The 115,343-nt window shown below is 70.6% G+C and carries 68 protein-coding genes, 1 tRNA gene, 2 other RNA genes and 9 pseudogenes (1 of these 80 running past the window's edge); 43 read left to right on the forward strand and 37 right to left on the reverse strand.

What is annotated here, in order from left to right; genetic code table 11:
* Window positions 1–2,145 precede the first annotated feature (2,145 nt).
* The 9 genes from ABEA81_RS24540 to ABEA81_RS24580 all read left to right on the forward strand — a co-directional run bounded on the left by ABEA81_RS24540 (window position 2,146) and on the right by ABEA81_RS24580 (window position 10,185).
* Window positions 2,146–3,957, forward strand: a complete 1,812-nt coding sequence (locus ABEA81_RS24540) for a hypothetical protein (protein ID WP_345607673.1) — start codon at window positions 2,146–2,148, stop codon at window positions 3,955–3,957.
* Between the two features lie 102 nt (window positions 3,958–4,059).
* Window positions 4,060–4,368: a DUF4386 family protein gene (locus ABEA81_RS24545; protein WP_345607674.1), complete on the forward strand. Its 309-nt coding sequence runs from the start codon at window positions 4,060–4,062 to the stop codon at window positions 4,366–4,368.
* Window positions 4,369–4,864: 496 nt separating this feature from the next.
* Window positions 4,865–5,002 (forward strand): hypothetical protein, encoded by a 138-nt coding sequence (locus ABEA81_RS24550; RefSeq protein WP_345607675.1) that lies wholly within the window; start codon window positions 4,865–4,867, stop codon window positions 5,000–5,002.
* Window positions 5,003–5,054: 52 nt separating this feature from the next.
* On the forward strand, window positions 5,055–6,353 hold the full coding sequence (gene istA, locus ABEA81_RS24555; RefSeq protein WP_345607676.1) for an IS21 family transposase: 1,299 nt from the start codon (window positions 5,055–5,057) through the stop codon (window positions 6,351–6,353).
* On the forward strand, window positions 6,350–6,607 hold the full coding sequence (locus tag ABEA81_RS24560) for a hypothetical protein (RefSeq protein WP_345607677.1): 258 nt from the start codon (window positions 6,350–6,352) through the stop codon (window positions 6,605–6,607). Before istA ends, ABEA81_RS24560 begins: the two co-directional genes overlap by 4 nt.
* Before the next feature lie 15 nt (window positions 6,608–6,622).
* Complete coding sequence (locus tag ABEA81_RS24565; RefSeq protein WP_345607777.1) at window positions 6,623–7,117, forward strand: zinc-binding dehydrogenase; 495 nt, start codon at window positions 6,623–6,625, stop codon at window positions 7,115–7,117.
* Entirely contained in the window at window positions 7,107–7,919 is an 813-nt protein-coding gene (locus ABEA81_RS24570) for an alpha/beta fold hydrolase (protein ID WP_345607678.1), read from the forward strand. Before ABEA81_RS24565 ends, ABEA81_RS24570 begins: the two co-directional genes overlap by 11 nt.
* 149 nt (window positions 7,920–8,068) lie before the next feature.
* Window positions 8,069–9,172, forward strand: coding sequence for a helix-turn-helix transcriptional regulator (locus ABEA81_RS24575; RefSeq protein WP_345607679.1), 1,104 nt, complete (start codon window positions 8,069–8,071; stop codon window positions 9,170–9,172).
* A gap of 584 nt (window positions 9,173–9,756) precedes the next feature.
* Complete coding sequence (locus tag ABEA81_RS24580) at window positions 9,757–10,185, forward strand: transposase family protein (protein WP_345607680.1); 429 nt, start codon at window positions 9,757–9,759, stop codon at window positions 10,183–10,185.
* A 389-nt stretch (window positions 10,186–10,574) separates the two neighbouring features.
* Here ABEA81_RS24580 and ABEA81_RS24585 read toward each other — a convergent pair whose 3' ends face one another.
* Window positions 10,575–10,958 carry a YybH family protein gene (locus tag ABEA81_RS24585; RefSeq protein ID WP_345607681.1) on the reverse strand — a complete coding sequence of 128 codons (384 nt, stop codon included), beginning with the start codon at window positions 10,956–10,958 and terminating at the stop codon, window positions 10,575–10,577.
* A gap of 103 nt (window positions 10,959–11,061) precedes the next feature.
* Here ABEA81_RS24585 and ABEA81_RS24590 point away from each other — a divergent pair, with 103 nt between their 5' ends.
* Window positions 11,062–11,784: a hypothetical protein gene (locus ABEA81_RS24590; RefSeq protein WP_345607682.1), complete on the forward strand. Its 723-nt coding sequence runs from the start codon at window positions 11,062–11,064 to the stop codon at window positions 11,782–11,784.
* Between the two features lie 251 nt (window positions 11,785–12,035).
* On the opposite strand, the gene ABEA81_RS24595 is transcribed toward ABEA81_RS24590, so the two are convergent.
* Window positions 12,036–13,022 (reverse strand): pyridoxal phosphate-dependent aminotransferase, encoded by a 987-nt coding sequence (locus ABEA81_RS24595; RefSeq protein WP_345607684.1) that lies wholly within the window; start codon window positions 13,020–13,022, stop codon window positions 12,036–12,038.
* A 395-nt stretch (window positions 13,023–13,417) separates the two neighbouring features.
* Between ABEA81_RS24595 and ABEA81_RS24600 the strand changes: the two genes are divergently transcribed.
* Entirely contained in the window at window positions 13,418–14,311 is an 894-nt protein-coding gene (locus ABEA81_RS24600) for a DMT family transporter (protein WP_459077158.1), read from the forward strand.
* Here the strand turns inward: ABEA81_RS24600 and pdxR are convergent.
* Window positions 14,281–15,714 carry a MocR-like pyridoxine biosynthesis transcription factor PdxR gene (gene pdxR, locus ABEA81_RS24605; RefSeq protein ID WP_345607685.1) on the reverse strand — a complete coding sequence of 478 codons (1,434 nt, stop codon included), beginning with the start codon at window positions 15,712–15,714 and terminating at the stop codon, window positions 14,281–14,283. The two genes, ABEA81_RS24600 and pdxR, sit on opposite strands and share 31 nt — an antisense overlap.
* 227 nt (window positions 15,715–15,941) lie before the next feature.
* Window positions 15,942–16,082 carry a hypothetical protein gene (locus ABEA81_RS24610; protein WP_345607686.1) on the reverse strand — a complete coding sequence of 47 codons (141 nt, stop codon included), beginning with the start codon at window positions 16,080–16,082 and terminating at the stop codon, window positions 15,942–15,944.
* 385 nt (window positions 16,083–16,467) lie between these two features.
* Here ABEA81_RS24610 and ABEA81_RS24615 point away from each other — a divergent pair, with 385 nt between their 5' ends.
* From ABEA81_RS24615 to ABEA81_RS24655, 9 genes are all read left to right on the forward strand, one after another.
* Window positions 16,468–17,559 carry a GlxA family transcriptional regulator gene (locus ABEA81_RS24615; protein ID WP_345607687.1) on the forward strand — a complete coding sequence of 364 codons (1,092 nt, stop codon included), beginning with the start codon at window positions 16,468–16,470 and terminating at the stop codon, window positions 17,557–17,559.
* 246 nt (window positions 17,560–17,805) lie between these two features.
* Window positions 17,806–18,429: a hypothetical protein gene (locus ABEA81_RS24620; RefSeq protein WP_345607688.1), complete on the forward strand. Its 624-nt coding sequence runs from the start codon at window positions 17,806–17,808 to the stop codon at window positions 18,427–18,429.
* A gap of 21 nt (window positions 18,430–18,450) precedes the next feature.
* Window positions 18,451–19,812: an erythromycin esterase family protein gene (locus ABEA81_RS24625; protein WP_345607689.1), complete on the forward strand. Its 1,362-nt coding sequence runs from the start codon at window positions 18,451–18,453 to the stop codon at window positions 19,810–19,812.
* A gap of 86 nt (window positions 19,813–19,898) precedes the next feature.
* Window positions 19,899–21,215, forward strand: a complete 1,317-nt coding sequence (locus ABEA81_RS24630) for an erythromycin esterase family protein (RefSeq protein ID WP_345607690.1) — start codon at window positions 19,899–19,901, stop codon at window positions 21,213–21,215.
* A 397-nt stretch (window positions 21,216–21,612) separates the two neighbouring features.
* Complete coding sequence (locus ABEA81_RS24635; protein ID WP_345607692.1) at window positions 21,613–22,296, forward strand: hypothetical protein; 684 nt, start codon at window positions 21,613–21,615, stop codon at window positions 22,294–22,296.
* A 35-nt stretch (window positions 22,297–22,331) separates the two neighbouring features.
* Complete coding sequence (locus ABEA81_RS24640; RefSeq protein ID WP_345607694.1) at window positions 22,332–22,874, forward strand: hypothetical protein; 543 nt, start codon at window positions 22,332–22,334, stop codon at window positions 22,872–22,874.
* On the forward strand, window positions 22,871–23,464 hold the full coding sequence (locus ABEA81_RS24645) for a hypothetical protein (protein ID WP_345607695.1): 594 nt from the start codon (window positions 22,871–22,873) through the stop codon (window positions 23,462–23,464). Before ABEA81_RS24640 ends, ABEA81_RS24645 begins: the two co-directional genes overlap by 4 nt.
* 945 nt (window positions 23,465–24,409) lie before the next feature.
* Window positions 24,410–24,715, forward strand: a complete 306-nt coding sequence (locus tag ABEA81_RS24650) for a transposase (protein WP_345607696.1) — start codon at window positions 24,410–24,412, stop codon at window positions 24,713–24,715.
* Between the two features lie 28 nt (window positions 24,716–24,743).
* A complete protein-coding gene (locus tag ABEA81_RS24655) occupies window positions 24,744–25,211 on the forward strand; it encodes a hypothetical protein (protein WP_425570650.1) in 468 nt (155 codons plus the stop codon).
* Between the two features lie 289 nt (window positions 25,212–25,500).
* Here the strand turns inward: ABEA81_RS24655 and ABEA81_RS24660 are convergent.
* Window positions 25,501–25,803, reverse strand: a pseudogene (locus tag ABEA81_RS24660) (IS1634 family transposase); the annotation flags it as partial.
* A 72-nt stretch (window positions 25,804–25,875) separates the two neighbouring features.
* On the opposite strand from ABEA81_RS24660, the gene ABEA81_RS24665 reads away from it, so the two are divergent.
* The 5 genes and pseudogenes from ABEA81_RS24665 (at window position 25,876) to ABEA81_RS24685 (ending at window position 31,543) form a co-directional block, all read left to right on the forward strand.
* The gene (locus tag ABEA81_RS24665) at window positions 25,876–26,292 is read left to right on the forward strand and encodes a MerR family transcriptional regulator (RefSeq protein WP_345607698.1); all 417 of its coding nucleotides are present in this window, start codon (window positions 25,876–25,878) and stop codon (window positions 26,290–26,292) included.
* An 11-nt stretch (window positions 26,293–26,303) separates the two neighbouring features.
* Window positions 26,304–27,505: pseudogene (locus ABEA81_RS24670) on the forward strand (MFS transporter).
* Between the two features lie 97 nt (window positions 27,506–27,602).
* Window positions 27,603–28,391 carry an SDR family NAD(P)-dependent oxidoreductase gene (locus ABEA81_RS24675; RefSeq protein WP_345607699.1) on the forward strand — a complete coding sequence of 263 codons (789 nt, stop codon included), beginning with the start codon at window positions 27,603–27,605 and terminating at the stop codon, window positions 28,389–28,391.
* 336 nt (window positions 28,392–28,727) lie between these two features.
* A pseudogene (locus ABEA81_RS24680) lies at window positions 28,728–30,130 on the forward strand (IS1380 family transposase).
* A gap of 618 nt (window positions 30,131–30,748) precedes the next feature.
* Complete coding sequence (locus ABEA81_RS24685) at window positions 30,749–31,543, forward strand: alpha/beta hydrolase (protein WP_345607700.1); 795 nt, start codon at window positions 30,749–30,751, stop codon at window positions 31,541–31,543.
* On the opposite strand, the pseudogene ABEA81_RS24690 reads toward ABEA81_RS24685, so the two are convergent.
* A pseudogene (locus ABEA81_RS24690) lies at window positions 31,515–31,759 on the reverse strand (CoA-binding protein); the annotation flags it as partial. The gene ABEA81_RS24685 and the pseudogene ABEA81_RS24690 overlap by 29 nt on opposite strands.
* Window positions 31,760–31,843: 84 nt before the next feature.
* Window positions 31,844–31,978, reverse strand: a pseudogene (locus ABEA81_RS42750) (transposase); the annotation flags it as partial.
* Window positions 31,979–32,057: 79 nt separating this feature from the next.
* Between ABEA81_RS42750 and ABEA81_RS24700 the strand changes: the two are divergent.
* Window positions 32,058–32,306: a hypothetical protein gene (locus tag ABEA81_RS24700; protein ID WP_345607701.1), complete on the forward strand. Its 249-nt coding sequence runs from the start codon at window positions 32,058–32,060 to the stop codon at window positions 32,304–32,306.
* Window positions 32,307–32,533: 227 nt separating this feature from the next.
* Here ABEA81_RS24700 and ABEA81_RS24705 read toward each other — a convergent pair whose 3' ends face one another.
* Window positions 32,534–33,547: a hypothetical protein gene (locus ABEA81_RS24705; RefSeq protein ID WP_345607702.1), complete on the reverse strand. Its 1,014-nt coding sequence runs from the start codon at window positions 33,545–33,547 to the stop codon at window positions 32,534–32,536.
* Window positions 33,548–34,846: 1,299 nt separating this feature from the next.
* On the opposite strand from ABEA81_RS24705, the gene ABEA81_RS24710 reads away from it, so the two are divergent.
* Together ABEA81_RS24710 and ABEA81_RS24715 are read left to right on the forward strand one after the other, a co-directional pair.
* Complete coding sequence (locus tag ABEA81_RS24710; RefSeq protein ID WP_345607703.1) at window positions 34,847–35,155, forward strand: hypothetical protein; 309 nt, start codon at window positions 34,847–34,849, stop codon at window positions 35,153–35,155.
* Window positions 35,156–35,231: 76 nt separating this feature from the next.
* Window positions 35,232–35,744, forward strand: a complete 513-nt coding sequence (locus ABEA81_RS24715) for a class I SAM-dependent methyltransferase (protein WP_345607704.1) — start codon at window positions 35,232–35,234, stop codon at window positions 35,742–35,744.
* 246 nt (window positions 35,745–35,990) lie between these two features.
* Here ABEA81_RS24715 and ABEA81_RS24720 read toward each other — a convergent pair whose 3' ends face one another.
* Entirely contained in the window at window positions 35,991–36,671 is a 681-nt protein-coding gene (locus ABEA81_RS24720) for a hypothetical protein (protein WP_345607705.1), read from the reverse strand.
* Between the two features lie 619 nt (window positions 36,672–37,290).
* On the opposite strand from ABEA81_RS24720, the gene ABEA81_RS24725 reads away from it, so the two are divergent.
* Together ABEA81_RS24725 and ABEA81_RS24730 are read left to right on the forward strand one after the other, a co-directional pair.
* Window positions 37,291–37,557 (forward strand): hypothetical protein, encoded by a 267-nt coding sequence (locus ABEA81_RS24725; RefSeq protein WP_345607706.1) that lies wholly within the window; start codon window positions 37,291–37,293, stop codon window positions 37,555–37,557.
* A gap of 126 nt (window positions 37,558–37,683) precedes the next feature.
* Window positions 37,684–39,420, forward strand: a complete 1,737-nt coding sequence (locus ABEA81_RS24730) for an ATP-binding protein (RefSeq protein ID WP_345607707.1) — start codon at window positions 37,684–37,686, stop codon at window positions 39,418–39,420.
* A 755-nt stretch (window positions 39,421–40,175) separates the two neighbouring features.
* On the opposite strand, the gene ABEA81_RS24735 is transcribed toward ABEA81_RS24730, so the two are convergent.
* The 5 genes from ABEA81_RS24735 to ssrA (ABEA81_RS24755) all read right to left on the reverse strand — a co-directional run bounded on the left by ABEA81_RS24735 (window position 40,176) and on the right by ssrA (ABEA81_RS24755) (window position 42,381).
* Window positions 40,176–40,787, reverse strand: coding sequence for a methyltransferase (locus tag ABEA81_RS24735; RefSeq protein ID WP_345607708.1), 612 nt, complete (start codon window positions 40,785–40,787; stop codon window positions 40,176–40,178).
* Window positions 40,775–40,909, reverse strand: a complete 135-nt coding sequence (locus ABEA81_RS24740; protein ID WP_345607709.1) for a hypothetical protein — start codon at window positions 40,907–40,909, stop codon at window positions 40,775–40,777. The genes ABEA81_RS24735 and ABEA81_RS24740 overlap by 13 nt, the downstream gene beginning before the upstream one ends.
* A 31-nt stretch (window positions 40,910–40,940) precedes the next feature.
* The gene (locus ABEA81_RS24745; protein ID WP_345607710.1) at window positions 40,941–41,081 is read right to left on the reverse strand and encodes a hypothetical protein; all 141 of its coding nucleotides are present in this window, start codon (window positions 41,079–41,081) and stop codon (window positions 40,941–40,943) included.
* A 272-nt stretch (window positions 41,082–41,353) separates the two neighbouring features.
* Window positions 41,354–41,878, reverse strand: a complete 525-nt coding sequence (locus ABEA81_RS24750; protein ID WP_345607711.1) for a nuclear transport factor 2 family protein — start codon at window positions 41,876–41,878, stop codon at window positions 41,354–41,356.
* Window positions 41,879–41,992: 114 nt separating this feature from the next.
* Window positions 41,993–42,381: a transfer-messenger RNA gene (gene ssrA / locus ABEA81_RS24755) on the reverse strand.
* Window positions 42,382–42,703: 322 nt separating this feature from the next.
* On the opposite strand from ssrA (ABEA81_RS24755), the gene ABEA81_RS24760 reads away from it, so the two are divergent.
* Window positions 42,704–43,087 (forward strand): hypothetical protein, encoded by a 384-nt coding sequence (locus ABEA81_RS24760; protein ID WP_345607712.1) that lies wholly within the window; start codon window positions 42,704–42,706, stop codon window positions 43,085–43,087.
* A gap of 15 nt (window positions 43,088–43,102) precedes the next feature.
* Here ABEA81_RS24760 and ABEA81_RS24765 read toward each other — a convergent pair whose 3' ends face one another.
* Window positions 43,103–43,351: a hypothetical protein gene (locus tag ABEA81_RS24765; RefSeq protein WP_345607713.1), complete on the reverse strand. Its 249-nt coding sequence runs from the start codon at window positions 43,349–43,351 to the stop codon at window positions 43,103–43,105.
* Between the two features lie 642 nt (window positions 43,352–43,993).
* Window positions 43,994–44,464: an SRPBCC family protein gene (locus ABEA81_RS24770; RefSeq protein ID WP_345607714.1), complete on the reverse strand. Its 471-nt coding sequence runs from the start codon at window positions 44,462–44,464 to the stop codon at window positions 43,994–43,996.
* 329 nt (window positions 44,465–44,793) lie between these two features.
* Here ABEA81_RS24770 and ABEA81_RS24775 point away from each other — a divergent pair, with 329 nt between their 5' ends.
* On the forward strand, window positions 44,794–45,396 hold the full coding sequence (locus ABEA81_RS24775) for a dihydrofolate reductase family protein (RefSeq protein ID WP_345607715.1): 603 nt from the start codon (window positions 44,794–44,796) through the stop codon (window positions 45,394–45,396).
* Window positions 45,397–45,671: 275 nt separating this feature from the next.
* On the opposite strand, the pseudogene ABEA81_RS24780 reads toward ABEA81_RS24775, so the two are convergent.
* Window positions 45,672–46,460, reverse strand: a pseudogene (locus tag ABEA81_RS24780) (IS256 family transposase); the annotation flags it as partial.
* A gap of 172 nt (window positions 46,461–46,632) precedes the next feature.
* On the opposite strand from ABEA81_RS24780, the gene ABEA81_RS24785 reads away from it, so the two are divergent.
* Window positions 46,633–46,830 (forward strand): hypothetical protein, encoded by a 198-nt coding sequence (locus ABEA81_RS24785; protein WP_345607716.1) that lies wholly within the window; start codon window positions 46,633–46,635, stop codon window positions 46,828–46,830.
* A 63-nt stretch (window positions 46,831–46,893) separates the two neighbouring features.
* Here ABEA81_RS24785 and ABEA81_RS24790 read toward each other — a convergent pair whose 3' ends face one another.
* From ABEA81_RS24790 to ABEA81_RS24820, 7 genes are all read right to left on the reverse strand, one after another.
* Complete coding sequence (locus tag ABEA81_RS24790; protein ID WP_345607717.1) at window positions 46,894–47,688, reverse strand: hypothetical protein; 795 nt, start codon at window positions 47,686–47,688, stop codon at window positions 46,894–46,896.
* Between the two features lie 894 nt (window positions 47,689–48,582).
* Window positions 48,583–48,921: a YybH family protein gene (locus ABEA81_RS24795; RefSeq protein ID WP_345607718.1), complete on the reverse strand. Its 339-nt coding sequence runs from the start codon at window positions 48,919–48,921 to the stop codon at window positions 48,583–48,585.
* Complete coding sequence (locus tag ABEA81_RS24800; protein ID WP_345607719.1) at window positions 48,918–49,232, reverse strand: hypothetical protein; 315 nt, start codon at window positions 49,230–49,232, stop codon at window positions 48,918–48,920. The genes ABEA81_RS24795 and ABEA81_RS24800 overlap by 4 nt, the downstream gene beginning before the upstream one ends.
* Window positions 49,233–49,497: 265 nt before the next feature.
* Window positions 49,498–49,848 carry a hypothetical protein gene (locus tag ABEA81_RS24805; protein WP_345607720.1) on the reverse strand — a complete coding sequence of 117 codons (351 nt, stop codon included), beginning with the start codon at window positions 49,846–49,848 and terminating at the stop codon, window positions 49,498–49,500.
* 255 nt (window positions 49,849–50,103) lie between these two features.
* Window positions 50,104–50,841, reverse strand: a complete 738-nt coding sequence (locus ABEA81_RS24810) for a hypothetical protein (RefSeq protein WP_345607721.1) — start codon at window positions 50,839–50,841, stop codon at window positions 50,104–50,106.
* Complete coding sequence (locus ABEA81_RS24815) at window positions 50,801–95,356, reverse strand: MFS transporter (RefSeq protein ID WP_345607722.1); 44,556 nt, start codon at window positions 95,354–95,356, stop codon at window positions 50,801–50,803. Before ABEA81_RS24815 ends, ABEA81_RS24810 begins: the two co-directional genes overlap by 41 nt.
* Window positions 95,357–95,691: 335 nt before the next feature.
* Complete coding sequence (locus ABEA81_RS24820) at window positions 95,692–95,994, reverse strand: hypothetical protein (RefSeq protein ID WP_345607723.1); 303 nt, start codon at window positions 95,992–95,994, stop codon at window positions 95,692–95,694.
* 623 nt (window positions 95,995–96,617) lie between these two features.
* Here ABEA81_RS24820 and ABEA81_RS24825 point away from each other — a divergent pair.
* A complete protein-coding gene (locus ABEA81_RS24825; RefSeq protein ID WP_345607724.1) occupies window positions 96,618–97,547 on the forward strand; it encodes a ParA family protein in 930 nt (309 codons plus the stop codon).
* The gene (locus ABEA81_RS24830; RefSeq protein ID WP_345607782.1) at window positions 97,544–98,083 is read left to right on the forward strand and encodes a hypothetical protein; all 540 of its coding nucleotides are present in this window, start codon (window positions 97,544–97,546) and stop codon (window positions 98,081–98,083) included. The genes ABEA81_RS24825 and ABEA81_RS24830 overlap by 4 nt, the downstream gene beginning before the upstream one ends.
* Window positions 98,084–98,136: 53 nt before the next feature.
* Here the strand turns inward: ABEA81_RS24830 and eutB (ABEA81_RS24835) are convergent.
* From eutB (ABEA81_RS24835) to ABEA81_RS24845, 3 genes and pseudogenes are all read right to left on the reverse strand, one after another.
* A pseudogene (eutB, locus tag ABEA81_RS24835) lies at window positions 98,137–98,214 on the reverse strand (ethanolamine ammonia-lyase subunit EutB); the annotation flags it as partial.
* 43 nt (window positions 98,215–98,257) lie between these two features.
* A complete protein-coding gene (gene eutB / locus ABEA81_RS24840) occupies window positions 98,258–98,452 on the reverse strand; it encodes an ethanolamine ammonia-lyase subunit EutB (RefSeq protein WP_345607725.1) in 195 nt (64 codons plus the stop codon).
* Window positions 98,453–98,474: 22 nt separating this feature from the next.
* Window positions 98,475–99,110 carry an NAD(P)/FAD-dependent oxidoreductase gene (locus ABEA81_RS24845; protein ID WP_345607726.1) on the reverse strand — a complete coding sequence of 212 codons (636 nt, stop codon included), beginning with the start codon at window positions 99,108–99,110 and terminating at the stop codon, window positions 98,475–98,477.
* An 84-nt stretch (window positions 99,111–99,194) separates the two neighbouring features.
* On the opposite strand from ABEA81_RS24845, the gene ABEA81_RS24850 reads away from it, so the two are divergent.
* Entirely contained in the window at window positions 99,195–99,485 is a 291-nt protein-coding gene (locus ABEA81_RS24850) for a hypothetical protein (protein WP_345607783.1), read from the forward strand.
* Here ABEA81_RS24850 and ABEA81_RS24855 read toward each other — a convergent pair.
* A pseudogene (locus tag ABEA81_RS24855) lies at window positions 99,380–99,649 on the reverse strand (aromatic amino acid lyase); the annotation flags it as partial. The gene ABEA81_RS24850 and the pseudogene ABEA81_RS24855 sit on opposite strands and share 106 nt — an antisense overlap.
* A 307-nt stretch (window positions 99,650–99,956) precedes the next feature.
* Here ABEA81_RS24855 and ABEA81_RS24860 point away from each other — a divergent pair.
* Both ABEA81_RS24860 and ABEA81_RS24865 read left to right on the forward strand, forming a co-directional pair.
* Window positions 99,957–100,499 (forward strand): MFS transporter, encoded by a 543-nt coding sequence (locus ABEA81_RS24860; protein ID WP_345607727.1) that lies wholly within the window; start codon window positions 99,957–99,959, stop codon window positions 100,497–100,499.
* A gap of 622 nt (window positions 100,500–101,121) precedes the next feature.
* Window positions 101,122–101,888, forward strand: a pseudogene (locus ABEA81_RS24865) (transposase); the annotation flags it as partial.
* A gap of 1,868 nt (window positions 101,889–103,756) precedes the next feature.
* On the opposite strand, the gene ABEA81_RS24870 reads toward ABEA81_RS24865, so the two are convergent.
* Window positions 103,757–103,829 (reverse strand) — tRNA-Ala (locus ABEA81_RS24870).
* A gap of 84 nt (window positions 103,830–103,913) precedes the next feature.
* Between ABEA81_RS24870 and ABEA81_RS24875 the strand changes: the two genes are divergently transcribed.
* Window positions 103,914–104,726: a TolB family protein gene (locus ABEA81_RS24875; protein WP_345607728.1), complete on the forward strand. Its 813-nt coding sequence runs from the start codon at window positions 103,914–103,916 to the stop codon at window positions 104,724–104,726.
* Window positions 104,701–105,894: a S9 family peptidase gene (locus ABEA81_RS24880; protein WP_345607729.1), complete on the forward strand. Its 1,194-nt coding sequence runs from the start codon at window positions 104,701–104,703 to the stop codon at window positions 105,892–105,894. The genes ABEA81_RS24875 and ABEA81_RS24880 overlap by 26 nt, the downstream gene beginning before the upstream one ends.
* Before the next feature lie 2 nt (window positions 105,895–105,896).
* Here ABEA81_RS24880 and ABEA81_RS24885 read toward each other — a convergent pair whose 3' ends face one another.
* Window positions 105,897–106,637: a DsbA family protein gene (locus tag ABEA81_RS24885; protein ID WP_345607730.1), complete on the reverse strand. Its 741-nt coding sequence runs from the start codon at window positions 106,635–106,637 to the stop codon at window positions 105,897–105,899.
* Between the two features lies 1 nt (window position 106,638).
* The gene (locus tag ABEA81_RS24890) at window positions 106,639–107,115 is read right to left on the reverse strand and encodes a MauE/DoxX family redox-associated membrane protein (RefSeq protein ID WP_345607731.1); all 477 of its coding nucleotides are present in this window, start codon (window positions 107,113–107,115) and stop codon (window positions 106,639–106,641) included.
* Window positions 107,116–107,200: 85 nt separating this feature from the next.
* Between ABEA81_RS24890 and ABEA81_RS24895 the strand changes: the two genes are divergently transcribed.
* On the forward strand, window positions 107,201–107,926 hold the full coding sequence (locus tag ABEA81_RS24895; protein WP_345607732.1) for a VIT1/CCC1 transporter family protein: 726 nt from the start codon (window positions 107,201–107,203) through the stop codon (window positions 107,924–107,926).
* On the opposite strand, the gene ABEA81_RS24900 is transcribed toward ABEA81_RS24895, so the two are convergent.
* A complete protein-coding gene (locus ABEA81_RS24900) occupies window positions 107,916–109,169 on the reverse strand; it encodes an MFS transporter (protein ID WP_345607733.1) in 1,254 nt (417 codons plus the stop codon). The two genes, ABEA81_RS24895 and ABEA81_RS24900, sit on opposite strands and share 11 nt — an antisense overlap.
* Before the next feature lie 50 nt (window positions 109,170–109,219).
* On the opposite strand from ABEA81_RS24900, the gene ABEA81_RS24905 reads away from it, so the two are divergent.
* Complete coding sequence (locus ABEA81_RS24905) at window positions 109,220–109,624, forward strand: SRPBCC family protein (RefSeq protein ID WP_345607734.1); 405 nt, start codon at window positions 109,220–109,222, stop codon at window positions 109,622–109,624.
* 73 nt (window positions 109,625–109,697) lie between these two features.
* Here ABEA81_RS24905 and ABEA81_RS24910 read toward each other — a convergent pair whose 3' ends face one another.
* A complete protein-coding gene (locus ABEA81_RS24910; RefSeq protein ID WP_345607735.1) occupies window positions 109,698–110,357 on the reverse strand; it encodes a GbsR/MarR family transcriptional regulator in 660 nt (219 codons plus the stop codon).
* A 161-nt stretch (window positions 110,358–110,518) separates the two neighbouring features.
* Here ABEA81_RS24910 and ABEA81_RS24915 point away from each other — a divergent pair, with 161 nt between their 5' ends.
* A complete protein-coding gene (locus ABEA81_RS24915) occupies window positions 110,519–111,736 on the forward strand; it encodes a cytochrome P450 (RefSeq protein ID WP_345607736.1) in 1,218 nt (405 codons plus the stop codon).
* Window positions 111,737–112,392: 656 nt separating this feature from the next.
* Here ABEA81_RS24915 and ssrA (ABEA81_RS24920) read toward each other — a convergent pair.
* From ssrA (ABEA81_RS24920) to smpB, 4 genes are all read right to left on the reverse strand, one after another.
* Window positions 112,393–112,778: a transfer-messenger RNA gene (gene ssrA / locus ABEA81_RS24920) on the reverse strand.
* An 88-nt stretch (window positions 112,779–112,866) separates the two neighbouring features.
* A complete protein-coding gene (locus ABEA81_RS24925; RefSeq protein WP_345607737.1) occupies window positions 112,867–114,012 on the reverse strand; it encodes a hypothetical protein in 1,146 nt (381 codons plus the stop codon).
* A 47-nt stretch (window positions 114,013–114,059) separates the two neighbouring features.
* On the reverse strand, window positions 114,060–114,965 hold the full coding sequence (locus ABEA81_RS24930) for an amidohydrolase family protein (protein WP_345607738.1): 906 nt from the start codon (window positions 114,963–114,965) through the stop codon (window positions 114,060–114,062).
* A protein-coding gene (gene smpB / locus ABEA81_RS24935; protein WP_345607739.1) for an SsrA-binding protein SmpB crosses the window boundary here: on the reverse strand, window positions 114,962–115,343 show its 3' portion. Its footprint extends 104 nt past the window's final position; the window shows 382 of its 486 coding nt (coding positions 105–486); the start codon falls outside the window, past its right edge; it ends in the stop codon at window positions 114,962–114,964. Before smpB ends, ABEA81_RS24930 begins: the two co-directional genes overlap by 4 nt.

Below are 115,343 nucleotides of genomic sequence, written 5' to 3' on the forward strand. Positions count from 1 at the left end.
CCCTCCGGGCCGATCCCTGACCCCAACGCCTCACCCCGGCGCGCCCAAGAACAGGCGGAGGAACCGCAAGAAGAAAGATCACCAACAAGAACAGGGGTTGACCGGCCCCGCTCCTTCAGGGATGACTGCCAGTACGGTCAACATGTCGCCCTGACCAGGGGAGACAGAGAATGCGCTGCTTGGCCTGGTGCAGTACGACGCCCCTTGGGTACCTCCAGGTCAGATTGGCGCGATGCTGTGCTCCACATCTGCTCCACTCGCGTCAGTCAATGGTCAAGTCCGGGGGCGTGGTGTTTGACGGCTGGCGCGTGATCTTCTTGTGGGTTGGGCGCTGAGCGCCGTGCCCTGCACAGGCGGACTGCGCCATGAGAACCGCCACCCTCAGCCAAGAAGTCCTGATCGAGGAGGACGGTTGTATCGGTCTCCAGCGCCTCAGCCGCAAGGGCTGGGCCTGCCGAGTTGCGCAGCGTCCCACCCCCGAGGCTGAGTCGTCCGACGCTGGCCGCGACCAGGCGAAGCGGGTCGGCCACCCGCACGAACCGGCCTTCGTCGGTGCACCAGCCTCAGATCTGGCCGTGGCCACGGGACGGGTTCCGGGTCGACGGTGACCTGAACCTCGACAGAACCGCACCGACGTATCCGCAATACTGGAAAGTGGGCCTGCCGCGCGGTCACACCGCGCTCGAGCAGGCAGTCGTCAAGCCACAGCGCCACCGGTGAGCTGGAATGGTGTCGTCGCGGCCACTCCTCGAGGTTCGTGGTGGCATCGGGAACGAGTGTGAGCGGGCTCTGGCCGTGACGTCGAGGCCGAGGTAACGGCGGCCTTCGGCCCATTCGTCGTGTTGCCCGCCTACCCGCTCGACGTAGTCAAGGTCGAGCCGGCCTCGGATCCGGGCACCACGCAGCCGCAACCCGCGCGGGTCCACACTATCTGCGCTAAGACTCCGCCTGACCAGCAGATCACGAAGCAGGCCCGCGTCCACGTCGTGGCTCGGCCCCAAGCTTGCATCGCGTCCTCACCCAGGACGCCAGCGCCAAACGTATCCGGGACGAGGTCGAGCATCGTGCCAGTCAGCAGAGCTTCAGCCAGCCGGTCAGCAATCGGAGCCCCAGGGTCGATCATCGTCACACCCAGCAGTCGCGACGCCACGCGGAGACGTTTCGGCGCGGACAGACGATCTCAAGGCCAGAAGCTGGGAGGTTCGCCGCCAGGCTCGAGGCTGGCGGTGGACTCGGTGCGGTCGCAGATTTGGGATGTCGACTGTCTCCCTCTGCGGCCGGAGGAGCAAGCTCGCCACAACGACCCGAAGCGGTCCGCGGAGCCCTGCGGTTCACCGCGGTGGCGTGCACCGGTTCGCGTTCGGGTGCGGGAGGTACTGCCCTACTAGGACGCATCGTCCTACCCGCGTCTGTGCAAATCACACGACGCTGCGTGCAGGTACGGCATCCCGCCGCTCGTAGCGCTGATCATTTCACAGCTGCTGACGGCACTGCATGATCGGCTCTGTCCATGCTCGGCCCTAACCGAGAGTGCAGCCAGGTAGAGCCGCTTGCATCGCGGCGGTGACGGCGGTCGATCGGCCCAACCCAGCGGGCGCTCGAACAACGATCCGCACTGACTGAGACCCGAGGCAAGCACCGCGGCGGGCAACGTGCGCATAGAGTGCGGCCGGTGTGAGCGTCCGCGACACGGACTCGTGCGCGGGACTCGACTTTCATGTATCAGAGCGCGGCCGAGATCCTCTTCAGCGCGGTGACCCTCCCTGACCGAGGTGGCCGATGCGCGGTGAATGCTGAGACACAAGCGAGCAACAGCCGCGGGTTCACCGCTCCGGCCGGTCTAAAGGTACCCGCGGGCTCGACTCGCCCTCGGCGTCGATCAAGAGGTTCGGGTGCACGGCAAGCACCAGCCCGGAGAGAGCGCGGCGTGCACGCATGGCTGATTCAGGTCGTCGTCGGCTGCCAGCAGGACGGTTGCAAAGCCGGGATCCACCAGGTGTCGGCTGCCTGCAGGCTCATCGACACGGACTACATCTTCTGTGCAGCGTCAGCAGCCGCTGATGGTTGCGACGTGGAGCCGCGTCGGCACCGTTGATCGTCTGACGACGTGCCCGGTTGCGCCGCGAGAATTTGAGAGGAGACGATATGAACGTGCTAACCCGCTCATACAATGCTTCCCGGACCGGGTCCACGCTCGAGGAAACGGTCCTCACCCCGAAGAATGTGGGCTCGAACCTCCTGGTCAAGACACAGAGCTTGTTGCCGGTGAACGACGATCCGCGACTGGAGGCCCAACCGCTCTACGTTTCGCAGCTCAAGATGAATGACGGCAACGTGCATGATGTGATCTACGTGTGCACGATGTCGAACAACGTATGGGCTTTCGATGCGAAAACTAGGAAGCCAATCTGGCAACAGCCGACGAATCTAGGTCGCCCGATCAAACCCAAGCTTACGGGTAATCCGAAACCGACGAGCAGCGAGATTGACCTGTGGGGAATCAACATTCTCTGGGGAATCCTGAGCACGCCAGTGATCGACCTGGATGCAAAAAAGCTGTACGTAGTCGCGTGGACGAGCCCCGATGGGGCAGTAGCAAATGCAGTACACGAACTGCATGAGGTGGACATCACAAGTGGCAACAAGACCGGCCAACTTAAGATCACGGCCAGCGCGCCAGACCAGGTGCCGTCGGGGCGGAACGTTCCCACATTTATCTCGCCGAAGCAGAAGCAGCGGGCAGCGCTGCTGCTCACCACAGTCAACACCGGCGACCACTCGACGAAAGTGCTGCTTGTGGGCTGCGGCATGACGCACGAGGAGGGCGATCCGACACACGGGTGGCTGATGGCGATGGAACTAGAGCCGCTGCGCGCGACGGCGGCTTGGTGTACCTCATCAAACGGGTCGGGCACCGGCATTTGGCAGGCGGGTCAGGGTCCGGCGACGGACGGGCAGGGCGGCATCTACGTAATGACAGGCAACTACGGTGTTGAGGCGGCCGGCGGCGGCACCGCGCCGCCGAAGGCGGGCGATCTCCCGGAGAGCATCGTCAAGCTTCAATACACGCCAGCGTCCGGCGGACGCAAGGCAAAGCTGGAGCCGGTGGGGTGGTTCACGCCGTTCCAGGACAGCGTACGGAACCGGCGCGGAGACGACGATTTCCAAGATTACGACCTAGGGTCGGCGGGTCCGGTCGCCCTACCGGGAATGAACCTGGTAGTGGGCGCAGGCAAGGATGGCGTGCTATACGTGCTGGATACGAATACGGCGAAGTTCGGGAAGGGCTCGGACTTCTCCAAGCTGAAGCAGGAGCCGCCGATCTTCTTCACGTATTTTCCCGGGTTCGGAATTGACGCTTCGAACGTGGCGAACCTAGACCGCCTGTTCGACGGGAAGACGCACCACCTGCACGCCTCGCCCGTGTTCTGGTCCAGTCCGGCGCGCGGGCCAATGCTGTTCTGCTGGGGCGAGAACGAGACGCTGCGTGCGTGGACAATCGACGGGGCCGGGACTACGAAGTTCGTGGCAAAGAGCGCGGAAGTAGCCTCAGCGAGACTGGGAGGAAAGGGCGGAATGCCTGGCGGCTTCCCGATCGTGACATCGAACGGGGACAACCCCAATACAGGCATAATCTGGGCGACTGCGCCAGTTTCGCATGACGCCAACCGCGACGTGGTCGACGGAATCCTGCGGGCATACGACGCGACGGCGCTCGATCCAGTGAACAACACGGACGGTACACCGCGATTGAAATTGCTGTGGGATAGCACGCACATTCCGGACAATACGTTTAAGTTCAGCAAGTTCTGTCCACCCGTGGTGGCGGACGGGAAGGTGCTGGTGGCGACGTACGAAGGGCGCGTGGACATCTACGAGCTCCCGCGAATAGCGCCGGCGGGGCCACTGCCCTCGAATGCGAATCTCGGGCCAGGACATCGGCACGCTCACCGGTAAGCAACGGGTCGAGGACGGCGCTCACGGTCCGTGACCACTTCGACAAGGCCCGCGGCCTGGCGAAGAACCTGCCGACTGTCAGCCGGGACGACGAGGCATGGGATGCGGCGCCGCTCATCGCGCGCACCGGCTGCCGGAGATCGCGGTCGTCGACGCGGACCGGCGGCGGGTGGCGGTACTGGCGGTTTCCTGCGCTGGGTGTTCGTCGTCCCACCCCTCGCTGACTCCTACATCACCGGCGACGCCACCACCCTGGCCGCTGTGGACGCGGCCTGGACGGCCCAACACCAGTTCGGCGGCGCGTTGCTCGGCGAACACCTGGGTCAGTTGCTCGTCATCGACTGGTCGGTCACGATCAGCGTGATCATCCTGCGCGCCCGGATGCTGCCCCACTGGCTCGGTGTCAGCTGACTCGCCGTCAGCTGGCGGGGCTGCTCGGCAGCACCGGTTGGGGCCTGTGGAGGCTGCCCTTCGTCGTCGCCGTCCTCTGGTCCGATCGCAGCCCATTCCCGACAGCTCCGACACCCTTGATATCCCGTTGGCCCGTACGCCCACGCCAGCCGTCGACCACCGCCGGTCCGAGGAGCTGACGCGTTTGCGCATACCCCGGCCCGACACCCGCCGGGTAACAACGCCAGCCCTCGAGGTGAAGGGGACCCGATGGCAACAACGCTCCCCTCGCAGCCAACTGCAGGCGACCCGCGGGTGAGGCACCGAAGCGACGCCCGACGGGTCGCTGAGGAAGACCGCTCACCAGCGACTGGCGGCAACCGCCCAAAGCGCAGCCGGAAAGCGAGCTGACCGGCAACTACTACAGCTGCTTCCCCGGCCACGCCGCGCTCGTCGTGGCAAACCCGGACAGCTGGCTGCTGCACGACTCGTCGCCCTGGGCGAGACGTTCCCCGACGTGGTCGGGATCGAGTACGCCAAGGTCGACCTGTCGGTGCCAATACCACGGCCCCTGCAGGTGCTGTTCCATTCGCCCGTCGTCTGCGGCAGCACCCAGCGCGCCGAGTTCTCCGATGCGGTTGTCGCCGGATCCTGAAATCTGACCCCCTGGCGTTCTGGGAATTCTGACCCCTCCCGACGCTGGGGAGGTGTTGAAGGTGGAGGACTGGGCGGAGATCCGTCGGCTGCACCGGGCTGAGGGTGTGCCGATCAAGGAGATCGGCCGTCGGCTCGGGGTCGCGCGGAACACGGTGCGGGCTGCGTTGCGCTCGGACGGGCCGCCGAAGTACGAGCGGGCGGCGCGGGGCTCGGTCGCCGACGCTTACGAGCCGCAGGTGCGAGCCCTGTTGGTGGAGTGGCCGCGGATGCCCGGGCCGGTGGTCGCGCAGCGGATCGGCTGGCCCTACTCGGAGGGCCCGTTGAAGAAGCTGCTGGCCCGGATCCGACCCGAGTATGTGGGCATCGACCCGGCCGACCGGGTCGTCTACGAGCCCGGCGAGGTCGCGCAGTGCGACCTGTGGTTCCCCGAGACCCCGGTGCCGGTCGACGCTCGGCAGGCCCGGATCCTGCCGGTGCTGGTGGTGACCCTGGCGTTCTCCCGATTCCTGTCCGCGACGATGATCCCGTCGCGCCAGGCCGGGGACATCCTGTCCGGGATGTGGCTGCTGATCTCCCAGCTGGGGCGGGTGCCGAAGACGCTGGTCTGGGATCGGGAGTCCGCGATCGGCGGCACCGGGCGGGTCAGCGTCCCGGCCGCGGCGTTCGCCGGGACTCTGGCCACGAGGATCCGACTGGCCCCGCCGCGGGACCCGGAGTTCAAGGGCATGGTCGAGCGCAACAACGGGTTCTTCGAGACCTCGTTCCTGCCCGGCCGCGCGTTCGCCGGCCCGCAGGACTTCAACGATCAGCTCGGCGCCTGGCTGCCCCGAGCCAACTCCCGCACCATCCGAGCGTTGCAGGCACGGCCGGTGGATCTACTCGAGACCGACCGCCAGGCGATGACCCCGCTGCCACCAGTGCCTCCGGCGGTCGGTCTGACGCACCGGATCCGCCTCGCCCGCGACTACTACGTCCGCGTCGACACCTGCGACTACTCCGTCGATCCGCGGATGATCGGGCGGTTCGTCGAGGTCACCGCCTCGCCGACACGAGTCCTGGTGTTCTGCGACGGACAGCCGGTCGCCGAGCATGAGCGCAGCTGGGCCAAACACGTCGTGATCACCGACCCGGCCCACGTCGCGACCGCACACCAGATGCGCCTGGCGCTGGCCGAGCAACGCCGAGCCCAACAACAGGCCCAACAGAGCGGGGCGCGCCGCCACAGGGACGGCCATCCGGTCGCGCTCCGGGCGCTGCCCGACTACGACGCCCTGTTCGGGGTCGACTTCAACCCAACCGGCCCGACCACTCCGACGGCCGCTGCGGCGGCGAAAGCGAGCAATCCATGACCGCCACGATCACCATGACGGCGACACCCCCGAGGACGGCACCGGCGGAGGGCCTGCCGTCGATGCTGGCCTACCTGACCCGGGTGCTGAAGACCCCGACGATCGGGCGCTGCTGGGAAGAGCTCGCCGAGCAGGCCCGCAACGAGAACTGGTCGCACGAGGAGTATCTGGCCGCCGTGTTGGCCAGCGGAAGAACTCGGCCGCGTAGGCGACCACGCGCTGACCGAGCTGGTCCGCGTCGTGGACGAGCCTGATCCAGGTCTGCGGCGATCGAGCTCGCCAAGTGGGCGGGTGCCCGAGTGATCGCGACAGTGAGCAGTCCGGCGAAATCCCGCATCGCCCAGGCCGCGGGGGCCGACGCGGTTGTGGACCGCCGGGAGCCCGACGTGGCCCAGCGCATACGCAGCCACGCTCCGGAGGGGGTGGATCGGATCGTCGAGGTGGCGATCGCGGCTAACATCGGGCTCGACCTCGCCGTCGCCGCCCCGCACGCTGTCGTCGCCAGTTACGCCTCCGACGGCGGGGCGGATGCCGTGGTGCCGATCCGTCGTTGCATGGTGCCGAACATCGGCATCCGGTTCGTGCTGGTCTACACCATGCCGCCGGATGCGGTGCGGGCCGCGATCACGGACGTGACCGAGGCATTGCGCGTCGGAGCCCTCACCACCCTGCCGCTGCACCGGTTCCCGCTCGACCGCACGGCGGACGCGCACGACGCTGTGGAGAAGGGCGTGACCGGCAAGGTCCTCATCGATGTCCCGTGACGAAGAGCGGAAGATCATGAGCAGTACGCCGGTGGCCCTGGACGTGCTCCGTTCCGGCAGCTGTACCGGAACACCGGTGGTGCTGCTGCACCCGGTCGGTCTACGGGCAGAAGCGTGGACGAGGCTGGCCGCGCTCATGCAGCCGCGCCCCGTGCTCGTCCCCAGCCTGCGCGGACACGGATCGTCACCGGCGGCGCCGGAACCGTGGACCGTGCGAGACCTCGCCGCAGATGTGCACGCCGTCCTGTCCCACGCGGGCCGGGGACCAGCGAACGTCGTCGGGCTCTCCCTCGGCGGGATGGTGGCGCAACAACTCGCCATCGATCATCCCGGCGATGTGCGGTCGCTCGTGCTCATCGGGACGACAGGAGGCGTGTCACCTCCTGTCGATGACGTCCTACGGGAGCGCGGCCGGCGCGCACTCGAGGGCGGCATGGACGCGGTCGTGGACGAGCCGATCGCCCGGTGGTTCCCGGCGTCGGCGCGGACGGGCCCGGTTGCGACGAGGATCGCACAGTGGCTTCGGAGCAACGACCCGAGCTGCTGGGCTGCGACCTGGGAGGCGATGGCCGGTTTCAACGTCTGGACCCAACTTGCCGGCGTGGACGTACCCACGTTGGTGCTCGCGGGCGACGCGGACAGCAGCATGCCGCCCGAGGTCGGGCGCGCCCTCGCCGCCGCGCTGCCGGACTCGCACCTGCAGATCGTCGCCGGTGCTGGTCACGTCGCTGCGCTGGAGGACCCGGAGCGGTTCGCGAAGCTGATCGGCGATTTCCTCGGGCAGCACGGCGAGGCCAGGTAGCGGAGAGGACCCAGGCGGCGCTCATCGGTTGCGTTGTCCTGATCGCACTCTGATGGCGATGTCGAGGAACGCGCGAGCACCTCAGGCTCCTTGCGAGAGAGCGGAACATGCGCCACACACACAGCTCATGGCCTGCCACACTGGTAGGCATGGCGCCATCTCGGTCCGAGCGTCTACTGAACGATGTCGTCGGCCTCGTGCACCGCCGGGCGGGTGCGCGCGAGCTCTCGGCTCATGCTGCCCGGATCCTGGGCGGCGCAGTGCCGTTCGAAGGCATCTGCATCGTGAGTATGGATCCTGCCACGTTGCTTCCGACGGGCGAGTTCGTGGAGAACGGCCTGCCGGACTGGGCGGCCCGCCGTATCGCTGAGATCGAGATCGAGGGCTCGGACTTCAACACGTTCCAAACGCTGGCTCGTTTCACGCCCTCTGTCGGAATCCTCAGCGAAACGACGCAGGGCGACCTCGACCGGAGCGTGCGGCACCGGGAGCTGAAGCGCCCGAACGGCCACGGCGACGAGCTGCGTGCCGCGCTCGTCACCGGCTCGACGATGTGGGGTGGGATCAGTCTCTTCCGCGGCCACCGTCAGCCGAACTTCACCGCCGCCGAAGCGGCCACCATCGCGGCCGTGTCCCCCTACCTCGCGGAGGGACTGCGACGCGCGCAGCTGTTCACGACGGCGTCCGAGAGCACCCAGGACGAGGAGGCGGCGGTCGGTGTGGCCCTCGTCGCGCCTGACAACACGATCACGGAGGCGGACGCGGCCGCACGCCGGTGGCTTGCCGAGCTGTGCGACGGAGCCGGGCAAGAAGCGCTTCCGGTCGCGGTCCATACCGTGGTCAGCCGTGCCCGCCGCATCGCGACCGGGGAGGTCTCGCAGGGGATGCTCGCGCGGTCCAGGGTCCGTACGGGATCCGGACAGTGGCTACTTCTGCGCGGCTCCACTCTCGGTCATGGTCCGTATGGACAGACGGCCCTGATCGTCGAACCGGCTCGACCCCACGAACTCGCTCCTCTCATCGCCGAGTCCTACGGCCTGACCCACCGCGAGCGATGCGTCGTCCAGCTCATCGCGCAGGGGCTGTCGACCAACGTGATCGGTGACCGGCTGCACCTGTCCCCCTGGACGGTGCAGGACCATCTAAAGTCGATCTTCGAGAAGGTGGGGGTCGGGACCCGGGGCGAGCTGGTCGCCCGCCTGTTCTTCGAGCACTACGTCCCGTCATTCACCCGCGAGACCATCCGCAGCTGAGCCGCCGTGGAGCGCGACGGGACGCTGAGCAGGGACATGCGCTTCAACCCTCCGAGACATGCCACCGGGCCGAACCGGCTTCGCCGATCGGATCCCCCTCGATGACCAGGCCAGCGGGGACGCTACCGCCCCCTGATCGGGCGTCGATGACACGAATCTCCGGATCGCCGAATGCTAGACGGCGGCCTCCCGAGCGACGTCGATCCGGACGGGCAGCACGCTCGCGAATCCGGAGGGATCCTCGACGGGACTCGACCGCACGCCGGCGACATCCGCGCGGCAGTTGGTTCAACGAACTTCCACGAGAGTCGGGGCGCACCGTGATGACGAGGTTCGTGTCAGCGGTGACAAGGTCGTCGTTGGAGAACATCGCCGGAATCGGTGAATCGGAGCTGCGGACCTCCGCCAGGACCTCCCCTCCATCCTGCCCAGCTCGGCAGTGAGCCCTTTCCAACCTGGCTGATGACAGGCTCGCGCTGATACGCCGTGGTGTCACCGAGATGGGTGAAGCCCCCTGGTAGACGGGCGATTGATTAGATCAACTCGCACTGCCAGGAGCTTCGGTGCCTTCCTACCCCTCGGGGATGACCGTGCCCAACCGCGCCCTGATCACCGTGACCGACGTGCTACGGCGCACCCGCAACCAGCGCCGTACCCGCTGGCGCCGGCTCCCCGGTGCCCGTCACGACATGGGCGCAGCGCGCGAGCACGGCATCACCGACGCGCTGGTCGCGGCAGGAGTGCAGGTGGTAGCCGACAGCGGCTACCGCGGCGTCGGCCCGACGTTCGATCTCCCGCAACGACGCCGGCCCGCCGACCCCGCAACCGGTGCACGCCAACGCCTGTCCCGCAACCAGCGGGAGGTCAATGCCGCTCACGCCGCGCAGCACGGCCCGGGCGAGCGACCCGACGCGGTGTTCAAGAGCTGGCGGGTCCTGCGCAAGATCCGTTGCTGCCCGCTCCGGACCACCGCCCTGGTCAACGCGATCCAGGTCCTCATCGTCACTGGCTGACACCAAGTGGAAAGGGCTCAGTGAGGGCCTGCGCAACGCCCAGATCAGCGCGCCGAGCTGGACGGCAACGAGTGCCACGACAGCAAGGGCCGGCGGAAGCAGACGGACCACAGCTGTCACGACCGCGAGCGCGGCGATCACCAGCGCCGTCCCGTGGATGAACCAGGCCGCCGCGAGGAGCCCCGGGCGCGGAACAGCCGCGCGCGGACGCGCCGCAGGTCGCCTTAGATCATCAGCAGGACCGATCGGCGTCCGTTGCACCTCTCGCCCTGGACCGTCCGGGACGACCTGAAGCCGATCTTTACGAGGGCGGACGTGGGCACACACGGCGACTCATCGCCCACATCACTCCTGCGGTGAGCTGCAGCGCGACGGTTCACCGCCGGGGCTTACCTCGGTGTCATCGGGTCGTCCAGAACGATCCGCCACGTGCCGTCGGATCGGCGACGGGATACGATCGTTCCCCTCCCCTTGAGGTGCTCGCGGCGGCCGTCGGGGTGGGTGAGCACAAGCTGCCAACGTCCGTGGGTGAGCGCGAACCCGTCGCCCTCGAGCTTGCCGACGACCTCCATGCGCGCCGTCGGGTGGAGGGCGAAGGTCGGTTCGAGCGCGGCCCGCAGCGCTGCCTTGCCGACCGTACGCGCTCCGGTCGGCGGGACGACGTGAACGGCGTCGTCCTCGAAAGCCTCCACGAACGCGTCGATGTCCCCTTGGTTCATCGCCGCGGCAAGTAGTGCATGCAAGTCCTCGGGTGTGCGGGACGGCATGTGCATCTCAACTCCTCCGTCGCTGTGCTCGGTTCGGAGCCTGCTCCCCCGGCAACGGCGTATCCATCCCAGGACTCTGGGAGGTCTGCCGCAAGGTGGCTCGACCGCGGTGCGGCGCGCCGTCAGGGGGCGGCGGGAGCCGCTGCACGAGGCGCGGAGCGTCGTTATTGCCAAATTACGACAAATTTTAGCCGTATTGATGAAGACCGTGAACCACGGTCCTGCACGGATCGTGTCGAAAAGCAAATGCCACTACTACGCACACTTGGAAGTAGCAGCGATGAACGAGTACACGGCACCTGACGACCAGACGGTCCCGTCGGCGCACCACGACACCGAGGGCGGCGGCACCCGCACCCGCCGCCTCCTGACGATCCTGGCGTTGACCGTTGTCGGGTTGACGGGCGCCGTGAGCACAGCGCCGGCGTCGATGGCCCAAGCGGCGAGCGTCGGGTCCGCGGTTGCACCTGCCAGGCCCATCGAGGGAGACCCGGGCCCCGAGTCGGATGATGAGCCGTGCGGGGGAAATCGCACTGTTTCCGGGTTCGAAGGCGTGCAGATCTGCCCGGACTGGTCACCTGACGGCCGCATCCCCGTGTACGAGAAGCCGCGAGCGGACTCGAAGAGGATCGGCTTCATCAACGCGGCGGGCGACGACTTCTACATCTGCCAGCTGAAGGGCGGAACCCATGAGCTGCGCGGGTTCGAGAACAACTGGTGGGCCTTCACCAAGGCCGACGGCGACGCGGGGTTCGGCTACGTGCCGCAGACGTACTTCAAGGGCGGCGGGCCGAACGTGAAGGACGCCACGCTGGACAGCTGCAGGAGCTGATGCACGGCGCTAACGCGGGCCAGGCGCTGTCCTCCGCGGCGCCTGGCCCGGCCGCGAGAACCATTCGCCGAGGGCCTTGAGAGCCAAGGACCGCTCAAATCGTTCTTCGGGAAGGTGTGCATCGGCACGCACGGCGAGCTGATCGCATGCGGCTCGTTCGAGCACCACCCCGCCGCGCACAGCCGGTGACGCTCCCGGTGACCTGTGATGCCGGGGACGCGTGACTCCCGGCCTCCGTTGGCGGAACGAGGTCAGGAAGCGCGCTGCAGCTTCGTCGACCGAGTCGGCCACACCGACAGGAGCCGCGCCGTGTCCGCCCCGGTACCGACTGAGATCCGGATTCCGTGACCGGAGTAGGCCTTGACGAGCACGGCACTCGCGGCAAGCTCGCCCGCGATCGCGTCGCTGTCGCCGGGGTGCGCAAGCCACACGAAGTTGCCGTGTCCGTCGGCAACTTCGAGGCCGAGCGCCCGCAGGGCGGTGGTGAGGCGAAGGCGCTCGGCGTTGATCGAGCGCACGCGGGCCTCCATGACCGCCCGGCTGCGCAGGGCCCGCATAGCCGCCGCCTCCGCCGCCGCCGACAGCGTGAAAGGTATGCCGGCCGCCCTGATCGGCCCGGCGAGTGCGGGCTGTGCGATCCCGTACCCGACCCGGAATCCGGCGAGCCCGTAGGCCTTCGAGAAGGTGCGAGTCATGAGGACGTTCGGATGAGCCCGAACGAGGTCGAGGGATCGCGCGACATCGGGCGCGGTGACGAACTCGACGTAGGCCTCGTCGACCAGCACGAGCACGTCGCGCGGGACACCGGCCACGAACTCAGCCAGTTCGTCATGGCGGACGATGCCGCCGGTCGGCGTGTTCGGCGTGCAGACGACCACCATGCGGGTCGCAGGCGTGATCTGCGCGGTCATCTCGGCGATGTCGCAGCTGCCGTCCGGGCGGAGGCCCGTGCGCCGTAGGTCCATCCGCAGGGCCGAGGCGAGCATCGGGATGCCCTCGAAGGTCGGCCACGGCAGAAGCAGCTCGCCCGGCCCGGCCGCGATCATCGCCTGTTGGATGACGCTGATGCTCCCGCTGCCGACGGCCACCCAGTCCGGGCTCACGGCGAACGACTCCGCGAGCAGCGACCTCAGCCCGGCCGCGTCCCAGCTCGGATACCGGTTCGAGGTCAGCAGCGCCGCGCTTGCGGCCCGCACGACCTCGCCCTCCGGCGGGAACGGCATCTCGTTCCGATCCATTCGACGCACGACGTTGTGCACCACACTTCCCCTTCCGGCCGATCGCTGGCTGCGAGGCGGCCTATTGGACCCCGCGTGTCGCCGCGGACGAAGGGACAGAACAGCCCAAGGCGGAAGTGACAGTAACGGTCGGGAAACGATCGGCCCGACGCTCGCTCCACTATCGACAGGATGCATTCATCCGGTGACCGCGGGTATAGCTGCCGCACAGATGACGCGGTGCCGTTATCTGTTCGTGACCGACATGAGCAGGGCCCGCCTTTCCGTCCCTTGAGCGCTCGAAAGCCCGCCGGCCACGATCGTCCCGTGCACGATGCAACGATGCTCGTGAAGCTCCCCGCACCACGAGAACGATGAACCGGCTCCCGAAGCTCGGCGCGGCCGCGCCGTTCGCCATGGTCGGCATCATGTCGTCGGGCTTCCTGGTGTCCCAGCTCGCCACGCCGCACGTGGAGCCGCTGACGTTCCTGCTCCTTCGCTACGCGGCGGTCCTCGTCCTGATGCTCGCATTGGCGCTTGCCGCCAGGGCCGCGTGGCCGCGGGGTAGGCAGTTGCTGCACGTCGCGGTGTCCGGAACGGGGATTCACGCGGGCTACCTCGGGGGGATGTGGCTCGCCGTCGCCGGCGGTATGCCATCGAGCGTGGTCGCGCTCGTCACGAACCTCCAGCCCGTGCTGACCGGCATCGCGCTCGCCGCGGTCGGGGCCCGGGTGAGCGCGCGCGCGGCGACCGGGCTCGTCATCGGGTTCGGGGGTGTCGCGCTCGTCGTCGCAGCACGCCTGAGCACCGACGGAGTGACTGCATCGGGCATCGGGCTCGCCGTGCTTGCCCTGCTCTCGGTGACCGCCGGGACGCTTTACCAGAAGGCGCTCTGCCCGGCGTTCGACCTGCGCACCGGGCAGGTCGTCCAATCGGCGGCATGCATCGCGGTCACGGCGCCATTCGCGATCACGTCCGAGTCGTTCCACGTGGAGTGGACTGTAACGGTGGCGAGTGCGCTGATGTGGGCGGTTGGCGTGAACACGGTTGCCGGCATGAGCATCCTCTACGGGATGCTGCGCCGCGGAAGCGCCGAGCGCGTGACGAGCTACTTCTATCTCACGCCTGCCGTGACGACAGTGCTGGCCGCCGTCCTCTTCGGAGAGCCGATCGCGCCCGTCACCGCGCTCGGCATCGTCGTCACGATGGCCGGCGTGGTGCTCGTGACGGCGCGACCGGCGGGTGAACGGCCTGGCGGAGCACCGTCAGGACAGGACGCTCAGACCGCTGCGGTGCCCGTCGAAGCGTAGTAGTCGGCTGTGGGGATGGCCTCGGATGCCGTGGGCAGCGCATCGAGGACGTACCGCAGCCGACGCACCCCCGCCGCGATCCGGTCCGACGGGATCGCACCGCACCCGAGCAGCAGGCCGTGGCGCGCGGGCGCGGTGACCGCGTGACCGGACAGCGGCCGCACGGTGACGCCGGCAGCGACGGCGCGCGCGACGACCAACCGGTCGTCGGTGTGTCGGTGCAGGAGCACCGCGAGACGCAGGCCGGCAGCCGACGGGACGAGCCGCAGGTGTTCGGACAGCTCGTCGCCAAGAGCGGCCCGCAGCAGGTGACGCCGCGCGGCGTAGATGTTCCGCATGCGCCGGATGTGCCGCGTCAGCCTTCCTTCCTCGATGAACCTCGCGGCCGCGGCCTGCAGAGGCGTGTTGGCCGAACCGCCCGCCACGTACTTCGCCCTGTGCACCGCGTCTCGAAGGCTCGGCGGCACGATCACGTACCCGAGCCGCAGCGTGGGTAACAAGACTGTCGAGAACGAGCTGATGTAGAGGACCCGGTCGGAGTGGTCCGTGTTGCGAAGCGGCGCCGGTGGCCGAGGTCCGGCGTGGAACTCACTGCCGCGGTCGTCCTCGACGACCGCGGCACCAGACCGCTCCGCCCACTCCAACAGGTCGCGGCGCCGATCGGGCGACATCGTCATCCCGAGCGGGTTCTGGTGCGACGGCGTCACGAAGACGAGGCGCGCGGCCTCCGGAAGGGCGTCGACCACGAGCCCCTCGCCATCGACCCGGACGCCAACCATTCGAGCGCCGTGTGCCCGGAACGCCTCCCGTGCCGACGGACAGCCGGGGTCCTCTACCGCGACGACGTCGCCCGGCTCGACCACAACCCTGGCGACGAGGTCGATGGCTTGTTGGGCCCCGTTCGTGACGCACACGTCGTCAGCGTCGACGTGCATCGAGCGTGACAGACCGACATGCCGTGCGATCGCCGCACGGAGCCCCGCATGACCAGCAGGGTGACCGAGCGCGGCGTCGCTCACCGCGCCGCATCGCAGCTCGGTCGCTAGCAGGCTCCGCCATGTCGCGAACGGGAACTCCCCGGCATCGGGGAGATCGTTGCGGAAGTCGAACGCGGCCTCCGAGTGCACCGTGTCGCTCGAGTCGTCCATCTGCTCCCACAGCGGCCGTGGGCGGAGCACCGACCGGACGGAGTATGCCGCCGGTGCTGTCTGGGCCGCGCGGCGGACGAACATCCCGACACCCATCCGGGAGGCGATGAACCCGTCGGCGACGAGCCGGTCGTACGCAATCGCGACCGTGTTGCGCGACACCGCCAACATCTGTGCCAGATCGCGGATCGACGGCAGCGCGTCCGGTGGGCGCACCCGGCCTTCGACGATCGCGGACCGTATCTCCCGGTACACCTGTCCAGCAAGATCGTGACGTCCGTGCAACTGGACGAGCAGGTCGACACGGTCGATGCCACGCCGAGATCCATTCATCCGAAACCGCCGTTCCCGGTCCCCAGCACACGGGATCAATCCTCAGGTCCCCGACGTCGTCGGGCAGCACGGCTCTTGCCACGATCACCGTGCCTGGGCCGGGCACGCCGGATGCACTCCTACCTGCAGCCGCCGGCCCGGCCCCACGCCTAGTTGTGCGTCATGCATTCGGCCTTCTCGCAGACCGAGTTATGGGTCATGCCCGGCTGGTCGGCGAAAGCGACGGCGGTGCCCCCGGCGGCGAGCATTCCGAACATCAGAAGTACCATTGCGACGATCCTGCGCTTCATCAGATCCTCCTCGTGAGTACCGATTCGCGGAACCGTTGCGATGCAGCGAGCGACATCCCGAAGATGACGCTCTCTGATCGCTGCAGTCGGCTACGGGCCGGTGTGCGGCCAACCGCCTCTACAACAAAAGCACACGGTTCGCGCTGGGTGAACCCTAAGCGTCCAGTACGCACCGCAGAAGTAGCTACCAAGACAATTGTCGATCGATTCCAGCCAGCAGTGCCGTCCAGGCGCCAGACGCAGGAGCAGCGCGCCGGAAGCGTTCGCCGAGACCGTGAGAATGCCCTCAAAATGCCCGGGCGACGCTCCGTTCCTTGCCTGGACCCGTCCAGCCTCACAACGGATATTCGGGCCATGAAGTCCGCCATCGGCCACACAGCGTCGCGTGCTGGAGCGGGTGATGTCGGTGCCACCGTCTAGGTCGGTGACATCGGAATGCACGACCGTCCCGGACGGCGACGAGCGCGGCGAGCGCTGGCTCCACGCGATCCCCGGCGGCCACTCTGCCAGCAGACCCCATGTGGTGACGATGCTGGTGCCGCACCGCGCCCCGGCGATCGACCTGGGGATCACGACCGCGCTCTTCGGCTCGTCGCATCCTCTCGGCGGGAACGCAAAGGGATGGTACGAGCCGCGACTGTGCGCGCCGGTGCTCGACCACGCCGGTCAGGTTTCGAACCCGGTGGTCGAGACGGCCAACGACCTGAACATGCTGACCGACGTACACACGATCATCGTCGCCGCCGGACCGGAGGTTCCGCCCGATCCGGCACCCGCGGTGTTGCAGGCGTTGCAAGCCGCACGCATACGCGGCGTGCGGATCAGCGCGCTCGGCACCGGCACGTTCGTACTCGCAGCCGCCGGCCTCCTCACCGGGCTGCGCGCTACCGCTCACTGGTCGGTGTGCGAGGAGCTACGCCGTCGCTACCCGAAGATCGTCGTCGACGACCAGGCGCTCTACGTCGAGGACGCCGGCATCTTCACGTGCGCCGGAGCCGCCGCCACCCTCGATCTCTGCCTGGAGCTGATACGCCGGGATCACGGCGCGGCCGTGGCCAACGCCCTCGCCCGTTGGATGATCGCCCCGCCGCAACGCTTGGGGGATCATCGTCAATTCGTGAGCGCCCCGGTCGGCGAATCGGGGGAAAGCCTCGTTCGCGTGCTGGAATGGGCCTCGAGCCGGCTCGCCGAGCAGATCACCCTCGCGGACATGGCGGAGGTCGCAGGGCTCAGCCCGCGGACGCTGTCCCGGCGGTTCCACGCCGCGCTGGGCACGTCACCGCTCCAGTGGCTGCTGGCGCAACGGATCCGGCTCGCTCAGGAACTCCTGGAATCGAGTCAGGAAACGGCCGAGCAGATCGCGAGACTCGCCGGTTTCGGCAGCGTCGGGAACCTCCGCCAGCACTTCACGAGAGTCCTCGGCGTATCACCCCAGCGCTATCGCCGGGTGCGCCGTTCTCGGGACACGAACGGGTGAGGTACCCGGCGCGTCGCCCGACGAGCGCACGTCAGTTGCCACCCGCCCCTTGCAGGCCCGCACGACCAGGGTGCTGCGGCACCGCGCTGCCATCTGCAGGCCGTCGCGCAGTACTCCCTGGCGGGCCGGTCGCGCGCACCGGCACGTGATCGTGCACCAGCCGCGCCGCCGGCCAGCCCATCTCCCGGGTCGGCAGGCGCGCCGACACCACCGACAGGGGACACGGCGTCGGGGATGGGCTGATCCATGTACGCCAGCTCCATCGAGCCCGGGACGTCGACATCCATGGCCAGCAGGTCCGACACGATCACCGCGAGCGTGGGGGCGTCGCCGAACAGGAGCGCGGCGAGCGGCTCGCCCGACCCGGAACACCCGGCGTGGAACGCGGAAAAACTGAACGCCGAGGCCAGGAACAAGGTACTCATCACCCAGCGTCGTGCGATGGGCACCGGCTACGTCGTCGCGGACGAGTGGGTGGTCACCGCCCGTCAGGTCGTCGAGGACCTCGTCGACGGCGAGCCCGTGCTGGCGAAGGGGCTCGCGGCGCAGTGGCACCGAGTCCGTGCGGCGCGGGTGGTCGGCTGGGATGAGCTGGGGATCTGGCCGTCGAAGAAGTTGGAGGCGTTCCGGTACCGGGGGCAGCTCGGGGAGGCGCCGCCCGATGTCGCCGTGCTGCACGTACCCGGGCTGAGGCGGCCCGGGGACCGCGGTGAATCCGGGTCGCCCGCGTGTTCGAGGGTTTCGAGGCCGCCTACGTCGTTAGTCGCAACCAGAGCGGGTTTGGTCCACCGGACTGCTGCTCCGGGAGTAGCCCAGGTGTCGCCCGCAGTTGGACGCAGTCGCCGCGCCCGCCCGGGACTCTGTTCCTAACCAGATTGACAAGGAGGCGAGATGAGGCGGCGCACAAAAACGGGGCGCACAAAGACGGCTGAGGCAGGTGCGCTGGTCCTGGTGGCCGTACTGGCACTGACGGGCTGCACCGCCCAATTGTCGGCGCAGACGGCGGCCAGCGGCGGCGCTGGGGTCGACCCGATCGTTGAGTGGATCGACCAGGCGGCGGTGCCACTCGAAACCGCCGACGCGACCGCGCCGCTGGACGACCTGGCCGTCCTGCCAAGCGTCGTAGGAGACGCGACGGTGGTCGGGCTTGGCGAGTCCGCGCATGGGCTCGGCGACCAGTTCGCGCTGCGCCACCGGATCGTCCGCTACCTCGTCGAGGAGATGGGATTCCGCTTGCTGGCCTGGGAGGCCGACTACGGCAGCGGTGTCGCGGTAGACCGTTACGTCGTCGACGGTGTCGGCGATCCGCGCCAGATCGTGGGATCCATGGTTTCGGCCTGGCAGAGCGAGCAGATGCTCGCGCTGGTCGAGTGGATGCGTGCGTACAACCGCACGCACTCAGACAAGGTCCGATTTGTCGGCACCGACCTGACCCAGTTGCGGCAGCTGAGCCTGGACGAGATCAGCAGTTACGTCCGCGCGGTCGCCCCAGGTCGACTCGACGAGCTAGCCGCCCACCTTTCCGCGATACACCTGCATGGCGATCCGGGCGAGCACGTCGCGTGGTACTACCAGCAGACCGACAAGGAGTCGTTGATCGGGCACGCCCGCGCCGTCCGCGACCTGATCGCGGGGCTCCCGGCAACGACGGAGCGCGATGACGTCCTGCGTCATGCGGAGGCGGTGCTGGGTTTCTACCTCCACTACGCGCAGGAGGGTGAGGATCTCCGCGACCGGTTTATGGCCGACTCGATCATCGCCTGGCAGCGCCGAACCGGCCACAAGACCGCTTTCTGGGGAGCGAATGTCCATGTCGCGGCGGCGGAGCAGGTCGAATATGCGTTCCCGCCAACGGTGTCTGCTGCCCGGCTTGTGCCCGTGGGGCACTGGTTGCGACAGCAGTATGGGACGGGTTACGCCGCGGTCGCGGGGATCTTCGGATCCGGAGAGGTGCTGCAGGGTTTCGAAACTGGGCGACCCGCCATTTATCAGGTTCCAGTGCCCAGGCCTGGCACCACCGACCACACGCTAGCTCAGGCCGGGCCGGACATGCTGCTGCTCGACCTGAACGTGCCCGCGAAGGCGCCTGCGGTGCGCGCGTGGCGAGACGGGCCGGCCACATTGCGGCTGATCGGTGCTGCCTATGACATCGCAATGGAGGAGCAATACGCCATGACTGTCAGATGCCTGAGCCAGGCGTTCGACGTCCTCGTCTACATCGATCGGACGAGGCCGTCTCGCCTCCTCCGCTGACCCGCCTCACGGCCGGAGTACGTCCTGAGTGTCAAGCGCCGACGCCCGCCGGGCGACCAACTACCACCAAGTGAAGGAGATAGCGAATGCATCGGGACACACAGAACGTGAGACGTCGTCGACGGGTCGCAAGCGTCGTCGCCGCCACCTTGGCGCTCAGCGGTCCCGTGGCGGCGTGCGCCGGAACCCAGGAGCCAACCGGGACCTCAGACTGGATCGCTGCAAATGCCTCTGCAGTGACGGTTACCAGCCCCGAGGGGCCGCTCGATGATCTGGCTCCGCTGCGGAACGCGATCGGGAACGCCGAGATCGTCGGGCTCGGCGAGTCCGTGCACGGGGCGGCGGAGGAGCTCACCCTCAAACACCGCGCGTTGCAGGTCCTCGTCGAGCAGTTGGGCTTCCGCTCGGTCGCGTGGGAGGAGGACTGGACAACTGGCCGCCGGATCAACGACTACCTCCTCACCGGCGCCGGAGATCCTGACGAGTTGGTCCGCCGCATGAGCTCGCAATGGCAATCGCGCGAGGTGGTGGAGGTGCTGCGATGGCTGCACGACTTCAATCGCGATCGGACTGACAAGGTGCAGTTCATGGGAGTCGAGTATTACCTGACGGGCCTCGAATCCTATGACGATGTGGAGGCGCAGGTCGCCGCGGCCGCACCAGAGCAGCTGCCCGAGGCGCGCCAGCACCTTCAGGCGATCCGACCGGCGTCGGCGGACATCATTGCGCACATTCAGGCGTACTCAGCAAGTCCGGACAAGGAACCGTTCCTGCGCCATGCCCGCGCATTGTATAACCTCGTTCGCGATTTGCCGAACAAGGAGAACGACCGCGACCACGCTATGGCGGTGCACACCGCACGCCAGATCCTGTCGTTCTACGAGCACTTCGCCCTACCCGAGGCAGACAGCCACGCGTACCGAGACGCGCACGCTGCAGAGAACCTGATGTGGTGGCGCCAACTGACCGGAGACAAGATCGCGTATTGGGCTGCGAGCCCGCACACCGCGAACGCCCCGCAGCTCCGCATCTCCGCATCCGAGGACGGGGAGATCCAGTTCCCCAGCGCAGGATCGCATCTGCGCCAAGAATACGGCGAGCGCTACCTGTCGATCGGCTTCATGTTCGACCACGGCCGTGTCGGCTTTGGAGGTGGAGAGCCCGTCGACGCGCCGAAACCTGCCGAAGGTTGGTTCGAACAGCCCCTCGGCCAGGTACCCCTCGAGCAGTTCGTACTTGATCTCCGTGCCCCCGCTCCTTCGAGCGTGCGCGAGTGGCTGGACGCCCCGATCGTGACCAGAGGGCCTATGGGGCCAAACTCGACCTGCCAGGGCGGCAGCGCATCCCAGTGGTTCGACGTCGTCGTCCACGGCCAGGAGGTGACACCGGCCAGCGCAGCCTGACGACCTCGCAAACAGTGTCAAGGCGGCGAAACATCGCGCTTTGACAAAACGGACCTACGTCATGCTCTGCTGGCCCGCGACCGGCACCTGTCCGCCCTGGCGGATTACCCAGAATCCTGGGGTTTCCCGCCGGGGGCCAGTAGGCCAGGATGGCTCGGGCAGCTCGTTCCGTCTGCTGATGCAGCAGTTGATGGATGAGACGAAACATCTGGAGTTGACGTGAACGAGTACTGCTGATCTTCCGGTGTTGCGTCACTCCGAGCATACTAAACCAAATCAGAAGCGCAGCTAACCAAAATCGTGCCCAACGGGTGGCCCAGACCTAGACGACTCACGGTGGTCGATCCGTCCATCCGGAATAGGTTGAGCCACAAGTCAGTGCAGCTGGGAGGCAATCATGATAGAAAAGCCGAAGATCGGCGGCGAGACGTCGCGATCGCGCACCGGAAAGCTCAAGCATCGGGTCCTCAGCGGCGCGGTGGTTTTCGTCGTCTTTTATCTACTTCTCGACGTCGTGCATGGTGCCCTCACGACCCTGCCCAGGCCGCTTCCGAACGCGGCGGATGCGGAGGTCTACCGCTACCTGACCCAGGAGACCGCGGCGGTGGCGGCAAACGCTGCCGTTCTGTTGTGCTCGGCGGGCGGCCTGCTGGTTTTCGTGTTGGCGATCCGGCGCGTGCTGTCTATCCGGGCGGTGACGCCGGTGCGGCGAGGCCATGTGTTTGGTCTACTCGCCGTCGTTGCGTTGGTGTTGTCGGCCCTATTGAGTCTCGTGTTGGCGGCGGGCGCGTCGACTATGTCGAGCGGCACGGCGGCATCGGTGCAGTACGCCGCGTTCCTCACAGGGGGAGTTCTGCACGTGTTCTGCCTCGGGTTGTTCGTCGGTCTGACTGCTCGGGCTTTCGAGTCTCGAGGTGTCCGCATCCTGTCATTGGTAGCCGTGATACCGGCTGTGTTATCCGTGATCTCTCTGGTGTGGTTCTACGGAGCGGCTTTGATCCTCCTCGGCCGCGTGCTGTGCATGGTCTGGGTCATTACGGCAGCCATCGTTGTTGCCCGAGCACCTCGGGTTCCCAGTTGACGGACGCGCATCATTCGCCAGCACACCTGCGACGGATGGCACGTCGCGTGCTACTGCTTCTTCACCTGGCTGCCGGCATGGGCTGGCTGGGTGTCACCTCAACGTTCGTGGTGCTGACCTCGTCACTGCTTGGAAGCCGTGATCCGGCCACTGTCCGTGCCGGCTATGTCACCCACGAAACGATGATCGTCTGGTTGGCGCGGCCGGCCGCGATCGGCACTGCGGTGACCGGCCTAGTGCTGGCCCTCATCAGTGGCGCGGCCAGGCGTCACCTCTGGTGGATGTGGTGGGTTCCGGCCAAGGCTGCGCTGCTGATCGCCACCGTCGCGGTCACCGTCGTCGTGTCCCCGCCCGCGTTGCGCCACGCCATCGATTACGCGGAAGCCGTCGGCACCCCGGAGTACACGAACGTCCAGCACACCCTCGTGCTAATGGCGTTGTACCACGTGGTGATGATCAGTTTCGCGGCGGTGCTCGCCGTGTTGAAACCGGGACAGCGCCTGCGGAAACCGAACCGATCTTCGGCCCTGCGCGTGAACGGGCCAGTACGTCTCGCCCAACTTGGGGAGGACCGGTGAGCGTCGCGGACGCGAGGATCGGCAACCACGCGCGAGTGCGGTGGCGGTTCGGCGTCCGCACCCGACGCGCACTACTGGTCGTGCATATCGCCTCGGCCGGTTCCTGGCTGGGCGTCGATGTCACGATGGCCGTGCTCATCGTCACCGCCATGACCACCGGTGACCCGGGCACCCGAGCCTTCACCCTGCAAGCACTCGAGCTCGTCGCGGTCTGGCCGCTGCTGGCGTGCGGGCTACTGTGCCTAGCCTCGGGTCTTGGGCTTGGAGCAGGCAGCCGCTGGGGAGTCATTCGGTACTGGTGGGTTGCGGTCAAGCTCGTGATTAACCTCGTGCTGACCGCCCTCGTCGTGGTTTCGCTGAGCTCGGAGGTTGCAGCTCAGGCCGATCAGGCTCGACAGTTGATCGCTGGAGTGCCGGTCGCGTTCGACTTCACGAATCTCCTCTATCCACCGACCGTGTCCCCGAGCCTGCTCCTGGTCGCGATGACGCTGTCGGTGGTCAAGCCCTGGGGACGGGTACGCCATCGGTCGACACGGCTCGGAAAAGTACAATGCAATGGCGCCGACGACCGTGTGTCGCCGGACTGCTGACGGCAGATGGGACACAGCGGTTCGCCACGACCTCGGGTGCCCGAACTGGGCGCGGCGCCTGTCCTGATCGCACATGGCGGTTAGGGCACTCCCGACAGCATGGAAAAACCGAGACCGCAAATCGAGCCGGCTGCGCCGCGCTGGCCCAGCCATCCGGCTGCTGACCACGCCGGCGTAGCCCGGGCGTACGGTGATCGGCAAGAAATGGTGTGGCAGTGAAGTTTTCGGGCGGTCTCCGAGCAATCGATACGAACGCGAGACCCCACCGCGGCTCACGCCCCTCGTCGCAGGGTGCATCTGCCGAGACGCCATGCGTGGCGAATAGGGTTGCGTCAACAGCCACCGCAGTGGGACAAACCGGAGAGGCTTAACCCGGCTGTTGCAGTAAGGGCTTGATGTTGGTGGGCGACACGGGCCTCAGAAGCGCGAAAGTGCCTGCTCAGGGCGCGTAGATCAGAGTTGTCGAGGCTCAGATCGACCACACCGAGGAGGCACTTCGCCCGTGCACCCTACAACTGCTCGACCAGCGATCACGGTGACTACTGGCGGAGCCGGGGTCGTGTCGCATGACGGGTCCCGGCTGGCCGGTCTGGCTGATCGCAGCGGCCTGACTGGCGCGTTGAGCGACGCGCTGGCCGGGTTGCGGGAACGCCGTGGCGGGCATGATCCTGGCCGGTCCTGACCGATCTCGCGGTCCTGCTCGCTGATGGCGGCCGGTGGATCAGCGACCTCGCGGTACTGCGGGATCAGCCGGGACTGTTCGGGTCGGTCGCCTCGACCGCGACCGCGTGGCGGGTCCTGGACAAGATCGACCCGGCGGTGCTGGGCCGGTTGCGCGCGACCCGGACGCAGGCTCGCGAACAGCTGTGGGCCCAACGCGCTGAGACTGCCGGCCCGATCCAGGACCATCATTCGGGCGGCCGGACCTGACCGGGTTTACGGATCTTGTTCGATGCCACGCTGGTCACCGCGCACTCGGACAAGGAGTCCGCCGCCGCGACATTCAAAGGCGGCTTCGGATTCCACCCGTTGACCCCGTGGCTCGACAACACAGGCGAAGCCCTCGCGGCGGTCCTGAGTCCGGGCAACGCCGGCTCCAACACCGCGGTCGACCACGTCGCGGTCACCGACCTGGCGCTCGCGCAGGCCGCGATCCTCGCCCTGCCCAAAGGCGTGGACCGAGGCGATCAACGCCGACGGCAGCCTGCGCGATGGGGCCGACGTCGCCGAGCTGACCGGGATGCTGGGTGATCTGACCGCGGCCGGGTGGCCGGCCGGGATGCGAGTGATCGTGCGCCGGGAACGCCCGCACCCCGGCGCGCAAACTCGCCTTCACCGACGCCGACGGGTGGCGGTTCCAGGCGTTTGCCACCGACACCCGCACAGGTCAGTTGGCCCATCTGGAGGCCCGCCATCGTGCGCACGCCCGGGTCAGGACCGGATCCGCTGCGCGGAAAATCACGGACTGGACCGGCTGCCCTCGCGCCAGGTCGCGATCAACGCCGCCTGGGTCGAGCTCGCGATGACCGCTGCCGATCTGATCGCCTCGACCCCCAGACCACCCTGCTCGACGGCGACCCACCGCCGCCGAACCGGCAACACCGCGCTACCGCTCCTGCACGTCGCCGCCCGGATCACCCGCGGCCAACGTCGACTGTTCGTCCCCATCGACAAGACGTGGCCCTGGCGCGACCAACTCGCCGCCGCCTTCGCCCGACTCCACCTGCTGCCACTACCGATCACCTGAGCCCGGCGACCAAGAGCCCCCCACGACCGAAACCCCGGAGACACCGGCCACCGCGCCGGGCGTCCCCAGACGTCCGGACCCGACCCCTCACCGACAGACACACCAGAAGATCGACAACCCCATGATCAACAGCTACTGAAAAACCGCGGTCCGCGGGTGAGCTGTCACTCTGTCACGGCACCGGCCCTGACCTGCGACAACAGGAGTGACAGGGTGAGTGACAGTCGCTCGGTTCCGTCACTCAACCGCTCCTGACCTGGGGCAAACGTGGGTCCTGACTTCGGACAAGTTAGCGCGCACGCGTTGGTTGGTTGATGGGCGTGAGAGCGTCGCGTACGTCGGCGGGCAGTGGGTCGTCGGCGGTCAGCACGTTGGCGCCGGCGCGGATCTGGATGGTGCGGTAGCGCCGGGCGGTGCGGACGAACTTCTTGATCGACCAGCCGGTGCGGTCCTCGATGAGCCGGGTGACCGCGAGCGCGGCGAGCACGATGGTCAGGTGGGCCTCGATCGACTCGCGTTTGTGGTGGTAGACCGGCCTGGCGCACAGGTCGTTCTTGGACATCCTGAACGACTTCCACGGCCGGTGGTAGGCAACCTCGCGGTGGTAGGCAACCTCGCCTGAGCCTTGACCTTGACACCGGTGTCAGCACTTATCGTCAAGCGCGTGAATCGAGCGATGATGCGGATCGGGGAGCTGGCCGAACGTGCCGGGGTGAGCCGGCGGTCGTTGCGCTACTACGAGCAGCACGGGCTGCTGCACTCTGGCCGTACCAACAAGGGATGGCGGGTCTACGACGAGGTCGCGCTCGCACGGGCGGCCAATGTGCGTGACCTGCTCGCGGCGGGGCTGCGAATCGAGGACATTCGGCGTCTCGCGCCTTGCTTGGAGCGGGACCTAGAGCAGGGGCCGGCCTGCGACGAGGCCATCGAGATGTACACCAGCCGAGTGGCCGAGCTCGACGAAAAGATAGCTACCCTCGCCCGCCACCGCGCCGCGTTGGCGGCCCGCCTCGACGCCCTGGTGGCGCACAGGGCCGCCGAGCAGAGCCACGCCGGTCAGCGGATGGCGGAAATCGCCTGATGAGCCGCACGATGCCTGCCTGGTTGGTGGTGCTGTTTGCAGCGCTGCTGGCTACTGGTACCGACGAGCTCGTGATCGCCGGTGTGCTGCCGAGCGTGGCCGCCGATCTGAACGTTTCGGTCGGCGTCGCGGGACAGCTCGTGACGGCGTTCGCGGTGGCCTATGCGCGGGGAACGCCGCTGTTGGCGGTGTTGACCGACGGGTTCTCGCGTCGTGGGGTCCTCATTGTGGGTCTGATCGTGTTCGCTTCGGCCAATGCTGGCGCCGCGCTGGCGTCGGGCTACCTTGTGTTGCTGGCCGCGCGTGTCGTCACGGCCCTGGCCGCGGGGGTGGTGACCAGCGCCGCGTTCGCTACCGCCGCGTCCGGGGCCCCACGGGGCGGCAGGGACGCTATCTGTCTATGGTCACCGCCGGGATGACGGTGGCGTTGCTTACCGGGGTGCCCGCGGGGACATGGTTTGCTGGCGCGCAGGGTTGGCGGGCGACCTTCTGGTTGCTCGCCGGCCTCGGTATCTGCGTCGCGGTAGGCGTCATGCTCACCGCACCCGACATACCCGGAGGCGAACCAGCGTCGTTGGCGAACCGACTGGGGCCGCTGCGTAGCTTGCCGGTCGCCCGGTTGGTGGCCGCCACTTTCCTGTGCGGCGCCGGCGGGATGATGTTCTACAGCTACCTCGCACCGGTGACCGCCGCACTGGCCAACGGCTCGTATCAACTGCTCAGCATCGTGTTGCTTGTGGTGGGCGTTGTCGGCATCGGCGGGGTGGTCCTCGGCGGTCGGAGCACCGACGCGTGGGGTCCGCGGCGCGCGCGACAACTCGCGATCGGCGGGCACGGCGGGGCCTTGCTGTTGGTGGCGGTGTTCGCATTCAGGGGCACCCGTAGCGCGGTGGTGTTCGCCGTCCTGGTGGCGGTGTGGTCGGTGTTCGCTTGGGCATTGAATCCACCGATGCAGGCCAGCGTGCTCGCCGCCGCCCCCCATGCCGGCATGACCGCGATGGCGCTCAACATCTCGGCGCTCTACCTGGGCACTGGTGTGGCGGGAGTGCTCGGTGGGGCGATCGTCGACCTCACCGCGGCCAATTTCGTTCCGCTGGCCGGCGGCGTGCTGCTGCTCATCGCACTGTTCTTCGCATCCCTGCGCGAACACCGCACCCGAGCATCGCCAGTCACGCCGGACGCGCCGGCACACGACTCGGCGCCGGGCCACTGACGCATCGGCCTCTGAAAGCGGAGCGCGGCAATTCCGACGCGTCTTCATCGATAACTCTGGGCAACGGGCAGTGTTAACAGGAGTGGGACTCATAACCATGGACAGTGGACCAGTACCGTACGAGTGGGCGTCTCAGGAAGAGGCGCTGGCGGGGAAGGCCGCGCTGGTCACCGGCGGCGGCACGGGCATCGGCCGCAGCACGGCCCTGGCGCTGGCCGAGCGGGGCGCCGACGTCGTGGTAGTCGGACGCCGGCCCGATGTCCTCGAGAAGACCGCGGCGCTGCATCCCGGTATTCAAGCCGTCGCGGGCGACGTCAGCAGCCCAGCGGACATCTCCCGGTTCATGCGGATCGCCTTGGATGCCGTCGGGCGCCTGGACGTACTGGTCAACAACGCGGGGACACTGGCACCCACGCCGCTCGGGGAGTTCGACGTCGATACCGCACGTCGTATCTGGGACACGAACGTTCTCGGCCCAACACTGATCGCTCAGGCCGCCTTGCCGCAGCTCACCATCAACTGCGGAACGATCGTCAATGTTTCCAGCAGTTTTGGTCACAAGCCGGCACCGGGTGTCAGCCACTACGGCGCGAGCAAGGCCGCGCTGGAACAGCTCACCCGCAGCTGGGCACTGGAACTCGCCGAGCGCGGGATACGCGTCAACGCCATCGCGCCCGGCCCCACAGAAAGCGAGGCCCTCGAACGCTCGGGCAGAACTACCATCGAGGTCGAACAAATCAAGGACTGGGAGCGCGCCCAAATTCCCCTCGGACGTCGAGGCGAGCCCGAGGACGTCGCCCACTGGATCCTCGCGCTCGCCGATCCCGCGGCAGGATGGGTCACCGGCCAGGTGATCGACGTTGACGGCGGCTTCGGTCTCGCCTGACCCACCACGACGTCTGGACGGATTACGGCGCCGAACGCAGCTGTTCCGCGAAGAGCGCGACGGTCAGGGAACCGGACTGGGTTGGCCGCGCAGGGGTAGTGCGGACTGTTACTGGTAGAAGCCGACGGGGTCGACGGCCCCGCTTGATTGTTGCCTGACTTCGGCCAAGTCAGTGGGCAGTCCACGAACCTACGGGCCGAGTTAGCCCGGCTGTTGCAGTAGAGGTTTGAGATTGGTGGCCGACACGTGGCCTAAAAGCGCGAAAGTGCCTGCTCAGGGCGATTAGATCAGAGTTCTCGAGGCTCAGATCGACCACGCTGAGGAGGAACTTCGCTCGTGCACCCTACAACCGCCCGCCCGACGATCACGGTGACCACGGATGGGACGGGGGTCGTGTCGCATGTCGGCTCTCGACTTCTGGCCGGGTTGGCCGATCGCAGCGGGCTGACCGAAGCATTCAGCGACGCACTGGCCGGGCTGCGGGAACGCCGCGCCAGCCACGACCCTGGCCGGGTCCTGACCGATCTCGCGGTCCTGCTCGCCGATGGCGGTCGGGCGATCAGCGACCTTGCGGTGTTGCGCGATCAGCCGACGCTGTTCGGGCCGGTCACCTCCACCCCGACCGCGTGGCGGGTCCTGGACAAGATCGACGCGTCGATGTTGAACCGGCTGCGGGCGGCTCGGGCGCGGGCGCGGGAACAGCTGTGGGCCCAACGCGCCGAGACCACCGGCCCGATCGATGGACATTCCGCGGGCGGTCGGACCTGGCCCGGTCTGCGGATCATGCTCGACGCCACCCTGGTCACCGCGCACAGCGACAAGGAGTCCGCTGCGGCAAACTTCAAGGGCGGCTTCGGTTACCACCCGCTCACAGCATGGTTGGACAACACCGGTGAAGGCCTCGCGGCGCTGCTGCGGCCGGGCAACGCCGGCTCCAACACGGCCGCGGATCACATCACGGTCACCGATCTCGCGCTCGCGCAGATCCCCGACGCGCACCGCCACGGCACACCGATCTTGGTCTCCGCCGATGGTGCCGGCGCCACCCAGGCCTGGCTGGCAAACCTGCGAGAACAGCGCAAACTGGTGTTGACCTGGAATTCTCGGTCGGGTTCACCATGACCACGACCGTGCAGACAGCGATCCTGCGCCTGCCCAAGATCGCGTGGACACCGGCGATCAACGCCGTTGGGAGCCTGCGCGAGGGCGCTGATGTCGCTGAGCTGACCGGGATGCTCGGTGACCTCGGCGCGGCCGGCTGGCCCGCCGGAATGCGGGTGATCGTGCGCCGCGAACGACCACACCCCGGCGCCCAGCTCAGCTTCACCGACGCCGATGGGTGGCGGTTCCAGGCCTTCGCCACCGTCACCCGCGCCGGCCAACTCGCCCATCTCGAGGCCCGCCACCGCGCGCACGCCCGGGTCGAGGACCGGATCCGCTGCGGCAAGAGTCACGGCCTGGGCCGGCTACCGTCGCGCCAGTTCGCGATCAACGCTGCCTGGGTCGAACTCGCGATGACCGCAGCGGACCTGCTCGCCTGGACCCAGACCACGCTGCTCGACGGCGAGTTGGCCACCGCCGAGCCCGCGACGCTGCGCTACCGGCTGCTGCACGTCGCCGCCCGGATCACCCGCGGGCAACGCCGCCTGTTCATCCGCATCGACCAGGCCTGGCCCTGGCGTCACCAGCTCGCCGAGGCGTTCGACCTACTCCACGCCCTGCCCCGGCCGATCACCTGACCGATCGCACCCTGACCATCCACAACAGACAGACTCGGAGACACCGACCACCGCATCGGGCACCCCCGCACGCCCGGATCCGAAACGCTCACGAACCCGACGATCACGACCAACAGACCCATGATCAACGCACTGCTGAAAGACCGGGGTTAATGCGGGTTCTGATCGTGACAGCGGGTTCGCGAGGTGATGTCGCGCCGTTCACAGGCTTGGGCCGGCGGCTGGAGCAGGCGGGCCACCAGGTGGCCTTCGCCGCGCGAGCGGTTCGCCGATCTCGTGCGCGAGTGCGGGCTGGAGTACCGGGCTCTTCCCGGCGATCCACTTGAGCTCACACGCGCACGTACGGCGGCGCCGTCCCCGGAGGCCGCGCAAATCGGTCTTCGCCGAGTTCCTCGACGAGCTGGGCGATGGGGTGACAGCCGCCACGGCCGCTGGCACCGACATCCTGCTCACCGCTTTCGGCCCCGCCCCGCTGAGCCGGCTCGTCGCAGAAGGCTTCGGCATCCCGAGGCTCGGCGTCTATCTCGCGCCGGGGGTGCCCACCAGGGAGTTCCCGCCACCTGGCTGGCCCGTCACCGGAGAGCCCTCCCCGAGGACAACCTCGACGCGGGCCGCGAGGTGCTCGCGCGGACCGGTGCCCTCTACGCCGACACCTTGCGGCGGCTGCGCGCTCAGCTCGATCTCCCCGACGCCGCGATGACGGCGAGCCCACCGGATGACTGGCCGATCTGCCACGGCTTCAGCCCGGCGGTCCTCCCCCGACCCGCCGACTGGCCCGCGAACGTGCACGTGACCGGGTACTGGTGGCCGGTCGGGCCACTGCGCGACGTCACGCTCGTGCAGAACGACTGGGGCGGGGCGCAGGTCCTGGTCGCCCACAGCGGTTCAGAGCGGGTGGCGCGGATGGTGCTCGTCGCGTGCGAGGCGTTCGACAACTACCCGCCCAGCATCGCAGGCCGCCTGCTCGTCGCGATCGCGCGCGTGCCCGGCGGCCTCGCGCTCTTCGCACGGCTGCTGCGCTTCCGCGCGGTACGACGGGCGCCCGGCTGGTGGGGCTGGATGAGCAAGCGCCCGGTACCCGACGAGGTAATGGAGGAGTGGTTCCGCCCGGCACGCGAGCAGGCCGCGGTGCGGCGGGACCTCGCGACCTACGGCAGCAGCGTCCCGTCCCGCGAGGTGCTGCTCGAGTGGGCCGAGCGCAACCGGTCGTTCACCGGACCAGTGCTCGTGGTGTGGGCCGCGGAGGACCGGGGGATGCCCGCGGATCACGGCCGGCGGCTCGCCGCGCTCTACCCGCAGGGCAGGCTCGTGACGATCCCCGACAGCTACACGCTGGTGCCCGAGGACCAGCCCGCGGCGCTCACGGCCGCGATCCGCGCCTTCCTCACCGAGACGCGCGCCGTCGCGAGCTGATCACGCCGGTGCCAAATCCGGCGATGTGCAGCCCGCCGTGGAAGCGGGCGTGCTCCACCTTGAGGCAGCAGTCCATCACGACCTCGAGCCGCCGGCCTCGGCCCGGCGCGCCACGTCCTCGTCGAAGCGGCCGAATTGCAGCCAGAACCTCTCCACGCCACCCGCCGCCAGCACGTCGTCGAGCACCGACGGCAGGCCCTCGCGGCGGCGGAAGACGTCGCGCCCGCCTTGACTAGGCCGGCTTCGGCGCACAACCGCAGCGACGCCACGAAGACCCCAGGCCAACGCGGTGGCCTGCCGCGAGCGGAACCGGGCGATCGTGACGGGATCCGGGGACAGCCCGGCGGCCAGGACCCGGTAGGCCACATCTTCGGTGCAGCGGCGCTGGATCTGCCGACTCGAGCGAACACCGCTGCAGTAGGCGAACAGCAGCAGCGCACTATCACCGCCGGGTCGTAGGCGGCGCGCCCCTGCCCATCAGCGCGGTAGGCGCGGCGAAACCAATGAGATCGAGGTGGTCGACCACATCGATCAGAAACCACACCAGATGCTCGGCGGGCAACCAATCCCGCATGTCTGGAGCCAGCAGGAAGCGCCGTTCACCACCACCGGTGATGAACCTCAACCGCAGTACATGATCTTGCTGCACCTGATCGCCACGCCTTCACCGACATCCCTTTGCGCAACAGGCTCCCGTGGTAACAACGCTGCCCGAAGCTACGACAAGCTGGATCCATCGATGGCGATGCGCTCCTCGGGGTAGCTGTTCGCACACTGTCTAGCAGTTGCATGGCGGTTGATAAGACAACTCACCGCAAGCTAGATTCATCGATGAGCTCCCGTTGTCAGGCCGCAGATCTGCCCGCTGCGCAGCATGATGCCATCGCGCACGACTCTCGCTGATCGCCTTCACCGCAACGCCAACCGCTCGCGCAGCCCTCCACATGTCAGTCGACGAACCGCAGCAGGGACCGCATCGGACGGTGCGCATCATTCGAGGAGTTCGAGTGGCGAGTCGATGTCGAGAGTCAACTCCATCGGATACGCGTACGTCTGGCGAGTGCGGGCGATGTTGTGGGTGGCTGCCCCGCCGCTCCGCTTCGAGTGATCCACGCTGGCTGCGTCCGGCCGGTCCAGGTTCGTCCCCTGCAACTCACTGTAGACAGGGAGGTTCCGCATCTCGTCCATCAGGTAGTAGCCGCCAACTCCGCCACTGTTGAGCGGGTTGATCGACTGGAACTCGTAGGCGACCTCGGCCGTCGGGTGCTCCGCGGTGATCCGGTCGATCTCCCCGGCCGCACGGAAGACGTCGTAAAGAGTCTGGTTGACGGTGAAATCAGCGTCCCGTGGCGCGAAGCTGATTTTGCGGAACGCGGCCCCCGCCCAGGTGACAACGCCCTCGTCGCGGTAGTTGAACAGGTGTGCCGCGCGCACCTGCTCGGCCCAGTTCGCCGCCTGCTTGTCGTTCAACGTGACCGGGAAGACCCCATCGGACAGCCGCGACATCGCCAGTGGCGGCGACGCCGGCAACAGCCCGAGATGTGGGCACGTGACGAACCGCAATGGCTGCGTCACCTCGAACAGATCCCCAGCTGGCAGGAGTTTGAGCCGGGTGGCCGCTTGTGCGAGCGTCGATGCTCGTTGCGACTCCGCCTTGTAGTAGTCCTTGAAGATCCTCCCGTCGACGCACCGGCCGACGGAGAACCCGTCCTGCAGGATGTTGTTGGCCCAGACGCTGCGGAACCGCCCCCTCTCCGTATCGACCTCGCTTACCGACGACGTGAACGTTTCGACGTTGCGTCGAGCATCTGCGTCCGCCTTCGTCGCGAACGTCTCCCGAAACATCGCCACCCGCAGCCGCTGCTGCCGCGCCGCGTTCTGCAACGCCCCCAAAATCAGCGCCCCGGCCTCGCCGTCCCGATCGGCCCCCGCTGGTTGCGCCATACCGGCGGCAGGAGCCGCACATCCGGCGATCAATCCTACGACGACAAGCAGCACCGACACGGTCCAGTCGGTCCTTGGACGGCGAGTAGGACCCCGTCGCCGCGAGCCGCCGCCGTCCCACCCCGGCGACCTCCCGTGGTGCCCGTCGACCTGCATGCCAGTCCTCCCTCCTCGGGCGCGCTGACGATGTTTGTGTGCTCCCAGCACTCCCAGTCCGGTCTGTCTACTCTGGGGGCAGCCTCCCGAGACCAGCAGGCAAGATCAGTTATCTGGTCGATACTGCCTGTCGAGCCACTAGCACCACCTCGCGCGGTGAACCAGTCCTTCGCCTGCAGATCCGAGCGACGTCGTCTCCCCCGCGAACTGCCCATTGGCTGATCGGGTGACATGACCCCGGTGCCGACGCATGACGTTGCCCGTTCAGGCCGCTTCACCCGCGGCGGCTGAGGGTGACGGCTGAGGTGAGATGCGGGTCGGTCGAAACAGTGGAAGCCGCGCCTGCGACTGCACGTAGCCTGGCTACTGCCTCCGGCACGAGGAACCGAAGGGCACTCATCGGCGCATCCGGGTCCCGATCGAGCGCGGCAGCGAGCTGCCGCTCCGCGCGCCGGACCTCCTCGCGCAGCTCGCGCACACGCAGTTCTTCCGTTTTCACTCCATTACCTCGTCGGATCTCGATCGCCCTCGGGCGCGCTGCCGGCGTGACGGGCCCTCCGCTCGGACATCTGGCCCGATGCAGGACCCGGTGCAGGAACTCCGCGTAGCCCCGTGCCGACCGGAGAGGATCAACCCGTGACGCGCGCTGCATCGGCTGGGTACTGGTTGATCAACTAGCGTCAGGGCAGCTCCGCATTGTGTCATTTCGTCGAGCGCGGACGAACGCACGCCGTGCACGACCCTGTGCCTCACCACTCGAAACAGCCGGTCTCCACAACGCTTCGCCGCCATGGATCCGAGCACTCCGCAGCGCGGAGTGGCCCGCACGCGAACGCGCGTCACTTGATGCATGAGCGAACCTTGGGGGGACTCCGGCGGCCTGGCTACCCCAGAACTCTGGGGACTACGGGACGCGATCGCGTACGCACGTTGCGCTCGGGTCCCGTAGTGCCGGGGCGTCGGCTTGTCCTGCGGGCGGCGGTGCCGCGGTTGCGGGTCTCGTGGCGCATTCAGGGCGGCAATTCCGGCGGCCCGCTGCCCGTCCGGGAATAGGACAGGCTCCGCGTCGCAGCCGTCACGCACGTGCAGCACACTGCTCGAGGCTCGCGAGGAGATGCGCCGCACCCCCGCCCGTCCTGCGAGCCTACGTCGGAGGGCGCTTGATCACCCCAGGCGCAGCGAGCGGCCACCCAGGATGCTGGGATGGTCCTCGCGGCAGCGGTGCCCGAGATTGAGCAGGAGCGTGTACGCGAGTTCGTCGAGCGGCCGGTCGGGATGGAGGCAGCAATGTTCGACACGGTGGTCGGGGTGTCCGGGCTGCTGCTGGTTGCCGCCGCGGCGGTCCATTCGGTGATGACGAGCCGAGGGGTCATCTCGGGCCGTCGCTGGCGACGTGTGACCAGCTACGACTCGTCGGCGGCCAGCACTCCCACCGACGGCGGCATGTGTGGCGGCTGGGGCGGCGGCGATTGTGGCAGCGGCGGTGGTGACTCGGGTGGCGGCAGCTGCTGATCTGCGGGAGCCGGCCCCGCGACCACGCCGCGACCCGGCCAGTGCTTACGCGCCGGCCAGCATGCACGTGCGGGTTGTGGAGCACCTGGTGGCGGCTGGCGTCAGGACCGTGCTCGCTATGGGCTGCGGCGACGGCCAGTTGGCGGCAGCTGCGGCGTGCAGCCCGCTGCAGCTGATCGACGTGGAATCAGGTCTGCGCGCGACGGCGCTCCCCCTGGCGACCGCGAGTGTGGACGCCGTGGTCACCGTGAACTTGCTCGGCGACCTCGACCGGCCTGCTATTCGTGAGGTGCGGCGGGTTCTGCGGCCGGGCGGGCTGTTCGTCGCGGGGAGCGCGCACCCCTTGGATTCGATCGAGCTCGTGCCGTTCTGGCGACCGCCGGCGAGGTCGATCGGGACGAAGGAAGTTGCTGCGATGATCCTGGGCGTCTTCGGCGTGGTGGCGGCGGATACGTGGAAGAGCCGGTCGGTCACGCTGCCCGACCGTGACGCCGTGCGCGACTACCTGTGGATGCGGTCGTTCCGCCGGTCGAGGCGGAGCGGCTCGCCGACGCGATCGCGGTGCGCAGGCCGCTGCCGTTGTCGGTGACCGAGCGTGGCGTACTGCTCCTCGCCCGCCGGCGCTGCGGTTGCGCGCCGTGACCCGGCGAGCGGTCGGGGTGCGTGGTGCGTTCCGGACGCTCGAGCGGATGGGCCGGCGGAGCTGGCGGCGGCCCGCGCCCCGAGCCCGTCCGACGAGGGGCGCCGGGCCGGTCGCGGGTGCCCGACCGGCCCGGCGCTTCGAGGGGGCGCCGACGTGGGGACGATCGTCGCAGCGCCCCTTCGCTGGGGAGCGTCAGCCGTCCGGGTCGCGCTCGCTCGAGTGGTTGTCGCGGTGAGCGTTCCTGAGGTGCATGACGACTTCCCTGAGCTGCTCCTCGGTGCGGATGCGTTCGACGATCGGCGCCGTGAGGTCGGCTGCCTCGGGAGGTGGGCTGCGGAGTGCGGCATCCGCTTCGGAACGTGCTTCGGCGAGCGCTCGCACGGCCTCGTTGCGCTGCTGCCGGTGCTGGTCGCGCTGTTCCTGGAGCCGGCGGGTCGCTGCGGTGTGGTCTGGCGAGTTCGTCCTGGTGCCGTTCTCCAAGAGTGCCCGTTCGAGGGCGTCCAGCTGCGCCTGCTCGGTGTTCAGTGTGTCGGTGAGCCCCGGGAGCGAGCGGAGCGCGGCGAGCTGCGTGGCGAGCGCGGCGCGCTGCTGCTCGAGCCACTCTTTCTGGTCCTGCAGCGCTCGCCTCGATTCGTGGTGCGGGATCCGATCGCGCTCGGGTACCCGCTGCAATTGGGTCTCCGTCTCGCTGACGGCCTCCAGTTGGCGGTCGAGCGACGCGAGGACGACTTTGGCGCGGGCCGCCCATGCCTCCACCGTCATCGGCGCAAGAGCTGGTGGTGCGGGCAGGGCGGTCGGCGCGGTCGGCGCGGGGGGAGTGGTCTCGGCGACGTAGTAGCCGGCTCCGCCGATGACCAGGCTGGCGATCGCCATGCTCGCAACGGCCCGGCGCCGCACCGTGAGCGCGGTGTGTCGCTCGCCGCCGACCCGGCCGGCGCCAGACGCTGTCACCCGCTGGGAAGTGATCGTCTTGGCCGGCCGCCCCGGGCGTGGAACGGGATTGCACGGCCGGGGCGACGTTGTGGCGGCGCGTGCGGGTTCCGGTTCGTGGTCCGCGGCGCGCGGAACCGGTGGGGCGGAGCGGGCTGACTCGACACGCGCCGCCTCACGCAGCTTGCGGGCAGCGGAGCGGTGCGTCGGTGAGCAGTACAACCGGCGTGGACCACTGCCGGCGGGCTGCTCGACGAGTGCGGAGCAGCCGGGCAGCCCGCACTCCTGTGGCCGGTCGGTCATGTCGTCCCCCCGGGCGAGCCATCGCGCCCGTCCTCGGCAGTTCTGTCTCACGACACCGTGCGCGGCTTCCCGCGCAGACGCCATCCCAGAACCCTGGGGAGAACTCGGCGCGTTCGCGGCAACACGCGGCGCGGCCACCCAGGAATCTGGGATGGAGATCGCAACGGCTGTCATCCAGGCTGCCCCGGACCGTTGTCGGCGGATGCCCGATGTGCTCGCGCTGTCGGGGACTCGCCGACCGATTACGAGGAGCTGCTATATGAGGATTGCTGATCGACGGGGCGCTGCAATGGTTGTTGCAGGCGTCGTCGCGATCACGTCGCTGGTGACCGCGGGTACGGCGGGTGCCGCCACGGACGTGGCCTCCCGCGCGTACGTGGGGTGCGGCAACAGCTATGGCCACTGTGTCGAGGTGCGCAGGGCATACGTGAGGCAGGGGCAGCGCATCGGTCCGCTGCATTTCGGGCAGCCGGGCTGCACCGCGCCGGGCTGTTCGAACGAGAACTGGTTCTACGTCTACTCGTGACGCCCTGCGGTAGCTCGGGATTGCAGGGCGAGGGACGGCGATCGGGGGTGCGTACTCGTGCACGCAGCGATTCCGGCAGGACCGCGCGAGACCGGTGAGAACAACGACGCAACGGCGGGTGTTGGGGTGCTCTTGCAGGCCTGGCGGGAACGTGCGCTCCTGACCCAGGACCAGCTCGCGGACCGCAGCGGGCTGCACGTGCGCACGATCCGACGGATCGAGCGGGGTACCGGCGGCGGCAGGCCGCACAGCGCGTCCCTTCAGCGGCTCGCCACAGCGCTCGACCTCGACGCTTCGGAGCGCGCGCTCCTGATCGAGAGAACTCGTCGGGTGCCTGCTCTGGTGCCGTGTGCCGAGCACGTTGTCGCCGCCGGCCCGCCGTCGGTTCGCGGGGACACGCCGCGCACGGTCCGGCCCCCGCGGCAGCTGCCGACACCCCCACCTCAGTTCACCGGCAGGGCGGCCGATCTCGCCGACCTCGAGCGGATCATCGACCAGCCCGGGTCCGTCGTCGTCACCATCGACGGCATGGCCGGTGTCGGGAAGACGGCTCTCGCGGCACATGCCGCGCACGGGTGGTCGAGCCGCTACCCGGACGGGCAGCTCTTCCTCGACCTGCAGGGCAGCGCGCGCAGCGTGCGTCCCGTGGACCCGCGCGACGCGCTCGACCGGCTCCTGCGCTCGATCGGGGTTCCGGGCGGGCAGATCCCCGACGACCTCGACGATCGCGCCGCGCTCTACCGCAGCTGCCTGGCCGACTGCAAGGTGCTGGTCCTCCTCGACGACGCGGCGAGCGAGGCCCAGGTGACCCCGCTGCTGCACGGCTCGGGCACATCGCTCGTGATGATCACCAGTCGCCGTCGGCTCGCCGGACTGGACGTCACACACGCTCATTCGCTCGACGTCCTGCCTCCCGGCGACGCGATTGATCTGTTCGTTCGGAGCGCCGGTCGGGGCGGTTCGCCCGTCGACCGGCCCGAGCAGCTCGGGGAGACGGCACGGTTGTGCGGGTTCCTCCCGCTGGCGATCCGGATCGCCGCGGCCAGGCTGCGATCCCGTCCATCCTGGACCTTGGGTCATCTCAACGAGCGGCTGCGACGCTCCGGCCACCGCCTCGCCGAGCTCGAGGCGGGGGATCGGAGCGTTGCCGCCGCACTCGACCTCTCCTACATCCAGTTGGAGCCGGAGTCGCGCCACGGGTACCAGGTGCTGGCTCTCCACCCCGGCGTCGACTTCGACATCGACGCCGCGGCGGCTCTGATGGGGCAGCGATCGACGCACGTCGAGGCGGTCATCGACGACCTGCTGGATGCCCACCTGCTGCAGGAGCCGCTTGCCGGGCGCTACCGGTTCCACGACCTCGTCCGTGCCCACGCCCTCCAGGTACCCCGCACCGAGGAGCCGGCGGCGGGAGCTCGCGATCCGCTGTCTCGACTGATCGAGCACTACTGCCGCACCGCGAGCGTGATGGTCGATGTGGCTCATCCGTACGAACGCGAGAATCAGCAGCGCACCGGCGACCCGCATCCCCGCGACGGCGGTGACCCGGCTCGCGCGACCGCCTGGTTGGAGACCGAGCTGGCGAACCTGCTGACCCTGGAGGAGTTCTCCTGCTCGAACGGACGGCCCGATTGCGCCGTGCGGCTCTCGGGTCTCCTGCACCGGCACCTGCGCACCCGCGGGAGGTACGACGAGGCCGGGGAGCTGCACGAACGAGCCGTGATCAGCGCGCGCAGGATCGGCGACGCCATCGGGGAGCTGGCCGCGCCCAACGATCTCGGCCACATCCGCTGGCTCCAGGGCCGCCACGGGGACGCCATCGACTCGTTCACCGCCGCGGCGCGCCGCCCCGACGACCGATGATCAGCACGGCGAACTGAACGCGCTCATCGGCCTGAAGCAGGACGACCGACCGGAGGCCGTCACCGTCGACCTGCTGTGTTGCAGGCATCCGGCGGATGCTGTCGCGGTCACGGTGGTCGACGCCGAGGCGAGCTGGACGAGGCGTCCGGCCGGTTCCCCGCGAGGCTGGCCGCGCTCGGCGTCTCGGCAGGCGACCGGATCTCTGCCGCCCCGGCGACCTTGGCGGAAGCACTGGGGCTGTGGCGGGCCCGCGCCGGCGACTCGGCGCAGCTCACCGACGCGCTAGCCCAACACCAGGACCGCGTGAAGGGGCGGCAAGCGCCGGCCGATCCGCGCAAGCCGCTCACCGACATTGACGCTGACCGCGCCGGGACAAGCACCTGCTGCATGATGGACGACGCCTCGTTGCGCTCCCGGCCGATCCACTGTCGTGAGGGCAGGGGGAAGCTCCTCGATGGCGCCGGGCGGAACAACGTAACCGAGCTCGTCGTAGTACTCGTCGTCGGTCGAGGGCCCTTGGCCTGGACCGGTCCCGGACCGCTGGGGCGGATGTCCAGACGGCCTTCTACGTCGAGACGGTCCGCGGCCGCGAGGTGAAGATCAGCGATGGCCGCCTTACTCGTCTCCGCCAGGCCCCTCACCAGGGCCTGCCATATCGCTGAAGATCCACTCGTGAGCCCAAGTCAGGTCAAAGCGCTGAGTACACCGTCCCGCTGGCGAGCGGGCGAGCTGGGTGGGGTGTCCGGCCGATGCCGTCACGGTTTGCGGGCGAGGACCGGCGCCGTTCGCGCCGGGAGCTTCGAACGACACGATCTGGACGTCCACGAACCCGGTGGCGTACAGCCATTGCTCATACTCGGCCGCGGCAACTCGCTGATCACGATCCGACCGCCGGGAGGCAGGGCCGCAAAGCACTTGCGCAAGATCGCCAGGTCCTGCCCTGGTGCCCCGTCATGCATGATCATGGACAGCAGCACGACGTCATGGCCTGCTGTGGGCTCGGGATCGGCAAGGAAGTCGCCCGGGGCGACCGCAATGCGGTCCTCGTCGCCTGCTGCCACGATCTTCTTCGAGGCGATCTCGCAGTTTGGCGGCAGATCGAACACCGTTGCCCGCCGGTTGGGGTAGCGCCGGCACAGCTCGATGTCGTAGGCCCGGGAGCCGCCGCCGACGTCGAGCAGGGCGGTGGAGGCGGACAGGTCGACGTGTGCGCCGAGTTCGCGTGCGGTGAGCGTCGACAGCGAGTGCATCGCCTCGCAGAACAGGGCCAGCAGCTGAGGGTCATCGCTGTCGAACAAGTGCGCCTGCTCGTCGGGGTTCCAGCTTGTCGGCCGGTTGGTTCGCACCGCCTCGGTCAGCCTGCCCACGCCGGGTCGAGCCTGCGGTCGAGCATGTGCATCCAGCCGCCGAAGTGGTAGGCCTTGCCGGGCACGAGGTACTGGTCAGCCAGTGCGCTGTTGACGCAGCGCCCGTGCCGCCGCTCGAGCAACCCGAGGGACGCACACGCGGTAACCAGCAACTCAGCGCGGGGCCGCTGTGCCCAGCATCTCGGCAAGTTCGTCGATGGTGTGACCGTCGATGTCGGACAGACGGGCGAAGGGGTCCAGCTCGTGTGCGGTCGCGAGCGCCTTGAACGACCAGAAGCCGATGGAGAGCTGCATCAGCGGCAGGGGTGAGACCGTGGGAAGGTCAAGGTCGGCAACGCGCGGCTCGACGGCCGCGTTCGTCCCGGTCGGAGTGGCGAGGGCTGATCACGGGCGTTGTGCATGAACTCTCCTTCCGCGTGGCGTCCTTGTGCGTTCATCGTTCGGCATTTCCTTTCTCTCGCTGTGGTAGCTGCGGTTCACGCGTGCTTGCCCAACGCCGGGACGCAACCGTCGCACATGACAAATCCGCAGCATCGGCAGAGTCAGATGCCGCCGGCTGCCCCAGTTCAGACGTCGACGGTCTCGACCGCAGACCCCTCAGGCACGTAATCGTTCACGAGATCCGCGTCATCGGCCCGACGGATGATCTCATAAGCGATCTCCTTCGCGATCTTGCCATCGCGCATCTCGAAGACATGGGCGAGGCGGAGACTGACTCGCGTCCCGGGCGGGAAGGGGAAGTTCTGCATGCGGTCTTCGACGTAAGTGGCGTCGTAGATGCAGTCGTCAAAGACGAACTGCTCGGTGGCGAACCGCCGCAGACTCGTGATCGAGTGCACTTTCAGCGACGCGAAGATGTCTCGGTAGCCGGCGAGCGCCTCCTCGGTGCTATGCAAGACGAGCCCACGGCCGGGCCCCTCCCACACGATGTCGTCGGTATACGCAGCGACCGCCTTCTCGACGTTCTCCGGGGTCTCGTTGTGGAAGTGAGCCTCCACCACCTCGAGGTTGCGCGCGATGACCTGTTCACGCGTCAACTCCGCGTCCGGCACAGCGGCGGGCGCCTGCTCGCCCGCATCCAGGGCAGCCATGTCTCCTCCATGAGTTATAACCATTCGGATCAACCTCAACGCCACCCGCGTGCGAGACCAGACACGTCATTTTTGATCCCTCACAAGAACCGCTGACGCTACTCCGACCGGTTGCCGTGGAGGTGCCGGGAATCTTCCGGGTCCTCCAGCGCTTCACAAGGAATTCTCCTTGGGCAGTCCGCTGTGCCTCTACTCGAATCCACCGGTCACGCGGACGAGCCGGTGTGACGATCCCAGTCGCTGTATGATGTCCCCGTCCGCCCCGCGACCGGACGAACGAGTGAGTCCCCTAGCTGATGTCGGACTCCGGGCCGGGAACACACCCGGGCCAACGGGCCCTTACTTGATCAGCCTGCGAGGGCGTAGTCGCGCTGCACGCCGACCGGGGCAGTGCCTTCATCAGTGGCGCTTATTGTCTGCGACGCATGGTTAACGAGATCATCGTCGCCTTCCTCGGCACACTTCCCCTTGATCCACCTTTGACGTCTAAACCGATCACCCCTAGCGGATCGCCGCTCGATCCACGCGCAATACAAGCAGGCGGGCCACCAACATTCAATAGAGTGGCCAGAACCTATCAAGTCTAGACAAGAATCTCCGCAATCCGACTCGTGCAGCTTGTCACCTGCCACCGTCACACGCGTCACAGCGACCTCCACGGGTCGCCTCCGTGCCGGGGTGGGCGCCAGATCGCAGACGGTTGGCCTTACGGCAGCGTGCACGACACGTCCTCAATATCGGCAGTAACCGCGTGTTGGCTCCACGGACGGCTTCGGGTCAAGATCGACAGGACTGTCCAACCGGAGGGTCTGTCTCCAGTGGCCGTTGATCAGCGTCCGGCAATACCAGCGGCCGAACGGCGAGGTCGTCGCTCTGCTGGTCATCAGCCCATCCAAGAGCGACCGGGAACGAGTCATCCCCATGTCGGGCGAGCTGTTCCACATCATCGCCCAGGTGATCCGCCGACACACCGCCGAACATGGCACGGTCCCGGTCTGTACCCTCTACGACCAGGCCGAGCGAGCCTGGAGCGAGCCGTTGCCCTACCTGTTCCAGCGTCTGCAAAGCGGCAGCCGCGAGCCATGTCCGTCGCGCTGGTCGACCCGGTACGGCGCGCCGCCAAAGCGCTCGAGCCGACGCACCCGGAATTCGCCGATATTCGGCTCTCCCCGCACGACTTCCGCAGTCCGTTCGCCACCGACCTGGTGAATAGCGGGCTACCATTTACATCGGCGCCGCCGTGCTCGGGCACCTGAACGTCCAAACCACCGCGGCTACGTCGCGGTGTTCGAGGAAGACGTCGTCCGCCACTACCAGGAGTTCCTCGACCGCCGCCGCGCCCAGCGACCAGCCAGCGAGTACCGCGCACCCACCGCGGTGGGGATGGCCGAGTTCGAAGAGCACTTCGACAAGCGCCGCGTCGAGCTTGGCTCCTGCGGCCGTCCCTACGGCACCCCGTGCGCGCACGAGCACGCCTGCATCCGCTGTCAGATGCTGTCGATCAACCCCAAGATGTTGCCCCGCCTCGACGAACTCGAGGAGGATTTGCTCGCTCCGGCAGCGTGCGATCGACGAAGGCTGGCGCGGCGAGGTCGAGGGGCTGGAGCTGACCTTGACGTTTCTGCTCAGCAAACGAGACCCAGGCCCGCCGCACGGCCGCCACGGACACGGTCAGTCTGGGCGTGCCCGCGATGCCCGTCGCTGAGCATGCAGTCCGCGATCACGAGCATCGGACGAGAAGACGCGAACTACGACGTCGACGCTGGTCAGGGCGCCGTCGCTCCTGAGACCGGTCATGTGCTGGAGTTCGATCGGCCCGTACCCGGTGAGTTCCGCTTCGGCCTGGGCGAATTCGGCCTTGTCGGAGATCCCGAGCCGGTTTCGGCAGGACGCCGGCCTGCAGGGCGAGGTATGGGTTCCAGCTCACTCGCGGTAGCACGCGAACGTGCTGGCCTCCTCGGTGCTGATCCGGCCGTCCGCGGTCGCCTCGAGTTCGAGGCTGATGCCTGGAGGCCGCGGGCCTTGGCATTGTGGCTCGCCAGCAGTGGACATGGCCCCCGGGACGCGCTAACTGGCCTGCCTATTACCAGGACCTCCCGCTGGCCGTTCCCGTGGTCAAAGGGCTTCTGCAAGGCGATCTAACGACGCCAGTAGCTGAGCACAGTTGATCACCGGTAGGTGGTCAAGCATCTCGATGTGAGAAAATCGTGACCAGTCGTAGGTCAGGCTCACCACGGTGCGATCGGGGGCTGCCGGAGCCAATCGCCATGTCCACGTGTGACCCGCCGGGGTGTGACCCGGCTCTGCCGGCGCCCACCCAATGGCCCGGTCAGGTTCATAAACCACGATATGGTTCTCCACTTGATGATTGCTTTTGATTGCGTTGTGCATGTTCATGACGAACACGTCGTCCACGCCAGCGATCGTGGCGCCTGTCGTGGAGCCGCGCACCATCCCGCTCGTGTCGAACGCAACATGGTTGACCGGGTCCGACAGGAACGAAAACACCTGCGCCGCAGGGGCCTCAACCACGCGAGAGGCCTCGATCGACCGCACCTCGTGCCGCACACTGCGATCTTCACCCATGCCAACACAGACTCGTCGAAACGCGAAGAGTCATCGGACGGAACCGCGATCACCTGCAAGCAGGAGTTGATGCACGACACGACTGAGCCAGCAGAGGGGCTCGCGCACCCGTCGGTACGTCCTTGAATGAGCCCTCCACGAGATGGGGCAGGGTTGGTACGGACCCAAGCCGTGCCTGGTCGTCCTCTCGGCGGTGCGAGCGGGGAGAGGAAGCACTCCTCGATCGTCCCTGCCGCGTCTCGTGCGGCACGAGCTGCCGTCGGAACCGGAACGCGTGACGCTTCGGCGAACAGCGATGAGTCTGACCTCTCGCTACGGTCTGAAGAGGCATGAGCAAGCTGGTGGTACAGATGTACCTGTCGCTGGACGGCGTCATGCAGGCGCCGGGGGCGGCCGACGACGACCGTGACGGTGGCTTCACACATGGCGGCTGGATGGCGCCACACGTCGACAAGGCCATGTCTCGCGACATCGTCGAGCTGCACGCACAGGCGGCTGGACTACTGCGCGGACGCAGGATGTACGAGACGATGGCCAGATACTTTCCCCATCTCACCGACGACGAGAACCCTGCAGCATCCGCCATGAACCGCGTCTCGAAGTACGTGGCCTCCCGGACGCTCACCGCCGTCAACTGGCAGAACTCGACCCTCCTTCCGGGGGAAGTCGGCTCCGAAATCGCCAGGCTGAAGGAACAGCGCGGCGACGAGATCCAGGTGCTGGGTAGCGGCCAGCTGGTCCAGACGTTGATGCGCCACGACCTGGTCGACGAGTACCGCCTGTGGATCTTTCCCGTCCTGCTGGGCAGCGGCAAGCGCCTCTTCGCGGGAGGGACGATGCCTGCGCCGCTGGCGCTGGTCGGCACCAAGGTGACCGCCACCGGTGTCGTGATCCACACGTATGAGCGGGTCCGTTCAAGGCTTTCCACCTGAGAAGGAAGCCGACTCGTCGATCCCTACATCCCTACATGGACACGTCGAGGTGCGAGGCCCGAGGAATCACGCTCACCGGCGTGGGGCCAGCTCCGGTAGGGGTCTCGACCGATGAGTTCCACCTGCCCCAGCGGTCTGTACCCCGCAGGGTCAGTTCGCACCTGATCCGAACCTAGCCCGAGGCTTTCACGTGGGATCGGCCACTGGCGTGTGTTGAGCAGGGTCGAGTCCGCTGGCGTGGTGTTTGACGGTTGATGCATGATCTTCCTGGTTGGTCAGGCGCTGAGCGCTGGGATGGTGTCGGTGGTGGTCACCTCCTCGCCGTTGGTGGTGTCGGGGACGGTGGTGAGGCGGGCGCGGGCCAGGACGTCGAGGCCGAGGTAGCGGCGTCCTTCGGCCCATTCGTCGTGTTGCTCGGCCAGCACGGCGCCGACCAGGCGGATCAGGGCGTCGCGGTCGGGGAAGATGCCGACCACGTCGGTGCGGCGACGGATCTCCCGGTTGAGCCGCTCGGAAGGATTGTTCGACCAGATCTGGCGCCAGACCTCCTTGGGGAACCCGGTGAAGGCCAGCACGTCGGCGCGGGCGGTGTCGAGGTGCTCGGCCACTTTGGTGAGATTGCCGGCCACGGCTTCGAGGACCCGGTCGAACTGGGCGTGCACCGATCCGGCGTCGGGCTGGTCATAGACCGAGTGCAGCAGCGCCCGCACCCACGGCCAGGACGCCTTCGGGGTCGCGCCATCAGGTTCGCCGCGTAGTGGGTTCTGCACCGTTGCCAGGACGCGCCGGGCAGGGTGGCGCCGATGGCCTCGACCAGGCCGCGGTGGGCATCGGACGTGACCAGCCGGACCCCGGTCAGGCCGCGGGCGGTCAGGTCCCGGAAGAACCCGAGCCAGCCGGCGCCGTCCTCGGCCGAGGTGACCTGCAGCCCCAGGATCTCCCGGTGACCGTCGGCGTTGACCCCGGTGGCGAGCAGGGCGTGCATGCACGTTGACCACCCGCCCGCCCTCACGGACCTTGAGCACCAGGGCGTCGGCGGCGACGAAGGTTGTCGGTGCTGCTGCGCCCCGGCAACGCCAGCTCCTACACGGCCGCCGACCACATCATCGTGCTGCGCGAAGCGCTGCGGCAGCTGCCCGGCTACCGCCCGGGCACCCGCCCCGGGCGCAAGATCCTCGTCGGCATCGACTCCGCCGGTGCACCCACGAGCAGCTGGAGTGGATCGTCGCGCAGCGGTTGTCGTACTCGGTCGGGTTCACCCTGCCTGAACACATCGTCAACGAGCTCGACCTCGTCCCGGAGCAGGCGTGGCAGCCGGCCGGCCGCACCGCCGAGGGCAAGACCATCCCCGAGATCCGCCGCTGTCCCAAGCGCTACGTCGCCCGCGAGCTCTACCGCACCCTGACAGCGACCATGACTCCCAACCAGGCCTGAACCGATCTCGCACGACCAAGATCCCGACGAGCGAGCACTTGACAACACATAGAAGCGTCCGGGTTAAGCGGCCGCCTCGCGAAAGACATCGATGCGAGCACCCAGGACGCTAGCGAATCCGGAGGGATCCTCGACGGGAATCGACCGCACGCCTGACCGGTGCACGACCCGCACGACGTTGCCTGGCGGAGTCGCATAAACACGCCCATCCTCGGTCACGAGCCAGCGTTCCCCCGCAGTCGCTGGCCGGACGTCAATCTCGGCGATATCCGCAAGATCGATGGTTTCAACGAACTTCCACGTGAGGTCAGGGCGCACCGTGATGACAAGGGCCTTGTCAGTGATGACAACGTCGTCATTGGAAAACATCGCAGGAATCCGTGAATCGGAGCTGCGGATCTTCGCCAGGACCTCCACCTCCATCCTGCCCAAGTCTGCAGTGAGAGGCCTGCGCATCGCCCGGCTCGCGAGCGCGACCGCGGTGAGCTCGACGGACATCGGGACCGCAGCGAACACCAGCCACGCCAGGCCGACAGGCACCTGCCGTTCCCACAGTGTCGCAGCCGCCAGACCGAACCCGACCTGGTGTGGCAGCGCGACGCCCACTGCACGCCGCACCCACCCGGCAGGTCGACGCGCGCTCGGCTCAGTGCGCTCCCACCGAATCAGCGCGCCGAGCGGGACGGCAGCAAAAACCACGACGGCGAGCGCCAATGGCAGCGGACGAACGACACCCGTCACGACCGCGAGCGCGGCGATCACCAGCGTCGTCCCGTGGACGAACCAGGCCGCCGCGAGGAACCCGCGAGCGCGGCGCAGGCGCGCCCGCACGCGGCGTTCGTCATCAAAGATCATCATTACCCGTCCCCGCCGAGGATTTGCTGCTTACGATCCTGATTCCTGCGCCTCTCCTGAGCAGCACTAATAGGCCACAACCCAGTCGTGGAGCCAGATTCAGGAACTAATCTTGATCGTTGCCTCGGCGACACATTCGAAGGCCTACGCCAGATCCGGAATGGCGTTCAGGACCGGCCGCTCAACTAGATGCTAGGTCTAGAGCAAGTCACGGTCAACTGCTGGATGCGGTCGGCAATCACCTGATTCTTGCCACTGTGCATCGATCGCAATGCGCAGACTGTGAGGTCAGAGCGGTGCCGTAGCGTCCACTAGCTGGGAGCCGACTGCCTCCCTGCACAAGGAATGCACCGATGGCGATTACATGATGTGTGCGCGAAGCACTAAAGCGAAATCTGGCGAACTCGCCCGCCATCCTGCCCATGATGCGGCGGCTACCCGGCTACAAACGCGTGTGGAGGCCGGCACTGCGCGGTTGCGGGACTGCGCTGGGTTCTATCCGTTCCGGCCCCTGCCACCGCAGCCCCGCCTGCACGGCTGCGACCAGCGATCAGCCGACCCGCTCGACGAGGTCGCTGACGGACGCCGCGGCCGAGGGCGCACCGGCCGCCACCGAGACCGGCTACGTCCGCCGTCGCGGAGGAGAGCCTGCCGTTCCGCGCGTACCTCGTGTGGGCGATGCACGCGTATCTGCCTTGGTCGACATCACCCAGCGTATCCACGGGCGACGCCGGGGCTGGTGCAGATCACGGCCACAGCGAGCACGTCCGGCTGGGTTCAACGAACGTCGTGGACATGGCGACAAGGCGAGCTGTCCTTCATCCCGCACGTGGCGTGCAAGGTCGGTGCCTCGCCGTGCGGCGGGCAGCGGTGGGGCGTCGGTGACCGGGGGCCGACTCACGGCGGGCTCATCGGGTTGTCCAACACGATGAGCCAGGTGCCGTCCGACTGTCGACGCGATACCACAGTTCCGCGTCCGACGGCGTCCCACGATTCCCCTCCGGGCTCGGCCACACGCACCTGTGCGTGCGTGAGGGCGAGACCGTCACTCTCGAGCTTGCTCGCGACCTCAATGGCCACCCGCACTCGGCGCGCGAAGATGGGCGCCAGGGCGGCCCCGATCTCCGTGCGGCCGACCGCGTGCCGCCCCTCGGGAGGAATGACGCTCACGGCGTGCTCCTCGTGCAGGTCGAGGAACGCTTCGAGGTCGCCGTCATTGAAGGCGGCAGCGATCAACGCGTGGATCTCTTCGGGGGTGTATGCAGGCACGTCATCCTCACAATCAGGTGCGGACAGATCCCTTCGGACCACCAGCTTGGTGTGGTGGTGCGGACCCGCCCATCCCAGGAATCTGGGTCAGCGCAGCACGGCGGTGGCACCATCACGCCATGACCGCGGAAGCTGTCTTCGCGGTGCACGATGATCTGGTGCGTCTCGCCCACCGCGGGTTTGTCTAGGCTGCTCTTGGTCAGCCGCGTGGTCCAGGCACCGTCGAACAGGTGCTCATTGGTCACGAGGTCAGCGGTGATGCCGTCGTTGCGGATCACGAAGGCGGTTCCGCGGCCCGACCGGGTCTCGATCCTCGCTACCGCGTCGACCTCCGCCGGCGGCGTCCCGGGCGGCTCCACGGACTGCAAAGCGCTCCGCGGCCACCCCGACAGCCGGAACGCCCAAAGATGTGAACCGACCCGGGATCGCGGGGCTCGTCGGCGCCGACGAGCTCAGCGAGCGCGGCCCGACCAGCCACCAGGGGCTCAGCGGTGCGGATCACCGGGGGCCGGCGGGTGTGCACCCGCCAGTTCATCACTGCGGTCATGACCGCAGTGATGATCCACCCACCGGCATCGACCAGCCGGGGATGATGCCGTGCTCGATGAAAGGAGACTGGATCAGTTGGAACGTGACGCCGGCGCCTAGTGCTTCGCCCGCCGCTCCGAGCAACCGCTCGAAAACGGACATGCCGCCGAACAGGGCCACGGCAGCCGCGATCCCGCAGGTGATCATGGCGGCCGGGTCGGAGGCGCCATCGACGACGTCCACCGTCGTCGCCGCGGCCGTCCAAACGCCGGCGAGCAGCGCAGGGGCCGGCAGCGCCCACCACAGCACCGCGTCGAGGAGGGGGAACTTCGGCTCCAGGACCAGCTTCGGGCTGTCGTGCGCCACGCGTGCGGGCGCGAACTCGGTGCCGGACGGCCGGATCGCATTCATCGGTATGACCTGTCTACTCGGCGAACGGGTCGGTCGGATGATCAGGGCGTGTCTGTTCCGGAGTGCCTTCTCGGCGCGGGTCGGGCCGCGAAGGCGCGCGACGATGCCTCGGAGCCAGGTGCGTTCCGGCGTCCCGAGCGCCGCGGTGTCGGGCGCGGTGGCGGCCTCCGATCGACACGTCCTCACGTCGGATCGTGCGCAAGCCGCCCGTCAGCGGTCCGGTGACGAGCACACACCGGCCGCGGGAGCTGCCAGCGTCGCGCCACCGGCACGCAGACCGATCCACACCACCGCGCCCGCCACGATGCCGATCCCGGTCCACAGCAGCATCCGCAGCGCTGCCCGGGTGTCGGCCCACCTGCCCAGCACCAGCAGGGTTGCGCGGATCCGGCGGGGTGCACGTTCGATCCAGGAGCGGTCGGTCCGAGCCGCGGCGGCGGGCAGCACCTCCGCGAGGACCCAGGCGCCGCCGAAGACCAGGGCATCGCTCAGCAGGACGAGGACGGCCCACCCCGATGCAGCCAAGCGGAACGCCGGGATCGCGATGGGGACGGTGAGCAGCACCGTCCACAGCCGCGCTCGGGTCGGCACGGGCTCGATGCGCTCGACCGGGACATCGAGATCAAGGAGCATCCGCAACACGGCCAGGAGCGGTCTGCGCATCCGAGGCGGCACACCGGCCAGCACCTCCGCATAGCCGCGCGCAGCCACGGCCGCTGCGCGATCGGGCCCGTGCACGGCAGCGGCGTCGTTCACCACCGCCGCCGCCACCAGCAGCCGTACGGCGAGTGCCTCCGAGCGCCGGGACAGGAGCCGGTGCCAGTGGCGCGTCCCGCTGTCGCGCGCGACCCAGCCGATCAGCTCACGCAGCGGCCCCAGATCGGCCGGCAGCCACAGCTGCAGCAGATCATCGTCGGGATCCGCGCCGACGACCTCGGCGGGTTGCATCACCGGGAGGCCGAGTCCATCGGCCCCACCAGCCTGCTCGCCTCCCACCCGCGTCACCCGCGAGCCCAGCCTGCGCAGCCCCCGGGCGTGCCGTTCCCGCGACTCGGCATCCAACCCCGACACGCGCAGCGCCCGGATCATCTGCGTCGCCGCCCGGTCGACGTGCCGGGCGACGGCCACGCCAGACCCACGGAGCCCGACGATCGGCGAGACGACCCAGACGGTCGCTCCCGCCACCACCAGACCGGCGACGAGCAGCACCCACCCCGACGAAAGCGCCGAGCACGACGGCCACCCCGGCAGCATCGCCGGTCCCGCCGTTCTGCGCTGCGGGGGCCGGCCCGCTGGACGCGACGGCGACCAGCGGTCCGAGGAACAACACCACCAGGAGGACGACACCGGTCACGGTCGCGGCGCGACGCAACAACCGCGACACGAGATCTGCGCGAGCCGGCGCCACCGGCCCCGCTGCCACACCCCGCGGACCCGCCGCGAGGCGCGCCACATCGTTCTCGTCCAGGCCGGTGCGCTCGGCGATCCGCCACGCCGGCAGGCCCGCGTCCACCGCCGCTGCCACAACGGGAGCGACTGCAGCCCGGTACTCGTCCACGACCTCGTCGCGGAGCTCCCTCGAGCTCGCAACCCGCACCGTCGCCGCGGTCATCTCGGCCGGATCGACCCAGGCCCGTCCGCGCAGACGCCGGTGCTCGGCCAGCGCAACTTCCAGCCCGTCGTCCGCCACCCACATGTCCTGGCGCAGGCCCCGGTGCTCCGCGACGCCCGCACGCAGGTACCGATCAGCTGGCCCTCCGCCGCGCGCCCACACCGCCACGGCACGCAGCACCTCACCCGCAGCCACGACGGCCAGCAGGGCGACGAACGACAAGCCACGGAAACGAGCACCGACGAGTCGGGACAGCTGGGGAGCCAGCAGGACGATCGACGCCAGGAGCGGGATCACCCCGGCGGCTGCCAGCGGGGCCCGTCCGCCGAGCCATCCGGCCGTGAGTGCGACGATGCCGCTGGCGAGCGGAGCAGTACCCACATCAAGCAGCGTCCGCAACCCGGCGAGGCGGCCGCGCATCGTCGCGTCGACGAGGTTCTGCACGAGTCCCTCGGTGCGGGTCATGAACATCGCCATGAAGATCCCGGTGACCACCAGCACGAGACCGACACCGACGACGCTCGAGGACTGCGACACCACGAGCAGCAGTGCGCCCCATGCCGCAGCCAACAGCCCGAGCTCGCGTTCACGTGCCAGCCCGGCCCGCTTCGCCGTGACCGCGTTGCCGAGCATCTGCCCCATCGCCAAAGCCGCGAACAGCAACCCGACATCGACCAGGCCGATCGTCGGGACCGCCGCGGCCAGCACCGTCAGGATCAGCAGCAGCTGCGTACCGAGGAGCATCACCGCTGACGACAGTGCGAGAACCCGTCGCAGCTTCCGCAACTTCCACACATGAGCCATGGCCGCACGCAACTGCCCGCGCGCATGGGACTGTGGCGCGTTCGCGAAGGTCATTCGTGGGTTCATCCGCAGCAACATCGCTGCGTTCACCGCGAGGCCCACGGCGTTCAACGCGATCGTCCCGCCCGGTCCCAGCAGCCCGAGCAGCAACGTGGCTATGCTTGCGCCGATCAACTGGGCCACGTTGGGGATCATTGCTCGGATCGCGAACGCCGCCGGCCGGTCGCGGCGGGGTACGAGCTCGGGCACGAATGCTTGCGCCGCTGGTATTCGCAGAGCGTCGAAAACTCCCTCCAGCAGCGCCAATCCGATCAGCCCGGGGAACGTGATCCGGGAAGTCAGCACCAGCCATCCCAGCCACGCCATCACCGCGAGCGTGCCGAAGTCGGCGATCAACAGGACCGTGCGCTTGCTGTGCCGGTCGAGCACCAACCCGACGAGCGGTGACAGGAGCAGCACGGGAAGCGAGTACGCGACGACCATCAGCGCAGCGGCCCGCTCCTCACCACCGGTGAGCTGCAACGCCAAGGTGCTCTTCGCGAGAGCCGAGCCCCAATTGATCGTCATCCACACCAACCCCCCGATCACGAAGAGCCGGAAGTTCCGCACCCCGAGAACTGCGGGACGTGAGATCCGCACCGCACCGTGCACGGCACGTACCAGCCGTTGGCGAAGACCGGCCCAGCGGTGGAACTGATTGCGCATCAAGAAGACAAATGCTCCGACCGCCCCGAGGCCGGTCAAGAGCACCGGCCAGAGGAGCTGCACGTGGTGATCCGTCGGCGGCTGATCGTGAACCTCCCCCGGCGGCGCGCTCACCGGTGTTCCGTCGGCGCCGCCCCACGCCCACGCATCCGGACCACCGACCGCCCACCCCCAGCCGAACGCGACCACCGCTGCGAGCAACAGCGCGGCGCCCAGGACCCGAAGCGGCGGCCCCCGTGCCCACAGGTGGCTCCCCATCACCACCGCCACACCGACCACCACTGCCGCGACGGGAGACCCGAGCAGCACGAACATCACCGTGGCGACCAGCACCACCGCGACCTGGACCTGCCATCGGGTGCCGCTGCGCTCCCGCGCCACGACGGCATCACCGACCACGTTCCGGACGCGCGTCAAGAGCTGCCCGAGCTGGCGCACACCCCGGTCGACGAAGCCGTAGATGCCCTCGCTCCGGCCGTGCCTGGCCAGGGCCCCGTTCCACCAACGCGGCGTCGGGGCAGCATCGAGAGCACTCAAAGGCGTTGCGTCCACGGCGCACGGCCAGCCGCCGACGGCGGCCGCAACGACGAGAACGGTGCCGGCAACCAGTACCCCGAACACCAAACCAGCGAGAGCAGCAGTTCCAAGACCAAGCGCGCCAAACACCATGGCCACGACCTCCCGAGTGGCCGGCTCCCGACGGACCCCAGCGGCCCAGCCCGCGAAGTCGGTCATGACGGTGGCGAGCCGCCCCAGCCTCCTCGGTTCCTGGCTCATGCCGTACCTGCTGGCGGGATCGGCGAACGCCACCTCGGCGGCCGCGATCCGCGCGAGAAGGGAGGCGTGTGCACCTCGCGTCAACAACTTGACGTCAGCGAGGTGAGTTCGGACGTCCTGCAGCACATAGGGGCTCTCGCCCGACGCAGCAGAGAGATCCAACTCGACCTTGTCGAGCAGCCAGCAGGCCGCAGCGACAGCGGGCGCCCCTGACCACTTCGCCGGGACACCTCGCGACGAGCGGCTCACCTTGACGAGAAGATCGAAGATGTCGCCGATGTGGTCCCGAAGATCCCAGAAGTCATCGCCAGCACCAGTCGGCGGCCGCCCGAAGCGCGTCTCGGAGAAGCTGGTGGACAACGAAACCACGAAGGCGAGCGTCCGATCGAGTCGGCGTCGGGCGGCCGCGTCGCCGGCGCTGAATTCGTAAGGATCTTCTGCGGTTGCGATTTCCAGCGCGTACGCCATGGCCGACAACATGTCGGCGAGCGGGCCCCCATCCCGCCGTGTGAACCGACGAGCCGAGGCGGTCGCAGCGCCCCACAGCCGGTCCATCGCATCGGCCAACTCGCTGTCCAGCTGCGCGAAGCGGGCGGCGAGCGGGTTGGGATGCCGGCGCTCCACCCAGATCCGTGCGTCATTGGCGGTGCGCATGGCCTCGGCGGTGAGACTCGCGATTTCGCGTAGTGCGGTGTCGGGGAGTGCGTTCGCCCGGGCGATCGCATTCGACGCTGCATCGATAATCGCCCCGACGTGCACCGGCAGTAGCGGACTGTCCCGCCACCTGGTCATCACCCGCGCCGCAGCCGTCGCTGGCGCTCCCACGGGCAGCCCGCGCGCAGCCAGGTGCGCCCGGAGCACGAGCGGGTTGCTCACCAGGACCGTGGTGATCTCGGTGCCATCACGGTCGACGACGCTCCGGGTCGTTCCGACCAGGTAGCCGACCAGCACGAGCTTGGCTCCGCCGTCCGGATCGGTGTGCCTGGAGAAGACAACCGCCGTGTGGAACATCTGTGGGGCTCGCATCACCAGGTGCCACGGTCCCGCGGCTCGCGTCGCACCCCACAGCTCCGGTGCCGCCACGCCACCGATCACGACGGGTAGCCCGTCTGCGAGCCCCACCACCGCCCTCAGCATCGGGTGACCGACGATCGCGATCTGTTCGCCCGTGCTCGGCTCTTCGGCGACGTGGACCGCGGCGATGTCGAGGCCCGCCACCGCGTCGAACTGCCACAGCGTGACCTCGTCCACCTCGCCGGCCAGACTCGCCAGAAGATCCTCGCGCGGCAGTGCCGCTGCACCGGGATCCAGCTGGACGAGTTCGTCGGCCAACCGCTCGACGCCCGGTACGCGAAGGGGGATCCCCGTCCTGGTCCGTTCGCCGACCGTCCACAGCAGGGATCCGTAGGCGCTGGCCCCCGGAATCAGCACGGTGACGCGCGGCCCGTCGACCCGGACCACGACCGCCAGGTACTCGTGGTGGCTCATCCGGACGCGCATGATGCCGACATCCTCGGCCGCCGGTCGTTCGTCCACGGGCCCGCTCCCGAGTCCGACCGCGATCAGATCACCTCGCCGATCACGCAGGCCCGCACCGAGGCCGGTCCCGGTGCTCGCGCCAGCGGCGGTGGACGTACCAGCCGCATCGTGGCCCGACACCGCCCCGGTGGCCCCGTTTGCCGATCCGGCAGTTGGTCCGGGACCATCGCCCCCGGACGCGACGGCCCGCCCGAGGTCGCTGGTGGCCGCCTGCCGCGCGCGTGCGGCCCGGCGCATCCGCCGAATCCGCAGGTGAACACCGGAACGGGCCACCACGAACACCGCAAGCACGACGACGACAGCGGCCACAATGCCCGCAACGGGGAGCACCGGGCCGAGCCTGACCGACGACCGGTCAGCAGCCGGCTCGGTCAGGCCGTTCCCCGCGACGTCGGCCGCGGCGCTGGACGCAGCCACGAGCTGCAGAGCGACGAGAGTGCCGATCACCACGACGCCCGCGCTGAGGACCTTGATCGCCGTCCGGATCCGTTCCGCCCGGTGGGGCCTAGGGCAGGCCTGCCGATCGTGGCTGCGATGGTCGTCAGGTGTCGCCGTCCTTGGCTTCCGGCCCAGCCACCACCACACGCCCAGCAAACCGGCCAGCGACAGCACACCGCCACCCCACATCGGCGCGCGCCCGTCGTGGTCGGCGACGACGCCGATCAGCCACGACGCCAGCGGGATGCCGCCCATGTAGACGAGCTGGAACAGGCCCATCACCCGACCGGTCATGTCCTCGGTCACGTTCTGCAACAAGGCTTTGGCCGCCAAGATGAACAGGAACTCGGCCGCTCCAGCGAACGCCAACACGATGGCGGTCCACAGCAGCGAGTGGATCATCCCGGCCCCGGTCACGAGCACGCTGAGCGCCAGGCCCCATGCGAGCACGACCTGCACCGGCGGCGCTTTACTCCGGCGAGCGGCCACACCGGATCCGACCAGCGCTCCGATGCCCAACGCAGTCGAGAGCGCACCCGCGGCCGCAGGGCCACCCCCGAATCCGTCGGTGACGAGCAGCGGCAGCTTCAGGAAGAGGTTCATCCCGAAGGTGGTGACGACACCGACCGCCGTCAGCACGGCGAGCAGCTCCGGCCGGCTGCGTACGTAGCTCAGGCCCGCGGTCAGGTCACGACGCATCGAGCGCAGGCGGTCCAGGAGCCTACCGCGTTGCCACCCCCGAGGATCGATCCCGAGCCCGTCGGGCCGGGCCACAGGCGATGACGCCGGCCGGATCAGCAGGAGCGACGCCACCACGACGGCGTAGCCCGCTGCATTCATCAGGAAGGCCACACCCGGCCCCAGAGCCTCGATCAGGACGCCGCCGAGGGCAGGACCGACCGTCTTGCTCAACTGCTCCGCCATCGCCAGCAGGCCGATGGCATTGACGAGGTACACCTTGTCGACCAACCTGCGCACGAAGGCGTCGCGCGCCGGGGAGTCGATGGCCGCCACCAGGCCCGAGACCAGGCTCAGCCCGTACACGAGCCACAGCTGGACCACCTGCACTACATCACCCAGCCCGAGCAGCAGCGCGATCGACCCCAGAACGACCTGGACCCGGATCAGCAACCGGCGTAGGTCGGACCGGTCGACGACCACCCCCGCCACCGGTGCCAGCAACATCGGAGCGAACTGCAGGGTGGACACCAGCGCGAGTGCCGTCCCGCTGTAGCCGGACAGCTCGAGCACCAGCCAGTCCTGCGCGATGACCTGCATCCAGCGAAAGAGCCGCGACACCGCCTGCCCGGCCGCGTACTTCCGGAAAGCGGGCTCCTTCAGCGCTCCGAACCAAAGCGCACCGTCGACGCGCAAGAACGCCCGGACAACTGCGGCCGCCGCGACCAGCACAACTGCGACGCCGGTGAGCCCCAACACCGTCGCAGAGGACGGGTCGTGGCTCGGTCCGGAGGTGTGAGCCCCGGCGTCGGCCCACGCGCGCGACGCCGCGACCACCATCGGCACCGCGACCATCGCGGCCAGCACGAAGATCCTGACCGCTGCGCGGGCCCAGGGTGGAGCGCGCGGCCACACGTGATGCAGCACCACCAACACCATCACCGCCACGGCGACCACCGCCGCCACGGATCCGAGCGGGGCCACAGCTCCGGCCGCGTCGTTCAGCAGGGCGGCCGTCACGCCGCCCCGGGCAGCGCCGACCGCGGCACCCACTGGCTCTGCGGAGACCCGGCCCACCGCGCCCGCGGCAGCGGGGAGCACCAATGCCGCCGCGGTGAGGACGGCGATCGTCAGGGTCGACGATCGCCGTCCCGGTCGGTCGGCGCTCTTCGCGGGTTCGCCGGTCTTGCGCAGCAGCTGTACGACCATTTCGGCGAGGCGCCGCAGGATCTGGCCGTTGCGCTCCCCGAGCAGGCTGGATCGGGGCCGCACGGCCAGCACGCCGCCCTCGGCGTCGAGGACCACCATCGCCTCGGCCCCGACGAAGATCCAGCCCGTTCCGCGCTCGTCATCACGGTGGACCGGTGGGGTGAGCGAGTAGTCGACCGCGTCCATCAGCGCCGCATCCGTGACCCCATGCCGGTCGACGTGAGCGGCGATCCCGCTGATCGCCCGTGGCGCGATCGGCACCTGTTCGCCCCGACCGACGACGATCGCCATGACGTGCGCCAGCGCCGTGGAATGCTCTCGGACGTAGCTGTCGTGCGCCAGGCCGAGCCCGCCGGTGCCGCCCGAACCGGTGGGGAAGATCCGGGCTCCGAACCGTGGCACCATCGGGCTGATCCGATGCCACCACCGCGGGATGAAGCGGATCGGGTCCCGTGCCGCGGTGCCGGCCCACACGTGGTCCGCCGGCAGGTTCAGCTCGGACACGTGACCGGCGGTGGTACCGGGGCTGGCCAGCAGGACCAGGTCGTCGATCGGCAGGCCGAACACGCGGGCGGCGTATCCGGCGAGGACCGTGCCGTAGCTGTGCGCCACCACGGTCACGTGCGCAGGCGGACCTCTGCGCGAGGCCCGCAGCCCGCCGAGGAAGGCCCGCAACCGCGACGCACCCAGCCTGGCCACGCGGAGGGACACGGCACGACGGACGTCGGCCGGTGAGTCACCCCACCGTGCGACGATCGCTGTCTCGGTTCCCGGGTCGGTCTGGGCTGCCGCCAGCCACAGCAGGTCGGCCTGGCGGATCGCCACGTCGACGGTCGACAGGTCGTGCCCGGTGCCCGGCACGATGACGGCCACGTGAGCCGCGGTGGCCGGGTCGCCGACCGCGATGGTGGCGTGTCCGCGGCCCTCGACGCCGACCTCGAGCAACAGCACCCGAGGGCCTTCGCGCGCGGCGAGAGCGAGCCGGTTCTCGATGCTCCGGATGCCGGCCAGCCGGGGATCGGTGCCGGGGAGCTCAGCCTTGACCGCATCGAGGTACTCGCGGTTGAGCTCGTCCTGCGCGTCCAACAAAGACTCGACGGTTTCCGACGACCCGTCCGAACGGCCGAGCATCCTCGACCTGACGAGGGCGACCACCGGGACGGCGAGAACCACCGCGCCCAGCATTCCGAGCGCCGCCCAGGTCAGCACCGTAGGCACCGGACCCATTGAGATGTGCCAACCGCCGTCGGGCGACGCTGAGGCGACATTGGCTGACGCGGCCGAACCACCTGAGGTCAGGATCGCGGTCGCCACCACCACAACCACGGCCACCTTGAGCGCCAGGCGAGCCCACGGCGGGCCTCGGGTCCACACCCGGTGCACCAGCAACGCCAGCAGTGGGCTCACGAGCACAGCCATGACCGTTGCCACCGCCGGCGTGGCCCCGCCCAGCAGACCCGACCCGTACGCGCCGGCCACGCCGAGCAGCGCGGTTGCTCCGAACACGATCGCTCCGCGGCCCGATACGCGCGCCGCCCGGCCGGTCCGAGCCGGGCTGGGTGCACGATCGGAGCGCGGCACCAATCTGTGGATCACCCACAGCGCCACGACCGTGACATGAACCGCCACCGCCGTGATCGTGGTCGGCCGGTCCAGGTGGAGAGCATCCACGAGGCCGGCACCCGTCCAGATGGCGAAGAGCGCCGGCAGGCCCACGTTGATCAGCGCTCGCCCGAGCGCGGCGCCGGGCGGAGGACTGTGGATCAACCTGGCCCGCCAGGCCGCGAACCTCGAGACACCGCACACCAGCGCGGCACCCACGCCGACAGCAGTCAACTCCGCCCAGTACCGGGGCCACACCGCGAACAGCCCCCAGTACAGCAGGCTGACGTTTCCGGCAGCCCCCATCGCCGCGAGGTAGGAAGGGCTGAACCTGCCCGGGTGACGGGCGGCCACCATGCCCAGCACGCTCGCATTCGCGAAGGTCACCGCCAGCACCACCGTCACCGCCAGCAGCACCGGGTCGTACGCCACCCACCCCAGCTTGAACGCCAGCAGCACGTTGCCCACGTTGGACGTGACCGGGAACGCCACCCATGTCACCAGGCCGCCCACCAGCCGGTGCCACGGCGCGTTGCGGTTGCGCAGCAGTTCGTCGGTCGCAGCCACCGCACCCAACCCGAACGCGGCGACCGTCGTCGCGTACAACCCCGAGATCCACCGGTCCAGAGCCGAACCGGTCGTCGCCCCCGGAACCAGCACCACCAGGTTCACCACGAAGGTGCCGAGCAACGGCATCGCCCCGAGGGCGCCCAGCGGGCCCGCCCGCGGCCGGCGCAGGTTCAAGCCACCACGCAGCCCGAACGCCGCGCTGCTCGCCACCGCCAGCCACGCCGGCAACGCCAGCACCAGCAGCACCGGTGCGATCACCACGAACAGTGCGCCGGCCACGCCGACTGCCACCCATTGCCACCTCCCCCGCAACGAGAGAAGAGCAGCAACCCCGACCAGCACCGCCAGTCCGGCAGCCAACGCCATCGCCGGACCGGTGGGAACGGCCAGCACCCTGGCGATGACGACGGTCAGAGCGGCGGCAGCCGCGAAACGCCAACACTGGCTCCGACGCACCTGCGCGGCGCCGGCACCCACGCCTCCCATGCTGCGGCCCGGGAGGAGGTCCTCTTCCAGCAAGGACCCCTGCCCGGCCGATCGCAGCCGACCGCCGGCCGTCCTCTGCCATGCCAGCAGTGCCAGCGTCAGCAGCGCGATGACGCCGATCAGCACCGTCACGGAGGTGTCGAGCAGCCGCCCCCGCTGCTCCTCGGCCGTCCCGGCGTCCACCTGCCCGGCACCATCGGCCGGCTCGAACGGGCCGAGGCCGCCATCGGGCGGCACGTGGCCGCCTCGCGGCGGCACCGGCGGCGCTGCCGGCAGCAGGAGCCGCAAAAGCTCACCCTCGAAGATCAGATCCGGGTACGACCTGATCCCAGCGGCGCGCTCGGCGGCGTCCGAGGTGACGCGGTCGTAGCCGAACAGCCCGAACCGGCGGGTGAAACCGTCGACGGTGTCCCCGACGCCGACCCGCACCACGACCGATGCGCTCCGATCCACCTCGAACGCGCTCTCGTTCCCGCTGGTGGCGTCGTCCGTCAGCACCGGCTCGGCCGTGGTGTCCACGCCTCGCGGCCCGGCCGGAGCCGCGGAAGTCGTTCCCACCCCGCCCAGCGCAGCGGCCAGGATCCCCCCGAGAGCTGCGGCTGCAGCAGCACCTAGACCGACCCGGAGGAGCAGCCTCGCGATCCTCCGCGACGGCGGAGCCCGCTCCCGCGCATCGTGGCGGGCTTCGCCGGCCCGATGGGAGCCGCGCTCCGCTCCCGCAACCTCGGCGACCGCGGTCCGGTCGTCCGGGCCGGCGGGGCCCGCCGCGTCCGGACCGTTCGGGACGGATCCTTCGTCCCGTGAGGACAACGCCCAGCCCCCGTCCGACGACCCACCCAGGGTGAGCGGCAGCCCGATCGCGGCCAGCCCACCCGCTGGTGCTGCGAGAAGGCCGGTCTCGACGACCAGAACGACCGCGGCCACCAGCACCGCCGCCCACAATGCGACGATCAATACGGCGGGCCCGGAGCCGCTGAACAGTCCCCACATGCGCAGGCTGGCGGCGTCGCCGGTCAGCGACCGGACGAACAGATGACCGTCCTGCTCCCGGAGAGCGAACCGGGCATCGCCGTGCAACGCCGAACGCAACTCGGCGGCCGTCGGCAGGCCGACCTCTCGCAGGAACGCACTGTCGACGATCCGGGTCGCCCCCCTCGGCAGCGCCCGCGCCACCGTCTCCGCGACCCGGAGCCGGGCCTGGTCCGGGTCGAGGTGGAGCGGGTTGTCCGGCGGGCCGTGAGCACGGCGGGTCAGCCGACTGCGCACCTGCGACAGGCCCTGCAGCGACGCGAGGCGACCGTCGGCATCCAGCTCGAGCAGGTGATCGGCGGTCGGGTCTTCATGCCGTCCCACCGACGCACGGTCCGGACCGGCTGTCGTCTCCACCCGCACCTCGGGGGCCGCCGACGCCAGGGAAGCGAACAGCACCGCACCACCGGCGAACAGCAGCGCGACGACGGCGGCCACCCCCACCGCGAAGCGCGCCGCCCGAGCGAGGCGGGTTCCGGCGCGCCGCAGAGCTCCCGGCAGCCAGGCCCTACGGCCGGCGACGATTGCGATGACACCGGCGGCAGTGAGGCCCGCAAGCCCGGGGCCGATGGCCGAGCCGTGCAGCAGGCCGCTTCCGGCCAGGTCGAGCACGTCGGCCCAGATACCCGCATCAGAACCGGTGGGGCCACCGTGGAGCACATCCGCGGCGGCGGTACCCGACCGCCCGAGCAGGGCCGGCAGGCCGAGCAGAGCGCCGGTCAGCCCGACGACGGCGAGGATCGGATTCGGTCCCCCCGTGCCGGTTCCCGGCTCGGGAGTCTGCCGTCCGAGCTCGTCGAACACCTCGGCCCAGAACGCGGCGAACATGGTTTCGAGGTCGTTCTTCCTGGCGAGGGCGTCCGCAAGGAGTTGGGGCCCACGCCCCGCGAACTCGGCGTGCGACGTCAACTCGCGCAGCGCCGCCTCGAGCGCGTCACCCCACTCCGTGTCGCTGATCGTCTGGATGCGCCTGGTCTGCTCCATCGATGCCCGGTAGAGCTGGTCAACGACCCGGGCCGGAAGCCGTCCTCGCCGCACCGCCCGGAACAGCGCGTGGTACGGCCTTCCCGAGTGCTGGTCGATCCAGGCGCGGACCGACCGGGCCGGGACCCACGGGTCGGCATAGCCGAAGTCGATCGGGACGATCACTTCCCGGCCCGGGGCCAGCAGGAAGTTCTCGGCGTGCGGGTCCTTGCGGTTGATCGCGTAGTCCAGGGCGAGCGCTCGCACCAGGTCGAGCAGCGCCGCCTGCGGAAGCTCCTCGATCCGGATCCGCGCCAGGGTGCGGTGCTCCTGGAGCATCTCCTGGTAGATGCCCCACTCACCGTCGAACGTTCCGGCCCTCGTGAACGGCACCGCGAATCCGGTGAACCGCGCGAGTCCGAGCAGGCCGACCTCGACATGCCTCCAGTACGCGCTGCCGGGCTTCTTGAACAGGGTCGGCGCGCCGGTCCGATCGTTGGTGAACAGCAGCTTCGTGTCCCGCCCACGCAGCGTCGGACGTGCGTCCACCAAGGTGTAGGTCGTCCCGTCGGTGTCGATCCCCCGACCGCCACCGGGAGCACCTGGCATCGAGCCGAGCTCACCCACCACGTACTCGGTCAGCGACTCCGCCCTGTTGATCAGGTGGGCGCTCACGGAGAACCCGCCCCGAAGCCCGGCGACCATGCTCTCGGCGCGTGCCAGCTCGGGTTCGAGCTCGGAGAGCGCGGCGCGCTGCCCGTCCGTCCAACCGTCGGTCGAGGAGTCGTCCAGCCAGGTACGCATCCCGTGCAGCTGGGTGGCCAAAGATTCCAGCTGGCGGCGCTGCCACGGTGGTGGGCCACTGGACCGGTTCGAGAGCCAGCGGTCGATCTTGGAGATGGCCCACAGCGCGAAGGCGGCCCCGGCCGCCGTGAAGCCCAGCGTCCACCCCCGCTCCGGCGCGAGAGTGATCACACCGAAGGCGAGCAGGCTGGCCGAGAGCACGCCGTTGGCCCAGGCCCCCCGGCGGGGCTGCAGCCGACCGAGCTTGGCCTCGGCGATCACCCCGAGGACCGCCAGGTAGCCCGACGACAGGGTCAGCGTGATCGCGGGGATGATCATCGCGCTCGGGGCCACCCAGCCGAACTGGACGGTCAGCAACGCGTTCGCCACGGCGATCACGGGCATCGCCACGAGGTGCACCAGCTTGCGGGCCAGCGGGTGCGCGCTCAGGTCGTAGCCGGCCCACCCCGAGATCGCGGCAGGCAACGTCTGACCGAGGAACAACAGGTCGGACAGCGCGAACGCCGCGCTGACGACCGCCGGGAAGCCGCCGGTGAACATGCCGGCCACGTGCCCGAGCAGGTCGACGACGAACGTCAGGGCCAGCGCGGTGTTGAGCAGCCGCCCCAACAGCCCGCCGTTCGGGCTGAGCCCGTGCAGCGACTGCGCCTGGCCGCCCACGATGTTGCCGAGCGTGTCGAGGTGGATCGAGAACTGGCGCAGCCACTCGTGGTTGCGGGCCTCGGCCGACTCTCCCGGCTGCAGATCCAGGTTCAGGACGACGGCGGCGTAGACGAGGAAGCGCCGAGTCTCCGCGTCGAAGCGGTCGAGCTGCTCCTGGCTGACCCGGTCGAAGGCGGCGTACTTGCGCATCGCCTGCTGCAGGCGCCGCACCGTGTGCAGGTTGAGCTGGCCGCGCTCCAGGATCGACTCCACCAGCACCCGCATCTGCTGCGCGTAGATCCCGCGGTGCACGTTCAGCGCACCCCGCACCGCGAACGCGACGTAGATCGCCGCCGTGGAGGACACCACCGACCACATCAGCCAGCCACCCACAGCGATCCCGGCCCCGATCACCGTCGCGGCGATCCAGGTGCCGCGCCACATCCGGCGCCGCTGGCGCTCAAGCTCTGCCCGGTCACCGAGCCGCCGCAGCTGCGACTCGTGGGTCCAGGCCAGCACCGTGCGCGCCCACTCCGGGCCCGCGGCTCGACCCGCCTGGTGGGCCGCGACCAACGCCTCGACCGAGTAAGGTTGGTGGTTTTCGTCGCGCAGCCCGAGCACCCCGGTGCCGGTGGGGAACTCCAGCTCGGAAACCTCCGCTGCCTTGCGGGCCTTCTTGGCCGCCTGTCGCTCCGCCTTCTGGTGGCGGTGTTCCAGCCAGGACGCCCGCAGCGCGGACCAGATCAGGGCCAGTGACAGCCGCCGACCGGCCACCACCTGCGGGGTGACCGCGTTGTGCCAGCGGATCAGGCTCAACAGCTGCCGGTTATGCCGCCAGTGCATCTCGACGCCATCGCCGCAGGTGTAGTCCGGTCCGATGCCCGGCGCGGTCCGCGTCATCCTGCCTCGTTGTGCTGCCATCCACCGCAGGACGATCCGCCGCCGCTCGGGCCTGACCTGGGCCAAGACCTCCTCCCACGAGCCGCGGGACTCCTCGTCGGACAACGCGTTGAACACCCATTGCTGAACGTCGCGCTTCGCCTCCGCCAACCGGGTCTCCAGCCGGCGGTGACGCAGGCTCACGAAGGCTTCTTCGCCCACCTCCGCCAAGACCCTGCCGAAGATCTCCTCCGCGTCGTGGTGCTGGCGGAAGTACTGGGCGTTGGACTCCGGCTTGACCGCGTCGGACCCGAAGAGGAACCGCTCGGGGTGCGACTCGACCAGCTTGATGAACCGGTCCAGCACCGGTGTGCCGCCCTGCTCGTCGCGGCGCAGCAGCTGCCGGGTGACCTCGTTCCACGAGATGTCGAAGTCGATGTGCCCGTAACGCGGGTCCGACAGCACGGTGTCGAGCAGGTCCAGGTGCTCGACGGTGAGGTTCGTGAACTTCCCCACCCCTAGGTGGGCGAGGACGATCTTCGCGGGACGGGAGCGGAAAGCGGCGTTGTTGGACAGCGGACCGTACTCCGACAGCAGCGCCAGCAACGGTGAGCCGAACCGCTCGTCCGGGGCGACGTCGGCGAACCGGCCGGTCCCGGTCACCCGGGCCATCCCGAAGTCGTTGTGCAGCACGACGAGGTAACCGATCTCCGCCGACGCCTCCAGCAGCTCACGCAGGTGCGGGTTGTACATCGGCAGGGTCCCGGCCGCCATCCGCGTCGCCGCAGCGCGCAACTCGATCGCCGCCATCCGGTGCTCCGGCTCCAGCAGCGCAGCGATGCCCTCGACGTTCTCGACCAATACCGCGACGAGCCCGGCCGCGATCGCCTCCGAACCGAACCGGCTGGCGCCCGCGATCGTCTCGACGAGGGCGGGAGGCAGCGCGTGCAGCCGGGTCGCGGACAGCCGGCGCGCTTCGTGCATCTGGCGCAGCAGCGCCAATGCGTTGATCAGCCGCTGCACCAGGCGCACCCACTCGGGGTTGATCGTCTGGATGGCCTGTGGCCCGAGCATGTCGGTGACGGCTTCCTTGGCGATCGTGGTCTCGCCCACCAGCTCGGCCAGATCCGGGTTCAGGATCGCCATCAGCCGCAGGTAACCGAGCCCGCCCGGCACGTCCATCCGGGCCCCCACCACACCGAGCACCGCCCGCCAGCGCAGCTCGTCGGGCAGCGCGCGGATCGCATCCAGCAGCCGCACATCCGGGAACTTGCCCCACATCTGTAGCATCTGGATGCCGAAGACCAGCCCGAGCGTCTGCACCGCGGCGATCAGGTAGTAGAAGGAACCTCCCACGGTCGCGACGCCCATGCCCCGCTGGGGGATCGGGTGGAACGTGATCACGCCCTGGTGCCCGGCCGCGCGCAGCCGGCCGAGGAACCTCTCGATGCTGGTGTTGCGCGGGTCGTCGTAGCCGACGTGGTGGTAGTGCACGTCCGACAGGTCGTACACCGGCCGATGACCGCCGCCGACCAACCCGACAACCTGCCCGTCCACCAGCATCGCCAACGAGTACGCGCCGCCCCGACCGATCTGGCGGGCAATCCTCCCCAGCTCGTCCAACGTCACCGTCTCGCCACTGGCCAGCGTCACCTCCTCCCGCGACGGCCGGTGCCGAAGGCCCCAGAAACCGATCCAGCGCCCGGTGATCCAGTCGATCCAGCGCAGCCGCTCACGCGGGTCCCCTTCCGGTCGCCGGGAAAGCTCGCTGACCGTCATCCAGTCCAGCCCCAGCAACGCGGCGATCCTGCGGTTCGACAGACCTCGCTCGGCGGCGTGCCGCACGGCCGGACGGATCGCTTCGAGCAGCTCCCGGTATGCCGCATCCCGCTGCCGCGTCGCCAGCGCCGCCCATCGGTTTGACGTGACGAGGCTCGCCATCTCGGCACCCCCCTGCACCCCGTCGGATGCAACGAGCCCGAGCACACCACCGGCACGAGCCGACAGCTCGAGGCGTCGCCGACGGCCGGCAGCCAGTTCCTCCTCGACGAGCGCAGCGCGGCGCTGCCACTCCCGCAGGTGGGATGAAACGGCCTCCCAGAGCTCGCGGCCCGGACCGCGCCATGCCACGAGGCGCGAACGCCCGGTGCGGGCTGCCCCGCGGCGCCATGGCGGACCACGTGCCAGGAAACCGACGACCCTCCAGATCGCCCGGATGATCACCAGAACCAACCGTCCGAGCACCACGACCAGCCACAGCGCCGGCACCCGGTCGCGCAGATCCGCCGCGCTCGGCGACGGCCGTTCTGGGTCACCGAGGAGCTCCCGCACGCGACCGGACGGCAACCGCGCGACCAGCGCTATCCGCCGCACCGACATCCCGGCGCCGCGCGCCGCGTCCATCGCCTCGACGGCGTCGGCGCTGTGCCTCTCCATGGTGTCTGCCAGCGCCGTCAGAGCCTGGTGCAGCGCGGCGGCCGCGCCCTCGTGCTGCTCCCGCAGCTCGTCGAGCGCGGCGCGGACCAGTCCGAGCCGGGTGTCGAAGCCGTGGAACCGCAGGTGCCACACGTCCCGGTCGAGCCCGATCGCCGCCGGCACGTCGAAGTCGATCGAGGTGTCCAGCGCCAGCGACCGCACGAACGGAAGCGGCAACTCCAAGGCGCGCGCGATCCGCTGCAGAACATCCGCCGGCGGCATGACCACGTCACCGGTCCGCGAGTCGACGAGCGGCTCGACCAACCACCGGACCGCTGTCTGGACCAAGCTGTCCACGGCCGACCACGCGGCCCACTCGTCGGCACGCCGTTCAGCCAACACATCGCGGGCCTCCTCCACCTCCGCTCCGGAGATCGCGTCCCGCAACATCGCGGCGGAGTCGCCGATCAGTGTCAACAGCTGCCGCAAGGTCAGGACCCGTCGACGCGAACCGGTCGGTGTCACCAGTTGATCCCGGAGCGGACTCGTCAGCAACGCCGCGACGCCGACGGGCCGGCCGAGAACTGCCGCGATCATCCGGTCCGAGACACCGAGCCGCACCGCGTCCGCCAACGCCTCACCCAGCAACGCCGCCACCGCGGCGCGGGCGGCATCGCGCTGCTCGAGCGCGTCGCTGTCGCCCGGCCGGTGGCGCAGCCCCGTCTCGGCCGCCACGAGCCGGTCGAGAGCCTGCGCCCCGTCGCCGGACAGCAACATGCCCGAGATCCGGCTCAACACCACCCAGCGGTGCCTGGCGACCGGAACGGCGCGGGCCCGCTCGACGAACCCGCTTACCGCACGCACGAGCCAGAGCAGCAACCCATATCCGGTCAGCGCGCCCACCGCGAGGAGGAGCCACGTACCCCACGCGATCCCACCACTCGACGCGCCGGCCCCGGCCGATGGCGAGCCGCCGTGGTCCGACGGGTCCGGCTGCCCTGGATCCGGCTCCCCCGGACCCGGCTCCCCCGGACCCGGCTCCCCCGGACCCGGCTCCCCCGGACCCGGCGCACCGGGAATGGTCAGCGGGGTTCCGGCTGGGAGCTCCCGGACGTCTTTGCCCTGCAGCGCCGGGTTGGCCGCGACCAAGGACTGCCAGCCTCCGGGCAGGTCCAGCGTCTCCGCCATCGTCCACAGCGACCCGTACAGCCGCCACTGCACGTGCCCGTCGGCCGGCACGACGAGACTCTCACCGATCGCGATGTGGTTGAGGCTCTCGTCGTCCGGGAACCAACCGGGGTTCGCCTCGCGCCACAGCGGGACCCGCGTGCCACTCGCGCGCGCGAACCAGGAGACCGTCATGCCGCGCAGGACGCGCACGTGCTTCCCCACCACCGGCGCATCCACGACCTGCGTGCTCTCCGTACCGCCCGTCGGCGGCGTACCGGTCTCGGCGTTCGCCGTGCCGGTGAAGCCCAGCATCGCCATGCCGAACAGCACCAGCCCGACCAGCCCACCCACGACGGACCGCGCGGAGTGCCTAACGAGCCTCGCGACCATCGCAGCTGCGGCCGGCCCCCGCATCATCCCGCGGACTCGTTCCCACAGCCCGGCACCGCCGGACCGACGGCTGCCGGGGCCGGACGACAGTCCTGATGGGTCTGATGGGCCGGGGGGACCGGCGGGGTCCGGAGGGTCGGCCGGTGGTGGGCCGCGCAGGGTGTGCCCGAGCTGGGCCAGGCCGCGCACGATGTGCTCGATCTGCTCGTCGGTGATGCCGAGGGCGCGCAGCTCGTCCGCGGTGTGGACGATCAGATCGCCCAGGTTGAGGATGCCGTGGCCCTCCAGGGCGTTCGCGATCTCCGCGGCGGTGGCGCGGCCGGCGGCGCCCTCGACCAGCGCGGCGATCTCGGCCTCGAGCCGGCCGATCGAGCCGACCTTGAACCGGGTCACCAACCGGGCGACCACGAGCATGACCGCGGTGACCACCACGTAGCCGACCCCCAACGTGAGCTCGACCGGCCCGGCAGTGGCCGCGGTCAACCCGCCCGGAGCCAGCCCGGCCACCACGAGCTGGGTCAACCCGACCCCAGCCGCGGCCCCCAGCTGCGTGCCCACCAGGAACCGGCTGTTGCCTGCCACCCCGCGGGTCAGCTGGGTGGCCGGCCCCATCGGCAACTGGAACGCGATGCTCACCGCCACGAACACCCCGACCAGCGGGATGGCCGAGCTGGCCAGGTGCGGCCACGCCAGCAACAAACCCACCAACACCGGGACCGCGACCATCGGCAGCGAGGCGGGCAACAGACCGTCCAGGCCGGGCCGCTTCGCCTTCGCCCGCGCCCACCAGCCGTTCGCCCACACCGCCGCATATCGGTGCAGGAACGTCACCAGCGCGGCCGCCCACACCACGTACTGCGCACCCAGCCACGGCATGTGCACCTTGAGCATTGGGGAGGCCGCGCCGAGCATCCAGCCGATCGGGAACCCGATCAGGAACCCGAGCAGCGGCACCGCGACCACGTACCGCACCGGCGCCCGCCGCGCCTTCTTCGCCGCCGCGGCCACACCGTCACCGACCTGCCGCCACACCGGACCATCCGCCGCCGGCGGGGCCAAACCGCCCCGCATCGCGCCCCAGGTGGCCACGGTCAACACGGCCGTCATCACCCCGGTGACGACCACCGCACCCCGCCAACCGAAGAACACGAACACCGAGCCGGCCACCACCAACGGCAACCACGCCCGCCCCACCGACGACCAGGTCTGCACCCGATCCTGCCGAACCCCCGCCGCCGCCGGCTCCAGCGGGTGCCGGCCCAGCGCCGCCTGGAAGATCGCCGACGCCGAGATCATCGTCCCGCCCAACCCGTAGAGCACGAGCAGCACGCCGAACGCGGCCGGCGCCACCGCGATCCCCGCCAGCGCCGCGGAGGCCACCAGCCCGACACCCAGCGCGGCGTTCACCCCCAGCCGCTTCCCGAACAGGGAGTTGACCAGCAACGACAACCCACCGGCACCCCACCCGGCGAACGTGAGCAACAGGGTCGAGGTCGCCGGCACCCCGTACGTCGAGGCGATGTCGAACGTGGCGTAGCTGGCCGCCATCGCCACCGTCATCCCCGCACCCACGTGCAAACCCAGCAGCTGCCCCTGCCGCGCACGCAGCCACCCGGACACCCCCGCCGGCCCGCCGCCCGCGCGCACCCGGTCGAGCCACCATCCGGCCTGCCGGCCCTGCCGGGCCCGGACCCAGCCCTCACCCGCCGCCGGGTCGCCAGGCCGCTCGCGGGTGCGCCACCAGGCGAGCAGGCCGCCTCCTGCGACCAGTGCCGCCACGACTGCGGCCACCCATGCCAGCACCACCGCCAACGGCGGGGCACGCGTCGGCGCGTCCGACGCGTCCGGGGCGGTCGAGTGCAGCGCCTTGCCGGACGGCAGCACCGTCGTGCCGGGTTGCGGCGTCGTGGACGGGCTCGGCGAGGCGGTCTCGCCGCGCCGAGGTTCGGTCGGTCGCGGTTCGGTCGGTCGCGGTTCGGTCGGTCGCGGTTCGGTCGGCTCGGTCGGCTTCGGCTCGGCCGGCACGTCGGGGAGGGTGAAGACCTCGCCCGGGTAGATCAGGTTCGGATCACGACCGGCCAGCTCCTCGCGGTTCGCGTCGGCGATGTCCGTCCAGCCCGGCTCGCCGACGCGCTGGGCGATCCCGTCCAGGCTCTCCCACTCGTCGTTGCGCGCGGGCTGGACCTTCCACGCCCCTCCGGTCCTGTCGGGGGCCTCAAACCGCGTGTTCGCGGGCAGCGAGGCGTCGTCGCTCGCCGGTAGCTCCAGGTCGGGGTTCGCCTTCCGCAGGGCGGCTCGCACCGCGGCCGGGGTCGCGCCGAGGCCATTCGCCAACCGGGCCACGGTGTCCTCCGGCCAGGTCCGGATCTCCCGGCCGGTACCCACCGAGCTCCGAGGCGACCGATCCTGGGTCGACGCCAGGGAGCCGGCTCCATCCGCCGAGGTGACGTTCTGGGTGGTCGAGGAGGTGACGAGTGCGTGCCCGGTGACCGCGACGGACGCGGTCGCCACCGCCGGAGCACCCAGCCCGATCACCGCGGTGGCCGCCACCGCGACCGCCGAGTCGCGCAGACTTGGCCACCTGGCGACCGACCACCTGCCGATCCGACGTGCGAGGGCCGCCAGCCGGGCCATCGCCCCGGCCAGTAGCAGGCGAGTCGCCAGGCGGGCGGCGTGCAGCCTGTGCCACAGCCCGGTGTGCCGCATACCGGCCAGGTGGGAGTCGTGCTCGTGGGCCAGGAGAGGACCACGCGACTGACCGGGATTCCGCTCCGGCTCCAGCTCCCGTCCCGCCGCGGACAACGCCTCGGCCTCGCCGAGCATCGCCCGGCGCGCGGGCTCGTGCGGCCCGATTGCCGCCCCGCCACCGGCGCCCTCCTGGACACGGTCCGACAGCTCGGAGACGGGCCCACCGGCGGTGGCATCAGGCGAGGTCGTACCGCGCCTGGCGGCGCCGGGCGCGCGCCTCGCTGCGGTGTCGCGGGCAGCAGTACCGACTCCTGCCTTCGTTCCCCGGGTGCTCGGGGACGGGGGTGTCGCATCCAGGGAGCTCGCAGCGGGCTTCGCGGTCGGGGTGTCGTCCCGCGGCGCCGGCGCGGCCGGCTGCCGGTGGCGGCGGGTCGTCGACGGACCCGGGGGCTCGGAACTGGGGTCGTAGGTTGCTCGGCCGCGGCGCATCCATGGTTCTCCTCCTGTGGTTGGGCGGCGGTCGTCGACGCGCCGTGAGGAGGCAGGCGGGACCGTCCCGCGCTGCCCGGATTCGGGGGTCTTCGGGAACGGGGTCCCGAAGGGCTGGTGCAGCGCGGCCGGATACGCCGCGGGTGAAGCCGCGGCGGCGCTATGTCCGCGCTCCGGCGGCGCACGCGACCGGGTGTCGATGCGGCGCGCGACCGGGCTTGCGGCTCCGGACCACGCGGCGGCGTCCCCGTCGGCGTGCTGGGTCTGTCCGCCTTCGGGGCCGGTGGCCGCCGGGGCGGAAACGGCGCCGGGTGTCGAGCCGGTCGGCCCGTCGCCGGCGGTTGTGTTCGGCGGTACCTCGCCGCGCTCCACGGCGGATTCCAGAACCGAGAACGGCCGGATGTGATGTAGGCCGCCTATGAGGAGGTCGTACGCCTTCCGGCCGGGAATCGGGTAAGAGCGGGGTGCTTGGTGGTCGGGCCGCCATGTGCGAAGCAGTGCGTCGTAGAACTCCGTGATGTAGAGCAGCCCGGCGAGCTCGGGCTCGAACACGCGACGAGTCGCCTTCGGGAACCCGCTGAGGTAAAGCTCGCGATCGATCATCAGTTGACGCTCGAACCAGGCCTGAACGAACAGGTGCTGGATCCAGAACGCATTGCGCTCGGCTTGATAGGGGAAGAGCAACGCCCGGTGGTCAGCCAGGTGCCTCCACTCGTGGAGCAACGCGTCGGCAGCCTGCCTCATGGCGAAGGGATCGATCGTGCCGACGATGGTGATCCAGAACAGGCTTTCCCTCAGCACCATGTGCCGGCGCGACAGCATCATGCCCTCGACTCGGTAGTTCGGGTCGGGTGATGGCCCCGTGCGGTCGAACTCGGCGTCGGACACGATCTGCAAGCGCGCGTCCGGCACCTCGTCGTAGAGCGAGACCGCGAGCCCGGTATCCACGAGCAATGCGTGGACAGCGGTAAGCCCCTCCTTGACCTCATCGGTGAGGTCGTCCCATTCCGCGATGTTGAACGAGCGGCGCGGGTCCTGCCGCCGCCAGAGCCCATGCCGCTGCGTTTCGAGTCGTGCGATCTCGCCGGCGAGCTCGTCAAGGCGTGTGGACAGGTCGGCGCGCTCGTTCGAACCGAGTGAGTTCGCCCCCTGCTCGAGCCGCCGCTCCAGCCGGCTGTGCGCGAGACCCAGCGCGCCGAGAGCGCGGAACAGCGAACCCTTCGCTGAACTCCCGTACGACCCACGCTGGAGGGGGGAGTCCGTCGACAGCGCTACGAGACGACGTCGTACCTCCTTCAGCTGGTGCTCCTTCGACATACCTCCGACGAGATCGCCATCTGCCCCAGTTTCGAGCGCCTGCAACACCATGCGGTGTAGCTCGTCGAGGGCACGGCGGTGCTCGGCCGGGAACCGGCCGAACATGCCCCGATCGGCTGCGGGCAAACCACCGGCCGAACCAACTGCCGCCATCACCACGCCACCCGCACCAGCGACATCTCCATGTCCCGCCAACACCGCTGGAACAACCACGGCGGCCACCGCCGCCAGCACCCACATCCGCGGCGCCTTTACCACCAGCACGACGACGACCCCAATGGCCAGCACCCTCACGGCGGTCAGCACCGCCGGGCCGGTGACGGCGGAACCGAGAGCAGTCGTGCTCGCGAGCATCGCGGCCAGGAGCAGACCGGGGTGGTGCAGCGCCAACCCCGAGTTCGCACCACGTCGCTGCGTGACCTCGTGCCCCCGCCCCACGGTGCGTCCCCTGTTGTGCGAGGCGCTCTCGCACACCGCCACCGGACCGCCGGTGCCGGGATCGCGGTCGGCCACGGCCGCCCGGCTCACGATGCGGAGCAGCACCGCCGACAACACGGGGATCACGACCGCACCGACCGTCGCCGGCGCGATCACCTCTGCGGAACCGTCGAGTACGACGGCCGCCGCAGCGCCACCGGCTCCGGATAGCGCTGCCGCTATGGCGGCCGACCTGGTCAGGGCCCGGGCGCGCGGCGAGAACGACGACGCAACCGCGAGCGCCAGCATCCCGATCACGGCGACCAGCCAGGTCGGCACCGCCCGGTCCACGCGCTCCGGCGCCCCCTCGGCGCCCGCAGCAGGGGCGTGCTGCGGAGTAGGTGCATCCACCGTCGGCCGGTCGTGTGTGGCGGCGACGCCCGGCGGCGTCGGTCGCGGGGCCGGCTTCGGCCGAACGGGCTCCGGCACGACCTTCATCCCCGCCCGCGCCGACCAGTCCATCCTCAACACGAACATCGACCGCCGGCCGCCAGGGCTGGTCGTCGCGTGGAACACCACGTAGGGAACCCCGTCGACGGTGATCACGTCCTGATGGCCCGGGTTCGGTAACGCTCCACCGATCGTCTCGGTGCTCAATAGCTGCCCAGGAGCCTTGACATATGGGCCCGTGAGCCGGTGTGCCGTTGCGTAGTTGGTGAAGTAGCGGCCGCTGTCGAAGGAGTTCCCGGAGTAGAGCAGCACGAACGACCCGTCGGGCAACACCTCGAGGGTGGGGGCCTCGACGATCCCGGCCTCGTCTGCTCGATCCGCCACGATCAGTGCGTGCCGCTCGCCCGCCAACGACCGCCCGTTCGGGCTCAGCGGCTGCAGCCAGATCGTCGAGCGCCCCGGATCACTCTTGTAGAGCAGGTAACGGACACCGCCGTGAACGAAGGTCTCCGGGTCGATGACGTCGGCTTCCCCGGACGCCGACACCAGCGGCTCACGACCCACCGGTGTGAAGGGGCCCAGCGGGAGGCGGGAGAAGCCCACCCCGACCGCCTGACGACCGGTCGCCGCGTGGTGCGCGGTGAAGTAGAGCAGGTACCCGCCGCGCGGGGCGGCGGTGATCTCCGGAGCCCAGATCCGCGGATCACCGCGATCGACCCATTCCGGAAGGTGGGGCATGGCGTCCCCGACCCTCGACCACGGCCCGGCCAGGTCCGATGCCCCATATGTCGGAACGTGGATGTGCCGGCCCTTGTACACCGAGTTCGTCGAGTAGGCGAAGAAGCGGCCATCGCCGATCTCAACCACGTCCGGATCCGGGACGTTGCCGCCAATCACCGGCTGCAACGGCTCTGTGGAACTCGGAGCGGCCGCCGGGCTCGCACTTTCCTGAGCACCTGGCGACGGCGAGGCCGTCGCGACACCGACCGCCGGCAACACGGCCAACGCCACGGCCGCCGCACCCACGAGGATCGGACGCACCGACACCACGACCACAGCCACGACCCGCCGTGCGATCCCGACGGCGACACCGGCGTGGTCGGGTCGCCGCAGCAGGTCAACGACGGCTTTGGTCCCGATCAGGATCAGCGACAGCACCGCGACGCCGAGCACGATCGCCGCTGCGGCCTTCCAACCGGCGACAACGCCCATCAGCACCAGGCCGCCCAGTGCGGCCGGCTTGGACAGCCCGAGCCCGCTCGACCGGTCCTGGGCGCTACGGCCGCCCACGCGTTGGCGACCCAGCTCCTGCAGGGTGTCGTCTTCCCGAACCGCCGCACGCAGCACGAGCTGCGGAACGCCGAGCTCCCCCGCCAGCTGTGCGTAGGTCCGCGAACCATCGCTGATGGCCCCATGGACAGCGCCGGCGACGCCGGCGAGGTCCGCCACCCTGATGAGCACCGCCGTGCCCGCCGGCACGGACCTCAGCTGCGGCCCGAGCTGGTGGCCTCCGATCGTCTGGTTGGTGCTCCGATCGAGCATCCGGATGTTCGCCGGCTCGTCCGCGCCGCCCAGCTGCAGCTCGTGCACGTGATCCGGATCCATCCGGTCGAGTACGCGCAGGATGAGTCGCTCGGCGAACTCCTCGTTCCGCGGGCCGAGCACCGTCCGGATCCGGTGGGCGAGGTCGCGGACGTATCTCGTCGTGACACCCCCCTTTCGTTTGATCGGGCTCTTCGCCCTGTACAGCTGCCCTGCGGCGGCGAGCAGCAGCAACCGCTTCGCCTTAACCCGGAACTCGAACAGCGACATCGGCTTCTCGTGCCAGATCCACACCGTGACCGGCGGGGCACGCGCAGCACCGCCACCGGTCATGGGCTGCTGGGGTGTCGCGTCGGATAGCGGTTCGACCGGCGAACCGTGGCCGGCAGCCGCAGGCGCCGCCATCGGTGGCATCCCGTCATCGAGGCCGCGACCGCCCCGCCGCTCCAACTCCTGGTTGGCCCGAAGCGCCATCCGATCGAGCCCCTCGAGCAGACCACCTCGGCCACCGAGGACGTCGTCGTGCACCACCGGGTCCGACACGACAGGCTCACCCAACGTCTTGGCGATCTTCGCCAGCTTCGTCCGCATCTCCTCGAGCTCGGCCTGGAGCTGCCGCGCCTGCTCGGTGAACACGATCGCCTCACGGGCAGAGGGCCTCGGTTCGACGAACGCGACCACCAGCCGCAACGTCATCTCGGCGGTTTCCGCCACACCGCGCGCGATGTCGACGGCCCTTCGGCTCGTGCCGGGGCCCTTCCGAACCTGCAGGTCCAGAACCCGGTTCAACTCGTGCGCATCGTGGATGTCCTCGCGCATCCGAGCCACCAGAACCCCGGTGTACAACGCGGCAGCATCCAAACCCCGCCACAGCTGCTCCGACGGAACGACCGGATCCAGCAGGCGGGCCACAACCTCGTCCAGCACGTCGTGCGCGCGTCCCAGCTCCGGGGTGCCGCGTCTCGCGATCCCGCCCAGTGCACCGGTCGCGCTCGGCACCGGGATCGGGAGACCGTCGTGCACCAGGAACAACACCATGAGGTCGCCCAAGCCGAGCTCGACGAGCAACGTCCGCAGCTGTGCCGATCCTGTCGCGCTCATCACGGCGTCGCGCCGTCCGCCGCCCAGCCTCGAGCTCGACGGGCTGTACCGCGGCAGGAGCGAACTCATGACGGCGGGGAGCGTGATCTCGCCCTGGAAGCGAAGCCTGGCGATCAGCTCGCCCACCTGGGCCCGCTGGTGGACCTCGAAATCGATCGGCGCCCCGTCCGGCGTGAACGCGATCACCGAGGGGTCGACGGGGTGCATGGTCCGGGACAAGCCCACGGCGATGGGCAGCCCCATCGCCGCCAGCCCACTAACTGCGGCACCGGCATCGCCGGCCTGAGCGGCTACCACGAGGACACCCGCCATCACGGCCGCCGCAGCAACCGCCCGGCCGAGCCCACCGAGCACCCCCGTTGGGCCCCGGGTGGTGCGCCCGCCCATCTGCGCCTTCAGCAGCCACCACGACCCGACCAGCACCGCGACCACCAGCACCACCTGCGCCAGCGCCTGCACGAAGCCCGCGAACGGGCCGTTGAGCGCGAAGGCGAGGCCGAGCAGGGATGTGCTCCCGTGCGTCCGGCCGGACCGGGGCTCCGCGGCGGCGTCGGGGTCGATGGGGGCCGCGACGACGGTGATGTTGTCGTGACCACCGCGCTCGTTCGCGAGACCGGTCAGAGCGATCGCCACACCCTCCGGATCCGCGAATGCGAGGCGCTGGTCGGGCATGAGCTCCGCGGCCCTCCTGGACAGGTAGCGGGTCAGCCCATCGCTGGCCACGTACAGCACCCCGGGACTGGTCACCAGGAGGGTCGCCACGTCGGGTCGCCCGTGTTCCCCGCCTCCGCCGGCCCAGCGACGGATCGTGCTGCTACCCGGATCGGCGTGATCCCGGGTCAGCTGCTCGACGCCTCCGCTCTGCACCCAGTAGGCGCGGCTGTCACCGACCCAGCCCACCGTCACGTGCACACCGGACCCGTCCCGGTAGACCACTGCGGCCACGAGCGTCGTCGCCGGATCCAGGTCCAGGCCCGCGGCGACCACCGCCCCGTTGGCGGCGAGGATCGCCTCCCGCATGCGGGCCTCCGGCTCGTCCCGCGTGGTGATCGGCTGCCCGGCCAGCAGGTGCTGGGTCGCCGTCCGGGCCGCGATCAGCGCCGCCAGGTGCGAGTTGGTCGACATCGTTCCGAACGGCGTCGTGCTCACCCCGTCGGCGACCGCGAGCACCAGCCGACCGTCCGCGGTGCCACCGGCGAACGCGTCCTGGTTCTGCCGCTTCCGGTTACCGCGGTCGGTGACGGCACCCGCTCGCGCCACACCGACACCGGCGTCGGCTGCCGGCATCTGCGCCGTGACCCGCTGCTCGTCCACCGCGTCGCCCGAGTCGACCCAGGCTGCCGGTGGCCCCTCGTCGTCCGGGGTGCCCGGGTCCGGGGTGATGCGGCGCATCCCCAGCGCGTCCTGCACGAGCGGGTTCGGCACCTGCACGAACGCCAACCTGTCCGCCTCCGCCGCCAAGCGGGGGGCACCGCGGTCGCGCGCCACCTGGCCGACCGCGTACGCCACCGCGGCGACCGCGTCCCCCTTCACGATCTCCTGGATCGGGAGGTATGGGTCCTGCCGCCACACCTGCCGCACGACCTCGGGGTGCAGCGGCGCGAACGGGAACGGACGACCGGCGACCGTGACCGTCAGATCGCCGGCTGCGCCGACGCCGACGGTGATGGTCAGCAGCTTGCCCGCCACGTCCCGCTCGGCCTCGTCCTGGAGCTCGAACCTCGCGTACTGCCCGAGAGCGGCAACGAACCCCTTGCGGGCCTCGTCGAGGCTCCACCTGTCCCGTCCGACCTGAGGCTGGATCAACAGCCCGGCCTCGAACAACGCGTCGAGGTAGCCGAGCACCGCTTCCCGCCACTGGCCGCCGACCTCGTCGCGGACGCGCTCCCGCAACCCGGCGATCTGCTTCAACGCGAGCCGCCCGTCACGCTTGTCCGCCACGAGGAGCAGCTCGTCGACGTTCCGCGCCGTCAGCCGCGCCAGCACCTCCTGCCGCCATGGCGCAGCAGTACCGGCCCCGACCTCATTCCCGGGTGACACCAGCCGCTCCGCTAACACTCCGACCAGATGCGCCTGCAACGGCGAGAACCCGAGAACCTCCCGGGCCAGGAACTCGACCAGCTCGTGCGCCGCGATCCCGGAATCGACCAGCGCCTCGCCATCGCGGCGAGAGGTGAAGATCTTCGCGGTCCCAGCCGTCTCGTCGTACCGGTTGCCCCCGCGCACGGGCAGATCCACCAGACCGTCCAGGTGCAGCGACAGCAGCTCGAAGAGCTCAAGCTCCGGCAGTCCCCACCACGGGTCCGCCCGGCCGGCCAACCAGTCCGCCGCGACACCGACCAGATCCGCCACGGCCTGCTCGGGCACCAAGCCGCCGGCCAGGAGCTCCGGGAACCGGGCCGCGTAGCCACGACCGATCCCCCGCCGCCGCAGCGCGGACTGCATCGCGCCCGCCAGGGCAACACGGTGGTGGCCGCCGAGGCGAAGCCCCTCCATGTCCCGGATGAGGTCCGCGGAGATGTCGGAACCGAGCGGCGCGCACAGACCACAGCCGGGCTCCGTGCGCTCCCTCGAGTGCTCGTCCTCGTCCTCTGCCGTAAGCCGCGCGAGCACCGCCCACGCCGTGACCAGGCCCAGCATCGCGCCACCGGCCACGAGCATGAGGCTGAGGAAGCCGATGCCGTTCAGGCCGAGCACCTCGACCAGTACCGAGCCGCCCAGCAGGAGCAGCATGGCAGCGCCACCTGCCATCCAGGCCGCGAACAACATCCGCGGCCCGGCCCGGTCCAGCCAGCGCTCGACATGCGCGAACCTGGTTCCGACGCGACCCGACCAACCGCCGTGCCCGTTCGTCCCATCCGTTCCGCCGCCCGGAAGTACCGGAGGACCGCGCACCAGGATCGTGGAGAACAGCCACGCCAACCCGGCCACCGCAGCCCCGGTGATCACACCCACCAGGACTGGTACCGGCAACGCCCAGCCGAAGGCCGTGACCCCGCCGCCTGCACCGCCGCCGAGGACGAGCAAGATCCCCGCGCCACCCGCGAGCAGCCCACCGCGACCCGGCCGGCCGAGGGGTTTACGTGGTCCGCGCGGCTCGGTCGGTGTGCCCCCGGACCCGGCGAACGGTTCACGCGGTCCGTGTGGCTCTGCCGGAGTGCCCTCGCCCGCGATGGGAGGCGTGGAGCCCTCCTCGGGTGTGGCTTCGCGGCCGGTGTCGTCGTGTCGGGCGGTGACGCGGCGCAGGATCGCCAGGGTGAGGAGTTGTGCGGCCAGACCGCCCTGCACGTCGAGGCGGTGGAGGCGAAGAGCGCCGGAGGCGTGGGCGACCAGTGCATGCAGCTCGGGCTGTGTGAGCCCGTCGGCGATGCCGGCCCGGTCGAACAGGTCGATGAGCGCGGCCGGCATGCCCGGCAACGTCGCCACGGCGGCCATCTCCATCACGCCGGACTCGACGAGCAGCAGGTCGGGTTGAGCGGCGATCCGTTCGCCCAGGGACGCGGCTTCGTCGGCGCTGAGCGTTCCGGCCTCGACCCGGGAAGCGAGGATCGCGGGCAGCGCGGCTTCGAGGGCCTTCTGGATGTGGTCGACCGTGAGGCCGGCGTGCATCTGGATGGCGAGCTCGCTCGCCCGGCGCCGATCGGCCGCGGGGGAGTCCTCGGACGCGTCGCTCTCGGCGGGGTGCGCACCTTGCGGGGCGTCGGTTCCGGTGACCTGCGCACCGGCCGCGGCCCGGAGCGACCCGGCGATCCGGGCGCGTCGGTCGGTGACCTCGCCGTTTCGGATACCGAGCGAGGCGGCGGCCTTCTCGATGGCGACGCCGTCCACCCAGGCGAGCAGCAGGTCGAGTTCCCCGGTCGAGAGCATCCTCAGCCCGGGAAGGAGCCCGATCGCCTGCACCAGCTCCAACGCCTCGGAGTCGACGAGCTCCGTGGCGTTCTCCCGCTCTCCGCTCAGGCGCTCCCGCAGCAGGCCCTCGATGGCCTGGCGGGCGGCGGCGAGCTCGCCGTGGCCGAGGCCGAGCTCAGCAGCGACCTCGATGGTGGCGGTGATCTGGCGGCCGATCGCCTCGTACCGGCGCCGGGTCGCCTCCCACGGCGTCAGCTCGACGCGGGCACCCTCCGGGAGGGTGGCCAGCAGGCCCTCCAAGCTGCTCCACGCGAGGGCGAGCTGGCGACGCTCGAAGTCCGGCGCGTCCGGGCCGCTGTCGGCGTGCGCGAGCCGGCTCAGCACCGCGGCGGCCAGCCCGGCGGTGGTCCGGGTCTGGGGGCCGCCGCTCCAGCGGCGCCCGTCAGAGTCGTACGTGGTGGCGGCGCCGGTAGCGAGCGCAGCCATGACCCGGGCGGCGTCCTGGTGGTCACCGGCATCGGCCAGCAGCCGCGCTCGCTGCAGCGTGCCGGTCGTCACCCCGACGTCGCTCGCGGCCACGGTGGTGGGGCGACGCGACGGTGTCGTGCTCTCCGCGGCGCCTTCGCTGCGGATGTCGTGGTATCGCCGCAGCGCCGCCTCCTGGCGGGCCCGGGCCGCGCTCAACGCGGCCTGCGCGACGTCGACGGCGGCGTCGGCCGCGCCGGCGCGAGCGCGGGCCAGCTCGGCGACCACCCGGTCGCGGGCCGCCACGACCTCGTCACTGATCTGGTCGAATGCCTCCGCGGCGGCCAGTGCGCGCTGCTCATGCGCGGATTCGAGCGGGCGGCTCCCCCGGCCGTGCCGCGCCGAGGTGGACGCACGGGAGGCGGTCGCTGCCGCGACAGTCCTGGCGATGGCCGGGTTGCGGTCCACCGCCTTGATCTGCTTGATGCGGTCGGCCGCGGCGTGCTGCTGAGCCCGCTCGAAAAGCTCCAGCGCCCGCTTCGCGAGCGCGCCGCGCAGCCGGCCCGGGTCACGCAGCTCGGTGGCCAGCGCCGCCCCCTCGTGCTGGGGCACGTGCTCCTCCATCAGCTGCAGCACGCGCTGGGCACCCTCGCCGTCGAGCACGCCACCGTGGGCCTCGACGTCCTGACGCAGCGCCTCGACATCGGCGCGTGGTGCATACCGGTCGAGCAGGTCGAGCACCCGCTGCTGCCGTTCCCGGTGGTCGGCCTCGACGTCCGCGCGCAGCGCGTCGACCTCCGAGCGGGGGGCGTGCTCGTTGAGCGTCTCGTCGGCGAGCGACAAGACCTTCTCGAATTCGCCCGGATCGCCGTCGCGCGCACCGCGGCCCCTGACCTGGACGTCGCGGCGTCCGGTGTCGCCATGGTGGCCGGCGACGACGTACAACCCGCCGGCGTCGGCCACTGCCTGCCTGTCCGCCTCCAGCTGCTCGGCGGCCATGTTCAGGTGATCCGGGTCGCCGCCGAGCTTGATGTCGATCGCCCGGCCACCCGCCTGGGTCGCGACCATGGCCGCACCCACGCGGCCCGCCCCGGCGATCGTGTCCGGCTCGACGACCGCGCGCTCGATCAGGGCGCTGATGACACCGGGCTCGACACCACGCTCGGCCAGCAGCCCGGCAAGGGCCTCGCTCTGCGGGATCGACAACACCACCGCCTCGACCGGCTGCCCACGCCCGACGCGCTCGACGACGCGGTCCGCGATCGCGGTCAGCTGTGCGGCCTCGTCGACGTAGACGGCGGTGCCGTGATCGGTCAGCTTCGGCTCGGGCGCGTCGACCACCTCGACGCGCATCCCGTAAATCTCCGAGAACAGCTTCTCGTCCGACTTCGCGCTCGCGGTCAACCCGGCCACGGCGCCGTCGTAGAGCTCGAGGTAACGGGGCCGGGTGATCGTGCGAGTGGTGCGCTGCGCATCCCGGACCGGCAAGCCATGCCAGGCCTCGAGGAAACGCTGGACGTCGCCGTTGAACCGCATCTGGGAGTCGGTTCGCCCGCCCGGTTCGTCGAGGACCTCGATCCGGCCGGCGTCGTCGTGAACGATGTACGCCCTGTTCTGCCGGTAGACGTCGCGGACGGCGAGGGCGTACTTGACCGCCGCGCGCTGTCGGGTGCCATACGCGCGTAGCGCCTGCTCGCCCGCGACTGTCAGCCGTACCCGACCCTTGTCGTAGGTGTAGTGGACACCGAGCTCCAGTGGCCGCGCCGCATCCACCGCCGCTTCGACGTCCGCGGCGCTCCGGCCCTGCCGCGCCTCGGCCGAGTCGGACAACACGGCCGGGCTCAACGCCTTGTCCGCCGCCAGGTCGTCGAACTCGTCACCCACGTACCAGCGATGGCCGCGCTGCACCCGACCCGCGGAGCCGCTCCCTTCGTCCCTCAGGTAATCCCACTCGAACTCGATGGCCTTACCCACCGTGGCGTCCATGTCGTACTGCGCGCGCCTGTCCGACTCGGAGAGACCGTCGCGCAGATGTCCCACCGTGATCCCCAGGTGGCGCAGCACCCTGCGGTGCGCGGCGGCGTGCTTCGCCGCGGCCGGATCGTCGTGCGTGGCGACGTGGACGCCACGCCCCTCGAGCGACAGCCAGCCGGCGACCATCCCTTCCGGCAGGGTCTTGCCCGCACCCGCGAACAGCTGGACGACGAGACCACGGACCCCGTGCGGCAGGAGCGCCAGGGCCTTGAACCTGTCGAACGCGTCGCGCTGGTACGGGTACAGCGTCTGATTCGTGGCCCGGTCCAGCGCGATGTCGTAGAGGCCGGCGTACTCGGCGTGCGCCGTCGCGAGCGACTTCTCACCCGACCGGACCTGCCGTGCCAGCTCCTCCGCCTTCGCGGCCAGGTCCGGGCTCGGCGGCGCGTCGTCACCCTCGAAGTGCGAACGGGTGGCTTCGCCGGGGCGAGCCGTGCCCGCGTTCCTCGTGGTGTTTCCCTGCGGCGCCGGGGGTCCGTGCGCGCCCTCACCGCCGTCCATGTGCCCAGGCACAGGGGCGTGGCCGTCGTCGGGCCGGTCGACACCAGGCCGCCGCGGGTCCGGCCCACCGGATCCGGCTCCGGTGCCCGGGTCGATGCCGCCGGGCTGGGAGCCGCCCGAGTCACCCCGGCCGCTGCCGGCGCTCTCCACGGTCCTGCCAGGGCCAACCGGGGCGGGGCCGGTCGGGTCAGCCGGCGAGCCCGGCGCGTGCCCCGGATCGTCGACGTCACCTGCCCGCGCCGGTCGGCGCGAGCCATCAGCGCGCCGGTGCGCGTCGCCGGTGCGGGCGTGACCGGCGCCCCGGGACGACGGCGCGACACCATCGGCGGCGGCACGTGCGGTCTGTCCTTCCGCACGACTCGGCCCGGTCGCTGCCGCATCGCGGGCAGCCCCGGACGGAGCCCCGGCCTCGGTCTCGGGCCCGGAACTCGCGACCACCCGCGGCGGCCTGCGCGCACCCGCGGCGCCGACAGTTCCGGAACCGGCTTCCGCCGGCCGGTCAAGTGCGACCCGTTGCCAGGCGCCCACGTTCGGGCCCCGCCGCGTGTCGGGCGCCGCGGCGCGTGAGCCGGCATGGGGAGGGTCGGTCTGCTGCCCGACCGCGGGCCGCGCCGAACCGCCGATGGCGGCACCCGGCCCATCCGCCTCACGCCGGCCCTGCGCGACGGGTCCCGGCTCGACGGGATCGAGGCGGGCGCCCTCCGAGGATCGGGCCGGGGCCCTGCCGCCGGGCCCTGCCGCCGGGGCCGCCCCGCTTCCCCGCTCCGCCACGGCGGGTCCGTTCTCCGACCCCCGGGCAGGCCCGGTCTCCCCATCCATGGGCGCGCGCGCCCCAGATCCGACCGGCTCGACACCACCGGCCGCTGCGTCGGCCTCCTGCGCGCCGTCCCGCCTACCGGCCGAGGCGGCAGGCTCGGAACCGTCGCCGCTCAGACGCGCCGACTCGCGCGGCCGTTGCTCGCCGTCGCCGTCGGCGTCCCGGCGTCGCGCACCGAAACCACGCTCGGGCGGCGCGGGGCGACCATCGCTGATGTGGACCGGTTCCTGGCCGTCGATCTGCTGGACGGCCCTTATGTTCTGCACGTGCGGGTCGCTCTCAGGGAGCTCGCGCCCGTCGTCGAAGTAGCGGGCCCGGCCATCGTCCACGGTCGCGTTGAACAGGTGGTCGCGCTCACCGGGCGCGCCGCGCGACCACACGATGAACCCGCCGCGCTCGACCGTGCCCGCCTTCTGCTCGAACCGACCCGAGTCGGCCTCCTGGAAAGGCTGCCCGTACCTGGTCTCCAGGGCGTCGACCGTGTCCGCACCGCTCCTCTCCGTCGAGGACAGCTGCTCGGACGGCGGGGCCGGCCGGATGCCGTGCTGGTCGTTCCGGTACTTGTCGGCTCCCCGGACCGCGCATGCAACGCACCTGCTGGGGTTGGCGGTGGATGGATCCGCCAGGTGGACGCTCGCCGGGACGTCGGCCGAACCTGGTCGTGCGGCCTGGCTCCGGACCGCCGACGGCCCGGGGTGCGCGTCGGCGCCGCGCGGAACGGGGTGCGCGGCGATCGCGTTCCCCGGCGCGGCCGCCGCCGTCCCCTGCGCGCGACCGGCCCGGATCCCCGCCGCGGCAGGGCGGCGCAGACCGAACAGCCCCCGGGCCGGAGACGCCTGTCCTCCGATCCGGAGCATGGGCGACAGCGGCGCGGCGGGGACGGCCAGTGGCTTGACCGGGCCCAGGTTCTTGGTCATCCGGTTATGGCCGGCGTTCATCACCAGCACGGGTGTCAGCGACTGTGCGGTGTCGGCGAAGAGGAAGTACACCGAGTCGGCCTTCTCCACCGGGCTGAGCTCGGACCACCGCGAGATCACGTGGTAGTTCGACTCGGCCATCGCGTACGTCGCCGTCGTCGCCGAGGCGGTGAACAGCTGGCGCTGGATCAGTGCTGTGCGTTGCGCCCGGACGCCGGCGCTCACGGCGGCAGCCGCCGCGCCCCCGGAGTTGCGGACGGTTGCGGTCGCCACCGCCGCCGGGCTCAGGAACGACGTCGCCACCGGGCGGGCCAGCGCACCGGCACCCATCAGGGCACTGCTGCCCAACCCCAGCCACACCGCACGCGCCTCGGCGTTGGTGAGCGGGTTGACCGGCTGGCCGTGATCGACCCGGCGCGCGATCTCCTCCACCCCGCGGCCCACGCCCCACCCGACGGAAGCACCGACCAGCAGCCCCCCCGCGCCGGCGCCCACCCCGGTGACCATCATCGCACCGCCGATGAACCCGACCACCGGCATCGCCTTGTCCGTCACCTTCTTCCAACCCGGAGTGTTGCGGGCGGAGTCGGTGCGCAGCCCCAGCTCGTCGCCGGCCGACCGGGTCAGGTCACCGGGAGCGGTGATCCAGCCGTCCTCGGCGAGGACGAGGTTGTTGCGGCGGAACTCGTCGAGATCGTCGTAGTCCGCACCCGTCTCGTCGATGAAGACGTAGTCGCCGTCCTCGTCCTGCACGCGGTAGAGGGCCCGCCACTCGTATGCCCCGATGGAACCGCCGGATCCCGGCCTCTGGTAGAGGTACGAGACCTCTTCCACGGCGGAACCCTCGCGACCCTCTTCCCGGATCGCCTGCTGGACCTCCTGCGGCAGCTTCCCCACCTCGGCGCGGCCCAGCTTGTTCGGGTCGAACCTCTTCATGTACTCGCTCGCCGGCCCCGCCAGCGACAGCTGGGTGATCTGTTCCTCGCTGAGCGAGGCGAAGTACTCGCCCATCTCCGTGTGCTGGCGGCGCGGATCGAAGGTGGGCCGGTTCGCCGCGTAGGTGAGCGCGAGCGAGGTGTCGGACATCCCGGTCGACGGGTACTTGTGCAGGCCGAGGACCCCGGGCGTGTCCCGGGTCGCGCCGTAGCGCGCGTCGGCCAGGTCCCGCAGCTTGGAGAGCGCAACGACGGCGTCAGCACCGCCTGGGCCAGCAGCCCTTCCGGCCGCCGTCAGGACGCCGAGATCCCCCACTTGGCTCTGCAGGCCTCCGGCGAGTCGCTTGTCGCCGGCCGCCCGGGCCAGAGCGATGTCCACGGTGCGCAGATCGGCGAGGTCATCGTCGAGGTTCGCCTGCACCGGAACTGTCGCCTCGTCGAGCCAGTTCCCCTCTGTCTGCAGGTACCAGGCCTCGCCCTGCAGCCTGGTGCCCTGGGCGGATGCCGCCCGGCCCTGGCCGTTCAGGGCGTTCCAGCGCCGGTCGTTGGAGGCGACACGGGCCTGCAGAGCGGCGTGCTCGGGCTCGAGGGCGGCCAGCGCCGCCTCGTTGGCGAGCATCGAGCCCTGCAGCGCGGTGAGGTTCCTCGACGCCTCCCGCAGCTCGCCCGCGGTCGGCCTGCGGTGCGGGTCGTAGCTGGGCACGAGTTCCGCGACGACCCTCGAGTCGGACACGACCTTCGCCTTGTCCTCGTCCAGACCCGGTTGCGCCCAGACGTGGCGGGCCAGCTCGTCGGTCACGCTCGGGTTCTTCGCCGCGTTCTGCTGCCGGGACCACAGCCGGTCGAGCTGCTTGCCGTAGCGGCGCAGGAACGACTCGCTCGGAGTGTCACCGCCCTCGGCCCGGTAGGCGGCCATCATCTCCTGGTACTCGGCGTCGAAGCCGGCCACCAGCGGGGCGCTGGTGCTGTGGCGGAGCAGGAACGCCGGCGCGGTCTTCTTGTCGGCGGGCACGTCCGCGCCGAGCCCGGCCAGCCGGGCATCGCGACTGGTGATCTCGTCCGCGACAGCCTCCATGTAATCCTGGCGGCCGCCGTCGCGGGCGAATTCGGCCGCGGCCGGCGCGATGCCGCGCAGCCGCGCCTCCTGGTAGGCGAGGTCACCGGCGCGGATGGCATCTGCCTGCAGCGCGCGCTCGGCGGCAGGAACCGCATGCCGCACGACGCGCTCGAGCTGGTTGTCCGGGACATCCCTGATCCCGGCGGCCTGCCACTGCTTGCCCGCCACTCGGCCGGCGCCCGCCCGGTTGTCCGCCTGAGCCAGCTCCAGCCGCGCCACCTGCGCCAAACTCCCGCCACCGGGAGTCGCTTTCTCCTTCTGGAGCAGGTAGGAGGGCAGCTCACGCTCGCGCAGCACGGAGGAGGCGGGCACCGCGTAGGTCTTCGGCCCCTGATCGGTCCGGACCGTCTTGAAGTACTCGCCACTGTCGTTGCTCGTGATGCCCGGCCGGTAGACGTCCCTGGGGAGCGGCTTCTGCATTTCCCGCACGACGGCCTGGTTGTAGTCGTAGACGGCGCTGCTACGGACGTGGCGGATCTGCTGCGGGCTCGCCGCGTCGCCCAGAGCGGCGCGCAGACCCTTCTCCGCCACTCCGGCCGAGTCCCGCTGGCCGCGGGCGAGGCTGTTGTCCATGTGCCGGTAGGCGCGCTCGAGCACGTTGTCGGGTGCGCCGAGCGCGGTCACCCGCTCCGGCGCCCGCGCATCACGGGCGGCTCGGGCGATGCCGGAACTCGGCGACGTCGCCCGGGCGGCCGCGATCCGTACCGTGACCTTCTCGACCTCGGCGCCTACCTGGTCGGCGTAGTCCTGCCGCGCGTACTGCCCGACGGCCCTGGCCACCGCCGGAGTCCTGCCGTGGCGTAGCGCGTTGTCCCGGGCAAGCAGGCCGTACCGATCGGCGTTGACCCCCAGTCGGTCCTTGGTCACGCGGGCGAGCACGTTGTCGGGGACGTCACGCTGGGCCGCCTGGAAGCGGTGCGCCTGCTGCGAGGCCACGGTGGACATGTTCGTCTTGAGCTGCTGGTACTCCCGCCGGTACTGCACGGCCGCCCGCAGCTCGGACATCGGCCCCCGCGCGGCCGTCACGACCTTCCGCAGCGGCACGCCGTAGTTGTCGGCTGTCTTGGCCACGTGGTCGTAGTAGGTCGCTCGGGCGTCCTGACCGGCCGCGGCGGCTTGCTGCGGCCCGGCGCCGCCGGCGCGAGCCCGGCTGTAGGCGGCGTTCTGGGCGCTGCGGGCCTCGCCGCCTGCCCGGCTGCGCGCATTCGCCGAATGCCGGTGGGCGATCTGGATCTGGTTGTCCGTGACGTCCCGGCGCTCGACCCGCTCACCGGCGGCGATGTCCCGACCGGTCTGGTCGGCTCTGCTCTCGGTCTCCGCGTCGAGCCCGCCCGCCGTCCCACCACCCGAGGTCGTCTGCGGCGCGAGCTTCCAGCCCGCCGGCGCGAGCATGGTGAACACCGGCGTGGACATGGACTGGCGGAAGTTCGAGCAGTCACCCGTGCACTGCACGTCGCCGCCGTTGCGGTAGAGCCCGCAGCCGTTGCCGCTCGAGCCCGAGCAGTCGCCGAAGCGGCGGGCGTTCCAGATGCCGCCGTCCTGCGAGTAGTTCTGCTCCTGGGTCCAGCTGATGTCGAACTCGATGTGGGCGGCGTAGGACTTCTTGCACCGCGCGTTGTTCAAGCACGCCACGTTCGCCACCGCGTAGCCGTCGCCGGCTTCCGCCTGCGCCAGCACCCAACCACCACCGGCGCCCATCCGACCGCGGCCGGAGTCGTGCGCGTACGCCCTCGCCCACGACCCCGAGGGGTGGGAGGCGTAGTCCGACGACGTGACCGACCAGCTGTAGCCGCAGCTCGTGCCGGCACTGCCTCGGCACGACGCCGCGGCCTGCGCGAACCCGTTCGCACTCTGGGCCGCCGCGGTGGTCAGGGCGTAACCGCCGCCGAAACGTCCCGCCTTGTGGCCGACCGCGACCGCCCGAGCCCCGGCAGCACGCGCGTGGCTCTCGGAGCGGTAGGAGTACGAGCAGTGCGAGCCCTTCGAGCCCGTACACGTCGCACCGGCGAGGGCGTAGCCGGCACCCGCAGCCACCCGGCTCGAGCTCGTGCACCGCCCGCTCGCGCCTGCCGTGCATGCCGAGCGGGCGGTGGCGGAGCTCCGCATTCCCGGCCCGGACGCCCGGGCGCTGCCCGTGGTGACGGTGCGGCAACCGGTGCCGGCGCAGTCCGCGACGGCCTCGGCGAAGTCCTTGCCCACCGAGCCGGCGGCGCCGGCCTCGCAGGCGCCTGTCGCTGCGCACGTGGCGGTGCCCGAGGCCCGGACCTTCGCGCCCGCCATCGAGCGGGTCGTCGAGGTGGTGCGGGTGGCGCAGCCGGCCGCGCTCCCGTCGTCACACGTCGCCGAGGCCTGCGCGCTGGTGGCGGCGAACCGCTCGTCCGGCGCGGCGCCGGGAGCGGACACCGACCTGGTGGTACCGACGCTGATCTGCGCCCGGCACTCGGTCGTCCCGACGCAGCGGGTGCTCGCGGTTGCCGTGCTGAGGCTGCTCTGTCGCGGCGGCCCGGCAGCGGCCTTCGCGCTACCGGTCACGGCGCCGGTGCAACCGGCCTCCGGGCAGTCGATCTGGGAGCTCGCTCCCCCGGTGCCCGACATGCCGGGCCGCGGCTTGCCCTTCGCGTCGAGCTGGCCGGCGTCGCGCCGCGTGGAGACGGTGGCGTCGCTGCCGACCGCGCATCCCGACGCGGCTGCGGTGCAGGTGCCGGTGGTGGTGGACCGTCCCGGCAGCCCGGCGGTGGCGCCAGTGGTGCGGGCGGTGCAGCCCGGTCCGTCGCACTCCGCGGCCGCGGAGGACTCCGCCAGGGTCGCCGGCGCGCTGGTCACCGGCTTCCTCGCCAGCTCGGCTGCCCGCGCGGCGGCCTTGAGGGTCTGCTCCGCGGAGGTGGCCGCGGCGGTGGCCGCCTTCTTCTGTTGTGCGGTGGCGCCGGGCCGGGCGGCGGTGCGCGCAGCCTCGGCCGCGTCCCGCTGCGCCTGCGCGGCCTGCTCGGCCAGCTGCTCGGCGTCGTCATTCTGCTGTTCGGCGACGATGTCGGCCACGACCTGGCCGGACGCCGCGGTGGAGCTGGTCTGCGCCCGGCAGCCGGACCGGCCGCTGGTGCAGGTGGCGCTGGTGGCGGAGCTGCCCTGCGGAGGACCGCGGGCCCCGTTCACCCGGTTCGTCGCGGCCGGGCCGTCGGAACCGGCGGCCGTGCTGCGCGCCGTGCCCGAGCAGGAGGCACTGCCCGCGCAGTCCAGGGTGGCCGAAGCCATCGTCCAGCTGGAGGCACCGGGAACCGTCGGACCACCCGAGTTCGCGCTCGACCCCGGCGCGGTGGGCGCGGGCGGGGTCACCGGCTGGTCCGGTCCCGCCGCCTGGTCCTGCGGCTGCCCGTCCGGCACCTGCTCCTGGGCTTCCCCGGTGGTGCCGGAGGCGACCGTCGCGTTCGCCGTGGAGCGCTGCTCCACCAGCGGGGCGATGCTGTTCGCATCCGGCCCCGACGACGCCGCCGAGTTCGTCACGGCCTGGCACACCCCGCCGCTCACGCCCTCGCACGAGCCCTCGGAGTGCGAGCCCCGCGGATGTGCCGAGACTGGCGGGTCGGTGGCGGTCGCCGCGCTGGCGACCTTGCCGGTGCAGCTGGTCTCACCCTCGCAGGTCATCGCCGCCCCGGCGGCCGATGCCGCCGACGGGCCTGCCGGCATCCGGGCCGCGTTGACCTGCTGGCCCTCACCAGCCAGGGCCAGTGCCGCGCCGGGGCCGCTGGAGGCCTGTGACGTCGAACGGACCTCGCAGCCGCCGGTGGCGCCAGCGCAGGAGGCGCTGCCCTGCGATGTGCGCGGTGCGCCCTTCGCGACCGCGCCGTCCCGTGCGCTGGTGCTGGTGTGCACCGTGCCCGAGCAGGTCGTGCCGGCCGCGCACTCGAGCGAGGCGTTCGACGACGACGTCGACGAGGGGCCGCGGGCCGGTTGGCCGGCCACCGGCCGGCCGGTGGCCGGGTCGGTGACGACGAAGTCGGGGGCGCTCGACGCGGCCGAGCTGGCCTCACCGGAGCAGCCACCACCGGTGACGGTGCAGTCGGTGCTCGCCGTCGTGCCGCGGGCGTGCGGTGACACCCCGGTGTCGCGCGCGCTCGTCGACGACGTGGCGCTCCCACCGCAGGGCCCGGCACCGCCGCTGCACTCCACCGACCCGGTCGCGTGCGACACGCTCACCGGCCCCGACACCGCCGGAGCGGCACCGGCGGCGGTCGCGGTCCCGGAGTCGGCGTCGCGGTCGGCCACGGTCGTGTCGGTCGCGGCCGCGCAGCCACCGCCGGCGCCGCGCGCGGTGCAGGACGACGAGCCGGTGCTGCTGCGGACACCGGTGACATCACCGGACGCGGTGCCGGTGCTCGTGCTCGACCCGCGCCCCACGCACGCCGCCGTCGTGCAGTCGACCTGGGTGCCGGCGTTGCTGTCGGCGGTCAGTTCCCGGCCGGTCGAGGGACCGGGCCGGCCGGGAACTGCCGCGCGCCACTGCCGGATCTCAGGGGGCACGGACCCAGCAGCGTCGTTCACACGGGATCCGGCGTTGCTCACGCAGCCGCCGCCGGTCGCGGTGCATGTCGAGGACGCGCTCGTGGTCCGCACGGGCGCCGGCCGGCCCGCGGCCGCAGGGGTCCCGGTCACCTTCCCGGTCGTCTTCGCGCCGGCCACGCCGCCGCACCCAGTGGCGTCGCCGCAGTCCACGCTCGACGTGGCTGAGCTGGAGGCCGACCCGCCACCCGGAGCCGGCTGCCCGAGCCGAGCCGATTCCTGCGTCGGCTCGGAACCGACCGGACCGTCGATCCTGGTCTCGCTGGAGCCTTCGCACGACCCGCCGCGCGCCGTGCATGTCGCGGCACCGGTGCTCTGCCGCGCCGCGCCGGCCTGGGCTCCGGCGGCCGTCCCGCGCGTCGCGATCGCGCCCTTGCCGCTGCATCCGGCGCCGCAGTCGACCTCGACCGAGGCTTCGCTGCCGGCAGCCGCCTCATCGGCATCGGCGCCGCGGGAGCGGCTCTGCGCTGCGCATGCCCCGCCGGCCACCGAGCAGTCAGCGGTGCTGCCCGTCGCCGACCCCTTCGTCGCGGCCGCTGTGCGTGCCGCCGCCGGACTGGCGGTTCCGGCGTCGCTGGAGGTCTTCGCCGATCCGGTGCAGTCGCTGGCGGTGGCGCAGCCGACCTCGGCGTCCACCACGGCCCCACCGTGCTCGCCCATCTCCACCTCGCTCGAGGCGCGGCAGCCACCACTGCCCTCGCAGTGGGCCGCTCCACTGCCCCGCACCGGCGACCCGGTGCCGTTCGCGGCCGCGGTCGTGCCGGCCGCACGCGTCCGCACGGCGTCGGCGCGATCGGTGCCGGACCCGGTACTGGTGCTGTCGCAGACGCCACCACCGGACATGCACTCCGCACTCGCGCCGTCCCGGGTGGCGGTGCTGCGCTGCCCGCACGCCCGCGCGGCCCCCGAGCACCGCGCGGACGCGCTCGTCACCTCACCGTCGGCGCCTCGGCTCGTCGCGCTGCTGCCGCAACCGGTCGCGCCGCAGGACGCCGCGGCCTTCGACGTGCCGGCACTGGAGGACGTGCCGCATCCCGACACCCCCGACAGCCCCACGCACCGATCGGAGTCCCGCTTCCCGTCGGCGGACTCGCTCACCGACCCGCAACCGACGAACGCACCGTCCGAACCACACCGTGCCGCGGCGCCTTCGCCGTGCAGGTCGTCCCCCGACACCGTCCGCACCTCACGGCCGGTGCGGGCCATCAGCTCGTCGGTAGCCGTGTAGACCCGCTCGCGCTCGGCCTCGAACGCCGCCACGTTCCGCTTGTGCGCCGCCGCCTTGACGGTGCCGGCGGCAACCTTCTTCCCCTCGGCGGTCAACTGCTTCTGGCGCTGTGCCAGCCCGCGCTGCCCGTCGACGACCTCGTCGACCAGCCCTGCGTCGTCGGCGGACAGCTGCGCACGGTCCGCGGCGACCCGCCGCTCCAGCGCCTTGTGCGCCGAGGCCCGCTTGTTGTAGGCGGCCTTCGTCGTCTTGCCCGCGGCGAACTTCTTCTCCTCCGCCGCCAGCGCCTGCTTGCTCTTGTCGACCTGGATGCGCCCCTGGAGCACCCGCTCGGTCAGCTCCGCGTCGGCCTCGTCACGGCCGGGGTCGTCGTCTGCACGCTCCCGATCGGACGGAGGCCCACGCTCGCTCAGCAGCGACACCTGCGGCGCCCGCACCCGCGACCTCGCGCAGTGGCCGTTCTTGGCGCAGGCGCCTGCGCGGCGGTCGGCGACCGCGGGGGCGTCCGTCAGGGGCTGGGCCCGTTCCACCTGCCCGCCGCGCACGGTGCCGTCACGCTGGACCCGAGCGAGGGCGCCGCCGAGCTCCTGACGCGCGCGCTGGACCAGGCGCCGGACCTCGTCGTTGGACACCCCGGAGCGGTCGACCGCCATCGTCACGGCGTCGCGCACGATCTCCCGGACCGCCCCGCGCACGTCGGCACCGATGCCGGCGTGCCCGCGGCCCTGCTTCCGCTCCGCTGCTGCGAGGGCGTTGCGGACCGCCTTGCGCTGCGCCCCGGCACGTTCCTGCATGCGCTGCTTCCCACCGCGCGCGAGCGCCTCGTCACCGCGCCCGAGCGCCTTGGCGCCGCGCCCGAGCGCCGCTCGGACCGCACGGGCGGCGGCGCCGCGCCGGACCCGGTGGCGGTCGGCGTCGCCGCCGGCGCGTTCGGTCAGCCCGGTCACGCGCTCGATCACGTCGGCGGCGATCCGGGTAGCGGCGCGCCGCGCCCGTGCGTCGCCGCGGCGGCCATCGCGCGCACCGTCCCCGCGCCGCACCGACTCGCGGACCGCATTGCGGACCGCCTCACGAACGTGCTTCTGGATCTTCGCGCGCAACCGGTCGGCGTCGGCGCGAGCCTGCTTCGCCGCCTCGACGACGCGCTCGCCCCGTCGCTCGTCACCGACGCCGTCGCGCTTCCGGTCGGTGTGCGGTCCCAGGACCGAGTCGCGCAACCCGGCGAGCCTCCGCCGTGCCTCCTCGCGGCTCACCCGGTCGGCTCGCACAGCCGCTCCCCGCGCCTGCCGCCCGCCAGAGCGAACCCGCTCCAGCTCCTGCCCGACCGCGTCCCGAGCGCTCGCCCCGGTCTTGCGAGCATCCGCCCGCTGCCTCTTCACCGCCGCCCGCACCCGCTCGGCGACACCATCGCCTTCCCGCGCCTGCCGCCGCTCGCCGGAGCGAACCCGCTCCAGCTTCTCCGCGACCGCGTCCCGAACCTTCTCCCGAGCGCTCGCCACAGCCCTGTGAGCATCCGCCCGACGCTCCTCCGACCCACGCAGCCCGTGCCGCGCACGGTCAGCGGCCCGGTCCGAGGCGCCGCCATCGCGACCGTCCCGACGGACCCGGTTCGCGCGCTCCGCATCGCCCTTCTGGACCCGCCGGGCAGTCGCCCGCTCGCGTGCGTCGTCGCCCGCCTCGTCGTGGACGGCCGCACCACTCGCGCGGGCGGTGTCGCGCCGCTCGCCGCCACTGCGCGCGCCGTCATCACGACGGTCCTTCGCCTGCTTCCGGGCGGCGCCCTCGGCGTCGGCATCGCGTCCCTCACGCGTGTGGCGTCGCGTTCCGCCGGCCCGCTCGTCGTCGCGATCCCGGTTCGCGCGCCCCTCGTGCGCGGTCCGCCGCGCGTCCGACCGCCGGTCCTCGCTCGCACGCGCCTCGCCGAGGTCGGCGCCACGCGAGCGGCCGTCGGCCTCGGCACCCTTCTTCTCCGACTTCTTCTGCTTCTTCTGCGCCTTGTCGCCGGAGTCCTTGTCGCCGGAGCCCTTGTCCGACTTCTTCTCCTCCGACTTCTTCTCCTCCGACTTGTTCTCCGACTTCTTCTTCTCGGACTTCTCCTCGGACTTCTTCTCGGACTTCTTGTCCGACTTCTTCTCCGACTTCTTGCCGGCGCCGGAGTTCGAGTCGCCCTTGCCGCCACTCCCAGACCCCGAATTACCTCCCTTCGCCGGGGCCTGCAAGGCGCTCATGGCCGGAACGGCGACCGCGGCAGATGCGGGTGCGGCCGCGAGGAACGCGGTTCCGAGCCACAGCACCACGACGGCCCCGGTGAGCCCGAGGGTCCATCGCAAAGCGGCCCAGATCCGATCGCGTACCGACCACCGCAACCGCACGGCGGCGACACCAGCACGCACGGGGAGGCCTGGGGCCTCACCGTCGCGAGCGGACTGGTGCCACATGCCGAACCAACTTTCCTGCGTCGGAGAACGGTCGCACTGAGGAGAAGAGAAGGCACAGGCGCGAACACCTGCGCGGCGGCAACCAGTACCTGCCGGCCGTTGCCGCGAGAGTTCCCAGTTGCGACAGCGTCAGCAACCGCGGAATGCTCCGCTCTGCCCCGCCCACATCGGGAGTGAGGGGCCGCGGATCGCGTTGCGACCAAGTCGAGCAACGTCGTCCGGTGCCCTCAACCCCCGCGCCGGGAGATCGAGACGCCGGGAACGCTACCACCGCGCGCCACCGACGAGAAGTCAGCGGAAAGACAGATGTCTACATATTCTGGCCACCCGCGGCCCGGCGTCGCCGAGGCTTGGACCTGCAGCTCAAGGCAGCAGGGCGCCCGACCGGCCCGCCCCCACGGACGCCGGTCGACGACGTAGATCGTCGCGCGCAAAGCCGCGACGTCCGGCGGGATCGGCCTCGATTCGAATTGCGCCACCGCGAAGAGGAACTCGCCCTTTTCGAATGGCTCGACCTCCTGCCACGTCACCGCGATATCCGGGCGACCGGCGGAACCACGACTGGCCCGAACGTCGATAGCCGGAACTCGGACCCCGCAAACGGGTGTGGCCACCGGCCGGCACCCGCGCCGGCTTTTCCCGGCGACCCACCGAGCAACTCCTGCCGTCGACCACGGCCCGCGGTGAACCCGCGCATGGCGTCGCCGCGTCGGGAGGATCCGGCACCGGGAACGTGCCGGATGATCAGGAGAATTTCGGCCGGATTCGACCACGAATGCGTCGTGGTCGCACGGCTGCCGTTCGACAGGAAGCCGTCAATCTTCAGGTAGCTTTCACCAAGCCTTCTGCACGCTCTCAGAAGGCTGATCGTCGCCTGACCGAAGACATGCCGCCCACACCGGGGCAGCGGCCGCAAGGGCGGTCGACAACGCTCTGATGCGATGCGACCTTCGACCCGAAACCGCGCCGACGATCCACCGAAGCGGTTCCGCCCATATGCGAGAGTGGTTCCGCAGCCCGCTGGACGGAGTGCGGACGACTGGTAGCTTGGCCGCGGCGCGCATACGACCAGTCGACGCGCGCACTCCGCAGCGGGCGCCCGCGCCCGACATGACTCATCCGATTCAGTGCGCGCGAGCGAGGAGCCGACCGCATGTTGAACCAAGCGATCGCCGTGATCAACGGTAAGGGTGGGACCGGCAAGACCAGCATCACGGCGAACCTCGGCGGCCTGTTCGCCGCGGCCGGCTACCGGACGCTACTGGTCGACATGGACCCGCAGGGCAACCTCGGCAGAGACCTGGGGTACCTGGAGACCGGGCGCTCCGATGGCGGTCGAGCACTGTTCAACGCGGTGACCACGGGCACCCAGCTCGTCCCGCTGCGCGAGGTGCGCGCGAACCTCGACGTGGTGGCAGGCGGCGACCTCGTCGAGGACATGGCAGCAGCCCTCTACTCCCGGGGCACCCGCGGGCAGTCCGTCGCGACGGCGATCCGCGACGCGCTCGCTCCGCTCGCGCGCGACTACGACCTGATCCTCCTGGACTGCCCGCCCGGCAATCGCGCGCTGCAGCAGATGGCGCTCGCCACCGCCCACTTCGTCGTCATCCCGACCAAGGCGGACGACGCTTCGCTCGACGGGCTCATCCAGGTGGCGAACCTGTTCGCGAGCGTGCGCACCGAGATCAACCCCGGGATCGAGCTCCTCGGCGTCGTGCTGTTCAGCATCGGGGCGCGGTCCCGGAAGATCGCGCTGCGGGCCCGGTCGACCGTCGCCCGTGACCTCGGCGACCCCGACCTGGTGTTCGACACCGAGATCCGGCTCGTCGAGGGTCCGGCGCAGGATTGCCGGCGCCTCGGCAAGCTCGTCCACGAGGTCGAGGAGCAGCTCGGCCATGACCGCAGCTTGCGGTTCCAGATGCTGAGGGCCGCGCGCCGATCCCGGAAGGACGAACCCCGTCACGCCCCGGGGGGCGCGCTCCAGGGACTGGCGGAGTCCGCTCCACAGCTCGCCGCGGACTACCACCGGCTCGCCGAGGAACTGTCCGGCCGCCTCCAGCTCAAGTCGAAGGTGCCGGCATGACCGAACCCCGACGGGACCTCTCGGCGCTACGCGCCGGACTCGGCGGCATCCGCGACCTCCGCCAGCAACCTCCCGCCCCGCAACTCGACGACCAGCATCCGGTCGGTCGTGCCACCGGCGAGGCGCGACCACAGCGGCAAGGGCGCAAGCCCGCGAAGCCGGCCGCTCCGGCTGCCGGCAAGAAGCTCATCCCGGTCTACCTGGCCGCCACCACGAAGACCCGGCTCGAGCACCTGGCCCGGACCGGCGACGTCACCCTCACCGAGTGGGTGCTCGACCGTCTGGACGAGTACTACGACGACCTGGGTGATGTGTTCCGGCCGGCCCCGCGGCGGCGGTCGCCGCTGCCACCGCGCCAACGGACGATCAGACAGCGCACCGAGGCGTCCTCCATCGTGCAACTGCGTCTCACCGGCGCCGAGCTCGCGGCGATCGAGAAGCTGCGTGAGCAACTCGAGGTGCCGTCACGGTCCGCCCTGCTCGCCCGCGTCATCGAGCTCGGGATCGAGCGAGCCGAGCGCGGGCACGGCGACTGATTGGGCTGCAACCGCACCGAGAGCCTGCCAGGCAGCCCGATCGTGTTGCGAAACCGCGTGACGCCCCGGCACTTGCGCGCCACCTGGATGAGGTCCTGGTTGCGCATCAGCTTCGAGACCGCGGCGGCCATCTCCGGCGTGAGCCCGGCGCGAGCGCGGCAAGCACCAGCGTGGTCACCTCGTAGGACAGCAGTGGAACCCGCCCACCGTCAGGTGCAACACCGCCGCGAACGCCGCCGCGTCGTAGGGGTCCACGATCAGGCGTGTGACCTCGTCGGACGCGTAGGGCACGACCGGATCCTCGAGGAACACGGTAAGAGGGAGGTCGGCGAGCACGGCGCGGGCCGCGACCCGCTCCTCGGCGCTCACTGCGGCGACTCCGCCGAGCTCGTCACCGGACCGGGCCGACCCGCCGTCGCGCGACCGGCGGTGAGCGAGTCGAACCGATGTGTGCGACCACGGACCGTCGTGCTGAACCGCATCTCAGACCCCTCCGCGCAGGACGGGTCCCGGCGGCCGGCCCGCCGGCGAACCTCCCGAGCGCGAACGGCCCGAACTCGGGCGCCGTCACGCCGTGCAGCACCTGCGGTGCGAGCGCGGCGGCGGTGGCCGGCGCGAGCGTGAGCCCGAGCGTGCCGTGCCCGGTTGCGGTGAACACCCCATCACGACCGGGCACGGGACCGATCAGCGGCAGGCTGTCCGGCGTGGCCGGGCGCATTCCCGCGATCGCCACCCCGTCCTCGACGGGCTCCCAGTCCCGCAGGTAACGCCCGGCGGACGCTGTGATCCGCCGTAACGCCCTCGCACGCACATGATCACGCCGAACGCCGAGCTCGAACATCCCCGACAGGCGCAGGCCACCGTCGAACGGCGAGCAGGCGAGGTTCGCCTCGATCAACTTCACCGGGTGCACGGGCACCGTCCCGGTCCCGCTCGCCGTGACGCTGTAGCCCGTGGCGGGCAGCAACGACACGCGCACCCCCACCCGGCCAAGCAGCACGACCGATTCCACACCGGCCGCGATCACGACGCGGACGGACGGGAGAGTTCTACCGGAATCCCCATGCGCCTCCTGCTGAGGGTCTGTTGCCGGCGGCGTATGCGGTGGTGCGTGATCGTGTCGGGTCTTGTTGGTGCGGCGGGCGGACGACCTGAACTGGGGGCCGCGTCCATGCAGTACCAGCTGGAGGCCGGGCTGACGATCGCGGTGACGGGGCTGGCCCTCGGCGCGCAGCTGATCGTAGATCTGGCGGACGCGGACGCGGACGCGGACGCGGGCGCGCCGAGCACCGGGCTGATCAGCGCCCGCATCTCGGCTGCGCACCGCAGCGAGCCGGGAAACGGCCGGCGCACGTGCACGCGGTGCGAGAACGCCTCCGGTGACCCGACCAATGCCACGTAGGACGGCGCCGCGACGACGTGGCTGGCCCGCACCAGCACGCCGAGGTCGTGCCAGGCGAGAACGGCCTGGGCCAGTGTGGCGGCGTTGGACGAGATGAACGCCAGCGCGTCGCCCGAGCTGATCGCCACCGGCTCGACCCCACCGACCGCCCACGGCCGCTTCCCACGCCCTTGAACGGGCCGCACGCGCGCACGAGTTGGCGACCGGTACCGGGGCGCCCAGCGCCTCCCGGACGACGGCCAATCCCCCGCGGTAGGCGGCCCAGCGCAGCGACACCAGCACCGCGGGCCGCTGCGGGTCGACCCGGGTGAGTCCGGTCAAGAAACCGGACAAGACGGCGGCATGGATATCGCTAGGATCACCTGCGTACTTGGCCCTCAGGATCCGGGCGACCCGGGTGAGCACCGGCAGGGCCATGCCCGCGGCGGCGACCGTCCAGGTGCCCCCCTCAGCACGGGAGCGGCGCACAAGATGCGCCCACACCACGTCGCGCACCGCCGGGGAACAGCCGCCGGCAAGCAGCCGGGCGCGCAGCTCATCCAGCGGGATCAGCTGATCCGGCAACCCCTCGATCACCCGGGCATCAACCAGGTCGCCACAGTCGCCCACGCGGACGTCCTCGGGGTCGATCCGGGCGTGCTCATTGCCGCGATCGCGAGCGGCGGTGTTCTCGCAAGCTTCCTCTACGGTGGCGTCGCGGTTCCGGGACGGCTGTCCGTCCATCTCGGCGTCTGCCTCGTCGCCTACGGCGTACTCATCGCGACGATGGGGACGACACCCGGGCTACTGATCAGTACGATCGTGCTCGTGCTGATCGGCGCCGCCACCGGGCTGGCCGACACCATCGAAAGCCTGCTGGTCTCCAAACGAACCCCGGCCGCGGCCCCGGCGCAGACTCACGCCTTCTCGGTCTCGTCACGGCCAACTGGCTCGGCTTCGCGGTCGGAAGCGCGGTGGCCGGAGGTCCGACCCAGCACCTGTCGGTCGGTTGCGCGTACCTCGCTGGAGGCGTAGCCGCGCTCTTGGCGGGTGCGTCCATGTTCGCCGGACGCTTCGCGGGTCATCCATCCGCCTCCCGCACACGATGAGCGCCAGGTCCCGACCGTCGGCGCGCCAGCCGTCCGCCCTGTGCCAGACACAGCGCCGGTGGTCATGCTAGTGGGTGCGCAAGACGTTGTGCCTGCTGGGCTGCGCGCCCGGCCGACTGCCGCACGAAGTCGCGCCATGCTGCAAGCAAGGCCGGCAGCGGATCGGCCGGATCGGGCGGGCCTCCCGCACGCAGCCGCTCTATAAGCGCATCGTCGGCACGTACCGCGTCCGAGTCCTCCGGGCTGATCATTATGGAAGCCTTGCTCGTCACATCGCCCAATACGTGGGAGTACCCCCATAGCGTCGACCGCTACCGCTCGGCTCTCGGTTGGTCAAGGACGGTCTGGCGGGGCCCCGTGGCGGTGCCCGTTCGTCGGGGTCGATCGGTAGATCCGGGCAGGATCGCGTACATCCGGGTTGAGTTCGAGGTGGACCAAGCCGACGTGGGCCGCCACCCACCCACGCACCTGTCGGCGGCGCCTGAAAACTCCCCTTTGCGGCAAGTGAAAGTTGACCCCCTCCACAAGATCGTTCTCAAGGTCTGGAGGTGCTGAGCGTGGAGGACTGGGCGAGATCCGCCGGTTGCACCGGTCGGAGGGGTTGCCGATCAAGGCGATCGCCCGGGTGATGGGGTGTTCGCGCAACACGGTGCGGGCGGCGCTGGCCGCGGATGGGCCACGGAAGTACGAGCGGGCCCCGGCGAGGTCGGTCGTGGACGCGGTCGAGCCGCGGATCCGGGAGCTGCTGGCGGCGTATCCGACGATGCCGGCGACGGTGATTGCCGAGCGGATCGGGTGGACGCGCGGGTTGACCGTGCTCAAGGAACGGGTTCGGGAGCTGCGCCCGGTGTATCTGCCGCCAGACCCGGCCTCGCGCACCAGCTACGTGGCCGGGGAGATCGCCCAGTGTGACCTGTGGTTCCCCCCGATCCAGTTGCCGGTCGGGTTCGGGCAGACCCGCCAGCCGACCCAGCTGCCGGTGCTGACGATGGTGACCGCCTATGCCCGCTGGCTGCTCGCGGTGCTGGTCCCCTCCCGGAAGGCGGAGGATCTGTTCGCTGGCTGGTGGCAGCTGCTCGAGCAGCTGGGCGCGGTGCCGCGGGTGCTGGTCTGGGACGGCGAGGGTGCGATCGGCCCCGAAGGTGCTGGTCTGCCGGCCGGCCGACCCTGAGGCCAAGGGCCTGATCGAACGCGCGCACGACTACCTGGAGCGCTCGTTCCTGCCCGGACGCGCCTTCGCCGGCCCGGCGGAGTTCAACGCTCAGCTCACCGACTGGCTGGCCGTGGTGAACCCCGGCCCCGCCGCGCGCTGGGCTGGTGGCGGCGAGCGTGCAGCGTGTCGCCTGGGTCAAAGCCCAACGTGAACTGCAGTCCAAGAACCGGCTCGCACCACGCCGAGCGGCCCGCCTGGAAGCCCTTCGAGGCCCGCAGCTTGACGCTGGTCACCCTGGCCGCTGCACCGCCCGCCCCGCGAAGGGTCCGGGCCGACGTTGACCCGCGCCGAAGCCCACCTCTCGTCCTCGCCCGCGCTACCAGACCGGAACCGGGCGCCCTGCCGGAACCCCGACCCGGTCGCGCGGCACCGTAAGCTCGCGCTGCCGCCACGGTGCTGATTCCGTGGACCTTCCGCGGCATCACCGCCCCGCCGACACCGACGACCCGATGGACGTGCTCTAGCGATGCACCTGACCCGCTTCGAGATCAACCCCCGGCGGCGCACGGCGCGAGAGCTGCTCGCCTCCCCGCAACGTCACGCACGAGATCGCGGCGAGGACGGCGCCGACGAGGCGGGCGGGTGCGCTTCGCCGATCGCCGGTCACGCACAGCTCGGGATCGGCGCCATCCTCACGGTCGCCGCCGCCGGTTGGGTTGCCGGGCTTGGCTGCGCGCCCGGTGACGGGCGGAGCCTCGGTCCGTGCGCGCTCAGCGACGGTCGTCGTTGATCGCCCGCAAGCTCGATCACCGCCTCCGCGAAGTTGGGCAGCCGAACCGCCCCTCGGACGCGGGGGTGGTCCCAGTCGGGACGGCGCCGAGCTGTTCAGGACGACGTGCGCCCCGCGGACGCGGGGGTGGTCCCCCGGTTGGGTCCGGGTCGACCCTGAACGGCTCGTGCGCCCCGCGGACGCGGGGGTGGTCCCAAGACGCCGATCACGTCCGGCTCGACCGGGACGTGCGCCCCGCGGACGCGGGGGTGGTCCCTGGGTCAACTCGGCTGCCGGGCAGGCGCAGCTGTGCGCCCCGCGGACGCGGGGGTGGTCCGTCCGGGCTGATTCCCGCCGTCCGGATCGTCGAGTGCGCCCCGCGGACGCGGGGGCGGTCCCCGGTCCGCGGACGGCGACGCATGTCCGTGCGGGCGTGCGCCCCGCGGACGCGGGGGTGGTCCCGCGACCTGCCAGTTCTCGTTGTCGACGGGATCGTGCGCCCCGCGGACGCGGGGGTGGTCCGGCCAACTGGGTCGAGCGCGCTGGCGGGCTCCCGTGCGCCCCGCGGACGCGGGCGTGGTCCCCAAGCCTGGTACCTCGGGCAGCTCCTCGCGTTGTGCGCCCCGCGGACGCGGGGGTGGTCCCAGCTTCGCCTGCGGCCCGAGGCTGTCGCGCATGTGCGCCCCGCGGACGCGGGGGTGGTCCCGAGATCATGTGGTTCCTCGGCGACATGAACAAGTGCGCCCCGCGGACGTGGGGGTGGTCCGGCAGGCAACCTGCGCCGCTGGATCGAGGAGGCGTGCGCCCCGCGGACGCGGGGGTGGTCCCGCCCAATCCATCCCGACCAGGGACGCCTTGCGGTGCGCCCCGCGGACGCGGGGTGGTCTCGCCGCATGGGACGGCAACAACGCTCAGCACTTGTGCGCCCCGCGGACGCGGGGGTGGTCCCCGCCGCGGTCCATGTTCACGCGCTGCCGCAGCAATGACCCCTTGACGACCCACCCATCCACCCAGTGCTACCGCGGCGACGGCCCCACAACCGATCGCCAACCGTCGCGGACAGACACCGAACCGGTGCGTACTGCGCTGTGGGGCTGGAGCAGACCGTGCCCCATTTCGCGGCCGTCGACGCCGTGCTCCAGTTTTGCTCCACTTGGCCCACGGAACAGCCACGCCAACCGTCATGACAAGATCGACAACGGATGTAGAAAAGCCCACCTGACCTGGACAAACTCAGGTGGCGGGGTTCTAGATGGACGAGTGGAGCTGAGGGGATTCGAACCCCTGACCCCTTGACTGCCAGTCAAGTGCGCTACCAGCTGCGCCACAGCCCCTTGCCCCGACAAAGTTACACGACCCCCAGAGCACCCCGGGAAGCGGGTCGCCGACACCCCGGTGTTGACCTAGGTTCCGGCTGGGTGCAACCTGCTGACATCGGCCGTGTCGTCACCGTCGCCGACCCGAGGGTCTCCCCCGATGGCCGTCGGGTCGCCTTCGTCGTGACCAGGGTGGACCTGGAGGGCAACCGCTACCGCAGCTCGGTCTGGCTCGCCGCGGCGGACGGGTCGTCGGCCCCGTTCCCCTTGACGGCGGGTGACCAGGACGGGCAGCCGGCCTGGTCGCCGGACGGGCGTCGGCTGGCGTTCACCCGGCGCGGGGCGGACGGCCGGAGCTCGCTGCACGTGCTGCCGGTGGACGGGCCCGGGGAGACGGTGGCGGTCTGCGTGCGGCCGGAGGCGATCGGGCGACCGGCCTGGTCGCCGGACGGTTCACGGCTCGCGTTCGCGTCGCGGGAGCGGGCGAGCCGCTACTCCGAGGGGGACGACGACCTCGCCCGGCCGCCGCGGCGGATCGACCGGCTCTACTCCCGCCTCGACGACGTGGGCTGGATCATCGACCGGCCGCGGAGCGTGTTCGTGGTGCCCGCGGACGGGTCGGGCGAGGCGACGCTCGTGGCGGGCGGGCCGTACGAGCACGGCGACCCTGCGTGGTCGCCGGACGGGCGGACGCTCGCGGTGACGGCCGCCCGGAGCAAGGACTGGGACCTGGAGCTGATCGACGACGTCCATCTGATCGACGTGGACGGCGGGGTGCGGGCTCACCGACCGCGGGCTGTCCCACAGCCTGCCCGCGTTCAGCCCGGACGGCACGCTGATCGCCGCGGTCGGCCAGGACAACCGGATAGTCCACTCCCACGCGCAGGTCGTGGTGCTCGACGCGCAGACCGGTGACGAGCGCGTGCTCACCGCGGCGTTGGACCGGCAGTGCGTACGGGCTCCGCTGTGGCAGGGCGAGCACGTGCTGTTCTCCCTCGAGGACGGTGGCGACGTGGAGGTGTGGCGGGTCCGCGCCGACGGGGACGCCACGCCTGAACCGCTGGTCGACGGCACGCGGGTCGTCACGGGCTTCGACGCCGCCGGGGGCACGCTCGCGTTCGTCGCGACCACCCCGACCGAGCTGCCCGAGCTCTACGTCCGCGACGCCCAGGGCGCCGAACGGCGGCTCACCTCGCTGGGGAGGGCGTTCCACGACGCCGTCCCGGCGGCCTGGCCGGAGCACTTCACGGTGCCGTCGCCCGCGGGCGACGGGGAGGTCGACGCGTGGCTGGTGCGTCCGGCGGAGGCGCCGGAGGGCGAGCGGCTGCCGGTCCTGTTGTCCGTCCACGGTGGCCCGATGTCGCAGTACGGCAACTCGTGGTTCGACGAGTTCCAGCTCTGGACGGGCGCGGGGTACGCGGTCGTCTACTGCAACCCGCACGGCTCGACGGGCCGCACGGAGGCGTGGGCACGAGGGATCCGGCCGCCGGAGGCAGCCGAGGTGCCCGGCACCGGGTGGGGCGGCATCGACGCCGACGACGTACTGGCCGTGCTCGACGCCGCGCTGGCCCGCGAGCCGGCGCTGCACCCCGACCGCGTCGGCGTGCTGGGCGGCTCGTACGGCGGGTACATGACGAGCTGGCTGGTCGGGCACACCGACCGGTTCGCGGCCGCGTGCAGCGAGCGGGCGTGCAACAACCTCGAGTCGGAGGAGTGGAGCTCGGACTCGGCGGGCTACTTCCGCTTCGAGTTCGGCCTGACGCACCTCGACCGGCCCGACGTCTACCGGCGGATGTCCCCGATCAGCTACGTGCGGGACATCGACACGCCGCTGCTGATCCTGCACGCCGAGGACGACCTGCGCTGCCACGTCGAGCAGGCCGACCAGCTGTTCGTCGCCCTGCGGATGCTCGGCAAGCCGGTGGAGTACTGGCGCTTCCCCGCCGAGAGCCATGAGATGTCGCGCAGCGGGTCTCCCCGGCACCGCGTGCAGCGGGCCGAGATCATCCTCGACTGGTTCGGCCGGCACCTCGGCGGGCGCCGGCCGGCCTTCACCTGGGACCACCCGTCCCGGGAGGGATGACCTCAGCCGAGCGCCTTCTGCAGCCAGCTCGTGTCGTTGAGGTCGATCTTCTTGCCGTCGATCGCGACGGTCGGGGTGCCGAACCGGCCCTCCGTCTGCAGGGCCGGGTCCTTCGTGGCCTTGTCGGTCTCCTTCGCGATCGCGTCCGCGTGGGAGTTGCCCTGGACGCACCCCGCGAAGTCGCCCTGAGCTCCCAGCTCCGTGCCGAACTGGATCAACTGCTCGTTGCTCAGGCCGGCGCTGCCCTCCGCGGGCTGCTCGTCGAAGAGCTTCTTGTGGTAGCGCGGGAAGATCCCGGCCGGCACCGCGCAGAGCGCGGCGTTCGCCGCCCGTGTGGAGTAGCCGGCGGGGTTGCTCTGCTCGTCGAGGATGGCGATCGGGTGGAAGCGGACGGTCAGCCTGCCCTCGTTCAGGGCGGTCGTGATGTCGTTGCCGTAGCGCTCCTCGAACCGCTCACAGCTCGGGCAGATGTAGTCCTGGTAGACGTCGATCACGGCCGGGCCGGTGCCCGCGGTGACGACCGCCCCGTCCGCCTTGGCGGTGTAGGTGGGTTCGACGTCGGCGCCCAGTGCACGGGCGATCAGCACCGCACCCCCGACCGCCACGGCGAGGACGATCACCACGGCCACCACGATCATCGGGGTCCGGTTGCGCTTCTGCGGCGCCTGGATGCCAGCGGCGGCGAGGCGGCGCTGGGCCGCCTCCTGCTTGCGCTGCTTCTCGGCGCGTGAACCTCCGGCCATGTCAGCCCAACCTCCTGGTTCCGATCCGGTCGTCGAGTGCCAGCACCGTGCGCGGGCGGACGATCAGCCAGCCCGCCATCAACAGGAAGCCCACGTCACGCACGATCTCCTGCACGTAAGTCGTCTCACCGGGTTCCACCGCACCACCGCCGCCGAAGCACCCGCAGTCGATCGACAGGCCGCGCGCCCAGGCCTGGGCCACTCCGACGACGAACACGAGCAACAGCGCGGCGGACAGCGCGGCGACCAGGCGGGTGCCGACGCCGACCAGCAGCAGCACACCGAGCGCGAGCTCGACCCACGGCAGCAGCGCCGCCACGACCTCCACGCCCGCGGCGGGCAACACGTCGTAGGCGCGCACGGCGACGTAGGTCTGGTCCGGGTCGACGGCTTTGAGCAGGCCGGACACCAGCCACACGGCGGCGAGGCCGAACCGTGCCAACGTCCCGACGACGTCGAGCGGGCGGGCACGGTCCACGGGCTCAGCCTAGCCACGTCGATGATCGCAGCGGGTAGCACCCTGCGTACGGAGGGTCACTCCTGCCGGATTCTAGGCTTGCGTGATGAGCGATGTCCCCGACCCGGCCGACCTGGCCGGACACGACCACCACCATGCCGACGTCTCCGGCGGGTGGCTGCGTGCAGCGGTGTTCGGAGCGATGGACGGCCTGGTCACGAACATCGCGCTCGTCGCGGGCGTCGGCGGCGGGGGCGCCGACCGGCAAACGATCATCCTGACCGGGATGGCCGGGCTCGTCGCGGGCGCGTTCTCGATGGCCCTCGGTGAGTTCGCGTCGGTCGACACGCAGAACGACGCGGTCGCCAGCGAGGTGGCCGTGGAACGCGAGGAGATCCGGATCCACCCGCTCGCCGAGCAGGCCGAGCTCGCCCGCATGTACGAGGACATGGGCCTCACCCGTCCCACGGCAGAGGCGATGGCCCGAGAGGTGCACGCCAACCCGGAGCTGGCGCTGAAGGTGCACGTGGCGCAGGAGCTCGGCGTCGACGTCGACGAGCAGCCCTCGCCGTGGGTCGCCGCCATCTCGTCGTTCCTGTGCTTCGCCGGCGGTGGGGTGATCCCGCTGATCTCGTTCCTGCTCGGGTCGTCGTCGCTGCCCGTGGCCCTGCTCGTGGGGGCGGTCGGGTTGTTCACGGTGGGCGCGCTCACGTCCCGGTTCACCACGCGCGCCTGGCTGTTCAGCGGCCTGCGGCAGCTCGCATTCGGAGCGCTCGCCGCGGGCGCGACCTACGTGGTCGGGATGCTGATCGGCGTGGGGGTCACGGGATAGGCCCCCGACGCGAGGGGCATTCCGCCCCGGAGCACTCCGCGCCCGACTCCACAGCGGCCCGTGGGGCAGACGCGGCCGGCAGGGTCTCGGGCGCACGCAGCCAGAAGCCGAGCGCGAGGAACGCCACGGCACCGGACACGACGAACGCGGCCCCGAACCCGGTCACCTCGGCGAGGGCGCCGGCGACCACCGGGCCGACGATGGCGCCGAGGTCCGCCGCCATCTGGAACCCGGCGAGCACGGTCCCTCCGCGCGCCCGCGAGCCGATCACGTCGGCGACGGCAGCGTTGATCGGCGGGTTCACGAGGCCGCTGCCCATGCCGGCGAGCAGGCTCGCGGCCAGGAACAGGACCGGGTCGGTGAGGAACCCGAGAACGGCGGTGGCCGCCGCCGTGACGGCGAGACCGCCGAGCACGGGTGGGCGGCGGCCGCGCCGGTCCGCCAACCGGCCCGCCACCACGAGGGTGGCCGCGTTCCCGACGGCGAACACGGCGAGGGCGATGCCGCCCCACGCCTCGGGCTGCCCCAGCGCTTCGACGACGAACAGCGGCACCAGCGCGACGCGGACCCCGAACACCACCCACCCGTTGGCGAAGCTGGCGGCGAGCGCCGCGCGGTACGCCGGGTGGGACAGGGCCGTCCGGAACCGGGCGGGCGGCTCCGCCGCCACCTGCGCGGAGCCGTTCCCGTCCCGTCCGCGCAACAGGGCCACGGCGATGCCCACGACGACCACGAGCACCGCCGCGTACACGAGGAACGGCGCGCGCAGGCTCACGGCGCCCAAGCCGCCGCCGACGAGCGGCCCGATGACGTTGCCCAGCAGGAACCCGGTGGCCCACATCCCGGAGGCGCGGCCGCGCATGTGCACCGGCGCGAGCCGGATGAGCAGCGACAGCGCCGACACGGTGAACATCGTGGAGCCGATGCCCCCCAGCCCGCGCAGCACGAGCAATTGCCAGTAGCTCGCCGCGAACGCGCACGCCCCGGTGCTCAGGGCGACGACCGAGAGGCCGATCATGAACGTCGCAACCTCGCCGACGCGGCCCACGATGCGCCCCGAGAGCGGCGCGAACAGGAGCCTGACGAGCGCGAACACGCTGATCACGAGGGAGGCCGCCGTGATGCCGACGTCGAACGACCGGACGAACACCGGCAGCGTCGGCGCAACGATCCCGTAGCCGATGGCGATGAGGAACGAGGTGCCGACGAGGACCCAGATCTCGCGGGGCATCCGCTCCTGCACGTCCGCAAACCCTACGGGTGGTCATGCGGATGCCGGGGTACAGGGCGGGCATGGCGGAGTTCGAGGCGGAACGCGGCATCCACGCCGCGGCGGAGCAGGTGTTCGCCGTGGTGTCCGATCTGGACCGGCTGCCGGAGTGGCTGCCGTCTCCCGTGGACGTGCGCCCGACCGGCGGCGGCGAGGTGCACGCCGACGTCCCGGAGCGGGGGGTCGACGCGGAGGGCACCGTGCGGGTGCGCCCCGAGCAACTTCGCGTGGAGTGGGCCCACGCCCCCGAGTACGCGGGCTGGCTGCAGGTCGAGCACGCCGAGGGCGACCGCTCCTCCGTGCTCCTGCACCTCTCGTTCCTCGGCGACCAGCCGGAGACGCGCGGCGGTACTCCCGCAGCGGACGTGCGGGAGTGGCTGGACGACGCCCTGACCCGCCTGGAGCGGGTGGTGACCACCAGCGCCTAGCCGGCGCCCTCCTGGGGCGCACATGGACTTCGGGTCGATCAGGTGCCCTTGATCGAACCGAGGTCCACCTCCATCACGCCAGGAGGGCCCGCCAGCGGTCGGCCGACTCCATCATGTCCAGGCTGACCCGCTCCAGGAAGATCCCCACCTTGGCCAGCCGCTGCCCCACGGGCCCGGCGCGCCCGAACGTCTCCGCCGCCGCCATCGCCGCCTTCGCCGTCTCGAGCGTCTGCCGCGAGCTGATCAGGATCGTGTGGTACCAGGCGTCGTCGTCGACCACGTAGATGTCACGACGCCGCTGCGGATCACGCTCGCGCCGGACGTACCCCTGCTGGATCAGGTAGTTCACGGCCACGGAGACGGAGGCCGGGCTCACCTTCAGCCTGCGGGTGAGCTCGGCTGCGGTGCGCCTGCCGTCCTCGGACAGCAGCAGATCGAGGTGCACGCGCGCCGTGGTCCGCGGCAGCCCTGCCCTGACCGCCATCTCGATGATCTCCTCCTCGATCACGCTGCCCGACGGCCCGGCCTCGCGTGGGGGTTCGGGGGTGCCACGCCGCGCCCGCCGGACCGTCGCCCGGTGCGCACGCTGGGGGCGGTAGCTGCCGGGGCCGCCGTTGCGTGCGACCTCCCGGCTGATCGTCGAGGTCGGCCGGTCGAGCCGCCTGGCGATCTCGGCGTACGAGTGGCCGTCGGCGAGGCCTGCGGCGATGCGATGGCGGTCCTGCCGGGTCAACCGTCCTCCTGGCACGCCACCAGTATGGCCTTCGCCGTCATTCATTGCAACGCAACGTTGCGTTCGCGTCCAGCGTCATTGCATCAGTTTGTCCAAGTTTGCCTGCGAGAATGACTTCAACATAGTTGACCATGTACTGAACGCAACGTAGCTTTCGAGTTGTGTCAAACAGGAGCGAACCCCTCCACACCGTCGCGACGCTTCCGCCCGCGCGCCCACCCGGCTGTCCCTTCGACCCGCCGGCCGAGCTGCTCGACGCCCGCCGGTACGGCCCCATCAGCCGCTACTCGTTCCCCGACGGGCACCAGGGCTGGCTGATCACCGGATACGACCTGGTCCGGACGGTCCTGGCCGACTCGCGGTTCAGCTCGCGCAAGGAGCTCATGCGCCACCACCCGTTGATCGACTACAGCGGCGTGGAGGTCCCGCCCGCGCCGCCCGGCGAGTTCCTCCTCATGGACGAGCCGCAGCACAGCCGCTACCGCAAGCCGCTGGTCGGCAAGTTCACCGTGCGGCGGATGCGACTGCTCACCGAGCGCGTCGAGCAGATCACCGCCGAGCACCTGGACGCCATGGAGGAGGCCGGCCCGCCGACGGACCTGGTGACCGCGTTCGCCACGCCCATCCCCGCCATCATGATCTGCGAGCTGCTGGGGGTGCCGTACGCGGACCGCGGCTCCTTCCAGAAGCAGGTCGAGTCGTTCATGAGCGGCGAGACGAGCGACGAGGACCTCATCGCGGCCTATACCGCGACCCAGGAGTACCTCGCGGAGCTCGTCGCGGCCAAGCGCGCGCACCCCACCGACGACGTGCTCAGCGACCTCACCGACAGCGACCTGACCGATGAGGAACTGAGGGGGATGAGCCTGATCCTGCTGGCGGCCGGGCTCGACACGACCGCGAACATGCTGGCGCTGGGCACCTTCGCGCTCCTGCGCCACCCGGCGCAGCTTGCCGCGCTGCGGGCCGACCCCGCACTCGCCGACCGGGCCGTCGAGGAGCTGCTGCGGTACCTGAGCGTCGCCAAGACGCTCATGAGGACGGCGCTGGAGGACGTCGAGCTGGCCGGGCGGACAATCGAGGCCGGATCCGCGGTGATCCTGTCCTACAACACCGCCAACCGCGACCCCGAACGCTTCGCCGATCCCCACGTGCTCGATCTCCACCGGCAGGCTGGCGGGCACCTGGCCTTCGGCCACGGCATCCACCAGTGCCTGGGGCAGCAGCTGGCCCGCGTCGAGATGCGGGTCGCGTTCCCCGCGCTGCTCGGACGCTTCCCCACGCTCCGGCTGGCCGTACCCGCCGACGACGTCGCCCTCCGCCCGGAGACCGCGGACGTCTACGGGGTGAAGAGCCTCCCGGTCACCTGGGACGCGTGACGGCCGCCGCTGGGCCCGGAGGCTCGGCCCCACGAGGGCGAGCGTGCTCCGCGGACCCACCCGCGGACCGGAACTAGCCCAGCTCACCACCATGCACCGCACGCCACGCAACCACCACGGACCGGGGTCCGGGGGCGCGCCCTCGGCTGGGGGTGTGGGGGGCCGGGCCCCCACAAGACACTCCGCCACACGAAATCGGCGAGTGTGCTCCGCGAGCGCGCCTGATCGCGCACATCCAACGCGCCGGCCACCACCGATGGGGTTTGGCGGCTCGCCCCCGGCTGGGGGTGTGGGGGGCTGGACCCCACAAGACACGCCAACACACAAGCCGGCGAGCGTGCTCCGCGAGCACGCCTGATCGCGCACATCCAGCGCGCCGGCCACCACCGATGGGGGTCCGGGGGCGCGCCCCCGGCTGGGGGTGTGGGGGGCTGGGCCCCCCACAAGACACTCCGACACACGAAATCGGCGAGCGTGCTCCGCGAGCACGCCCGCCGATCGGGTGCACGCCTGATCGCGCAGATCCAACGCGCCGGCCACCACCGATGGGGGTCCGGGGGCGCGCCCCCGGCTGGGGGTGTGGGGGGCTGGGCCCCCCACAAGACACTCCGACACACGAAATCGGCGAGCGTGCTCCGCGAGCACGCCCGCCGATCGGGTGGAGGTGCCGGGAATCGAACCCGGGTCCTCCGTCGCTTCACAAGGGCTTCTCCGTGCGCAGTCCGCTGTGCCTCTACTCGGATCCACCGGTCACGCGGACGAGCCGGTGTGACGATCCCAGTCGCTGTCTGTTGTCCCCGTCCGCCCCGCGACCGGACGAACGGGTGAGTCCCCTAGCTGATGCCGGACCCCGGGTCGGGAACACACCCGGGCCGACAGTCCCTCACTGGATCAGGCGGCGAGTGCGTACTCGGCCTGAGCCGGGACAGTGCGCTTATTAGCGGCACTTGTTTTTTTGCGACGCATGGTTAACGAGATCATCGTCGCCTTCCTCGGCACGCTTCCCCTTGATCCGCATCCGGAGTCGAAACCGTTCACCCCCTTCGCCGCCCCGTCAGGGGCGTCCGGACAGTCTAACGCGAGGGCGCGGTCCGTTCATCCCGATTCCACACCCGGGTGTGGCGGCCCGTTCAGTCGTGGCGTCCCAGTAGCCGGTCGGCGAGGGCGCGGACGCCGTGCCGCTCGTGGTCGCCGGTGCGCTGGGCGGGTACCTCGCCCTGTGGGTCGTCGCGGGTGGCGCGGTCCTGGCTGCCCTGGTGGCCCACCGCGGCGGAGCCGCCGGTGGCGGAGGGGCCGTGCCATGCCTGGTTCAGCGGGTCGCTGTCCGGCTGCTGCCCGGGTCCGGGCGCCTCGTGCCTGCCGCCGCGGCCGCCCGGGCCGACCTGGAGGTCGTCCGTGCGTGCCGCCGGGTCCGCGGCCGGCCCCTGGCCGTCCGGCTGCGTGCCGCCTACGTGCACGCCGGGCTGCTGCTCGACGGGACCCGTGGGTTCGTCGCCGCCGTCGTGACCCCGCGGCCGGTCGGATGCGGGATCTGGCCGCTGACCCGCGGGCACGCCGGCGGTGTCGTGGTCCTTTCCGGGGGGACCGTCGTGCGCGGCGTGCTGCCCCGTCGGGCCTGCAGGCGTTCCGAACTGCCCGCCCTCGGGGCCCCCGTGCTGCTGTGCCGCGGGGTGCTGCCCGCCGGGCGCGCCCTGCGCGGCCGGGTCCGGGTCGTGCTCGCGGTGCTGCCCCATCGCAGCCGCGGGGGCGGCGAACTGCCCGCCGGGCGCGGACGGGCCGGCGTGCCGGCCGGGCCCACCATCGTGCTGCTGCTCCCGCTGGTGCTGCCCGGCGAACGCCCCGTGCTGCTCGTGCGCAGCCGGGTCGGCGTGGTGCTCGGGCCCACGCTGGTCCGGCGCGGACCGGTCGTGGCCTGCGCCGGCCATCCGGAGGTCGTCGGTGCGGCCCGCGGGATCGGCGGGGCCGTCGCGGCGCGAGCCGTCGGGGTCGATCCGGTCGGCCGCGGCCTGCCGGGCCTGCGCCGCCTCCCGGTCCTGATCGGCGCGCGCGGCCTGTTCACGGGCCTGGGCCCGCTCGTGGTCGGCGCGGGCCGTCCGCTCGGCCGCCTCGGCCTCGCGGCGCTGGGCACTGGCAGTGCGGATCTCCGCCTCGTGCCGGTGCTCGGCCGCCTCGATGCGCTGCTGCTCCTGTCTGCGTCGCCTGCCCTGGACGGCGAGGATCGCGACCGCAGCGATCACGGCCAGCACCACCAGCACGACGACGATCGTCAGCCCCATGTCCATCCCCGGGCGTACCCGCTGGTCAGGATCGGCAATCGGACGGGTCAGAGTGCCAGCAGGCGACCCGGTGCGGTGTGCAGGGCCGAGCGGAGGAAGGCGTCGCCGAGGCGGTCGTCGGCCGCGGCCCACTCGGCGACGGCGCGCACCTGCTCCGCGTAGGGGTAGGGGATGTTCGGGAAGTCCGACCCGAACACCACGCGGTCCGCCACGTCCGCCAGCCGGGCGGGCCAGTCGGCGGGCAGCGGCGCGAACCGGCTGCTGAACGCGGTGCCGACCATCGTCGTGTCGATGTGCACGTGCTCGTAGCGGCGCACGAGGTCGAGGGCCGCGACGAAGTCGGGCATCCCGGCGTGGGCGAGCACGGCACGCAGCTGGGGGTGCTCGGCGAGGACGTCCCCGAACACGTCCAGCCCGGTGTGGGCACCCGGGATCGGCCCGTGCCCGCAGTGCACGACGACGGGCACGCCCGCGTCGGCGATGAGCCCCCAGGCGGGGCGCAGCAGCGGGTCGCGCGGGTCGAACCCACCCACCTGGACGTGCACCTTCACCGCTCGCGCCCCGGCCGCGAGGGCGACACCGAGGTAGTCGGCGACGTCCGGCTCGGGGTAGAGGGTGGCCGTCGGCAGGGCGTCCGCAGTGGTCGTGGCGAACTCCGTGACCCACTCGGTGAGCCAGCGCGCCATGCCCGGCTTGTGCGGGTAGACGAGCGGCGCGAACGTCTGCACGCCGAGCTTCCGCAGCGTGGCGACGCGCTCCGGCTCGGGCGTGCGGTAGTGGATCGGCCACGCCGTGCCGTAGTGGGTCTGCGCCTGGTCGAAGTACGCCCAGACCTTGCGCAGCACCCGCTCCGGCAGGAAGTGCACGTGGATGTCGACGATCCCGGGCACGCCGAGCTCGGAGAGGAACCGCGGGACGTCGTCGTCGGACTCCGGAGGCGCCGGAACCGTCACCGCATCTCCCGGGCGCGACCCTTGACCGCCCGCCCGTACGCCCGCTGGATCTCGCGGTCGGCGTCGCGCTTGGCGAGGTCGGCGCGCTTGTCGTAGGCCCGCTTGCCTCGGGCGAGTGCCAGCTCCAGCTTGACCTTGCCGTCGCTGAAGTACAGCGACATCGGCACGAGCGTGAGCCCGCCCTCGCGGATCTTGCCGATCAGCCGCTCGATCTCGCCGCGGTGCAGCAGGAGCTTGCGGGTGCGCCGGGGCTCGTGGTTGGTCCAGCTGCCCTGCGTGTACTCGGGGATGTGCAGGCCGCGGAGGAACACCTCGCCGTCGTCGATCGTGGCGAAGGAGTCGACGAGGGAGGCGCGACCCAGCCGCAGGCTCTTGACC

The sequence above is a fragment of the Pseudonocardia adelaidensis genome, from assembly GCF_039543345.1.
In the GTDB taxonomy this organism is placed as follows: Bacteria; Actinomycetota; Actinomycetes; order Mycobacteriales; family Pseudonocardiaceae; genus Pseudonocardia; species Pseudonocardia adelaidensis.

Coding starts and splice junctions, on each gene's coding strand:
- ABEA81_RS24540 (WP_345607673.1), top strand. CDS start 2,146: ATGAACGTGCTAACCCGCTCATACAATGCTTCCCGGACCGGGTCCACG.
- ABEA81_RS24545 (WP_345607674.1), top strand. CDS start 4,060: ATGCGGCGCCGCTCATCGCGCGCACCGGCTGCCGGAGATCGCGGTCGT.
- ABEA81_RS24560 (WP_345607677.1), top strand. CDS start 6,350: ATGACCGCCACGATCACCATGACGGCGACACCCCCGAGGACGGCACCG.
- ABEA81_RS24570 (WP_345607678.1), top strand. CDS start 7,107: ATGTCCCGTGACGAAGAGCGGAAGATCATGAGCAGTACGCCGGTGGCC.
- ABEA81_RS24575 (WP_345607679.1), top strand. CDS start 8,069: ATGGCGCCATCTCGGTCCGAGCGTCTACTGAACGATGTCGTCGGCCTC.
- ABEA81_RS24580 (WP_345607680.1), top strand. CDS start 9,757: ATGACCGTGCCCAACCGCGCCCTGATCACCGTGACCGACGTGCTACGG.
- ABEA81_RS24585 (WP_345607681.1), bottom strand. CDS start 10,958: ATGCACATGCCGTCCCGCACACCCGAGGACTTGCATGCACTACTTGCC.
- ABEA81_RS24595 (WP_345607684.1), bottom strand. CDS start 13,022: ATGGATCGGAACGAGATGCCGTTCCCGCCGGAGGGCGAGGTCGTGCGG.
- ABEA81_RS24600 (WP_459077158.1), top strand. CDS start 13,418: ATGGTCGGCATCATGTCGTCGGGCTTCCTGGTGTCCCAGCTCGCCACG.
- ABEA81_RS24610 (WP_345607686.1), bottom strand. CDS start 16,082: ATGAAGCGCAGGATCGTCGCAATGGTACTTCTGATGTTCGGAATGCTC.
- ABEA81_RS24620 (WP_345607688.1), top strand. CDS start 17,806: ATGTACGCCAGCTCCATCGAGCCCGGGACGTCGACATCCATGGCCAGC.
- ABEA81_RS24625 (WP_345607689.1), top strand. CDS start 18,451: ATGAGGCGGCGCACAAAAACGGGGCGCACAAAGACGGCTGAGGCAGGT.
- ABEA81_RS24630 (WP_345607690.1), top strand. CDS start 19,899: ATGCATCGGGACACACAGAACGTGAGACGTCGTCGACGGGTCGCAAGC.
- ABEA81_RS24635 (WP_345607692.1), top strand. CDS start 21,613: ATGATAGAAAAGCCGAAGATCGGCGGCGAGACGTCGCGATCGCGCACC.
- ABEA81_RS24640 (WP_345607694.1), top strand. CDS start 22,332: ATGGCACGTCGCGTGCTACTGCTTCTTCACCTGGCTGCCGGCATGGGC.
- ABEA81_RS24655 (WP_425570650.1), top strand. CDS start 24,744: ATGCGAGTGATCGTGCGCCGGGAACGCCCGCACCCCGGCGCGCAAACT.
- ABEA81_RS24675 (WP_345607699.1), top strand. CDS start 27,603: ATGGACAGTGGACCAGTACCGTACGAGTGGGCGTCTCAGGAAGAGGCG.
- ABEA81_RS24710 (WP_345607703.1), top strand. CDS start 34,847: ATGGTCCTCGCGGCAGCGGTGCCCGAGATTGAGCAGGAGCGTGTACGC.
- ABEA81_RS24720 (WP_345607705.1), bottom strand. CDS start 36,671: ATGGCGATCGCCAGCCTGGTCATCGGCGGAGCCGGCTACTACGTCGCC.
- ABEA81_RS24725 (WP_345607706.1), top strand. CDS start 37,291: ATGAGGATTGCTGATCGACGGGGCGCTGCAATGGTTGTTGCAGGCGTC.
- ABEA81_RS24745 (WP_345607710.1), bottom strand. CDS start 41,081: ATGCAGCTCTCCATCGGCTTCTGGTCGTTCAAGGCGCTCGCGACCGCA.
- ABEA81_RS24750 (WP_345607711.1), bottom strand. CDS start 41,878: ATGGCTGCCCTGGATGCGGGCGAGCAGGCGCCCGCCGCTGTGCCGGAC.
- ABEA81_RS24770 (WP_345607714.1), bottom strand. CDS start 44,464: ATGGGTGAAGATCGCAGTGTGCGGCACGAGGTGCGGTCGATCGAGGCC.
- ABEA81_RS24775 (WP_345607715.1), top strand. CDS start 44,794: ATGAGCAAGCTGGTGGTACAGATGTACCTGTCGCTGGACGGCGTCATG.
- ABEA81_RS24790 (WP_345607717.1), bottom strand. CDS start 47,688: ATGATGATCTTTGATGACGAACGCCGCGTGCGGGCGCGCCTGCGCCGC.
- ABEA81_RS24810 (WP_345607721.1), bottom strand. CDS start 50,841: ATGCAACCCGCCGAGGTCGTCGGCGCGGATCCCGACGATGATCTGCTG.
- ABEA81_RS24825 (WP_345607724.1), top strand. CDS start 96,618: ATGTTGAACCAAGCGATCGCCGTGATCAACGGTAAGGGTGGGACCGGC.
- ABEA81_RS24830 (WP_345607782.1), top strand. CDS start 97,544: ATGACCGAACCCCGACGGGACCTCTCGGCGCTACGCGCCGGACTCGGC.
- ABEA81_RS24860 (WP_345607727.1), top strand. CDS start 99,957: ATGCGCCCACACCACGTCGCGCACCGCCGGGGAACAGCCGCCGGCAAG.
- ABEA81_RS24885 (WP_345607730.1), bottom strand. CDS start 106,637: ATGGCCGGAGGTTCACGCGCCGAGAAGCAGCGCAAGCAGGAGGCGGCC.
- ABEA81_RS24895 (WP_345607732.1), top strand. CDS start 107,201: ATGAGCGATGTCCCCGACCCGGCCGACCTGGCCGGACACGACCACCAC.
- ABEA81_RS24905 (WP_345607734.1), top strand. CDS start 109,220: ATGGCGGAGTTCGAGGCGGAACGCGGCATCCACGCCGCGGCGGAGCAG.
- ABEA81_RS24925 (WP_345607737.1), bottom strand. CDS start 114,012: ATGGGGCTGACGATCGTCGTCGTGCTGGTGGTGCTGGCCGTGATCGCT.